This is a genomic window from Acinetobacter sp. YH16031, from assembly GCF_013417335.1.
Taxonomy (GTDB): Bacteria; Pseudomonadota; Gammaproteobacteria; order Pseudomonadales; family Moraxellaceae; genus Acinetobacter.
Genome location: NZ_VPED01000005.1, coordinates 1 through 115,343 on the forward strand (window position 1 = coordinate 1; position 115,343 = coordinate 115,343).

Consider the following 115,343-nt stretch of genomic DNA (forward strand, 5'->3'; position numbering starts at 1 on the left):
CAATTACGCAAAATAATTCGGTACTATTAAACATCGGGACTAGAGTTTTAAGTTTTGTGTGGTAACTCAACTGATGGCTCTAGTCCTCTTATTTTTCAAGTCAATTTTTTATCCGCGATTCGGGTTATACTAGATAAAATTAATGGACTGAGCCCTAGTATCAATTTCTTCATAAAACTCTTTGAAACCTCACAAATTAAATTTCTTAAGATTAATATTTGAAGCGCAATAATTTATTTTTGCAATAAGACTTGACGCAAAATATAAATCCAAATAACTAATAAACATAAATATTCTCAAACCACAAGATTACCAAGTTGAATCAAAAAACTTTTTTAATTTTTCCAAAAAATAAAAATCGGTTCTATTTTCTTATATTCAATACCTCTTATAGAAAAATTGAATATAAGTAGCTCTTCCCTTAAAAAAAAGTATTAAAAAAACAATGAAATTTATCAACACAAATTCACGCAAAGACTTTTTTTTCTCTCAAGTTTAGAGGAAGAAAAAAGTTTTTGAATGGTGGCTTAGCGGCATCTTTTAACCATTCATAATATTCGACTTGTGCTTTAGCAACCGGATACGCCATAAAACCAACCCCTGCTCCGGCATTGACTTCAAAAATTACAATATTACCTTTTTGATCAATTCCTAAATCAAGGCCTAAACCATCTAAACGCCAGCCATAACATTTTTGAAAGGCGAGAGGAAAAACTTTAAATAAATGTCGTATTCTCTGTTGAATTAGTTCATAAGCTTCAGGATAATTTTGTTGTAAAAATAATTTTTCTCTAGTTGTGATCAAGGCACCCTGCATACCATTCGTAATATCGACAGTTGGATTAATATTAACGTAGGGAAAAAACTTAATCATTTTCCATTGACCACTTGCACCACGCGTTAAATGCATACGAAAAACTGTAGTTTGCCCATTCACAGTTTCACTTTTAAAAAATGGACTAACTGAATAGCCCTTATTTTTTATGTGGTTTATAAAGAAATCTTCTAATTCTTCACAATTTAATTTTGTTGTATCAGCAAGTTGCTTAACCACATAACCGTTTTTTTGCTGTTCAAGGCTGTAAATACCTTTCCCTTGATTACTTGCCACTGGTTTTAAAATAACTTTTTTATATTTATTAATATATTTTTGAATAACATCTAAGTTTTTACATTCCTCCACCTTAATTAAATAATCTTTAAGTTCTGGAATAGAATGAAGTTTTTTATCTACTTCTTTCTTCGTTCCAACGCGATTTGAAGTAAAAGGAATCATTTCTGCTAGCTTAATATAAATATCCTTATCTTCTAAATTTACAGCTAATCTATTTTGGATTACGTGTGGAAAATCAAACTCTTGTTCTACTACCACCCCCATATTTAGTGTTTTTCCATTAATTTTTCTTGTTTGAAAATTAACATTTTGAGCAGTAAATAGGTAAGCCTGATGACCTCTATTTTGAGCAACTGTTATAAATATTTCTTCGACATCTGTCATTACATTATTTGGTTTTAAAATTGCAAAGATCGCCATACTTCTTACCTTTAAGATTGAATTTAAATATCAAGTTAGCTATTGATTTATTTCTAAATAAGATAAAAATCTCCACCTTTTAGTTTTTAAAATAATTTAAATAAGCCATATAACCAGACAAGTTATGTTCCTGATCATCAATTCGGGTTCGGAAACGATCATGCCGCACATAGAAGGCATTTAAAATATTTTTTGGCACAGCCATATACATTGCAACTTCCGGATAGAAAAATCCTGTACGCTGGTATTCTGCTCGCCATTCTATTAATTCTTTAAGTTCTTCAAACTTAGACTGATTAAATAAACTATCCTTACCCTGCTCTTTCAAACGGGTTACCATTTTATAAGCTGACATCATCATTTCTAAAAACGTTGCATAAGCAGTTTTACGCTCTTTAATAAATTTCATGTGTTTTAAATAATTATTTAATCCGAACTCGAAATATTTTTCTTGTGGATCAATTTTAGTTAGTTCATTAACACAGTAACTTAACCAGTGATCATGATATTTTTCATATTTTTTAGCAATAAAATGCTCAAACATCAGCTTAACAGTTTCAAGTAAAGTCGAATCCTGATTAATCTGATAAAGGCGCAATAAAGCGAGAGCCGCTTCACCATCATAATAAACAATACGGAATTTTTCTTTTAATTCGAGACTCGGATAATGCAAAACATGAGTAGTTTCCCCCTCATGATTAATCATGGTCTGGATACCACGCGCCACATTTTCAGCATATTTTAAATACTGGTCATCCCCTGTAATTTCCTGATATTTAGTCAACATTAAAATTAAAGCGGCATTGGCTCCTAATTTAATTTCACACTTATCTTCAGGTCCATCAATCATATAAGCTGTAGTTGCACTGACTTCACGATAAAAGGCTTCAAGTGCATATTGGATGCCTTTATGAATTTTTGGCCAATACTCCGGCTTTTCCTGTACTTCAAAGGTTTCTATTAGAGAGTATAGAGAGGTACAGTGACGTACTGTATTATAACTTTTAATTAATCGATTATAGGCTGGGAAATAACCATAGACAAATTGTCCATTTTCTTGAATTTCACGATGTAAAAATTCAGCATTTTTCTCAATGATCGATTCAATATGAGTTTTTTTATTTTCCTCTAAAATACGCACCCCATTAAATGGGTAGCCTGTATGCAGTGGAATAAATTGATCATTTTCATAGATAACACTGGTCGTATCAAATACCCAAACATGGTTTAGTTTTTCTAATTCAATTTTTTTATTTAATTTTGGGTATTTTACTTTAATCGTGTCATTAATATTTTTTTCATCCCAAAAGTTGGGCTGATTATATACAATTCCTCGAATTAAAGCGCGACCATAAATTTCCTGCTCCAAAAAGCAAACTTCAAAATTTGAATCGAAGCTTATGCCTTTACGATAATGGTTATTATGCTTTTGTTTATTGACTTCATTATTAATATCTAACCATGGTTTTTTTTCTATATTTCGAACGATATCAAATTTCAAAAACGCTGGTAAAACTCTATTTTTTTCAAATAATTGCTCAACAAATTTTAGAACTCGATTAATCGCAGTTTTAGCATCGGGAGCTGCCGTGTTCCAAACTTGACATCTTTTTTCTACCCCACCATAAGAAAAAAAAATGACATATTGCGCTTGTTTTTCACGATTTAAGCTGTCACTCAACCAATTCGTTAACTTATTTCTAAAACCTAAATATTGAGTTTGTGTGTTAATTTCCATAGCCTGTATATATCTATTTTATATAAATTTTTAGTCAAAATCAGAATACTTGAAAGAGATTAAGTGGCAATGTTATTTTATGTATAATTTGTTTTTTTTTGTATATTTAGGAATTATTCAAATAAAAAAAGAGGCTCCGAAGAGCCTCTTTTTTTTATCTATTTAGTTAAATGTTGTATTTAATCAAATCATCTAAGATAAGATCATTTGCAATGGTATTACTCAAGATAATCAAATCAGTTCGTTCGAATGTAGCATCCGAGTCCGAACCATCTCGATCAATAGTGACCACTGTATCATTACCACGTTGCTCAAGCGTTACATAATCACCTAATGTAGAATCATCCACATTTTGATCACTGAGCAATGCACTGATGTCAATCTGATCACCTTCAGCTTGACTGAAATCGGTCCAGATATCAGCAGTACCTTCATCTTGACCAGCATTTAGTACGTCATAGATAACTGTATCAGCCCCTCCGCCGAAAGCGAAAGTATCCACAGCATCAGAAGCCGTTACCTGTTCATCCAGATCTGAGCCAGTTAGGTTCATACCTACACTAATTTCAAACGTTGCCGTTTGTTCAGTGCCCACTTTGGAAATAGTGGTATAGGTAAATGTTTCTATACCTGCACTCTCACCAGAAGGTTGATAAGAATATGTACCATCCTTATTCAGTGTAAGCTCACCATGTTGGCCTTGTACTGTAAATGAATCTGCACCTTTGTTCGGATCATTTACATACAACTCTTGGCGACCAATCTTCAGAATATCAACTTCTCCACGAGACACATCTTTTTCTAATAAGTCTCCCTCAAGCGCTGCTACTGTTGCACCATTCGCTGAAACATCATTAACGATTGATCCAGTGATTTCAGCACTTGTAAAGTTCCGGATATTGGTGGCATTACCATTCAAGCTTAAGGTTGCCGTATATCCACCAGCCGTAAAGTCTATTCCATTAGGAAGAGTAATTGGAACCGATATAGAACCATTATAGGCCGCAGGACCAACACCAGAACCCCATGTTACAGCTATAGAACCATCATATACAGTTGCTCCATCTTTAGTAATTACAATAGAGGCTGTTGGCGTGCTGGTAAGTGCACTACGCGTAACACTAGCATTCACAGTTAACTGCTCAGCAAACTGGTTACCAGTCAATTCAAAATCAATTGCAACGGTATTTTTACTCAATGCACTTTCTTCTGCAGCGAAAGTACGGTCAGAAGCGCTGCTAAAATCAATAACAATCGCTTCAATATCATCCAGTGCTTCATGCGTTTGAATGGCGATATTCAGAATATCAATGAATGAAGTACCGTCTGCAGCTTGTTTTACAAGCTCAAAACGCTCAACTTCACCATATGGTGGTTGCCATCCTGTCGTATCCGCTGGTTTGGCCACGGTATATGTATAGGTGCCATCAAAGTTAATCAGCAAAGTACCGAACTGTCCAACAACTGTTGTTGCTGTACCTTCTTGTACAATTTGATCATTCACTTCCACCAATTGCACAGTATCATCAGTGGTGACATCTCCCGAAGTTGTACCAGTTAATTGGACAGGCGTATTGTAATCATAGGTCTTATCAACCGTAACTTCGACACTAGCACCACCTACAAGATCAACACCTCCTGTTGCAGCAATAATTGCTACATAAGTTCCCTCACCAAACGATAAGCTTAATGGGGCACTTGTTCCACTTGCCACGAGCGGAACGTACAGGAATTCTGGTTCTTGATGAACTTGGACAAAGAGTCCGGTTTTTTCATCTTGACGATAAATGGTAAAGCCATAAGTTACAGCAATCGATAGACCACCACCACTTCCTTGGAAAGTTAATTCACGAAGTGTACCCTCATCGACGGTAAAGTCCATGACGCCTTCTGTACCAATAACACTCGCAGAAAGCACATCACCCGCAACGCCCAGATTTAACACATTAATTGCTGTTGCATTATCAATAGTGACTGAATCACCCGTCAACACAGTTTCTAATGGTTGAACCGTCAGCGTAACGGTATCATCGATAATGACATCTTCATTGCTCGGAATACGAACTAATTCGATGTTGAGCTCAGCAGTTGCTGTTTTACCATCTAGGGCAGTAATGACATAAGTAAAGCTATCTGTTTCACCATATTCACGGAAATCCGAATTAGCAGAGTAGCTATACGTACCATCTGGCTGAATCGTTAAAGTACCATGCTGACCTTGTACTGTAGTCACACCTGTAGCATTCAAGGTCGTACCATTAACACTTGTAATCAAACTACCTTCTGGAACTTGATCAGTACCAGATTGATAATCTGTATCAGTGATCACATTACCTGCCGATGTACCTGTAATCGCAACCGGATTGTTGAAATCATTGACCACATCACCAGTGAAACGCATGGTATAACCAGTCGCAAGCGACAAGCCCTCACCATTGCCTAATACCAGCAACCACTCGCCTTCATCAAAGTTACGTGTAATAGCTTGAGCAGCTCCCCCAATAACTACGGTATACCAGTTTTCAATGCTCTCTTTGAGCTCCCACTCACCCGTAGTGGCATTACGCTTGTACATGAACAGGTCCATCGTACCGACAGTGATACCACCCGCATCCGCATAGAAGGTAAGGTCCCGTGTAGTTCCTTCCGCTACATCAATTTCTACGGATGAACTAAGGACACTCTCAAGAGCACTCACATTGAGGACTGGTCCAAGGCCCACTGCCCCTACTGTAAAGCCAGTACTATTCAAATTACTTGGTGTTGGATTTGCATTTTGAGTCGGAGTTACCTCTAATACCAACTGAACATTGTTATCGGCAGCGGCAACAACTTCTTCAATACCTGCACGAATCTCGTCAGTTGTATTATTGCCAGCAGCATCACTGACGACAACATTGATTAAAGCACCATCCGCAAATGGAGTCTCTGATATATAAGTATAAGCACCATTTTCATCTGCCTGACCACTCGCTAGCTCATTACCTTCAGCATCTGTAATCACTACATTTGCATTTGGCTCTGTAGTCACAGTAATTGCAGTATTGTCTTCTGACACTTCTATTGAGTCGATTGCCGGTGCAGTCACATCGACACTAATTTCAATAACAGGTGATCTTTCACTTTCTAATTTCCCTAGCTCCGTTTGAGTCGTCGAAATAGAATATTCACCTTCTTCTAGTGGTGTCGTTGGAGTAAATGACCAGCTACCATCTTCCGCAACTTCTGTGGTGCCAAGTACGTCATCACCATTATAAATTGTAATTAGTGAACCAGCGATCGCCCCCACACCTGCCAACGTCGGTGTAGTGTCGTTTGTACTTCCACCATTAGCCACAACACCTAGACCTGGTTCTTGGTCATCTGTAATTGTTGGTGCTTGAGTTAATGGCTCTGAGTCGGCATCAGCGTCGGCATCCGCATCGGCATCAGCATCGGCATCGGCATCAGCATCAGCATCGGCATCCGCATCGGCATCAGCATCGGCATCAGCATCCGCATCGGCATCAGCATCCGCATCGGCATCCGCATCGGCATCCGCATCCGCATCCGCATCAGCATCAGCATCCGCGTCGGCATCCGCATCGGCATCCGCATCAGCATCAGCATCAGCGTCGGCATCCGCATCGGCATCAGCGTCGGCATCCGCATCGGCATCGGCATCCGCATCGGCATCGGCATCCGCATCAGCATCAGCATCCGCATCGGCATCTGCATCGGCATCCGCATCGGCATCGGCATCAGCATCCGCATCCGCATCCGCATCAGCGTCGGCATCAGCGTCGGCATCAGCGTCGGCGTCGGCATCGGCATCAGCATCGGCATCGGCATCGGCATCAGCATCGGCATCCGCATCGGCATCCGCGTCGGCATCGGCATCAGCATCGGCATCCGCGTCGGCATCGGCATCCGCATCGGCATCAGCATCCGCGTCGGCATCGGCATCAGCATCGGCATCCGCGTCGGCATCGGCATCCGCATCGGCATCAGCATCCGCGTCGGCATCGGCATCGGCATCAGCATCCGCGTCGGCATCCGCATCGGCATCCGCATCGGCATCGGCATCAGCATCAGCATCGGCATCAGCATCCGCGTCGGCATCGGCATCGGCATCAGCATCCGCATCGGCATCCGCATCGGCATCGGCATCCGCGTCGGCATCGGCATCGGCATCAGCATCCGCGTCGGCATCCGCATCGGCATCCGCATCGGCATCGGCATCGGCATCAGCATCGGCATCAGCATCGGCATCAGCATCGGCATCCGCGTCGGCATCGGCATCCGCGTCGGCGTCGGCATCGGCATCCGCATCGGCATCCGCGTCGGCATCAGCATCCGCATCGGCATCCGCGTCGGCATCAGCATCCGCGTCGGCATCAGCATCGGCATCAGCATCGGCATCGGCATCGGCATCCGCGTCGGCATCGGCATCCGCGTCGGCGTCGGCATCCGCGTCGGCATCGGCATCAGCATCCGCGTCGGCATCTGCATCCGCGTCGGCATCAGCATCTGCATCGGCGTCGGCATCGGCATCCGCATCGGCATCGGCATCGGCATCGGCATCTGCATCTGCATCGGCATCGGCATCCGCATCCGCATCGGCATCTGCATCAGCATCAGCATCGGCATCCGCGTCGGCATCGGCATCAGCATCCGCGTCGGCATCAGCATCAGCATCGGCATCAGCATCTGCATCGGCGTCGGCATCGGCATCTGCATCTGCATCTGCATCTGCATCGGCATCGGCATCTGCATCTGCATCGGCATCGGCATCCGCGTCGGCATCGGCATCAGCATCCGCGTCGGCATCTGCATCCGCGTCGGCATCAGCATCTGCATCGGCGTCGGCATCGGCATCTGCATCTGCATCGGCATCGGCATCTGCATCTGCATCGGCATCGGCATCCGCATCCGCATCGGCATCTGCATCAGCATCGGCATCCGCGTCGGCATCGGCATCAGCATCCGCGTCGGCATCAGCATCAGCATCGGCATCAGCATCCGCGTCGGCATCTGCATCAGCATCTGCATCAGCGTCGGCATCCGCGTCGCCAAGATCCACAATCAAGTTAGTTGGATCAGACTCGTTGCCTGCTGCATCAGTCGCTGTAACATCAATTTCTTCACCATCTACTAATAGCTCTTCTAAAGTAACTTTAAAGTTGCCGTTTTCATCAGTTTGTGCAGTTCCGATGGTATTTCCATCTGCATCTTTAACTGTAATCGTTGAATTTGGCTCAGCTTTACCTGTCACTTCAAAACCATTTTGGCTAACAGCTAAATCAGTCGGCGCATCTGGTGCAGTCGTATCTGGTGCTGTCACTGCTGTTGGATCTGACTCATTGCCTGCTTTATCAGTTGCAGTTACATCAAGTTCTTCACCATTGGTCAGTGGCTCTTCAAGCTCTACGCTGAAATCACCATTTTCGTCTGCTGTACCTTCACCAATCACAGTGCCATTGGCGTCTTTAACTTCAACAGTTGCATTTGGCTCGGTATGGCCAGTTACTGCAGTACCTTCATCATTCACTGTCACTTCTGGGGCTTCTGGTGCCAGAGTGTCTTTGCCGCCAGCCACGGTAGTTGGCTTAGAAGTATTGCCTGCCTCGTCTGTTGCAGTCACAGTCGCAGTCTTGCCATCTGTCAAGGCTGGATTCAACGCAACAGTAAAATCACCTTTTTCGTCTGCCTGACCTCGGCCGATCACATTCCCGTTGGCATCTTTAACTTCAACAGTTGCATTTGGCTCGGTATGGCCAGTTACTGTAGTACCTTCATCATTCACTGTCGCTTCTGGGACTTCTGGTGCCAGGGTGTCTTTGCCGCCAGCCACGGTAGTTGGCTTAGAAGTATTGCCTGCCTCGTCTGTTGCAGTCACAGTCGCAGTCTTGCCATCTGTCAAGGCTGGATTCAACGCAACAGTAAAATCACCTTTTTCATCTGCCTGACCTCGGCCAATCACAGTGCCATTGGCGTCTTTAACTTCAACAGTTGCATTTGGCTCGGTACGGCCAGTTACTGCAGTACCTTCGTCATTCACTGTCGCTTCTGGGGCTTCTGGTGCCAGGGTGTCTTTGCCACTCACAAAATTGGCTTTAGATTTAACTGAAATTGCAGCAGCAAGCCCTCCTGCGATTGGCCAAATACTGACAAATGCACTTTCTAAGTGGCCATATAATAATGGTTCAATTTTATCGATAGGATTATAGTCGAGAGTTTCGAAATCAAATAAAAACATTTCCGACTGTTCATTTCTAAAAACTAATGAACTCTTTTCAGGATTAAATTGATTAACCACTATTATTTCACCACTTTTCAAAGTGATTACTGCCTGGTTATTTATATATTCTATTTTTTCTATATCTTCGACTTTTACATCTATTAGAACTACAGAATCTTTGTTGAGTTCTATTTTTTCCAAATACTCTTTTATTAACTGATTATTACCGCCCGCTTTTGAAATAACTTGAACCTGCATAGGAAACTCCTAATAAAACCCACTTAAACAGTTGGTATTAATTAAAGATTTATTAAAAACATTTTTCAAGCAATTACTCTACTTTTTTACAATATAATTTTACAGATAATAATAATCATTTCTGGTTTAATCACTACTTTTTTTAACAATAGCTAATCATTCATAGATAGTTTTATCTAAAATAAAATTAAGTGATTGTTTTATCTATTTTAATAAAATTTATAGAGTTAAAATATTTAGTTTTTTTAAAAAATTACATTAGAGTAAATTATATTTAATCTTATAAAATTTATGTTTTTTTACTTTTCTAGATTTGAAAAGTATTTATTTCTAAAAATTTATTTTTATGACTTTTAATGTAAACTTCACATTGAAAAATAGTTAATTTATTAAAATAAATATATTAAGCACCACTCTGAATGATATCTTTACTTAAAACAAATCTTACCTAAATTATTTAATATTTTTAAATTAACATTTAATATTTTCTTAACTATTTTTTATTGGTATACTTTATTTCTATATTTATAAAATCCGATCACTAAAGATTAATATTAAGTATTTATTCAACTCGAAAATAAAATCACTATATTCTATAAAAAATTAAGAGCAGGTATTTAATTCAAAAACCTGCTCTTAAATAAAAAATCAGTAATATCCAATTATAAGATTCTAACCCAATTCATTTCTAATATTGTTCACCATATGTAATAAACGTGGTGCAATATCATTTTTGATTTTCTCTTCATTGAGGAGGAAACTTGGACCGCCGCAGTTAAACACCAGTAGACCATGCTGTTCATGGACAAACGGAACTGCAACCGAATTCACATCCTTATGCCATTCACCGATTGAAAAGCAGAAACCATGCTCTTGATAGTCTCGAAATGACTTCTCCAGATCTTTTTGGATCTGTGGCCATTCTTCAGCATGTTTACGGCGAATCGCATCAAGCAGAAAATCACGCTCATCTTCTGGCATTGCAGCCAAACAGGCACGCCCCATTGAACTTAAATGAATCGGCAAATGAGTTCCTACCTGACGACGCATGGTGACATTGCCTTTGCCCTGTACCACATCCAGATAAATCATATTCAGACGATCACGGGTCGCCATCGCCACAGCAGCTTCAGCATAGTCCGCCAGATTTTTCATTAATGGATGAGCAACCGATCGCAAGGATAAATTCGACAGCATCGAATAACCAAAAGACAGTACGCCGACTGAGAGCTGAAACTTGCTCGAATTCGGAACCTGCTTTAAATATCCTAAACGAGACAAGGTATGGGTTAAACGGGTAATCGTCGGTTTAGGTAGACCTGTCATCTGTGACAGTTCCTGATTGCCCAGATGCTGATGCTTTGGACTAAAGCAGCGCAGCAACTCCAGACCACGTGCTAAAGCTGTAATAAATTGACGGTCATTTTCATCCTGCATGTCTTGGATCGGATGCAATAACTCATGGCGCAAAGGCGCAATTAATTTTTCTTCCGACTGATCGGTTTCAGGTACATCATCAGACATGTCTTCACCGTCCTTCAAATTCATAATAAGTGTTTCGCATTGCGAAATTATAAATAATTATCTTGTATATAGCAAAGAAGCAACTTTGATTAAGTTGCTTCTTTATTGGACTTATGGGTTTTCTTGTTTATTAACCAACAATACCTTGAGCTTTTAGGGCCTCCAGTTTTTCCTCATCCACGACACGTGAAAGAATTTCATTCGTATGCTCACCTAACATTGGTGGTGCTTTACGATATTCCACTGGTGTACGCGATAATTTAATTGGTGAGCCAATCACCGTTAATTTTTCTTTTAACGGATGGGGGATCTCAACCAGCATATTACGCGCTTGCACTTGTGGTTCCTGGAAAGCTTGTTCAAGGTTATTAATCAGGCCTACCGGAACTTTCACTGCATGAATTGCTTCTACCCAATGCTTCGCAGTATTGGTCAAGAAATGTTTGGCTAGCAGCTCTGTGATTTCTGCACGATGCTGAATACGCAGTGCATTGGTCACAAAACGTGGATCTTGCGGTAAATCAGGCAAACCAATTGCAGCGCTCAAGGCAACAAATTGCTTGTCATTACCACAGGCAATAATGAAGTCTTGGTCGGCAGCGCGGAACACTTGATAAGGCACAATATTGGCATGCGCATTACCATAACGACCTGGAATTTTACCTGAAGCCAGGTAGTTCATCCCTTGGTTTGCCAGCAAAGCAACCTGCACATCCAACAGTGCCATATCAATATGCTGACCCAGGCCAGTCACATGACGATTCAGCAAAGCAGCCTGAATGGCAATGGTCGAGTACAAACCCGTCGTCAAATCCGCAAAAGCCACGCCAACTTTTTGTGGTCCACCACCTGGTAAGTCATCTTTCTCACCAGTGACAGACATTAAACCGCCCATCCCCTGGATGATAAAGTCATAACCTGGTTCAGGTGCACGAGGGCCAGTTTGACCAAAGCCAGTAATTGAGCAATACACCAGTTTCGGATTAATCGCGCTGAGGCTTTCATAATCCAGACCGTATTTTTTCAATGAACCCGCTTTGTAATTTTCAATCACCACATCTGAATCAGCAGCCAGTGCTTTGACCAGTTCCTGACCTTCAGGCGTTGAAATATCAATCGCAACTGACATTTTATTACGGTTGGCTGACTGGTAGTACGCCGCTTCACGTGTATTTTCACCATGGTCATTTTTCATCCAAGGTGGTCCCCACATACGGGTATCATCACCCGTTTTAGGACGTTCAACTTTAATCACTTCAGCGCCTAAATCCGCGAGGATTTGACCACACCAAGGACCTGCAAGTACGCGACTTAAATCCAGTACGCGAATACCCTCTAATGCACCCATGTGTTTTTCCTTTGTTTATACGCGTTCGATGACCAGTGCCAGACCTTGGCCCACACCGATACACAGACTAATCACAGCATATTTTTTGCCGCTGCGCTGCAATTCACGGGCGGTGCTGAGCACTAAACGAGCACCTGAAGCACCGAGTGGATGCCCAACTGCAATCGCACCACCATTCGGGTTCACACGAGCATCATCAAATGCCACACCCAGACCTTTTAAGCATGCTAAAACTTGTGATGCGAATGCTTCATTGATTTCAATGATATCCATGTCATCCAACGTCAAGTTGGCACGTTTTAATGCTAGTTTGATCGCATCAACCGGACCGGCGCCCATAATACGTGGTTCAATACCCGCAGCCGCTGAAGCGATGATTTTCGCCATTGGCTGGATACCCAATTTTTCCTGAGCAGCTTCAGATCCAATAATCAAAGCGGCAGCACCATCATTGACACCAGAAGCATTACCCGCAGTCACCACACCGCCTTCAAACAGTGGACGTAGTTTCTGTAGCGCTTCCAAGTTAGAAGATGGACGTGGATGTTCGTCTTGATCGACCAATTTTGCTGGTAATTTACGGCCTTGAGGCACTTCAACACCCACGATCTCGTCAGCAAAGAAACCTGCCTGTTTAGCTGCTTCATATTTGGCTTGTGATGCTGCAGCAAACTGGTCTGCATCTTCACGGGTTACACCGTATTCTACTGCTACATTATCGCCAGTTTGCGGCATGGTGTCATTGCCGAACTGTTTTTCAATGGCAGGGTTCGGAAAACGTGCGCCGATGGTTGAATCGAATACTTTAAAATCACGGCTAAATGGTGTTTCAGATTTGGCAAAGACAAACGGTGCACGAGACATCGACTCGACACCACCTGCAAGGAAGATATCCCCTTCATTACAAGTAATTGCACGAGCAGCATCAATCACCGCTGCTAAACCTGAAGCACATAGACGGTTCACAGTTTGTGCTGGCGTTTTCACATCTAGACCCGCCAATAACGTTGCATGACGTGCAATATTACGGCTGTCTTCACCGGCCTGATTGGTATTACCCAGAATCACATCATCAAAAATATCAGCAGGTAAATTATGCTTCTCTACCAATGCTTTAATCACATGTGCAGCAAGATCATCTGGACGAACCTTTGCCAGGCTACCCGCATGACGGCCAAATGGCGTACGTAATCCATCATAAATATATGCATTTAACATGAGTTTGATTCCTTAAACTGCAGCAGTGTGAAGAAGAGAAAGTTTTAAACGGGCGCGGCGTTGCAACCATGGGCTTGGGCGGTAACGCTGGTCACCGGTATTCGCCAGAATACGTTCTAGGATCAGCAGGATACGTTCTACCCCTAAAACATCGCCCCATGAAATTGGACCATGTGGGTAGCCCAGACCGAGTTTCACTGCCTTATCAATATCGTTAGCGGTTGCGATTTGCTGTTGGGCAATATCACAAGCCAGGTTCACCACCATTGCCAACACGCGCTGAGCAACAAAACCAATACTTTCAGCAATCACGGATACGCCATGACCATTTTTAGCGAACAGCGCATGTGCTTGGTTGATATAAGCTTTTTGAGTTACAATCGATGGCATGAGGGTCCGATGCTTGGCAAAATCAGTCAGCATATCAATGCTGATTGCACGAGTCACATCAACCTCAAAACGTAATGCAGCTGTTGTCGTGTCTTCACCATAAGTGGCCAATAGAATCAGACTGTCAGCTGCCGGAGTTTCAGCACTGTCGATGATCAAGCCTTGCTCACGGATATAGTCACGCAAGATGCTGGCATCCTGCTCAAGATCTGCTTTGATCCAGACTAGGCTAAATTCAGTCACTTCAGGCGCAATCTGAGCCGGAGCTTCATTGGTCTTTTGACCATCCTGATATTTATAGAAACCTTCACCGACTTTACGACCGACTTTTTTACCAGCCAGCATTTGACGGGTTAAAGCGCTTGGACGGTAACGATCTTCCTGATAATACTGATTAAAAATCGATTCCATCACTGGATGAGAAACATCTAGTGCAGTCAGGTCAAACAATTCCAGTGGTCCCATACGGAAGCCAGCGCCTTCACGCAGAATACGGTCGATTTCTGAAACGGAAGTAACACCTTCACCCAGAATTTTCAGTGCTTCCGTACCATAAGCACGGCCGGCATGGTTAACAATAAACCCAGGCGTGTCTTTGGTACGCACACCGAAGTGCCCCATACGTTGTGCCAGTTCGAGTAGATCTGCAACGACCTGTTCATCTGTTGCTAGGCCAGCAATCACTTCGACAATTTTCATCAAGGGCACTGGATTAAAGAAATGGAATCCCGCCATGCGGCTTTGATGCTCAAGATTGGATGCAATTGCCGTCACAGACAATGATGAGGTATTGGTTGCCAGAATGGTCTCTGCTGACACAATACCTTCCAGCTGTTTAAACAGACTTTGCTTGATGTCCAGGTTTTCGATGATGGCCTCAACCACCAGATCAACACCAGCCACTTCTTCAATGCTATTCAGGATTTTGAAGCGTGCCAAAGTTTCATTCAGGACTTCTTCGGTAAATTTACCTTTAGCTTGCAACTTTTCTAAAGTATTTTTTAGTTTAGCTAGACCTGCTTCTGCTGCACCTGCTTTAGCATCGAATAAGCGCACTTCCAGACCTGCCTGGGCTGCGATTTGCGCGATACCCATGCCCATTACACCAGTACCAATGAGCGCCATAGATTGAATGGTCATATCTTATTCTCCAGTGTATTGTGCAGGACGTTTTTCAAAGAACGCATTCACGCCTTCTTTCTGGTCTTTGGTATCAAATAGAATCTGGAAAGCTTTACGTTCCAGTGCCAAAGCACCTTGCAAAGATTGATCCTGTCCAAGATTGGTCACTTCCTTGATTTGCTGCACTGCAATTGGAGAGAAAGATGCAATCGTTTGGGCAATTTCTATCGCATGCGTAATAGTATTTTCATCTTCCACGACTTCAGAAACCAAGCCCATACGCTCAGCCTCAGCAGCTTTCACCAATTTACCGGTCAATACCCAAAGCATGGTTTGATATTTACCAATCGCGCGCAGTAAACGTTGTGTCCCACCTGCACCTGGCATCAAGCCCAGTTTCACTTCAGGCTGACCAAATTTGGCACTTTCACCGGCAATGATGATGTCCGCATGCATGGCCAGTTCACAGCCACCACCGAGTGCATAGCCATTCACGGCTGCAATAATCGGTTTCGGACAATCAGTAATGCTTTGCCAATATTGTTCAGTATGGCGTAAATACATTTGGGCTGTAGTTGCAGTGGTGAAATCTTTAATGTCTGCACCCGCAGCAAATACTTTTTCACCGCCGGTCAAAACAATCGCTTTTACAGCATCTAATTTTGAAAGGTATTGAAATGCTTCAGAGAGTTGCTGACGTAATTCCAGGTTCAAGGCATTACGTGCTTCCGGGCGATGGATTTGAACAATCGCGACGCCATCTTCCTGTACAGTCAATTTTAAAATTTCAGTGCTTTCCATAATCTTCTCATTTCGCACAGCGGTATTTAATTAACAATATACATAAATTTCGTTCAAAGTAAACTATTCAAATATGAACAAAAAATATTTTATAACGCCTTAAAAATAGCATTAATCACATTAAATCAATTATTTAAATCTAATTTTAAAGCAAAACATATATATCGCACAGCGAAATATAATTTCGTATATATTGATCCTTGTTTTAATTTTAATTAGTATCCGCATAAATTTAGCTTAGTGATGAGTTTTTATTCACATTGGACAAGATGTGGACAGAACGAAATCCTAGATACGGAGTTAGGACATGATTCGTGATCAGGAAACCTTAGACCAGTTGGTAGATATGATTCGCCAGTTTGTAGAAGGCGTATTAATCCCAAATGAAGAAATTGTTGCAGAAACGGATGAAATTCCAGCAGAAATCGTGCAACAAATGAAAGAATTGGGCTTATTTGGTTTAACCATTCCTGAAGAATATGACGGTCTTGGCCTGACCATGGAAGAAGAAGTCTATATCGCTTTTGAACTAGGCCGTACTTCCCCTGCTTTCCGCTCATTGATTGGTACGAATAACGGTATCGGCGCATCTGGCCTGATCATCGATGGTACTGAAGAGCAAAAACAGCACTTCCTGCCAAAACTTGCCAGCGGTGAAATTATTGGCTCGTTCTGTCTGACTGAACCGGATTCAGGTTCTGATGCAGCATCTTTGAAAACCACTGCTGTAAAAGATGGTGATGAGTACATTCTGAATGGTACCAAGCGTTTCATTACCAATGCGCCACATGCGGGTGTATTCACAGTAATGGCACGTACCAATCCTGAATTAAAAGGTGCTGCAGCTATTTCAGCGTTCATCGTTGACAGTAAATTGCCAGGTATTTCACTGGGTAAACGTGACAAGAAAATGGGCCAAAAAGGCGCACATACCTGTGACGTGATCTTTGAAAACTGCCGTATCCCTGCATCAGCTTTGATTGGCGGTGTAGAAGGCGTTGGCTTTAAAACTGCGATGAAGGTTCTGGATAAAGGCCGTATCCACATTGCCGCACTAAGCGTGGGTGCTGCAACCCGTATGCTGGAAGATTCATTGCAATATGCCGTTGAACGTAAGCAGTTCGGTCAGGCGATTGCCAACTTCCAGTTGATCCAAGGCATGCTGGCAGATTCTAAAGCTGAAATTTATGCAGCGAAATGTATGGTGCTTGATGCAGCGCGTCGTCGTGATGCCGGCCAGAACGTAAGTACTGAAGCATCTTGCGCAAAAATGTTTGCAACAGAAATGTGTGGCCGTGTCGCTGACCGTGGTGTGCAAATCCATGGTGGCGCGGGCTACATCAGTGAATATGCAATTGAGCGCTTCTACCGCGATGTGCGTTTATTCCGTCTTTATGAAGGAACCACGCAGATCCAGCAAGTCATTATTGCTCGCAATATGATTCGCGAGGCGACTCAGTAACAAGTTTGGCCTGATCAACTCTCCTTGCGATCAGGCCTTTTTTATAGGTAATGGATGATGGCTATAACGAATACAATTTCAAAAATTGGCCCAAATACCTGGAAAATCGCATTTATCTTTGCATTCCTCGCCCTGCTGGTCGATGGTGCGGATTTAATGCTGCTTTCCTACAGCTTAAACAGTATTAAAGCTGAATTTGGCCTAACCTCTGTGGAAGCTGGGATGCTCGGAAGCTTTACCCTTGCAGGTATGGCAGTTGGAGGTATATTCGGAGGGTGGGCTTGTGATAAATTCGGTCGTGTACGTACCGTCGTTGTCTCAATCCTTTTATTTTCGGCATTGACTTGTGGTCTTGGTTTTACCCAAAGCTTTGCTCAATTTGGTGCATTACGTTTCTTCGCTTCTCTTGGCTTGGGTTCTTTGTATATTGCATCGAATACTTTAATGGCTGAGTACGTACCTACTAAATATCGTACTACCGTTTTAGGTACATTACAGGCTGGCTGGACAGTTGGCTATATCGTTGCGACCTTGCTTGCGGGCTGGTTAATTCCAGATCACGGCTGGCGCATGCTGTTCTATGTAGCTGCGATTCCAATTGCCTTGGCTATTTTGATGCACATTCTGGTACCAGAACCAGCGGCATGGCAAGAAAATCGCTTCAAGAAAGTTGAAGTGACTGACAAACCTGCTGAGTCGACCTGGAAGCTGATTTTCCAGGATAAGAAAAACCGCAACATGTTTATCTTATGGGCTTTAACTGCTGGTTTCCTTCAGTTTGGTTACTATGGCGTTAATAACTGGATGCCGACATACCTGGAAAGTGAACTGGGTATGAAGTTCAAGGAAATGACTGCCTACATGGTGGGTACGTATACTGCGATGATTCTAGGTAAAATCCTTGCAGGCTTAATGGCAGATAAATTCGGACGTCGTTTTACTTATGCCTTCGGTGCAATTGGTACTGCGATCTTCCTGCCACTGATCGTATTCTATAACTCACCAGACAATATCCTGTACTTATTGGTGATCTTCGGTTTCCTATATGGTATTCCATATGGTGTGAATGCAACATATATGACTGAAAGCTTCCCAACCAATGTACGTGGTACAGCAATTGGGGGGGCATATAACGTCGGTCGTCTGGGCGCTGCAATTGCTCCGGCAACCATTGGTTATCTGGCAACTGGCGGTTCGATCGGTCTAGGCTTCCTAGTCATGGGTGCTGCATACTTTATCTGTGGTTTGCTCCCTGCTCTGTTCATCAAAGAAAAACTCTACGATCCTCAAAAATCTTAATCCGTTTTAGAAAAAGCCTCCTAGGAGGCTTTTTTCATAATCAATTCCCAACTTTCTATTTAAAAACTTTTTCACTGTGGTAAAATACCGCTAAGCGAAACAGGATTTCTTATTATGGAAGATATTTCTAGAGAATCGATGGAGTTTGACGTTGTGATCGTAGGTGCGGGTCCTGCCGGCCTGTCTGCTGCAATCAAGATCCGTCAACTTGCAATTGAAAACAATTTAAATGATCTGTCCGTTTGTGTCGTAGAAAAAGGCTCCGAAGTCGGTGCACATATTCTTTCGGGTGCTGTGCTTGAACCACGTGCCATGAACGAACTATTCCCGAACTGGAAAGAAGAAGGTGCGCCTTTAAATGTGCCAGTGACAGAAGACAAAACTTTCTTCCTTCTTTCAGATGAAAAATCACAAGAAGCCCCGCACTGGATGGTGCCGAAAACCATGCACAATGATGGCAACTATGTCATCTCTCTGGGCAACGTGGTGCGCTGGTTAGGCCAGAAAGCCGAAGAACTGGAAGTATCGATCTTCCCGGGCTTTGCTGCTTCAGAAATTCTGTATCATGAAGATGGTACGGTGAAAGGTATCCAGACTGGTGACATGGGGATTAGCAAAGATGGCGAACCGACGCATAACTTTGCGCCGGGTTATGAGCTGCATGCCAAATACACCATTTTTGCTGAAGGCTGTCGCGGTCACTTAGGTAAACGCCTGATCCAGAAATTCAATCTGGACAAAGATGCTGATCCGCAGCACTACGGTATCGGCATTAAAGAACTCTGGGAAATTGATCCTGCCAAGCATAAACCAGGCCTGGTAATGCACGGTGCTGGCTGGCCTTTATCTGAAACCGGTTCTTCAGGAGGCTGGTGGTTATACCATGCTGAAAACAACCAGGTGACACTGGGCATGATCGTGGATCTTTCTTATGAAAATCCACACATGTATCCATTCATGGAAATGCAGCGCTGGAAAACCCATCCACTAATCAAACAGTATCTGGAAGGCGGTAAACGTATTTCTTATGGTGCGCGTGCTGTAACTAAAGGTGGTTTTAACTCTCTGCCGAAATTTACCTTCCCGGGTGGTTCTTTAATCGGTGATGATGCCGGCTTCCTGAACTTTGCCAAGATCAAAGGCTCACATACTGCCATGAAATCCGGCATGCTCTGCGGTGAAGCGGTATTTGAAGCGATTGCTGCTGGTGTAGAAAAAGGCGGTGATCTGGCGATTGCACGTGTGACTGAAGGTGAAGACTTCTTTGTAAAAGAACTGACATCTTATACAGACAAGTTCAACAACAGCTGGTTAAAAGAAGAGTTGTATAGCGCGCGTAACTTTGGCCCAGCAATGCACAAGTTCGGTCAATGGATGGGTGGTGCGTTCAACTTCATCGACCAGAACGTATTTAAAGTGCCGTTTACCCTGCATGATTTAGTGCCAGACTTTAAAACTCTGAAAACGGTTGATGCAGTGAACTTCAAGCCGAACTATCCAAAACCGGATGGCAAGCTGACGTTTGACCGTCTGTCTTCTGTGTTTGTATCGAACACGGTACATGAAGAAAACCAGCCAGCGCACTTAAAGTTAACTGATGCTTCGATTCCGGTAGATGTCAATTTACCGAAATGGGATGAGCCTGCTCAGCGTTACTGCCCGGCAGGTGTTTACGAAATCATAGAAAATGATGACGGTTCGAAACGCTTCCAGATCAATGCAGCAAACTGTGTGCACTGCAAGACCTGTGACATCAAAGATCCATCTCAGAATATCACCTGGGTAACACCGGAAGGTGGCGGTGGTCCGAATTACCCGAATATGTAGGGTAATTTGTGTGAGTAAGAAATCTTTTTCTTGTTCATATACCCAATTTTGAAGCAGTTATAACTAACACTTCACTTTAATTTTTTAGGTAATCCCAGTTCCCTAGGGAGCTGGGATTAAAAATAATCAAGAATAAAAAAATAAAAACAGATTCAGGTCTTTTTCGCTGACTTGCTGCTTAGACCAGCTTATTGATTGTGAAATACGGTGCCCCAGTAAAAAACCAAGACCTTATCTAGTCATTTTTATCCATATACGTTGTCTTTAATTAAAATTAATTGCCTGAATATACAAACACTTTAGTCGTATTCCTCTTTGGTTCTTCCTATTCAAAATGCTATTGTACAAAAAGTTTCCAATTTCTTATTTTCTAATCACGATCTAGTTTCATGACTTATAAACTAAATGCCCGACATCTGGTGCTAGACCTGCTCTATGCCTCACATAATTCTACTGTTAGCATCAAACAGATGTTATGTGCAGCAGATTTATTAGGAATCTCTGACAACAGCTTGCGGGTTGCGGTCGCACGACTCAATCAGGATCAGATCATTCAGTCAGTAGAACGCGGCATTTATCAATTAATTGAAAAAAAATTTGATACTTCTTTTATCAGCCTGAACAAACATCCCAATATGCAGACCGCTATGGCCTGGGATGGCAAATACATTCTGGTTTATACCGGTGCTTTGGGGCGGGTAGATCGTACGGCCTTATCTAAACGGGAAAAAGCCCTGCGTTATTATGGATTTCAGGAACTGGAACAAAACGTGTTTATCCGCCCGGACAATTTGCAACTTGGTTTGAACGAGCTTAAATCAGCAGCCGTCAAGTTTGGCCTGGATCAAGGCGCACGATTTTTTCAGGTTAGTGAGATCGATCAGCACACCCATGTATCAGCACTTTGGGATATTCATGGCCTGCATCAAACTTATTTGAATATCAGCCAGGAAATTGAACAATGGTTTGAAAACCATCAACAGTTATCCTTGGCTGAATCAGCTAAAACCGCCTTTTATCTGGCGAAATCTGCTGTATTTAGTCTGCGTGCAGATCCGCTATTGCCTGAAGAATGGCTAGATGCTCCAGCCCGACAAAAGTTTGAACTGGCTGTACGGCGTATGGAAGAGCAAGGCCAGCAGTTATGGCAGCAATATTTTCAGCAGCAAGGCGTATAATTTATTTCCCATACACTCACAAAAATAAATTGACTGTAATATTTTAATTCAAATATAGTGATAAGAAATACAAGAATTAGATCAAGGCAGAATAATGAACAGTAAAGTGAGTGTCACAGAGCTATTTAGCCGTGAAGAAATTAGAGAGCTGACTACCCCATCCGATTTACAGGGTGCTTTGGCAGTGAGCTCAACTTGGGCTGTGATTGTTTTGACCTTTGGCACAGTCGCTTATTGCTGGGAATATTTACCAGTCTGGGGGAAAATATTGATATGTGCCTTGGCATTAGCCATTCTGGCAGGTCGTCAGCTGGCTATGGCCATTTTAATGCACGATGCCTCACACCACAGTCTGTTTAAAACCAAGTGGCTAAACACACACTTCACTGACTGGTTGTGCGCCCGTCCGATCTGGAATGAGGTCGGTAAATATCGTCCTTATCATTTGAAACATCATGCCGGCACCTCTCAACCTGATGATCCAGATTTAGGTTTGGTGAAAAACTTTCCAATTACTAAACAATCATTATTTAGAAAATTCTTTAGAGATTTAAATGGTCAATCCGGCCTAAAATTTCTGGCTGGCCGAGTCTTGATGGATTTAGAACTTCTGGAATGGAGTGTTTCCAATGATCCGAAACCAATTCCTCGTGGTAATCGCAGTAACTTGGAACTGGCAAAGAATCTGTTAAAAAATAGCTCGGGCATGCTGATTTCCAATGCTGCCCTATTTTCTGCACTTTGGGCCAGCGGTCATCCGAAACTTTATTTATTATGGCCGTTAGCTTATATCACCCCTTTCCCACTGTTTATCCGTATCCGGGCAATGGCTGAGCATGCTGGTCTGGAAACTAGCCATTCTGCACTGACTAATACCCGTACCACCCGTGCAGGCTGGCTAGCGCGGGCTTTCGTTGCACCGATTCATGTGAATTATCATATTGAACATCATTTAATGGCCTCTGTTCCACATCAAAATCTGCCCAAAATGCATCAGATGTTGCGAGAGCGCGATTACGTGAAAGCGCCACCGAGTTATAAAGATGTAATTGTTTCATTATTAAAAGGCTAAAATAAAAGATCGAAGTTTAAAAATACATTAAGTGTGATGGCAAAATTTCTCATACTTAATGTTGATGGCTTTCCTTATGCTCATGATGCTCATGTAAATGGGCTGATTGCCGATGCTGTTCTGGCGGACAATCTTCTGCTTCAATTTGCAATGTCATCTCGGTAATGTGATGTTCATGGTGCAACATCTCAAACGCCTCCTGATGCAACTTTTTATAGTCAACGTCTGGCGCAACTAAATGCACCGTTAACATCACCTTCTTGGAAGTAATCGCCCAGACTTTTAGCTGATGAATATCTTCAACACCGTCTAGCGCCAGTAGGTCATGGCGCAGTTTTTCAATATCGATTTCATCGGGAACCCCTTCCAGCAGAATATTGATACTCTGTTTCAATAAAATCCATGTCCGTGGAATGACCCAGAATCCGATCATGACCGCAATCACGGTGTCGATCCACATCCAGCCACTGAAATAGATGATCACTGCGCCAATAATGACACCCACCGAACCTAGTGCATCACTCAGTACTTCCAGATAAGCTCCTTTAATATTCAAGCTTTCCTGACTGCTAGAAACCAGAATTTTCATGGAGATCAGGTTAATGACTAGTCCGAGTATAGCGACAATCAACATGCCCAGACTTTCAATTTCAGGAGGATGGCTCAGGCGCTGATAAGCTTCGAACAGGATATACATCGCCACCAGAAATAGCATAATCGCATTAAACAAAGCCGCCAGAATTTCAAAACGCTGGTAGCCAAAGGTACGTTTATCATCTGCGGGTTTTTGCCCGATCTTAATTGCAGCCAGTGCAATAGCCAGTGCAGCGGCATCAGTAAACATATGTGCTGCATCAGAAAGCAAGGCCAGACTCTGAGTCATAAAACCGGCAATAACTTCTACAATTAAAAAGACTGTCGTCAGGGCTAAGGCGATGGATAGTTTTTTGGCATTCTTCGCACTAACTTCTACATGACTATGATCATGATGATGTGATCCACCCACCTTTTACTCCTTTTCATTTGAATCTGATTCTAAGTTAAGTTTTAGCTACTTCTTATTGCCTATACATTCTATCCTACGCTTGTAATACTTATATTTAAGCAATTTTTTGTATAACTTGGCTCTCTTTTAAAATATCAGTGTCTATTCATTAAGCAAGCTTAGTACTTAAATTATTAAATTGACCTCTCTACCGGACATAGAATCAGAACTCAGTATGGGTCCGCAGTTTTTCATTTTCCAAAATCCAGGACTGCACTGAAGATCGCTGAAAATTACGCTGGATATAAGCCTGAATTTTTTCGGGAAGCTCAACATCGTGACTAAGCAGACGATGCAGCATAAAGGCTAAATCAAAGTCTGCAATTGACCATTGTTCGGTGAGCCATAGCTCTTCAAGTAAAGTTTCTGTGATTGCCAGTAAGCGCTGAATATCCTGCATAGTCTCAGCCGATGCGATTAAAGGCCTTTTAGGTGGAACAAAGATCGAAGTTGAAGGCATATCCTGTCGGATAGAGGAAAAATCAGTTTTCATCAAAGCCTGAACGGCGCGACATTTTGCTCTGGCTTTCATCTCTGCAGGATATAAAGCAGGATAATCCGGTGCCGGAAAAGCATCTTCCAGATATTCGGTAATCGCCCAAGATTCAAATAAATGAAAATCATCAATAATCAGGCAAGGGACTTTACCACTCGGACAAATTTTACGATAAGCCAAAGATTGCTGTTCCAGCAGATCCAGATCGATCATTTTTTCCTGAAAGTTGAGTCCTTTCTCTTTTAGAGCCACATAAACTGACATGGCATAAGGACTGATACGTTTTTTATCGACATATAAGCAGATATTGTGCATTTTTTATCCTGCCTCTTATGATTATCCACTGCTTTCTACTCTAACGCCTTTTTTATAGAAAAGGAAAATATCGCTGCATATTGATACAAAGCGGAGTTATAGTCTTACAGAGGATTGCCAATTTGAATGAATCACTTACCTGATGCTAACTCACCGGATTAAAAAGACTTCTAATTTTTTGCAGAATAACGTTAAATAAATATTTTCCATTTAGACCTGATTGCTATGCTGAACCTTGATCACTTCCCCGATACCGTATATGCCATTCAACATCTGGCTTTTGAAGACCTAGGCGCTTGGGAAGATGTGTTTTATCAGCTGGGGTTACGTGTTCGCTATTTTGAAGCCGGTATTGATGACCTGCGTAAAGCTTATGAATATACAGGTCTGACAATTATTTTAGGGGGTCCAATTGGTGTTTATGAAACGGAGGACTACCCGTTCTTACAACAAGAAATAGACTTACTTAAAGTGCGTTTAGAAAAGAATTTGCCCACTTTAGGTATTTGTCTGGGTGCTCAACTCATTGCTCATGCACTCGGTGCTAAAGTCTATGCAGGACATAGCAAAGAAATTGGCTGGTCTAAACTTACTCTTCTAGCCGCTGAGAATAACCCGCTGCAACATCTGAAAAATATTGAAGTGCTACATTGGCATGGCGATACTTTTGATCTGCCTGAACAGGCTGAATTATTAGCCAGTTCCAATCTCTACCCAAATCAGGCTTTTCGCTTAGGATCAAATATTCTGGCTCTGCAATTTCATCCTGAAGTCGCTGGCGATAGCTTGGAAAAGTGGCTAGTTGGTCATACCTCTGAATTACGCCAAACCAAAATTAATATCCCCGCTCTTCGGGCAGCCAATCTTCAATTTGCGCCTGCACTGGAAAGCACTTCTAAATCTGTCCTAGAGCAATATCTGACTCAGTTAAAACTAGTATCTTGATCAAAGGTACTGGATAAATATTTATGATTGAAAGTTTGTCAAAATAGATTAATGGAATCATAGCTAAGATTTTTTAGTTTCAGATAAATGCCAATTCTGATTCATAACTCATCTATTGGCCCAAGAAAAAAGCACCTTTATAAAGGTGCTTTTTTCTTTTTATGCAGTATAGAAATAAATCTTATTTCTTTGCAGGTTCTGCCGGAATGGTCGCTTCAGTGGTGATTTGAACAGTAATCTTGTCACTCACATGCGGAACATTTGCGCCTAAGCCGAATGCAGAACGGTCAAATGATGTTGTGGCATTAAAACCAATTGCCGGAACTTTTGCCATTGGATGTTCACCCTGTTTATTTAACACGGCATCCAATACCACTGGTTTGGTCACGCCTTTAACGGTTAAATTACCGGTAATCTTGAAGTTCTTTTTGTCCTTGGTTTCTACCTTAGTACTTTTGAAGGTAATATTTGGATATTTGGCCGCATCAAAGAAATCTTCTTTCTTTAAATGGTCATCCAGTGCAGTAACATTAGTATTAATGCTGGAAACTGGAATGGTCACATCTACAGAAGATTTGGCTGGCTGTTCATTGTCGACCACAATTTTACCCTGAATATCAGAGAAATTGCCTGATGGTGTAGAAAAACCAAAATGGTTCCAGCTAAATACCGTCGCAGTGTGACCCGGATCAATTGTATAAGTCACCGGTTTTGCAAAGCTAAAAGTTGCAACAGATGCGGCTACCAAGCCTAAAGTTAATGTTTTCAAATTCATGTTGTTATCTCTCGTCTGAATTAACTTCAGTTTATAGAATCTTGAACCGTTTACATCCCTAAAGATAAAACGTTTTGTTGCAACTATGAAACGATAAAATTGTAAATTCTCGTGTAAATCTAAGCATTTAAGACATACGATACTGGATAAATCCGGTTTTTTTGGCCACTTTATCATAGAGCAATCTGGCTTTATGGTTTGATTCATGGGTGAGCCAATACACCCGATCACAATTACGCTGCTTTGCTACATCATAGACATGCTGAATTAGAGCACGTGCTATGCCCTGCCCGCGATAATCCGGATGAACAAATAAATCCTGTAAATAGGCATAAGGACGCATGGTCCAGCTACTGTCATGCTCAACAACATGAACTAGTCCGACTACTTTTCCATCAATCAGTGCAGCAAAACCATACATATTGTCCTGCCCAGGACTAGTGAGCTTGGTCCAGGTATTTTCATTAATTTCTTCTGAAATTTGTGCCTCACAAAAGGTTTGATAGCCTTTCCATAAAAACAGCCATTCCGGCTGTGATATTTGCTCTAGAGATTTGATCTGGATCTGGGATGATATTTCCATATTGAGTAACTTCTTTGGTTTATGTCTTTAATTATCTTTAAGTCAATTATTTACGATATAAGTCATTAAGTTTTTATGATGACATAAACTTAGATTTATCTTATCTAATGTTCATAAGCAACTGCCAGATGAAAATCATCCGATATAAAAAAAGCCCCGCTCAGGGACTTTTAGTATTTTTTATTAAAGTTTTTCAACCAGAATACGATCTACCTGTTTCAAACCAGAATGCTTTTCATGGTTCTTGCGACGTACTTTAATGATTTTTTCTTCAGCCATTTCCTGAAGTAATAGCTCAACCGCTACCATTGCTTCAAGGGGTAGATCCTGCCCGATCCATTTCTGCTCGCCTGCATCCATTAAAGTAATTTCATCACTAATTTGTTCATACAAGCTCATGTTTATCTCACTCTTTCATTTCAATTATGGGAGAACACTTTTTAGCGGTTGCCACATGAAAACAAGGCTAGAAAGCGGAAAAACAAAAGACGCCCCAAAACTGGGGCGCCCTTAAAAGACGACTTAATCAGTTGATTAAGCAGTAATCTCTTTTACAGCTGCTACAACAGCTTCAGTTGTAATGCCGAAGTGTTTGAACAGGTCTTTAGCAGGTGCAGATTCGCCGTAAGTGGTCATGCCGATCACACGACCATCCAGACCTACAAATTTCCACCAGTAATCTACATGTGCAGCTTCAACCGCTACACGTGCACGAATATTTGAAGGAAGAACCGCTTCACGATACGCAGCATCCTGTTTCACGAACTCTTCAGCACATGGCATAGATACGACACGTACACCTTCAAGCTGTGCATAAGCTTCCATTGCAAGAGAAACTTCAGAACCAGTCGCAATGATAATCGCTTTCAATTCGCCTTTTTCTTCAGCCAGAACATAACCACCTTTCGCTACATTCTCAATTTGTGCTTGAGTACGAGTCTGGAATGGCAGGTTTTGACGAGAGAAGATCAACGCTGTTGGACCTTCTGAACGCATCAAAGCAGATTTCCAGGAAATCGCTGCTTCAACGGTGTCACATGGACGCCATGTATTCAGGTTTGGTGTACCACGTAAAGATGCGATTTGTTCGATTGGCTGGTGTGTAGGACCATCTTCACCCAGACCGATTGAATCGTGAGTGTAGACATGAATCACACGTTGTTTCATCAGCGCAGACATACGTACTGCATTACGTGCATATTCCATAAACATCAGGAATGTTGCTACATAAGGAATGAAACCGCCATGCAATGCTACACCATTGGCAATCGCAGTCATACCAAATTCACGTACGCCGTAGTGAACATAGTTACCTGCTGGATTGTCCTGTACGCCTTGTGCCCCTTTCCAAAGTGTCAGGTTAGAACCTGCAAGGTCAGCAGAACCGCCTAGTACTTCTGGTAATGAAGGTACAAGTGCTTGTAACGTATTTTGGCTCGCTTTACGTGTCGCAATGGTTTCTTCTTTCGCATTTACTTCAGCGATATAAGCATCTGCTTTTGCAACGAAGTCCGCTGGAAGATCCCCAGAAAGACGACGTTTTAATTCAGCTGCTTCAGTTGGATATTTTGCTGCATAAGCTGCAAAAGTTTCGTTCCATGCTGCTTCAGCTTGTGAACCTTTTTCTTTGGCATCCCAAGCTGCGTATACATCCTCAGGAATGACAAATGCTTCGTCTGACCAGCCTAAAGCTTCACGAGTCAATACGATTTCGTCATTACCCAAAGGTGCACCGTGACAGTCTTCTTTACCCTGTTTGTTTGGTGAACCTAAACCGATCACTGTTTTACACATGATGATGGTTGGTTTGTTCGCTTCAGCTTTTGCTTCTACAGTGGCTTGACGGATTGCATCAGCATCATGACCGTCAACTTTGATTACTTGCCAGCCATAAGACTTGAAGCGTTGTTCTGTATCGTCAGAGAACCAGCCTTCAACTTCACCGTCAATCGAAATGCCATTGTCGTCATAGTAAGCAATCAGCTTGCCCAGACCTAAAGTACCTGCCAAAGAACATGCTTCATGAGAAACACCTTCCATCAAACAGCCATCGCCCAGGAAGCAGTAAGTGTAGTGATCAACAACTTTAATATCGTCTTTGTTGAATTGCGCTGCTAAAGTTTTTTCAGCCAGTGCAAAACCAACAGCATTTGCGATACCTTGGCCTAAAGGACCAGTGGTTGTTTCAATACCCGGTGCATAGCCCAATTCTGGATGACCTGGAGTTTTAGAATGAAGTTGACGGAATGCTTTAAGATCTTCAATTGAAAGATCATAGCCCGTTAAATGAAGAAGTGCGTATTGAAGCATAGAGCCATGGCCATTCGACAATACGAAACGGTCACGGTTAGCCCAATTCGGATTTGTTGGGTTATGGTTTAAGAATTCACGCCAAACCACATCAGCGATATCTGCCATCCCCATTGGAGCACCTGGATGTCCTGAGTTTGCTTTTTGCACAGCATCCATTGCCAATACACGAATTGCGTTTGCAATACGACGTTCATTAAGCGGGGTTGTCATAAATCAGCGTCCAAATAAATTCAGAAGAAATAGGAAATGATGAAAAGACTTTCAAAACTGCCGTCTATTGTCTTAAAAAAACAGCGAGGGGTAAAGACTAGCCTACAATATTTATCAATTTATTGATCTTGTATTTACCTATCGGATAAATATTCTGCACTTTTAAGGTGCATTGATTGACTAGAGTCTAAGTTAGATTCTAATAAGATGATAAATCTGGGATTATTCTTAACTATTTTTTATAAATTAAACTTTCGCAATATGTTGAATTCCTTTTCAGGATACATCCAGATAGGAGTCAAAACAGAAGATCCAGACTTAAATAAGTGATCTTTTCCAGTCCATAAAAATGCATATGTGAATATTTAATGTCTGCCCAAGATCATCAGACATGAAAAGATAAAGGTTGAAGTTCAATCAGCCTAATCGATTCCACGAAAATTATTGTCCTCGGCAATCTTTAGGTAAATAACGCTGACTGATATCGCTCGAAGAACAACTGCCGCTATAGACATCAAAGGCGATGGATTTGCCACGAATAGCCGGATCTACCCCATCCTGCCGTAGCTTAAATTCTATCCGGCAAGCGGCATTGATCACGACTTTTTCAATATATTGGGTTCCGCTGCCAATTTGACGGCCTGCATCACAATGTCCATCAGAGGCAATAAATTGAGTTCGATAGCTACCTACCTGCTCAAAAACCTCTGCTAGTTGGCTTCGCACTACATAACTATGATAACTCATGCCGGCTACTGTCGCCAGAATAGCAATAATTGTGAGTACAATCATGACTTCAATCAAGGTAAACGCCTTTTGATACATGCTTTTCCATCTCCGTATAGTCTTTTAAACAAGTCCATACCAAAAGATTTCGCCACTTCCTGACAGGCGGTTTCTGAAGACTTGAAACTACTATGCAGAGTCGGACTATTTGCAGCAAGGCTGTCTGTCGTACGATCAATACACCCTTCTTAATTTATTAATAGAATGATCACTTTCCTTGATATTTTAAGCACTTTAATTTTTATATTTTTCTTAGTATTTAGTTCTGCAAATTTATTTGAAAATATCACTGCTTAATATGTGTCTCTTATCAATTCACAGACTATTTATTAAGTTTATTAAATGAATCCACCCTGCTGTTTAATTAGGCATATCAGTTTTTTTAATTCCAATAATCAAATAAAAGCACAATAATTTGAAACAATTTCGTGCAATTTTGTCGAGTTGCGCTAGTCCTAGAGCACAAGTCGATGTAACATATCGGGTCTTTAAATTTAACTGTGATAGGACTATGCGCGAGTACGCTGTATTTACTTCGGAATCTGTAAGCGAAGGCCATCCAGATAAAATGGCTGACCAAATCAGTGATGCTATCTTGGATGCAATCTTAAAAGAAGACCCATACGCACGGGTTGCTTGTGAAACGCTTGTAAAAACAGGTGCGGTTGTACTTGCCGGTGAAATCACAACAACTGCGAACATCGATTTTGAAGCGGTTGTCCGCCATACCGTTAACAGTATTGGTTATCATCATTCTGACCTTGGTTTTGATGGTTCGACTTGTGCAATCATCAACATGATCGGTAAGCAGTCTCCTGAAATTGCTCAGGGTGTAGACCGTCAAAAACCTGAAGATCAAGGTGCCGGTGACCAGGGCTTGATGTTTGGTTATGCCAGCCGTGAAACTGATGTACTCATGCCTGCGCCAATTTCTTATGCGCACCGTTTAATGGAAAAACAGGCTGAATTACGCCGTAACGGTACATTGCCTTGGTTACGTCCAGATGCAAAAAGCCAGGTGACTTTCGCTTATGAAAATGGCGTGCCTGTTCGTCTAGATGCTGTTGTGCTTTCAACTCAACACGATCCTGAAATTTCACAAGCTCAATTAAAAGAAGCTGTGATTGAAGAAATCGTGAAAAAAATCATTCCTGCCGACATGTTCCATGCAGACACCAAATTCCACATCAATCCGACCGGGATGTTTGTGATCGGTGGTCCTGTAGGTGACTGTGGTCTGACTGGCCGTAAAATCATTGTAGATACTTACGGCGGTATGGCACGTCACGGCGGTGGTGCATTCTCTGGTAAAGATCCATCAAAAGTTGACCGTTCTGCTGCTTATGCAGGCCGTTATGTTGCGAAAAACATTGTCGCTGCGGGTCTTGCAGATAAATGTGAAATTCAGGTGTCTTATGCAATTGGTGTTGCCGAGCCAACTTCAATTTCAATCAATACCTTCAATACAGGCAAAGTGTCGGATGAATTGATCGTTCAATTGGTTCGTGAGCACTTTGACCTGCGTCCATATGGTATTACCCGTATGTTGAACCTGATCCAGCCAATGTATAAACAGACTGCGGCTTATGGTCACTTTGGTCGTGAAGGTTCAGATACTGCATTTACTTGGGAAAAAACTGACAAAGTCGAAGCACTTAAAGCATCTGCTGGTCTATAAGTTTTCAAGTTTTAAAAGCTCGCTTTATGCGGGCTTTTTTTATGGCTTCTACTTTTAGCCTGACAAAAATTGAGCTGGAAATAGTTGTGTTTTGTTACATCTAAAACTCATATTAAAACGGATAAACTTATTCTTTATAAGCAGTGAGAAGCCATCCATACAAGGGTTATAAGAAAATACATTCAAATAATCAGACAATTTATATCTAGCAGAAATTGTATAAGCCTTTATAAAAATTACATTTAGCGAACAAATTCTGATCTAATTATTAGCATAAATTCAAATAAATACTCGCTAGACTGTTTTCGACCTTACAACTACAAAGGATATGACACGATGAATAAATTACTTGTTGCTTTGGGTTTAGTTGCTACCGTAACACTGGTGGGTTGTAGTAAAGAAAAACAGCCTGAGACTGGCGCCACTACAGGTGAGCATTTAGAAAATGCTGCTACTCAAGCCGGCCATGATATGGAAGATGCCACTCATGAGGCGTCTCAGGAAACTGACCAAGCCATGGATAATGCGGCAGCGAACGCTTCCCGTGCCGCTGATGAAGCTGCAGCTGCGACTTCTCGAGCAGCAGATGCCACTGCTGAAGCCGCTAAAAACGCGACTGCTGCAACTGCGGGTGCTATTGAAGAAGGCGCAGGCAAAGTACGTGAGAAAGCTGAAAATTAATTTTTAAAGCTTTCAATCTTTAAAAGCCTGCTTTGCAGGCTTTTAAACTTTTTATACGTTTCACTATTAGACGGGTGATTGTTCTAATTAAAATGATATCTTCTGAAATAATCACGACCTTATATCATTTAAAGTCATAATTGTTATCAGTTATCAGGATGTTTAATTGACTCTTAGAAGCCCTAGATCAGCCCATTTTAGTGAGAAATTGCGTAATATACGCGACTTTATTTTTAAAGCTTGATCTCCCATGTCTGTTATTGCTGCGTCTTCCCAGCGATCGAATCTCTCGGTCTGGGTGGCTTTTATTTTACTTATACTAGGAACCGTCGGTGCCTATCACATCGTAGGTCTAAACCAGGCTCTATTATTTCTAGTGGGTGGTGCACTGGGCATGACCTTGTATCATGCCTCGTTTGGTTTTACCTCCAGCTGGCGCGTCTTTATTAAAGAACGTCGTGGTCGTGGCTTACGTGCCCAAATGATCATGTTAGGTCTTGCTGTATTGCTATTTTTCCCTGCTTTAGGCGCAGGTGAACTGTTCGGTAATCCAGTTCAAGGCTTTGTCAGTCCGGTTTCACTGTCTGTGGTGATCGGGGCATTTATTTTCGGGATTGGCATGCAGCTCGGTGGCGGTTGTGCATCAGGCACACTTTATACCGTTGGTGGTGGTAGTGCCCGTATGCTGGTAACTCTGTTCTTCTTCTGTGCCGGCTCACTGATTGCGACTTCGCATATTGACTGGTGGTTTAACCTGCCTCATTTCGCACCCATCTCCATTGTAGAAAGTTTTGGTGTCATTCCTGCACTCGTTTTGAGCTTTATCATTTTTGCAGTTATTGCTGCTGCAACTATCTTTTTTGAAAAGAAACGTCATGGCAGTCTGGAAATTGAAGCTCAAAGCCAGCATCAGGGCTGGAAACGCTTTTTGCGTGGTCCATGGCCATTAATCTGGGGCGGAATCATTTTAACCCTGCTTAACTTTGCTACTTTGGCGCTGGCTGGTCGTCCATGGGGGGTCACTTCTGCCCTTGCTGTCTGGGCCGCGAAATCTGCAAGTTTTGTGGGAATTGATGTTGCCTCTTGGGCATATTGGCAGCAACCAGCAAATGCCAAAGCCTTATCTGAATCGCTCTGGTTCGATATTACGTCCATGATGAACTTTGGCATCATGCTTGGTGCATTATTGGCCGCCAGTCTAGCAGGTAAATTTGCACCCAACTTCAATATTCCAAAACGTTCATTGGCTGCTGCGGTTATTGGCGGTTTGATGCTCGGCTACGGCGCTCGCCTGGCTTATGGCTGTAATATCGGTGCCTATTTTAGTGGTATTGCTTCGGGCAGCGTACATGGCTGGTTATGGCTGGTCTTCGCATTCCTTGGAAATGGGCTTGGGGTAAAACTTCGTCCAATTTTCTTCCCCGGTGAGAAACCTCAACCAGAAAAACTGACTGGTTGCTAAATAAAAAAGCCCATCTTTGCAATGGGCTTTTTTATAGCTTAATACTTACAACGCAGCTTTTAAATTACAGCCATAATTCATGGTCTGTTGCACTTGGCGATAAGTGGTATAACGATCCAGAATAAAAGTATAGAACTGATCGCTAGATGCAAAATTTGATTTCAGGTCTTCATTCTCGGCTTTTGGCAACTGGATTTCATCGACCAGATTCAGATTATAATGTCCCAAGCGATACATCTCGGCAAAATAGCCATTCATCATGTCACAATAGGCCACTTTACTGGATTTTAGAGCAGTCCGGCTGACAGGATGCTGATTCAAGGTTTGCAGGTTATTCACATCCAAAAGCAGCTGATGAGAAAAGGCAATACTTTCTACTTTTTTAAATTGCTGAAAGTCCTGTGCCAACTTACTGTTTAGATGATCAAAACGTTGCTGTAATTCCTGTGCACTTTTAACCTGATATTTACCCGGATCTACTGCTACTTTCTGTTGCTCTGCTGAACATGCAGCCAATCCAGTTACCATAGCTAATGATGCCAGCCATACCTTCATATCTATACACTCGATCTAAATATTAGCTGTCATTATGCCTTAAACTTGGGCGAAGATTTTATTTAAAGTACTTTCTCATTCATATAACGCCAATAACGTTTAGGTACATATTGGATATGCAGTTTCATATTTTGTCGTGCCTGAATATTCACGCTTTTAAAATAATCTTTCCAAAGCTGATCATAGAGTACTTCTTCATCATCGAGTTCAATACTAAAAGACTGACTATGTCCAATCCGGATTTGTGGATCAACCATTTCTGCATTCATCTCTATCTGGTGCACATCATTTAAATCGTAATAGATGCCGTACTGGCGCTGCTCATCATAAATTAGCCAACGCTGATCTTGATAACGTTCCTTAAAATGCCGGGAAATAATCGGCAGTACATTAAAATCCGGTTTCACCAGACTGAGGAACAAACCATCTTTGGCTTTTTTGAAGCGGACAAAAGCTTCCATACGATGCTTTTCACGCCCGACCTGTTTGCACCATTGTGACATTCCGATGACTGCATGATGGCCATAATCTTTATCAACCGGCCGTTGGTTTTTAAATACATAAACTGCAAAATCAAATAGATTCTGAAATGCCTGTTCTTTTTCAGAAAGAAAAGCATAATAAAAAGCCTTTAAAGTGCTAGATGATACTTTCTGTTTTAGGCCTTGCCAGACCCGCTGTCCCTGACTTTCATTCGAGGCCACATGAATAAAATCATCGAATAAGCCATTTTGTGCCTGCGGATTGGCAGTCACTTTGACATCAAATTCTTTAAATTCAAAAGCCCGAAAAACACAGCTTAATAAACCGGTCATGGTGCCATCAAAACAGTAGTGTGCCATTAAAAACCGAATCCCAGTTGAGGTGACAATTGTTGCTGATATTTGGATTGACCGGCTTGTAAAATCTGCTGGCGAATCTGCTGGGATTGCTGCTCCTTTTTAAATTTCGGTGTATCTGCACAGCGGATAAAATGCTGTGCCCGGTTATACGCTACTCCCATCCTTTTCAGTTGGTCGATATGAATCTGACCAAAACGGCGTGCCTGTACAATCTTTTTGGCAGAACGTACTCCAATGCCCGGCACGCGTAAAATCATTTTGTAGTCGGCTCGGTTAATATCAACCGGGAAGGCCTCAGGATGACGTAAAGCCCAGCTCAGCTTTGGATCAATATCCAGATCCAGATTTGGATGCTGGTCATCCACAATTTCATCCGCTGAAAATCCATAAAAACGCATCAGCCAGTCAGACTGATATAGACGATTTTCTCTTAATAAGGGTGGCGCTGAGCCGATTGCGGGTAAGGCTTTTTCTTCGGGGTTAATTGGAATATAGCCAGAAAAATACACGCGTTTCAGCTTAAATTCCTTGTAGTGCCGATCAGCCATCAAAATAATATCTTTGTCCGTTTCACTATGCGCACCGACCACCATTTGCGTGGTCTGCCCTGCGGGAACAAATTTGGGAACGGATTTGATGATCTTACGTTCATCTTTCAACTGGATTAAGCGATCCCGCACAATTCCCAGATCTTTTTGCACTTCTGTATGGGTTTTCTCTGGGGCAAACTTTTGCAGGCCTGCTTCGGTTGGCATTTCCAGGTTGATACTCATCCGGTCGACATATAAACCCGCTTCAGTAATGATCTCCTGCGATGCTCCGGGAATGGTTTTGAGATGAATATAACCATTAAAATTTTCTTCAAGACGCAGCTTTTTCACCACCTGCAACATCCGCTCCATGGTGTAATCTGCTGATTTAAAGATTCCCGAACTGAGAAACAGCCCTTCAATATAATTACGGCGATAAAAATTCATGGTCAGATCGACCACTTCCTGCACGGTAAATGCAGCACGTTTTACGTCATTGGAACGACGGGAGACACAATAGGCACAGTCAAAAATACAGACATTGGAAAACAGTATTTTCAGTAATGAGACACAGCGGCCATCTTCAGTATAACTATGACAGATCCCGTTTCCGGTATTACCCAGGCCTTTGTCTTTATTTTTACGGTTACTGCCACTCGATGAACAGGACACATCATATTTGGCAGCATCAGCTAAAATTTGTAGTTTTTCTCGGATACGATCAGACATGATTTCAGCAAGTTGTTGGCTAAAAACCTATTATAAATTTTCCCTGTTCTGCACTATAGCTTTCCTGTCTTTGTGGCGACATCTCATGTCGTAAGAAATGTAATTGAACCGTTATCCATACAGCATTATTTCAAAATAAAATAACCAATATGATTTGCTTAATTCTGCGGCTATAGGCAAAGTAGATAGAGTAACAGGGAGCAAATCTATGTCTTTATTAGAAAAACTTGGAATAAAACATCCTATTTTTTTGGCCCCTATGGCAGGCGTTTCGACACCTGAACTGGCAGCGGAAGTTTCAAATCAAGGCGGTCTGGGTTCGCTCGGCTTGGGAGCCAGCAGCGTAGAGTCTGCGCGCCAGCAGATTTTAAAAACTCAGGAACTTACAGACTGCCCATTTCAGGTTAACTTTTTCTGTCATGACAGCCAGCCTCTTGATGAAAACGTAGCTCAAGCCTGGATTGACCAGTTTAAAGATAAATTTGCTGAATACGGAATTAATCCACCCACTCAATTGAACTGTATTTACCCAAGTTTTAAAGACAATGATGACTTCCTGAATCTGGTTCTGGAAACCAGACCATGTGCAGTCAGCTTTCATTTTGGCATTCCCCTCCCGCATCAGGTTCAGGCCTTAAAAGATGCCGGTATTCTGACGATGGTATCTGCCACCAATTTTGCTGAGGCGAAAGCCATTCAAGAGGCAGGGATTGATATCATCATTGCTCAAGGCATTGAGGCTGGAGGTCACCGGGGTATCTTTAGTACCAAGTTTGATGCCTCAGTCAAAACCTCTAATCTGGTCAAGCTGATGAAACAGCATTTTTCACTGCCGGTGGTTGCTGCAGGCGGAATTATGAATGGTGAACAAGCCCGTCAGATGATGGACTTTGGCGCTGAAGCAGTACAATTAGGCACGGCATTTGTTCAGTGTAAATCTTCCAATGCCAATGACGCCTATCGTAAAGCGCTACTGTCCAAGCCGCTGACTCAAGTTAGTGCCAGCATTTCCGGCCGTCCAGCGCGTGGTATTATTAATCACTGGCACATAGAAGTAGATACACCTAATCGTCTGGATGTTCCTGCCTATCCATATACTTATGATTTGGCTAAGCAGTTACATGCAGCAGCATCTAAGCATGGTGATCAGGGTTATGGCGCGTTTTGGGCGGGTTCAAATGTGGCTCAAATTCGTGAGATGGAAGCCTCTGATTTAATTAATCAATTAGTACTGGAAATGAAACAGAAATAAAAAACCTCTCCAAAGAGAGGTTTTTTATATGGATTCTTTTAATGCGTCATACGATGCCAAGCATCTTTGATCGCAAATTTTGCTTCTTCCCAATTCAAACGAGATTCACCTTTTACCTGTTCCCATTTGGTTCGTAATTCAGGTTCGGCATGTTCAAAGTCAGTCTCACGGTCATATAGTGGACGGTTTTCATAACCTACTCGATAAGCACCACGATAGTCACGATCATAGTCTAGATCGCTGTAGGTAGTACGTGATTCAGTATAGTACGGACGGTTGATATGCTCATTTCTCCAGTAATCATCTTCCTGCTTAATCGTGTCCGGATGCTGATAATTATCTGCTTCTGGATGATTTTCTGGATGCTCATAGTTATCCGTCTGTTTCGGATGATCAGGTGAAGCAATATCATTCCCTGCAATGCCGCCTACAACACCGCCAATGATACCGCCTACTACTGCACCTGGAGGACCACCTACCAGACCGGCAGTTGCTCCAACTGCTGCCCCGCCTAAAGTACCTGCACTGGTAGCAAGTACATTATCCTCGCCTTCATTCATATCTGGCACACGAGGACTATCTTTTTGAGGTGAATTCAAATCTGGTCGAGCACTGGCATCTGTTGCATCTTGATTTAATGCGTCACTACGTTCCTCTGGTAATTCAGTCGAGGTTTTATTGCCAAAGTCTGTAACTGGACGATTGGTATTTGTCATTATAGATCTCCCTTGATCATGAGAATGAACAAGATTGAATAAACATCTTGCCATGCTAGAAATTTAGCTTAGAGCAATTTCACGTAAACAATGTCCATGTCCTGTCCAGTTTCAGTGAACTTAATATGCGGCTATGTTCGATAAAGGTCTGAATGTAACGGAAGCATATAAAATCTTAGCTACAAGATAAAAAAGGTACTGTATTTACTACAGTACCTTTTAGAAGAACTAGGAAATCTCTCTTTTTATTTGGTTTCTAGAAGATTCACCTGATCTATTTGTACATCGCTCATGATATGTCCATGTTCCAGTAATCCATTAAAATAGTTTTCCACCACTTTATATTGATCGGCGGTGTTTTCTACCTGATACATATTTTGACGGAATTCATTGCTGGAACGTAAACCTTTGGTATACCAGGCAATATGCTTACGTGAAATACGGCAACCTGAATATTCACCATAAAACTCATAAAGCTCAGATAAATGCCCTAGTAGCACCTCTTTCACTTCAGCAATACTTGGTGCAGCAAGATGCTCTCCAGTTTCTAAATAATGTGCAATTTCACGAAAAATCCAGGGACGGCCTTGTGCAGCACGGCCAATCATGATGGCATCTGCACCTGTATAGTCCAGTACATATTTGGCTTTCTCAGGGCTATCAATATCTCCGTTCGCAATCACGGGAATACTCAACATCCCTTTCACTTCCTTGATTAAGGAGTAACGTGCCGTATTGAGGTACATGTCTTCACGAGTACGACCATGTAATGCCAGCGCTGCAATCCCCGCGTCTTCAGCACGTTTTGCAACTCGCAGAATATTTTCATGACCGTTGAGATAGCCCAAACGGGTTTTTAAAGTCACAGGAACATCAACTGCAGCAACGACTGCATCTAAAATACGTGCAACCAGATCTTCATCCTTTAACAAGGCAGAACCGGCCAGCTTATTACAGACTTTCTTTGCTGGACAACCCATATTAATATCAACAATTTGTGCCCCATTTGCAACCTGATAACGCGCTGCCTCAGCTAAGTCATGTGGATCAGAACCGGCAATCTGCGCTGAAATTGGTGCCAGCTCACCATCAAAATTCGCCCGATATAAGCTCTTTTTGCTCATGCGCAAGGTCTTGTCAGAAGTCATCATTTCACTGACTGCATGACCCGCACCGAAGTACTTGCATAAGGTTCTAAATGGACGATCGGTGACACCTGCCATGGGAGCGACAATCAAATTATTTGACAGTTGATAGGGACCAATATACATATAAATTCATCACTTTTCTGATGGGCATAGTATACTGCATCTGCCTTGTTCACTCATCTTTTCAATTTATTTACGACACCATGAACAAATATTTTGCTCAAGCTTTTTCTCTTAAGTCCTTATCCCTACTTGCTTTATCTATTAGCCTTGTTGGGTGCGGCAATGGTTCATGGTGGTCAAATGATGAACCAACTCTTGAAGTTGAACATATTCGCAAAGCCATTCCAGGCCGTGTCAGCCAGCGTGAATCTTGGGCACAAGATATTTATGACATCACTGACCAGCTCGGTATTCCACAAACCAAAGAGAATATCTGTTCAATCGTGGCAGTTGTCGATCAGGAATCTAACTTTAATGCAGACCCGGTAGTTCCTGGTCTTGGTGAAAAAGCCGTTAAAGAAGTTCAGGAACGTCTGGAAGAAAAATTTAAAGATAAACTTGGTGAAAGTATCGGTGGAACAGTTGCAGGATATTTCCAGGATGTACTGAAAAACCAGCCAAGCCCAGAAGACAATTATCTAAGCCAGATGCGCCGGGTTAAAACCGAACGTCAATTAGATGAACTTTATCGTGAAATCTTTGATTACATGGCCAAGCATTATCATGTAAGTGCACTGACAGGTGCAGCCAAACTGTTTGGACAAAATATTGGCGAAAAAATGAATCCGATTACAACTTTGGGTTCCATGCAGGTTCATATCAGCTATGCCAAGGAATATAAACGTCAAGGGGGCAGTATTGCTGATTTGCGTAGTGACCTGTATAGCCAGTATGGTGGACTGTATTATGGGATTCATCGATTGATGATGTACCCTGCGGATTATGAAAAACCGATTTATCGTTTTGCTGATTATAACTCTGGGATGTATTCCAGCCGTAATGCAGCATTCCAGAGCATGTTAAATAGCTTAACCGATGCCGAATTGAGCCTGGATGGCGATTTACTACTATATACTAAAGATGGCGCGATTCGCTCACAAAAGAGTCAATCTGAACGAGAGCTCATCAGCGTTTTTGCAAAAAATAATTTTATTATTACTGAACGTCAGATTCGGGCGGATTTAAAAAAAGAAAAAGTTAAAGATTTTGAAGATACTATGACTTATCGTGGCATCAGTAAACTTTATCAAGAAAAAACCGGTAAAGAGCCAATTTATGCAATGATGCCAGAAGTTGTGATCTCAGGCCCAAAATTGAGTCGTGAGTATAATACTAACTGGTTTGCCAGCCGTGTCGATGGTCGTTATCAAACATGCATGCGCCGCATCAAAAACATAAAACTCTAGCCTTATTTGATTTTGATGGAACCCTGTATCCTTATGACAGTTTTACAGGGTTCATTTTCTATGCTTTAAAGAAAAGGCAGATTTTAAAACGTGGCATTCGTATTCTGCCTTGGATTCAGGTTTACTATCTTAAGCTCTATCCTGCTCATGCAATGCGCCCAAAGCTGTATTACACCATGTTCAAAAATAGTCATGCGCATGAAATTCAGCAGCTTGCCGAAGAATATGCACAGCAGCTTGTTTTAAGATTAAATCCCAAGCTATTAAAGCAACTTAGACAACATCAGCAACTCGGGCATCAAGTCGTTCTCGTTTCTGCTTCACTGGATTTATATTTAAAACCGGTTTGTACTTATTTAGGCATTGACCTGATTTGTAGTGAAGTAGAAATTCTGACAGGCAAAATGACAGGTTTATACAACACACCTGATTGTAGTAAGGATCAGAAGAAAAGTAGAATCTTGGAAAAATATAATTTAGAAGATTATGCTGAAATTTATGCTTATGGAAATAGTGAAGAAGATGAGGCAATGTTATGCCTTGCACAGTATGCTTATCTGGAAGGACGAGATAAAGTACTTCCACTACTTGAAATGAATTTACCCGAGTCTGAGCTTAAAATAATTAATTAAACTGAGAATAATAAAAAACCGCTATGAATAGCGGTTTTTTATTGAAATCCATCTTACTTCTTAAACGGAAACGCATATTTCACGATACGTTTAATTACGCTGCCATACTGTTTTACCAAACTGGCATTATTATAGTTTAAGCCGTATTTTTTACATACTGCTTCTACTTTTGGCGCCATTTGACGGTAACGGCGTGCAGGCACATCTGGATATAAGTGATGTTCAATCTGATGGCTTAAATGTCCAGTCAAAATATGAAACGCTTCAGAACCAGTCAAGTTTGAAGAACCACGAATCTGGCGCATATACCAGTGACCCCGACTTTCATTTTCCATCACAGCTTTCGGAAACACTTCTACATCTTTAGTAAAGTGACCACAGAAAATAATACTGAAAGTCCAGATATTACGAAGGCCATTTGCCACCAGGTTACCTGTCAATACCGGTAATGCTGCAGGACCTGCAATCAACGGGAAGAATACATAATCTTTGAATAATTGCTTGCCAATTTTACGCTGCATTGGCTTCCATTCTTCAAGAGTTTGTTCTTTGGTTTTACGGCCTTTGAAGTATTTACCCAATTCAAGGTTTTGAATGGCTACGCCCCACTGGAATAACAAGCAAAATGGAATACTGTAAATTGGCTGTAATAAATAACCTGGTTTCCAGCGTTGCTCAGGGAACAAACGCAACAAGCCATAACCAATATCATCATCCATGCCTTTAATGTTAGTATAAGTATGATGCTTGAAGTTATGGGTTTGACGCCAGTTGTCTGAAGTTCCGACAATATCCCACTCGTAGGTTTGGCCATTGAGCTTCGGATCATTCATCCAGTCATATTGACCGTGCATGACATTATGACCCAATTCCATATTTTCCATGATTTTGGCAAAGCCTAATAAGCCTGTACCCAACAACCATGCTGGCGGGAACCATCCTGCAAATAATAAGGCACGACCTGCAATCGATGAATAACGGATGCTCGAATATACGCGACGGATATATTTGGCATCTTTTTCACCTAAATCATCCAGCACTTCCTGTTTGATGGCATCAAGCTCACGTGCAAGTTCATCTAGCTCAGACTGGGTCAGTTCACGGTTTTTAGGATTTTTAAAATACTGTAATTTTACTGGCATATTCATAGGATAAAACTCGCTTATAAGTCGATGACAAGGTCAGTCTGCGCTGAGTTAACACAAATTTTTAAAAGATTACCCGGCTCGGTATTTTGTGCGCCATTGACCAGATTCTTGGTTGAACCTTCCGCTTTATTACAGGCACATTTATTACAGATGCCCATACGACAGCCATGGGTCGGTCGGATATTCTGTTGTTCCAGACTCACCAGAATCGACTGGCCTTTAGGAATCGTGACGATTTTTTTCGATTGAGTCAGGGTTACATTGACAAAACCGGTATCAGCTTCATCATTCAGACTCATGCTGAACGCTTCACTTTTGAACAGTTTCGCTGAAGCAAACAGTCGTTCTGCAGTCGCAACAAAACCTGATGGTCCACATGCATAGACTGTACTTTGTTCCAATGCTTGCAATTGGTCTAGATAAGATTCATCAAGACGCGGCGCAGCCGGTTGTTCCTGAGTTGCAAATACCTGATAAGAAAAGTTTGAAAACTTTTGTGCCAGCTCTTCAAAACGCGCAATGAAAGCAGCATCCTGGTTTTTCTTGACCCAATACCATAAAGTCACTGGTGCAGTCAGGTCAGCTTTATCTTTTAAAGCTTCCAGCATACTTAGCATTGGTGTAATACCACTACCCGCAGCAAGTAAAAGCAATGGGCTGCTCTGTTCTGGCAAAGTCATGTCACCGAAAGGTTGACCGAATTCAATGATATCGCCGATTTCAGCCTGTTCAGCAAACCAGGTGGTAACCTTACCTGCATTCACTTTTTTAACCGTCAATAAAACATGCTGCTGATCAATACGGGTCAGACTATAGCTACGTTCATAACGAATGCCGTTCACCACCACAAATACAGGATGATGCTGGCCCGCCTGACCGAACTGGAATAAATGATTGACACGAATCGTCAGGCTCAACATATCCTGCGCAGCATTTTCTTTGCGCACAATCTTGCCTAAGGGCTGATTCATCGACCATAAAGGATTTAATTTCTGCATCCAGAAATTAATTGCATACGGATCAATCACACTCTCTTTCAGCGTATTTAATGGTGTTTTAAGCTTTTCGAGTACAGGCATCGTTTTAGACATCACCTTGGATTTTTAATTATTATACACTTGTATATATATTTGTATATACATTTGTATTGTTTCTAATCATTTCACAAGCTGGACCGCCTTCGTTATAATGTGTTAATGCCTTTTACTAATCACCTCATGAATGAGCCTTCAATGAAAATAAGCAGTGACGCGTCTTTACCATCGAAAAGCATTGATGAGCCCATTATTGTCCGTAGTGTGGGCCGTAAAGCGACCATTACCAAGGAAGAACTGTTTCAGGCTGCTTTAAACCTGATTGGACCACAAAAAAGTATTTCATCTTTAAGCTTGCGTGAAGTTGCTCGTGAGGCTGGAATTGCTCCGAACAGTTTTTATCGTCATTTTAAAGATATCGATGAACTGGCGATTGAATTGATTGATCGTGCCGGGATCGTGCTGCGTCAGATTCTCAATGAGTCCCGCCTAAAAGCATCGAAACAGAACAGTATTATCCGTAGCTCTGTTGAAGTCTTTATTGCCCAGCTGGATGCTGATGAAGGCAATTTAAGTCTGTTATTACGTGAAGGTTATACTGGTTCAAAATCTTATAAACAGGCAGTCGAACGCCAACTGAATTATTTCCAGCAGGAGCTTCAGGAAGACCTGATCCGTCTGGAACGACTAAATAATAAAAAATTATTTCATCCCGAGATTGCGGCCAGAGCGATTACCCAACTGGTATTTAATATGGGTGCCAATGTGATCGATATGGCACCTGAAGACCGTAAGGAAATTGCGGAACAAACCATGATCATGATTCGCATGATTCTGGAAGGCGCACGTCATCTGGATCAATCCCAAATCCGTTAAGCTAGACACCAAAAAGACTCTTTATGAGTCTTTTTTATTACCAAGATTAAAGCTTCTTCAATCTGGCTTTAATATGGTTTGCCGTCATTTCCGGATGCTCTAGTGGAAACATATGTCCGCCCTGCACCACCGAATAATCAATTTGATAAACCTTATGCATGCCTTGTGGTAAACCTTGCTGATAAAACTGGCTGCGCTCTGCTGTGATTAAATGTATCGGAACCTGGGGTGGTTTTCTTGGTGTACGCCACCACCAGGCCGGTACAGTCCGGAAAATTTCTGCCTCAATCTCTTTGGGAATGGCTAGCGTTACTCCTTCACGCTCTTGATCAGGCACAATCCCGCTTTCGATATAATCCTGAAAACATTGCTCATCAAAATGCTTAAATAGACGATTCGATCTCAGCGCTTCAACGGCATCCTGTTTAGATGGCCAGTAATCTTTACGTTTTAGGGTAATACCTGCCGGAGTGAAACGGTCGATACTTTTTAGATTAAGCTTTTTCACAACTTCAAACAGTGCACTGTTTTTCCCAATCACGAAAGGTGGATCCATGATCACCAGTTTAGAAAATAAATCCGGACGTTGATAGGCTGCCATTAAGGTTACTAAACCACCAAATGAATGTCCCAGCCCAATCACCTTTTGATTCGGAGATTGCTGCTGAATATCCTGTATCACTTCATCTACTAGATAACGCCAGTCTTTGGTAATTGGATAGGCTGGATTCATCCCGATCAGCGGAATCGCCTTGACCTGATATTCATCCTGAAAATAATTTAAAAACTTGCGATAGCTTGCTGATGGAATGCCATTGGCATGAGTAAAATGCAAAACCTGTTTCATTATTTTCTTTAATCATTTCTTTATAAAGTCTGAGAGAAGCTTAATATTGAAATGCAAAATTCTACAGAACCAAATTCACCAATCTATGACCTTTAAGTCATTCCAGGCTTAAATCGGCATATGGTCCATTATTTTTTGGAAATAGTCAGGTTTTGCATTGGTAAAAAAGTGGCTCCACAACTGGCTTTATCTCCAGCAATGATTACAGCCCTGCCTTTGACTATTGTAGATAAATCACTAGCAATAGCTGTCACGGTAGTTTGGCACTTAGGACAGTAATGCTTCATGCCATTCAGATGCACCGCCATACCATTAATTAAAAAAGAGTTTTCACATTCAGTGACCATACCGCCGTGGCTGGTTTTCGCGCCAACAGTAATCAATGCTTTGGACATGGTATTTTATTTCTTATTCTTAGGTGGGCTGATTTTAATCGATACAGAAAATATCAGCTAGCACGGCCCGACCAAGCACTTAATTAAGATTTAAATTTCAGCCATAAAAAAGCAGCCCGAAAGCTGCTTTTATAATTCATTAGACCTTATGGCTTAACCACGACCATTACTTGAATCGCTTCAGGTGTTACAGATAAACCTTCTAACAGACTCAAGCCTTCTTTTTGCAGCTTCTGTAAACGTGCGATTTCATCTTCACGGATACTTGGGTTGAACTGTTTCAGGTAAGTCAGACGGTCAATTTCATACTGCCATTTATTGCCATACGCTTCTTTAGCCTGCTGCCTGAAGTTTGGCAATGCTGAACGAGCTAATTCCAATGCCTGTTGATAACGCGCTTCAATCACTTCACGGCGTGCTTTCACCACCTGACGGCAGCTATTGCCATCTAAATGATGTAGATATGGTTTCAGGATTTCAGGCGCAATCTTCTGAGACAGATCCTGACCTTTTTCACTCAGCAATACACGGATCAGCTGCTGTGGCAAGCTTGACGGTAAGTTTAGTGCTTTTGGTGCAACCACATCAACCTTGAACCACACTTCCATCAATACAGAACCTTGTGGCAATGCTGCAGACTTTAAGACCGCAACGTTGGTACTACCAAAGCCCTGAGTATTGATCATTTCCATCACGCTTTCAGTGAATGGATGCTCTAAAGTTAGATATTGAGCATCTTCACGGATCTGAGCCTGGTCACGATAGAAGGTGGCTGTCATACCCTCTTCATCCAGGGTCAAACCTTGTACCTGCATCTGATCCGTTGGCTTGATGATCACCGTACCATTGCTTTGCTCATCAAAGTCGATATTGGTCGATGCCATAAAACGCTTCATGAACATTGGCAAGGTGGTATTGTCATCATAGTCTTCAAGCGCATTAACAATTTCCTGTGCCACGACGGGGCGGCAAGAATTGTACTCAAGCAGACGGTCACGACCTTCCTGCAACTCGGCTTCCAGTGCTTCACGTTGTACGCTAACTTCTTCCAGCAGATCTTCAAATTCCTGACCTTTATCTGCCAGCAAGCAATCTTTCAGGGCAACAATAAAGTTTTCTTGCAGCGTTTGCGCCGTTGGAGAAATGTTGCTGAAAATATTCAGCGCTTCGTTATACCAGCGGAACATACGCTCTTGCGCAGTACCCACCAGATAAGGCACATGAATCTGGATACGGTTTTCCTGACCGATACGATCCAGACGACCAATACGTTGTTCCAGAACATCCGGATTGGCTGGCAAGTCAAACAGGATCAAGTCCGATGCAAACTGGAAGTTACGGCCTTCTGAACCGATTTCAGAGCACAATAAAATCTGTGCACCATAAGATTCTTCAGCAAAATAAGCCGCTGCCTGGTCACGTTCCAGCAGACTCATGCCTTCATGGAACATGGCAGTACGTATACCTGCATGCAGACGTAATACATTTTCTAGCGCTTCAACCACTGGACCACTACGCGCAATCAGCAATACTTTTTTATGCTTCAGATCAGTACGCAGCTTTTCCATCAACCACATCACACGCGGATCGGTTTCCATCCACGAGCCATCAAGTTGAGATTCTTCCGGCCACATCTGTTCACGTAGTTTGCCATCTTTAGACCAGTTTTCTGGTGCTGGCAAAGGCGCTGGCTGACAATCACGGCCCGGGAAGCCCTGAATTGCCTCACGGGTATTCCGGAACAGGATACGGCCCGTACCATGACGGTCTAGCAATTCATGAATGGCACGGAAACGTTGCTCTGGGGTATCTTCAATCGCATGACCAAGCAGGCTTTCAATCGCAGTGAAATGCTCAGCTTCCAGTGGAAGGTCTGACATCAGTACTTCAGCGATTTTAGCAGTATGCTGATACTGCTCTTCTTCATCCAGGAAACGGTCCAATGAACTGAAACGTTGCGGATCAAGTAAACGTAGACGTGCAAAGTGAGATTCTACACCGAGCTGTTCTGGTGTTGCAGTCAATAACAATACGCCCGGTGTTTTCTCTGCCAGCTCTTCGACCAGATCATAACGGTCATTGCCGCCTTCTTCCTCAGACCACATCAGGTGATGCGCTTCATCGACGACCAGCAGGTCAAAGCCCGCTTCAATCGCCTGTTCGCGTAGATCTTCGTGATCCACCATAAAGTCCACAGAAGCAATAATGCGCTGTTCGGTCAGGAATGGATTTAGTTCAGGATCATGCTCTTTGATCGATGCAGTACGAGCCAAATCAAATAGGGAGAATTCAAGATTGAAACGACGGCGCATCTCAATCATCCACTGATATTGCAGTGAATCCGGGACCAAGATCAGAATACGTTCAGAACGGCCAGTTTTAAGTTGCTGATGAATGATCAGACCTGCTTCGATGGTTTTACCCAAGCCTACTTCATCGGCCAGTAAAACACGCGGCGCGAAACGCTGACCGACTTCATGTGCGATATACAACTGGTGTGGAATCAGACCCACACGCGAACCGACCAAGCCACGCAATGGACTGGTTTGCATATTGGCTTGCATCAGCAAGGCTTCAATACGCAGGTCATACCACTCTTTATAGTCAATCTGGCTAGCCAGTAAACGATCTAAAGGTTTAGACAACTGGATCGTTGCACCTACACGGGTTTCATTTAAAGCTTTACGTTCTTCTGTACCATCTTCAAGAGTACGAACCACGTGATAACGCACCACGCCATTGCGGTCTTCAACTGACTCAACGGTCCAGATCGTACCTTCCTGATCTTGCAGTTCGTCATTCGCATTAAATACGATACGAGATAAGGGTGCGTTACTGCGAGCATAGACGCGAGTTTCATCGCTTTTTGGGAATAAAATGCTGACCGATCGCTCATCAACATCAATGAGAACCCCTAAACCGAGTTCTGTTTCAGTATCTGATAACCAACGTTGACCAATAGCAAATTGCTGCAATTTTTCCACCTTTATCTTAAGTACAAGATTATGAATATCAGGCTCAATCACGAAACGTCATTTGAGCAAAATTTCACACCTTCAAGCAATGTATTTTGACATAAAGCCCACTAAAAAGTGAGCATAATTCACGTCGATTAAACAAGTATTTCCTAGAATTCAGCCGGACAATTAAATTCAACTAACTGTTGTGTTTTAGGATGATAAAAACTTAAACGCTCGGCATGTAAGCATAGACGCGGACTAAGCTGTTGCTGCTCTGGCGTTGCATACAAGGTATCGCCAATAATCGGATGCCCGAGATATTGCATATGTACACGGAGCTGATGTGAACGACCGGTAATCGGAGTCAGTTTCACCCGAGTCACAGCTTGCCTCTGAATTTCAAAATGTTCGATGGCCTGCCATTCTGTAATTGCCGGCTTATTATGATTCGGTTCAGCAATATGCAGTGGTGGACAGCTTGGATCATAAATGACAGGCACATCAACTGTACCCTTGCCTTCTAATGTTCCAGCCACGATGGCCTGATAGGTTTTATCGGTTTGGCGTTCCTGGAACTGGCGAGAAATGGATTTTTGCCCTTCTCGGCTTAAAGCAAATACTAAGATACCGGAAGTGTCTCGATCCAGACGATGGATCAGTAAAGTTTTAGGTTCTAATTCGATGAGGCGATTGATCAGGCAATCTTGTAAATCTTCTGTTTTACCGGGAACTGTGAGTAAGCCTGCAGGCTTATGGATGACCATAAAATCTTCATCACGATGTATCAGATGTTCGGTTAGAAAATTACTCAAAGTTCAATCCCACGCTGATCGCGAAAAACAAGGCGGCCATAATAGAAAGCTTGAGTGATAATTACAATGCGCATTTATGTAAATGGCGATGAAATTTCCGATTATTTTAAGAAAATTACCCAATTACCGATTATCGACGTGCAGATTGCATTACAAAGCTCGCTAGATCATGTAATGACGAGTGTTCCAGCACATCTTCATAACGCAGATCAGCACCATGCGCACGCCATGTGCCAACCAGACTGACTACTGCTACAGAGTCCAGTCCATACTGTTTTAAATTAGTATAAGGATCAATTTCAAGCGCATCTATATCCAGCTGTTCAGCTACTGCTAACATGATGCCTTTGGTTGACAATACATATTCTGACGGCGCACTTAAGTTCCACAATCGAGTCAGACTATAGCTGTTCATATGATGCAAACCTTGTGCCACTATATTCTCAATCCACTGGATATGCTGTTCCTGACTAGGCATCAAAATTGCATCATTAATTATGCAAATTTGTTCTGTCACACTTTGCAGATGTGGCAGGATCTGTTTCAGCACCGGTGTAATCTGTCCGGCGAAAATCAGTTGTGAATGAGTTGAAGCATATTCTCCAAGTTGCTGCATACCTTGCATTAAATCATCGCCATACAAATCAACGATTGGAATATCGAGTGCTTTGGCTTTATTACTGATCTGGATCAGATGAGTTATCAGGTCGCTGTCTTGTATGCCCTGCTGCATACGCAAGTTTTGCAATCCGACTAAAACCAAAACAGATTCATTTGATGTAAGCTGCCATTTGGCTTGAGATGGCGCGAGTTGGATTTTTTTGGGCATGGGGTACAGCATGGGAGGCTCTTATAAATACAAAATAGCATGATGATTCATGCTATTTTAGTTTAGCATCGATTTGAAAAACACTTTGATTTTACAGACGTTTATTGTTCTAATTTCGTATAACCTCCATTATGTTAAATAGGAACCTTAGAACAATAGAAAATTATAATTTCATTGCCATAAGGAAGAATATACTTACAATCCTACGTTCGTTTGTAAAGCAATTTGCTGTGAAGCTAATTCAAGTGCTTTAGATTTCCCTAATGGTTTAATATCAGTGCCTTCAGCATATATAAAATCTACCTTATCAATACCAATTAATCCTAATACTGCTATTAAATATGCTGTAACAGCATCTGTTGGAAGATCTTGATGAAAACCACCACGTGAACTAAAGATAATTGATTTAACACCTTTAATTAATCCTACGGGTGCGGTTTCTGTATATTGAAAAGTTACTCGTGCTCGTGCAATTAAGTCGAACCAGTTTTTTAATTGGGTTGGTACATTTAAGTTATACATTGGTGCTGCAATCAATAATAGATCACAATCTTTCAGCTCTTGAATAAATTGATCAGAGAGAGCTACTGCTGCTTTTACCTCAGGTTTTTCATTTGCCTCTCCACGTAAGGCATTAAATATCTCTAAGTTTAATACTGGTAAGTTCATAGCTCCTAGATCATGTTCAATTATTTGGTCAACATAACCACTTTGCTTACGTCTATATAAATATTTATTAATGAGCTGATTACTTAGAGATTTTTCCTGCATAAAACTAGATTTGATAACTAAAATTTTGTTCATAGTAAGGTTCCTAATATGAATTTTAATTAGATTATCATTGATAAATTGGATACAAAAGTGATAATAAATCAACTGATTGATTCCCAATTGGAACTAATATGCGTGTTAATGATCTGAAAAGTTTGATGGCATTTATTAGTGTTGTTGAACAAGGAAGTTTTACTAAAGCATCAGAAAAATTACATCTGACTCGTTCCGCTGTCAGTAAGATGATTTCAAAGCTTGAGGTACAGCTCGGAGTAGTACTTTTTAACAGAGATACACGTCATTTAGCTCTCACAGAAGAAGGTAGTATTTTCTATGAACATAGCCAGCGGGCTGTACAAGAATTATTAATAGCTGAGACATTATTTGAAAGTAATAATCAAAATATTCAGGGAATGATACGTATCTCTATGCCTGTATTATTTGGACAAAAGTTCATAGTTCCGATATTAAGAGACTTAGCAGATGAACATCAAAATTTGAATATGGTTCTTTCTTTTAATGATCGTTATATTGATTTAATTGAAGATAATTATGACCTAGTGATAAGAATTGGTAATTTAGAAGATAATAGTCAATTAATGGTTAAAAAGATTTCTGAGCATGCAATGTGGCTCTGTGCCACACCTGAATATTTAAAAAGATACCAGGTTCCTGAGAGCATTAAAGATTTAGATAACCATCAGACTATTGGATATTTGAAAAATGGGCAGCTTGAAAAGTGGATATTTCAAAGTTCTCATCATAAAACTATGAAATATTTGCCAAAAAATAAAGTTCAAATGGATGACATAAAAAGCATATTAGATTATGTACTAATGCATGGAGGAATTGGTTGGTTACCTTCCTGGTTGATTCAAGAATATATACAAAGTGGTCAATTAATACACCTACTTACTAACTATTCAAGTACTAACTATCCTATTCAAATTGTATGGAAAAGATCAAATTTCTTACCAATACGTGTTCGTACTACCATTGATAAAATAGCTTCATCAATACAAAAAGATAGCGTCATTAAATAAGATTTATAAGAGAGGAATCCTAAATTGATAGTAATACAAAATCTTTCTAGTTTAATTTTTAAACACGGATTTATTAAGTTTTCCTAAAATTAACATAATACACCTTATACGAAATCATTTTGATTTCCTTTTTAAATCATAACTTTATTGTATATAGACAAGCCCTCTCATTAGCGATTGGGCTTTTTAGTTGATATTTCACGTTCCACGCTTCATTTTGGAACATCGTTGGATGATTTTATTAAATTGAGCTGATCAATTTCTATTTTGGATTAGCTTTGCTTAGCCAAAAACTTCTCAATCGCTTGCTGTGCAATCTCTGCATCTTGGAAAGACTTCACTCCAGAAACACCCATTGCACCTACGAGCTGACCTTGATACATAATCGGCTCACCACCTTCTAACATCCCAGAAAAAGTATCCATCGTCAGAAAGCCCATTTGACCGCCTTTGATAATATCTTCAAACAGCTTAGACGGACGGCGACTAATGGCAGAACACCTTGCTTTTTCCAGGCATAGGTTTGCTGTCATCGGTGATGCATCATCCATACGCTTCATTGCCAGCAAATTACCAGTTTCATCGACCACTACAATACTGACATTAAAACCCTGCTTTAACGCATATTCATAGGCCTGATTTAATAAGAACTCAGCATCGCTTAAGGTCAAATAATGTTTAGTTTGCATCAGTCTTTTCCATTTTCAAAATCTGTATAAAAAAGCCCGAACGAATTCGGGCTTATGTTCCCTCTCCTTTTAGGAGGGGATTAGGGAGAGGTTGTATTACCCTTTCATTTCAGCAAAAGTTTCTTTAGCCGCTTGAATCGTAAATTCAATATCTTCATCACTATGCGCAGCTGAAATAAATCCTGCTTCAAATGCAGATGGAGCCAGGTTCACACCACGACTTAACATGCCATGAAAGAATTTTTTGAAGGCTTCAACATCACACTTCAGCATTGAATCAAAGCTGGTGATGTCTTCCTGATCCGTGAAGTACAGGCCAAACATACCGCCCACTTGTTGAGTCTTGAATGAAATACCAGCTTTATCCGCTGCTGCTTGTAAGCCTGCAAGAAGTTTCTCAAGTTGTGCAGTCAATTTTTCATAAAAACCTGGCTCACGCAGATGTTTAAACATCTCGATCCCGGCACGCATTGCCAGTGGGTTACCTGACAAGGTACCTGCCTGATACACGTTACCCAATGGTGCGATGCATTCCATCACTTCACGCTTACCACCAAAAGCACCGACTGGCAGGCCTGCACCAATGATTTTACCTAAAGTCGTTAGATCAGGAGTCACGCCGTAGTGTGCCTGAGCACCGCCTAGGCCGACACGGAAACCTGTCATCACTTCATCAATAATGAATACTGAACCATGTTCATCACAGACATCACGTATCGCTTGTAGGAAACCATCAATCGGTTTCACCAGATTCATGTTCCCTGCCACTGGCTCAACAATCACACCCGCAATTTCAGAACCAAACTTGGCAAAGCATTCTTTTAAAGTGTCGATGTCGTTATAAGGAAGAGTTAAAGTATGTTTGGCAAAATCAGCAGGTACGCCCGCAGAAGTCGCTTCACCTTCGCCTTTAGTTAACAGGCCAGAACCTGCTTTTACCAGCAGCGAGTCAGAGTGACCATGGTAACACCCTTCAAATTTTACGATCTTGTCACGGCCAGTATAACCACGTGCTAGACGGATCGCAGTCATTGTTGCTTCAGTACCGGAATTGGTCATACGCACCAATTCAATAGATGGCATGATGTCGCAAATAATGTCAGCCAAAGTCGTTTCGTGAACTGTTGGCGCACCAAAGCTTAAACCATCTACTGCTGCATCTTGCACCGCTTTAATGATTGCTGGATGCGCATGACCCAGAATCATTGGTCCCCATGAACCGACATAGTCCACATAGCGCTTGCCATCGACATCGTACAGATAAGCACCTTGGGCTTTCTCGATAAAGATAGGCGTACCACCCACGCCATTGAAGGCACGTACAGGTGAGTTAACACCACCCGGAATATGTTTATTGGCTTGTTTAAATAGTTGTTCTTGCTTTGGAGATAAACTCATGAGAATCACTCAACTCAAAAATACAATAAGAAATAAAAATTAAGCTTGTTCAGCAAATAGTTCCGACCAGTCATATACACGTTGACCGACAGTCGACATTGAGCGACCTAAGACATCACTAATGACTGCACAAAGATCTGCACCGGCTTCAATAACTTCTCTACCGTTTTCAACCGTCAAACCACCAATGGCACAGATTGGCACATTCAATTTTTCTTTAGCCAGCTTCAATGTTTCTAAACCAATATTACCTGCTTCTGGCTTGGTATCAGTCGCATAGATCGCGCCAAAGGCCACATAATTAGCCCCATCTGCAATGGCTTGTTCAGCAAGCTCAAGTGAATTATTACAACTGCGGCCAATCAATACATTTTTAGGCAAACGTTCAACAGCTTCCTGGATGGAACCATCACCCTGACCCAAATGCACGCCTACACCATATTTTACTGCAGTTTCTAAATCGTCATTAATCACAAATGGAACTTTATACTGTTCGCACATTTGTTTCATATATTCGATTTCGTAAGCCTGATCTTCTTTCGCTACTTTTTTACGACGATACTGAAGTACCGCAACTTCATAAGTCGCCATTGCACCTTCAAGTTTCGCCAGAAGAAGCTCAATAGGATCATCATTGGTAATTAAATATAAACCGCGCATGACTGCCGCCATTCAAAATACATACGCTATTATAGGCATAAATGGGCGAGTTTCCCCATCCTAAACACTGAATAATACCCGATTCAGGGATTAGATTATTATTTGTACTTTTTATACAGGTGATTGATCAATATCCCTATTTTCAGTGATAGGCGACTGCGAGAATTTACGTTTTAATGGTTTTATAACAATAATGATAAAGTGTTAATGCTTACGCCCTCCGACAAACGCTTTTAGGATTTTGCAGATAACTTAGTGGAGAAGTTGCAAAATTCTGAAAGCGATTTTTTTATGTCCGGATTTTACGATTCCTGTGTATAAAATTGCTTGAATACCATTAATCACAAAACTTAAAGAAAACTTCAAAATACCCAATTTCAGGGATAGGTCTACATGCATTAAAGGATTTAAATAAGTTCGAACACAACACATAAATAGAAAAGCAAAAGCTGTGTTTTATCTACCAGATCCTTTCTAGCTTTGGGTAAACCGTTTATGGGGAGACGTGTCAAAGCTAGAAAGGATCGACCCATCTAAGCAGAACTGACCATCTTATCTCTCAAACTTGGTTCATTCATCTCGTGAATATTTTCTAAATCATTCAGATAAATTAAAAATACGTCAATGCAGATCTTTCTATTTTTTTAAATATAAAAAAAGCCCGGAGAAGGTCGCTCCAGGCTTGGAAAACTGATTTATTCAGTGAATTATACTCTTTGATAAAATACTGAATAAGCAATAAAACAATTAATAGAATAATAACTCTACACTTGCAAGTGTTTTTATCGTTTTTATTGCAATACTTAAGCATAAATCCGATAAAACGTCATAAGCCCTAACTTGGAATTTTGTCGTGCTTACGATCGACCAGGCTCAGGTTACCACGTAATACATCGGCAAACATACGCCAGTCTGAAATAAAACTGTATAGCGGCTGTTTAAAGCTGGCCGGTTTATTCTTTTCAAAAATGAAATGACCAATCCAGGCACAGGCATAACCTGAGAGTAGTCCATAGGCCAGATATTTAGCTTTACGCTGATGAAGGGCTTTGCTAAAAAAATATAAACCGATACTACTGCCTGCGACATGCAAACGGCGGCTCATAATATGGCGATGCTCGGTTAGATAAAACCGGTAAAACTCATGATAGTCATGAATCGGCATTTGTGGAGAAGTCAGTTCTGCAATCTCATTGCTCGGCTGCACTTGTGCATTCATTATCATCATCCTGATCTTTTTTCTTCACCTTAGCGCATAATTTAGGCAATTAAAAGTACCTTTATTTTCATGTAATTCTGTACCTGAATTTGGCTTAGATATTGAATTGTCATGCTTTCAGTAGAAACCAGCGAATGAGATCAGCATTTTAATTTTTCCATTTCCATTTTTTTCAATCGGTCAAGTCTTACATCAGATTGGTTTTTCGTTACAATCAGCCGCTCAAAAGTCTAAAAAATATTTCCGTTTCATATCGGAATTTCATGCAAGCGAATAAAAATTCAATTTATTTTTTAATATTTTTCAATAAATTGAATAGACAGGATGATTATCATGGTTGAAGTTGAACTCAAGTTCCAGATTCCCGCGGCACGCCGTACTGCCCTGCTTAAGGCACTTGATCCCAAGAAATCTCAACAGATCCTGCTTCAAGCCAAATACTATGATACTGCAGACCGTCAACTGGCCCAGCATGGAATTGCCCTACGTCAGCGATTAGAAGGCAGTCGTTGGGTTCAGACGTTAAAAGCAGCAGGCAAAAGTCACATTGAACGTTTCGAACATAATCATGATCTGGGTGAATTAGAACAGTCACCTGAGCTGGACCTGAGTATTTACAACCAGTCTGCTGAAGCGCAAGCCTTGCTTAATCGCGCTTTAGGTGATCAGTTTGACCAGCTGCAACTTCAGTTTGAAACCGATATTGCCCGTACTTTACGCGTGATTGAATATGAAAATACGTCAATCGAAGTCAGTCTGGATATCGGCTGTATTCGCACTCCTCATGCTGAGCAGGAGGTGCATGAAGTTGAATTCGAGTTAAAGCATGGCTCAATTCAGGATTTGCTGGCCTTTAGTTTTGAATGGGTCAAAAAATATCAGCTGTGGCTGGATGTACGTAGTAAGGCAGAAATCGGGAATCTGTTAGCAACTAATCAGAGCGTGAGTCCCGCTACTTTTGCCAAAGAATTTCAGATCAGCAAAAAAGATAGTGCGGGTAAAAACCTGTGTCATCTGGTGGCCCAGCAAATGCAGCATCTATTGCCCAATATCGCGGCAATCTCTGCGCAAGTGGCAGAGCAGGAACATATTGATCAGGCACAACAGGCCTTGGATCATCTCTATCTGACCTTACTTTTGTTTAAAGATTGGCATACCCAGGTTTCAGACAAATGGGCGCATCAACTGTCTGCCTTTAAACAGCAGTTTGAACATCTGCAACATTTACAGCATATGCAGAACACTCTGGCTGGCTTCCTGCAAAATCCTACGACCGCAGAGAACCTGACTAAAGATATCCTTTATGCCAAAGAGAAGCTGGGCAATCTGGTGAAGTCCACCCAGAATGTGCATCACTATCTGGAATTGCTGATCTTCAGCTTAAGTACAGATGAAGCTAAGCCGCTGGAATTAAAATCTGCAGCGCAAACTACCCTGCAGCAACAATACAAAGTTTTGCAGGAACAAATGAACCAGACTGATATTACCAATTTTGAGAGTCTGGATCTGCTGTCCATTCGCATTCAGGAATTAAAATTCAGCTTCCCGATTTTGACCACAATTTATGATGTCAAAAACCTGCAAAAATACAGCAAGGCGTTAAATGATGCACAGCAGGCAGCAAATGAATATCAGACATTGGCCTCCTCTGCCCTGTATATCCAGCAGACCGAGCTGGAAGCCAGTGACTGGTTTGTGCTGGGTTGGTTGACCGCAAAACAGGAAGTCTATGCACAAAAATTACTAGAAGCGACAGAACAGTTTCTGGTCAGCCGCAAATTCCTTAAATAAGTATTTAACTGACTTTCAAAGCACGCTATGGTGTGCTTTCTTTGTTGCATAAGCACATCACAATACTTTTGTTGTTTGGTTTATATTGATTGTAATGAGCTTCATCGAGAAGGAATGACCCGATGGCAGAAATCGAACTCAAATTCCAGATTCCGCAAGGTGTCCGTCACCAATTCGAACAAGATTTTCAGCAGTACGGGCCGACTCGACATCATTTATGTGCTAAATACTTTGATACTTCCGATCAGCAGTTACAGCAGCACAAAATTGCACTCCGGCAGCGTCTGGAAGATCAACAATGGTTTCAGACCTTAAAAGCACCGAGCCAGCATCAGTTTGAACGCTTTGAGCTGGAAGAAAGACTGGTTACCGCACCGGACAACTGTGATTTAAAAGCTTATGCCAAGCATAAACAGGCTCGGAAGATTCTAAAACAGGCCCTTCACACCCTAGATACGTCTCTGACTCTACAATTTGAAACTGATGTAGAGCGGGATCTTTGGATTGAAAATTACCGAGGAAGTCAGATTGAAATTGCACTGGATAGAGGTGAGATTCGTTCTAAGGGCCAAACCTTAGACATTTATGAAGTCGAATTTGAGCTTAAAAGTGGTAGACTTGATGACTTAATTGATTTTGTTAAACCCTGGATTCAACGTTATCAGTTATGGCTGGATGTACGCAGCAAATCTGAACGTGGTTATGCTCTGCTGAATAATAAAACTGATCTTCCGGTCCAGCATCAGACAACCTTAGAGCTCGCAGCTAAAGACGATATTCATCATATCTTGCAAAAAATTATCACCAACTGTCTGACTCATCTGTTTCCCAATGCGACGGCGATTGCGCTAGAGAATTACAACAGTGATCATGTGCATCAGGCCCGCGTCGCTATCCGGCGTTTACGCAGTGCCTTAAAAATTTTCCAGCCCTATCATCAGGATTTGCCAGAGGAATGGAAGGATCAGTTACGCAATATCTTCCAGCAATTAGGTTCTACCCGGGATCGAGATGCTTTAGCTGAAAGTCTGCTTCCTCAGCTAGAAGCTGCAGGTTCGCCAGTATTGCAATTACCTCCAGCCCAACAGGATCAGGCAGATATTAGCCAATTATTCAGAGAGTCCGCCACGATGGAGTTGATACTGGAGCTGTTACGTTTTAGTCAGGATCAGAATGGAGATCAACAAAAGTCCTCGCATAAAATCCTGTGTAAAGGACTGAGTAAACTGCACCAGAAAGTCTGTGCAGATGCAGAGAGTTATCAGGAACTGGATATTGAATCGCGCCATCGCACCCGCAAGCGGGTTAAGCGCTTGCGTTATAATGTGGAATTTCTGCAAAGCCTGTTTCCTAAAAAGGAAGTCAAAAGATATCTGAAAGCGTTAAAACCTTTACAGGAGACTTTAGGTCATTATAATGATCTGTTTGTCGCAGAAAGCCTATATAGGCCTTATACCAAAAAACACGGCAAGGCATGGTTTGTCATCGGCTGGCTTACTGCAGAACAGCAGCATCTGTCGGAACAGGCTGCCGAGCAGTTACAAAAATTTTCTCACACCAAACTATTCTGGTAAGAGATAAATAGACAAAATTGCTCTAGCGATATTTGCCATACACTTTCCAGGTATTGTTATCGGCTAATGGATCGCTATAACTATCGCTGCGCTGCTTACGCGGCTTATCACGGGCATCAACCAGCTCAAAATGTGGTTCGACACTCAGTACGATCCCATTCACATAAAATCGAGTCCGGGTGTATTCACTTTGACCATGCTGGAACACATAAGTGCGCAGATCTACAAATTCACGATGTGCCACTAAAGCCGCCGTCTCATCACTGTCTAGCCAGCGTTGCATGGCCTGAATCTGTTCCGGTTCAAATTGCCCACATTTTTCAATCAGGCTGGCAATACCACGAAAAGTTTTAGATTCTTTGGCGCGGGTTTTATTAATCCGGATGCGGTCCACATGAAAATAGAATAAAGGCAGATTCAAATGACTTGGCAAATGAATCGCATCCAAGACTTCATCTTCCATAAAAGGCTGAAACAGATCCTGCGCCCTTTCAATCAGACCCAGCCATTGCTTGTAATATTCTTCGACCTGGGACTTGGTGCCATAATAAATTGGCAATCCTTCCACATTGGCCAGATTTGCCGGTGGCCAGATATTCTGGCGCAATAAGGCAATATCACTTTTCAGGCTCTGTACAGCAATTGCATCTTGCATGAGATTCACATTTTTATTGCTTAGGCTATTTTTAGATTAAGGCAAAGGTTTAGTTTCTGCAAGGCTTTGCCTATAATTAGTGATTAAGATTTTATTATCAGGAAAAATTCATGGTTCAAAAGATTGAAGCAACCGATGTAACCGAAGAAGAAGCGTTAAATGCTGCATTCTTTGAACGTGCTGATGAATTTATTAAACAGGCCAACGAATTTAGCCGTGTAGAAAAAGGCTCTCAGGAAAATCCGGCAGAAAAACGTGGTCAAGTCAGCGCCGCAATGCTGTTTGGTACTGCCCGCTTTAATACCTGGGTCGCTGCCAATAACTTCAAAGATGGCAACGAGATGCGCGACGCTAAAGATCAGGTCATGTCTTATATCTTGCAGCAATTTCAGATGATGCTGGAAGATAACTATGATGAATACTGTGAGCAGTTTGAAAACTATTTACGTTTCCGTCGTAATGAAGAGTTTCATGCCAACAAGCATCAACACGACCACGATCATTAATGAAAGCCCTACGGGGCTTTTTTTAAATCTTTGATTTTTAATTTGACTTTAATGCTGCATTTATCCTATAAAAAAATGAATAAAAATTAAACGACGACCAAAAATATCATGCAGCAACTGCCCTTTCCGATTATAGATCCGCATATTCATCAATGGGACCCTTATACCACACCGCATGCCGCAGCCTCTGCCGTAAAATTATTTGGCAAACATCCAAAACTGCTGGACAAGATGGTGCGACTGATCAAGCCCAAAGCGGTGATTGATACGATTGGCCTCACCGAACATCTGACCGCGCCTTACCTACCTGAAAATTACAAACATGATATTGGCCATTACCAGGTTGAACAGATTGTGCATATAGAGGCAAGCTGGCATGAACATAAAGGTACTGGTGTGGTTAATGAAACCAGGTTTATTGCCGGACTGCCTTTTGCTGAACAGAATATTCAGCTAGGCGGCATTGTGGCTACAGCTGATCTTCGTCAAAAAAACTTTAAACAGCTGCTGCAATTACATCAGGAAGTTTCGCCTAAATTACGTGGTATTCGTAAAATGGCATCGTTCCATGCCGATAAAGGCATTCATGCCTGGACCGATGAACCGCATTTATACTGCAATAAGAAATTTCTGAAAGGATTTGAGGAATTAGCCAAAGCCAATTTAAGTTTTGATGCCTGGGTTTATTCTACCCAAATTTCTGATGTGGCCCATCTGGCCAAAACATTTCCTGAAACGCCGATTGTGCTGGATCACTTGGGCACACCTGCCGGCATCTTTGGGAAAGTCGGTAAAGCAACAGGACAAACAGCACAGCAGCGAGACTATATTTTTCAGACCTGGAAAGAAGACCTGGCTGAACTGGCAAAATGCCCAAATGTGTATAGCAAAATTTCCGGTCTATTTATGCCTGTACTCGGTCATCGTTTTCATTTAGAGCGAAAACTGGCAAAAAAAGATGAACTGATTCAGCTCGCGGCTCCATTGATCCAGCATGCCCTACAATGCTTCGCTAAAGATCGCATCATGTTTGCTTCTAATTTCCCGATGGATCGTGTCAGCACAGATCTGGTCACCATCATTGATGCCTTTAGCGATATTGTGCAGAGCTATGACGAACATGCTGTAAAGCCGGTTTTTTATGAGAATGCCAAACGCTTTTATCGCCTATAGATACGTGGAAACGTCATCCGTAACTGGTTGAGGCAGGACTACATCATAAGAGGATTGTTTCTACAATAAATTTATTTCGTGAAGGTGGTAGGCGAGTTTTGCGGATGACAAATGGTTTTGGCTACTTTTGCCGAAGCAAAAGTAGCCATATAGACATCTAAACATTTATTTAAAATGAAAAGAGACCGTCATAGACTTATAAAAAATTACAGAGTTTATTTCACTTCTTTCCCATACTGATCCGCCATGACTTCGACCAGTTGATCCGGTTTAACATATTTTTTGATAACGGCATCGACATCTGCCTTGGTCAGCTTGGCAATCGCCTGATCACGTTTCTCCCGATAGATCAGATTACGATCTTTTTCCAGTTGTGGAATCAGCATGCTGTGAATACGGCGATCATCTTCTAGTGCAGTGACGCGCTGTTTCAAAATCGTGGCTTTCGCCGCTTCAACTTCCTGCTCGGTTACCCTTTTGGCCAGAAGCTCATTCAATACCTTATGCACAGCTTGTGACACCTGTGCTGATCGGCCAGGCGTATAATTTGCCTGAATGCCTAATGCGCCTGAATCAATCCATTCATCATACTGAGCATTGGCACTGAAGCCATAAACCAGCGCATTTTTCTCACGCAGCTCCTGTGCTAAACGTGAAGACAACTGAGAATCCCCCAGAATATGCCGGAAGACCAGCATGGCTGGTAAATCTACATGTTCTGCACCGACAGGGAATGTCATGACAGCCTGATAATGACCGAATTCACGCTGTTCAGACAACGCATGGATTTTCTGTGCCGGATAAACTGTATATTGACCACTTAAGCGCTCATAAGGCTGCTTTGCTTTCCAGCTCGCAAAGTTATTTTTGAGGACTTTACTCACGGACTTCGGATTAAATTCCCCGGTCACTGCGATCTGGGCATGATGCGTATTAAAGAACTGCTGATACAGCGTTACGACCTGTTCACGAGTAGCAGCCTGAATCTGTTTTTTCGCCAGTTCAGGTTCAAAATGATAGCGAAGGTCACCCGGCTGATAAATCTCGGTCGCGCGGGACATGGTCAGGCCTGCCACCATATTGGGCTCAGTATAAGGACGGTCTAACGCAGATAGGCTTTGTCCTTTAATCAGGTCAAACTGACTCTGCTCAAAGGCCGGTTTATTGAGCACATCCAGCACATACTGGAAAAATTCTTCAAACTTCTCTTTTTTGGCACTGATCTGAATGCTCATGCCATTTTCAGAGGAACTGGCCGTGGCTGAACCGCCGGACTCAATAATTTTATCGGCAATCTGTTGCAAGCTTTGAGTTTCAGAAGAACGCAGCAGTAAGTAAGCTGTCAGATCCAGAATCTCGCCTTTATTGAACAAACTTTGTGCCGTACCAAAATTAAGTGCAATAGTGGCATAAACTTTGTCATCCTGAGTCTGGGTCGGGAATAAAGCGTATTTAATGCCATTCTTCAGTTTGCCACGTTGAATCTGTTTGTCCTTGGCCTGTAAATATTGCTTGGACTGTGCCACATACTGCTTTACCTCTGCCTGATAGACACTGACATCTTTCAGCGGTTCTGCTGCTTCAGCCTGCTGGTCCAGAGTTTGAGCCGGCACTTCAGTCTGGGGCAACTCCTGTGCTTTTTTCTGATCTTCTGGTGTCGGCAAGATATTGCCAGAAATACGATATTCTGGCTTAAAGAATGCCTTATACACCTGATTGATCTGATTGACATCCAGCTTTTCTATGGCTTGCAGATCTTTGAAATACTGGCTCCAGTCACCTGAATAAGCCACTACATATTCACTTAAACGCGAGCCTAAAGCGGTTGCGCTGTTTTTAACATTGTCCGCCTGGTTTCGGGTTAGACTTTTAGCCCGGTTTAATTCGGTTTCGTTAAATGGCTGGCTCTGCTCTACACCCTGAATCAAGCCCTGCTCAACCTGCTTGACTTGATGGTTTGGTGCATAGATGGCACCCATAAACACCAGATTAAAATCTTTATCCAGCCAGGTCATAGACTGCACCGTAGTAGTTTTACCCGTCTCGACCAGACTCTGATACAGGTGTCCGCTAGGTTGCAAGGTATATAAGATTGGGGACATGGCCAGTGTGGTTTTAATACTTTCTTCTGACTGGTTCAGATAAATATTAAATTTGGCCAGATCACTACCCTTTTGCACGGTAAATTCACGCTGTTTGATCTGTTCAGGTTTTAGCGCAGGCACTTTCACCGCTTCAGGCACTTTGCGGGACTGGATCGGACTGAAATGGGTATCAATCTGCTTCAGCACTTCTGCTTTATTAAATTTGCCTGAAATAATCATGAGGGCATTATTCGGTGCATACCACTGACGATAAAACTGGTTCAGCTCCTGCATCTTGATCGATTGCAGTTCGTTCAAATCGCCAATCGGTAATCGTCCCAGATATTGATTGCCATAAGCTGATTTAAATACCTGATCCATCAGTACGGAAAATGGCTGATCCAGACGGATTTCACGCTCACGTTTCACGATATCAATTTCAGTCGGTACATACTTTTCTTGCAGGACCAGCTTGTCCATGCGTTCCGCTTCAAGGAAAATCACTTCATTGACCGCGGTCTGCTCAGGACGAATCACATTGGTATATTTGGTTGAGTAATAGTCGGTACTGGCATTGGTCATTAAGGCATATTGATCCAGACGGCGCTGAAACTCATCTCCCTTCACATTTTCCGTGCCTTTAAACGCCAGATGTTCAAGCAGATGCGCTAACCCACCTTTGCCTTGAGGATCATTCAGTGAACCGGTCAGATAGACCGTATTCATAAACACTTTATTTTCTTTATCATTGGGCGCAAGAATAATTCTTAAGCCATTTTCCAGTCGATATTCTTCGATATTCTGTTCTGTTTTCACCAATACCGGCTGTGCAAAACTGGCCGCTGTCCAGCCAGATAATAAAATCGCCAAGCTTAAACGTTTAAAGCGTATTTGCATTGTTCATCCAAATTTTTAAGTGTGAATTTTTATTTACAGTCACTTTGATCTTAGAGAAAAGTCTTTATTATGAATAGTCTATTTTATGAGAAGCCAAATAAAATACCCCGCAATTTCACGGTATTTTATTGAGTATGCTAGCTAAATATAAAGTTCGGCCAGCATAAACAGTTTGGCATAACCTGAAATCTCAATGCGGCCTTGTTCTTTTAATGCGCAATACAATACACCGCCACGCTGAGAGGCCTGATAAGCCACCAGTTCAGTTTTATTTAATTTCTCCGCCCAGATCGGTGCAATCCCGGTATGAATTGAACCCGTTACCGGATCTTCATTAATCCCGTTACTCGGTGCAAAATAACGTGATATGCAATCATATTGGGTATCACCAGCAGTAATCGCGACATCCAGTAATGGACCCGCTGCTGTAATCGCGGTTCTTTTTCCATTCAGCTGCTTCAGCAATTCAATATTTGGCTGCTCTTCTAATACATCCTGCACTGATTCATATTCAATAATATAACCTTGTGTATTCAGATAAACGTTTTTAAAAGGTTTCGTCAGGGCCTGTCTTAAAGCTTCCGGATAATCTGTGATGAGTTCAGGCTGACGGATCGGGAAATTCATCCGGATTTTGCCATCCTCATCCTGGCATACTGTAAAAATGCCCAGATCTTTGACATGAAAATAAATGGTTTTTGCAGAGCTAAAATCCTTGAATAATACAAAGCTGCTGGCCAATGTGGCATGTCCACAGAAATCCACTTCCTTGGTCGGCGTAAACCAGCGAATTTCATAATTTTCTGCATCCAGCACTTTGACAAAAGCGGTCTCAGACAGATTATTTTCCAGGGCAATATTCTGCATCAGGTGATCATCCAGCCAAGCATCCTGCACGATGACTGCAGCAGGATTTCCCTTAAATAGAGACGTCGTAAAAGCATCCACCTGGTACATTTTCATTTTCTTTACTCCTGTATGTAGGTGTTTAGTTTAAAAGCTTTTTTCCAGAAGGGGAATTTTATATGCTGTGGATCAGATGATTTATTTTTCTCCCTTTTCACTCATTAAGGTTCTTTATGAACAATTCACATATTCAAACTGTACCTTTAGAAAAAGCCTATCGCCTGATTACGCATGGTCCAACAGTACTGGTATCTGCCAATGATGGGCAAGACACTGATGTCATGGCCGCTGCCTGGGCATGTGCACTGGAATTTAGTCCAGCAAAAGTCACCGTAGTGCTGGATAAAAGCACCAAGACCCGAAAAATAATTGAAAATTCTGGTTACTTTGCCCTGCAGATTCCAACACTCAAACAGCTGGAAATGGTCTATAGCCTGGGAACATTGAGTCTGTACAATGACCCAGACAAACTGGAGCGGTCCGGTGTGCAGTTATTCAAATTCGCAGATCAAGAGATCCCAGTTGTAGAAGGTTGTGCTGCCTGGATTTTATGTGAGCTAATTTCCGAGCCACATAACCAGCAGGCCCATGACCTGTTTATTGGTAAGGTCATTGCCGCTTATGCTGATGACCGGGTGTTCCGTGAAGGGCACTGGTTCTATCATGAAGTCAGCGAAGAATGGAAAAGTATTCATCATGTCGCCGGTGGTCACTTCTATACCATTGGCGAAGCTGTCGCAGTCAAAGATGCAGAATAAATGACTGATCTTTTTAAACAAATCATATAAAAAATTCTTGCAAACAGGCAGCTTTGACCACAGTCAGACTGCCTGAATTTATGCTACTTTATCCATAATATCTGTTTGGTCTGATGTCTTATGATGCCGTTTAAAATCCACTGTATTAATGTCAAAAACTCATTACAAAATTATATCTGGTTACTTGAACATACACCGACGCATCAGGTCGCGGTCATTGATCCCACTGAAGCTGCGCTAGTTCAGGATTACTGTACCGAACACGGGCTTGAGCTGAGTCAGATCTGGCTCACCCACTGGCATAAAGACCATATCGCTGGTGTTCCAGATTTAATTCAAAAGCAATCATTACCGGTATATGGCCCAAAAGCTGAGCTGGAAAAAATTCCGTTTATTAACCATCCACTTGAACATGACAACCAGTTCAGTTTTCATGGTGTTGAGGTACAGATTATCGCCGTACCGGGGCATACCCTAGGCCATATCGTGTATTTCCTGGATGCTATTGATGTGCTGTTTTGTGGCGATACCCTGTTTGCCATGGGCTGTGGACGGGTATTTGAAGGCACTTATCAGCAGATGTACCACTCTCTGGCTCGTCTGGCTGCCTTACCGCCACGTACTCAGGTTTATTGCACGCATGAATACACGCTGTCAAATGCACAGTTTGCCAAACATGTAGAACCGGATAATCCAGCAATTCTGGAACGTTTCGAACAGCTTGAGCGTATGCGCATGCTTGGACAATGTACCTTACCCAGTACTATTGCAGCAGAACTGGAAACCAATCCTTTTTTACGCGCAGACAGTGTCGAAGAGTTTCAACGTTTACGCGTGATGAAAGACTCGTTTTAAACTATAGCTGCTTAGAGCAGCTGATGCTTCTGAGCATAGTCATCCAGTTCTTGCTGGGTGACCACTTGTACCGTATTCATTTCATCAATCCTGACCAGCAATAATCCACCCAAAGCAGGTTGATAACGACGCGCACTGCCGAATGGCGTATACGCCACCTTGGACTGTACCGAAAAATCCAGCCAGTCTTCATGACCCAGCATCACAGCCACAGGCTCCTGCCCTTGCTGCTGCATAAGTTCAATTTGCTGTTTGACGTACTGTTCAATATTTAATTCAGTCATCATTAATCTTATTTAAATTACATCAATTCCAGTATAAAGGGTTGAGGCTAAAACCATGACCTAAATACTCGGAAACTTTGCTGGATTGTATATTTTTAAGCCTTACCCAAACTCTAAAACCTTAAACCACGCTAATTCCTAATTTAAAATGAATAACAAATAAACAATTATTGATTTAAATATTTGAATATTAATAACTATTCGAAAAATTATTTAGGCTTAAAATTAAAATATTTAGTTACAACATCTTGAAAAGATTAAAAAACATAGACTTAGATAAAAAACCTTATATTTCGTCTATATTATCTTGTTCATTAAATCCGCAAATTCAATTAAATTAATTTAAATAAGGGTATTTGCCCTTTAAAACGAAAATTCTCACCCTTATCTATGATTTAACTGATGAAGGAGTTATCTCGTGAAAAAAGTGGTTAAAGCAAAAAACGTTCTCGCATTTAGACTTTGGTTAGAAAAATTGGGGTATTCGGTTCGCACCCTGGCAGACAATCGTGGTTTTAGTTTCAGTTTTAAAAAAGAATATGGTCTGGTGACCTGCGATCTTTCAGGTAATGCATTGGCCATGCAGCTGGGTGAGGAGTTTGAAGATCATCTGAAAGCTTAAATTTAATTAATCAATGCACTCATGATTTACCCTTTTATTGAGTAAAATTCTATTATTCCTATAATCAGCCCATTTCGATGGGCTTTTTTTCGTCCATAAAATTTCAGGCAAAAAAAAAACAAGGCATCAACCTTGTCTCTTTTGATGGTGGGGACGGAGAGACTCGAACTCTCACACCTCGCGGCGCTGGAACCTAAATCCAGTGCGTCTACCAATTTCGCCACGTCCCCATCAGGGTACCAACTTAGTGTTGGACTTTTTTCAAACTTTGGCAGAGGATCAAGGATTCGAACCTTGACGAACGGTTTTGGAGACCGTCATGCTACCATTACACCAATCCTCTACTCGGCCACTTTACTCAATCTCTTAAGTAAATTGGTGGGGACGGAGAGACTCGAACTCTCACACCTCGCGGCGCTGGAACCTAAATCCAGTGCGTCTACCAATTTCGCCACGTCCCCGATGGCTGTGTATATTATAGAGATAGCAGGTCATTGACAAGTGATTTTACAAGCAATCACTGCCTATTCCGCTATAAATTAAACAGTTAATGCAATTTTTTTATTTTTTATAAGATTTAACAGGAAAACTCAGCCTTATGAGGTTTCTTTGCTACTGCTTTAAACTTAATCCCTAAGCTTGTCTAGCTCAGTTTCAGCAGATCAGACCTCTAGAACCTCACTTATTTTGATCAAGCATGTTGTTTAAACAATAAATTAATCCAATACAAAGAATAAAAAGCCAAGCCAATAAAAATGTCGCACTAAATTTCAGGCAAAAAAAAACAAGGCACTAACCTTGTTTCTTCATATATGGTGGGGATAGAGAGACTCGAACTCTCACGCCCAGAAGGCGCTGCGACCTGAACACAGTGCGTCTACCAATTCCGCCATATCCCCGTGGCTGTGTATATTATAGCGATCGCATCCGCTTGACAAGCGATTCTATGATCAACTCGGTGTTTTTATATCAAAAATTAATCAGTTAATTCTTTGATGATTAAATACTGGCTTATTTCTAAAGAAACCACTTAATTTCATTTCTCAAATTTAAAAAATCAAGTTATTTGCAAGGGTGCTGAATATTAATTTTAACAGTGCTTGAATCAGCCTAAATATCACATCCAGCCAATCGATTGGGTATTTTAAAAGGCTTCCCTCTTCTCATCTTTCATTAATACTTAGTTTGAGTATTCAAAATCTACCAATCACAATTAAGCGAATAATAAGAATGGAATTGAAAGATGGCTCAACCTTAAATTTCAGGCAAAAAAAAAACAAGGTATCAACCTTGTCTCTTTTGATGGTGGGGACGGAGAGACTCGAACTCTCACACCTCGCGGCGCTGGAACCTAAATCCAGTGCGTCTACCAATTTCGCCACGTCCCCATCAGGGTACCAACTTAGTGTTGGACTTTTTTTCAAACTTTGGCAGAGGATCAAGGATTCGAACCTTGACGAACGGTTTTGGAGACCGTCATGCTACCATTACACCAATCCTCTACTCGACCACTTTACTCAATCTCTTAAGTAAATTGGTGGGGACGGAGAGACTCGAACTCTCACACCTCGCGGCGCTGGAACCTAAATCCAGTGCGTCTACCAATTTCGCCACGTCCCCGATGGCTGTGTATACTATAGGGATCAATTTCGCCTGACAAGCTCTTTTTAAGAAAAAACCACTCGTTTGATTAAATAAAAAACAATATGCAATTTATTGTATTTTTCTCATGCAATTTCAGTAAGTAAGGCCTGTTTTACGGCCTTGAAATCAGACAATCTATGTTGTGAATGCTTTCGAAGCATGTTTTTTATAAAGCTTTGCAAAGCTTGAAATTGCGTAGGTAACTTAGGTTTAAAACGCTGACAATGCAATAAAGCCCAATCCTGATAATCTGCCGCTTCCAAGCGCTGCCCTGTAAGCCATTCAAAGAAAATGATACCCAGCGCATAAACTTCACTCTGTAGCGACTTGGCTTGGCCCTGGAATAGTTCAGGTGCCATAAAGCGAGGTGTAGCATTCATTGCTTGGTTTAAAGAATTAATTGGCTGAACTTGCTCAAAATCAATCAAATAAATCCAATTCTGATAAATAACAAAATGTTCTCGTTTGAGATCAGCATGCAGATACCCGAGTTCTTGTAAACTTATCAACGGTTCTAATGCTCGTAGCATATGCTGACGGACTTCTTGAATTGAGAACAGCTTAGGACATACATCAAAATGTGCTGGCGCATCAGGCAAGATCAAAGCCTGATTGAAAGATTCATTTCCAATTTGAAATGGCTTTCGAATAATTTGATGCGGAAGCATGAAAGTCCACCCTTCTTGCTCACCATAAGCTTCATAAAAATCCAGCTCATGACTTAAGCCAGTCTGGGCATGCTGAGAAATAGCCGTTGAGTCCAGATTCTGGGTTTTTAACCACAATGCTAACCCGGTCTCAGGATGAAATTCTAGATAATAAAGACGGCGACCAAAACCCAGACTTCGGGCTTTGGTTTTAAGCTGGAAATCAAGCTGATGCAGATTGGTGGGGTTAAGTAACAATATATTCCTGCTTGGCATCTGGAGCATGCTGGTAATTTAGCAGTTCCAGAGAATGCTGAATAGTTTTACCTACCCGCTCCTGAGTTTCGATCAGGGAGATTTTTGGCCAGGTCGCCCGCTCACCTTCACGCTGCAACACCTTGAACAAATGCGGACGAGGATTTTGCAGCATATAGCTATAATGACGCAGGCTATATTTACCGACAATATTGACATCACCATAATAGCGTTGATCCACTACGCCATAACCATGGTCCAGCAAACGGCGGACTGGTGGCAAACTGCCCGCATGCTCACGGGCAAAATCCATAATGCCTTTGGTAAATACCACACTCTGACGGCGTACAATGCGTTTCGGCCAGCTTAAAGTCCCTTTACGGAAGCGTGAAATATCATCCTGCATAAAAGGCACAATGTGCGGATTGGCCTGACTGGCAATGGTGTAATTGATATTGTATAGCCGCGCCATTTTCTCCTGCGGGAAATCGCTACGGACACTGCCATCTACCCAGCGTGTCGCCCCCATATAAGGCGTATATTGTCCATCATGACGTTTACTGGTGAGACGTACCGGCGGGAACAGAATTGGCACGGCACAAGATGCCAGCACTGCACTCCAGACCAGTACATCTGGAGAGGTATAGGCATTCATGATCCGGGCATCTTGCGCCGCATCATAAGGTGCGACTGCAATATTGATATGTAGACCGGAAGTTTTTAGTGCTTCTTCAAAGGTCATATCTCCCAAGTTTTCGATCAGGAATTTTTTCAGGTATTTGACATCCGCCAGACCACCATTACCCTTCATTAATTCACTCATGGTACGGAAATGAAAGGCTTCATGGAAAAAGTTATGGCCTTTTAAAATATCTACATACTGCGCGGGTTTGGAGACGCCCAACATCGCGGTCATAATTGCACCAGCACTGGAACCCGACATCACTCGAGGTAACAGATCCTGTTCCATTAGCGCCTTACATACACCGGTATGAAATAAGCCGAGTGTTGCACCGCCCGAGAACATTAAAGCTGGCTGACCATAAGCCCGTTGGCAGTGCTCAAAATATTCAATTTTTTCTTCTAGAGTCAGACAGGTACATTGCGCAGAAGCAATATAAGCCAGGCCCAGACTGACTTCTTCCACATAATCTTCAATAATTTTTTTAGTGCCGACATAAGTGACGGTAAACAATAAAGGATGGGCAATATTGGCAATATCGTAACTCAGTCCTTCACGCAGGATATACATCAGGTCACGAGTACGTTTCTGCTGACGGTAACGTCTTAATTTCCCCAGTCGATGCGCAATCACTTCGGCATCAAAATACGGTGAACTATTATCCAATTTCCATTCTTGTGCCCCAGATTCTTCGTCGATCTTTAAGGCAATATATTTCCATTCTTCGTAAGTTTCAGCCTGCTGCAATTGTTGCTTCAGCTTTTTAATACGATAGGCCTGATGTGGATTGATATCCTGAGTAAAATCTTTAAACAGCATCTGCCCTCTTCCCTATATTGTAATTTTCAGACATCCTGCAGCCATGAACAAAAAACAGGCATCTATTTTCTTTGTACTACAATAACGAAAATTCACCACTTTAAGCAAATTATCACACTTTCCAGACTTTGACTGTGAATTTTACAGTGATAGTATTCTAGCCATAATTGTAAATGTACTGCTCAAATCATGGCGAAAATTGATTTACCTGACAATATCTTAAATGCTCTTTCTACTGTTCTTCTCCAGCTCCAGCAAAGCCTGCCTGAATTAAAACAAAGTCCTGATTTTTCTGCTTATGCCTATAAATGGCAGGCTGGGGAACTCAAACCCATTCACCAGCTTAAACAGATTGAACTGGCAGATTTAAAAGGCATTGAGCGACAAAAAGAAAAAGTCATTCAGAATACTTTGCAGTTTCTAAAAGGATTACCTGCCAATGATGTCTTACTGACTGGCTCTCGCGGTACAGGCAAATCTTCGATTGTGCGTGCCTTGTTGACTGAATATGCAGATCAGGGCTTACGTCTGATCGAAATTGAACGCGATGATTTGTCAGATCTTCCACAAATTCAGCAACTGATCGCCGGTCGTCCGGAAAAGTTTATTGTCTATTGTGATGACCTGGCCTTCAATGCGGAAGATGAAAACTATCGCAGTCTGAAAAGTGTGCTAGATGGTTCATTACAGTCCGGTTCAAGTAATTTTGTGATTTATGCGACCAGTAATCGTCGTCATTTATTACCGGAATTCATGCATGAAAATACGCCAGTAACCAAAGTGGATGTACCGCAATATACCGAATTGCATCCACAGGAAGCAATTGAAGAGAAAATTTCCCTGTCGGATCGTTTTGGTTTATGGCTGTCGTTCTACCCGATGGATCAAAACCTGTATCTGGAAATTGTCGAGCATTATCTGAAAAAGGCAAATATGCAACTGACAGCTGAAGCCCGTGCTGAAGCATTACGCTGGTGTCAGGCGCGTGGCCAACGCTCAGGTCGCGCAGCCTATCAGTTCTCTAAACACTGGATTGGGTCAGAGCAACTTAAAAAAGCTTAAAGTAGAACCATCATGATAAAAAAAGAACCGCAAGTGCGGTTCTTTTTTTGAATATAATAAACGAGGCGTTAACTCTTAATCCTGACAAATTGGTGGTAATACAGAACGAATACCTAAACCATTGGCAATTTTCTGCACCATGTTTACCACATTAACATCATTCGCTTGATATGAAACCAACTGAATACCCATCGGCAATCCGCTATCACTCAGAGCTATGGGGAAAGCATAACTTGGTGCATCTAAATAATTAAATGGACGTGTATATTCACCCACATGACTAAACTCGGCATCTTCTGAACTTGACACAGCTCCAAGAAATGGGCTCACTGGAAACAACAAACATTGACCATCTAAAGAGGCTTTAAACGATTGCTGAAACTCAGTTCGCTCTGCAATCAATGTCTCATATTTTTGCTGTGAGATGGTCTTACCACGTAGCACACGCTGACGTACCAATTCCCACATTTTTACTTCAGCATTTTCAGCTGTATCACCATGATACAAATAGCTTTCATAGGCAATAATATCAGATGTTCGATCTGATAGATCATGAAAATCAAAATGTGCAGGTGGTTGCCAGTTTTTAATTTCAATTCCTAAAGCCTCTATGCGTTTTAGCACTCCGCGCCAAAGCGTTAATACCTCATGCTCAAGCGGATATGGAAATGCAGACTCATCTAAAGCATAAATTACATTTTCACTTGATGCCACTTCAACATTTGTATCCATCAATAAATTAATTAACGCACTAATGTCATCTGCAAAACGCGCAAACGGACCTAAAGTATCTAATGTTTTAGATAATGGCACTGCACCCATGTCAGCAATTTTATGAGCTGAAGGTTTAAATCCAAATATGCCATTCAATGCTGCTGGTGTACGAATTGAACCACCAGTATCACCACCAAATGCTAAAGGACTTAGATTACATGCAACTGCGACTGCTGAACCTGAAGAAGATCCACCTGGCGCGAATTGCTGTTCTGCCCAAGGGTTTTTAGGTGTACCCTGCATTGGATTTTGCCCTGACAAACCAAAGGCCAACTCGGTCATTTTAGTTTTACCTAAGATTACAAAACCTAAATTTTGTAACTGATCAACCAGTTCGCAGTTTGCTAACGCTTTTTGATCTAGATAAACTGTACCGGCATACGTTATATGACCCGCTACATCCAGATTATCTTTTAGTAAAATTGGAACACCATGAAATGGACTTAAACGTGTTCCTTGCTGAAGCAACTCATCTAAGTACTTAGCATGTTGCAAAGCCTCGGTTTCAAATAGTTCCGAAATGCAATCTAGATGTTTAAATGTCTGGTTGCGATCAATATAAAATTGAACTGTCTCTACTGAAGTTATCTTTTTGCAAGCAATCTGTCGACCTAACTCAAGTGCAGATAAATTCACAATATTCATTTTATATCTTCCAAACCTTTTCCTGCCGTTTCAGGCATCTTAATAAATGTGATTAATGTTAATAAAGCGCCAACCAGTACCATAAAGTAGAAGTAATCTTGTTTACCAATACTTTGCAACCAAGTCAGTACATATGGGGTCGTGCCGCCGAGTAAAGCCACCATCAAATTGTAAGGTGCACCAATACCGACCGCTCTAACTTCTGTCGGAAACTGCTCAGACATGACCGCGGGGCCAATGGCTGTATATAAAGCATATAAAACCAATCCAAAAAGCTCGACCAACAAAATCGATGCAAAAGTCCCATCCATCCACTTAATGATTGGATAAAAGAAAACTAAATATCCCGCAGCAAATACGATCAACTGCGGTTTGCGACCAATTTTGTCTGATAGCCAGCCAAATACAGGCTGACACAGCATGAAAATAATTAAGCCAACAGTATTCGCAGCAAAGGCTGTTTGTGGCTCTGCACCTAAAACTTTAATGGCGTAAGTTGGGACATAAACTACAAAAATATAAAATGCAAATGTCGTTAAGATAGAAATACCGACAATACGGAGCGTTTCTTTCGGATGACGTTTAATCAATACAGCCAAAGGATTTTTTACGGATTCTTTTTTACGGGTCATTTCACTATCAGGTACGGATTTACGAATCCACATACCCACCAAGCCGCCAATCGCACCCAAAATAAACGGAATACGCCAACCGTATTCACTCATTTGCGTTTCAGTCAAAGCACTCGTTAAAGCCCAAGCAAGACCTGAGGCCATCAAAATACCAATTGCTGAACTAAAAAACATAAAGCTCGAATAGAATCCACGTTTATGTTTTGGTGCCATCTCTGAAAGATAGGTTGCAGCTGAAGCGAACTCGCCGCCTAACGATAAACCCTGAAGTAATCGTGCCAATACCAAAATAATTGGTGCAAAAATACCAATTGATTCATAGGTTGGTGAAAGACCAATCATCAAAGATCCACCTGCCATCATAATGATGGTGGCGGCCAAAGCGGCTTTTCGACCATAGCGGTCCGAAAAGATGCCCAATACGATTCCACCTAATGGGCGCATGAAGAAACCAACAGCAAAAATTGCGAAGGTCGCCAGCAACGATGCCGTTGGATCATCTGAGGGGAAAAACTGTTTCGCGAAAAATACCGCAAATGTGGCATAAATCGTCCAATCAAACCATTCAATCGCATTTCCTACAGTTCCTGCAAGAATAACTTTCTTTTGTGATACATTTCCTTGAGCGGAAATTGAGTTTTGCATTTTTGACTCATCCATAAGCGTCTCATTTAATATTTAGACATATATACAGGTTGTATTTTATTTTCTAGACTTTAATTAAGACTATAATTAGTTATTAGACAAGTCAATCATCATGAGTGAATCTTTTAGTTTCGACGAAATCGATACCGCATGCATCAAAGCTCTCATCTCTAATCCGAGAGGATCATGGAGAGAACTGAGTCAGATTAGTGATGTTCCGGAAAAAAAGCTGTCTCGGCGTCTGGTTAAATTGCTAAATGACCAAGTTATACGTACTGCGATTGAGTTAAATCCACTGGTTACCAATAAGGGTTACACAGTTCATGTATGGATCAGTGTGAAATTTGGGAAGGAAAAAGAAATTGCACAATTTTTTGCAAACCGCCCAGAAGTGCGTATTGTTTTTCTAACTACAGGACTTGCAGATATTTTCTTAGAGATTGGACTAGAAAAAGCAGCGGATCTCTCCATTTGGATGCATGACTTTGTTACGCAAATTCCAGATATTAAAACTGTAGAAACACAAGCGGTCTTAAAACCCTTTACATGGGCCAGTAAACCTAAAGCATTAGATGGCATCAGCGTTAAAAATGTTAATGTTAGAAACTTGACTGAAACTGAATTAAAGTTAATTCATGCTCTATCTATTGATGGCCGTTCATCTATTAAAAGTTTGGCAGAACAAATTGAGCTCAGTGAACATAAAACTCAGAAATTATTGAGTGACTTATTGGAAGAAGGTATTTTCAACATTCGTGTCGATGTAGAACCTAGTTTGATGGGCTATAAATCCGAAGCAATTATTTTGATTAAAGCTCGTCCAGATTCAGCAAATCATATTGCCAAGACCTTGTCTGAACTCAAATATACACGTTGTCTATTTGGAATTAGTGGTGATTCGCAATTTTTCTGGCATGTACTATGTAATGATTTAAGTGATTTATGGAAATTAATTACCGAAGATCTTGGTAATTTTGAAGGTATTCAATCCTGTAATACCAACATGGTGACTTTAGCTTTAAAGCGTGCAGGATTTATGCGAAAAATCAGCAGTGCACAGTTATTTTCAAATTTGGAATAAAAAAAGAACCGCAAATGCGGTTCTTTTTTAAACGATTGTCACGCTTCGTTTGGATTACTCAATTCCGTCATTGGCCAACGTGGAGTTGTGGTCACCGCCAAGCCATCTTGTTGTCCTGCTTTTAGACGTTGATAACCCGCAAAGGCAATCATCGCACCATTATCGGTACACAGCGCAGGTTCTGCATAGTACACGGTGGCTTTGATTTTCGCCAAATCAGCTTCCAGACGTTCGCGTAAACGCTTGTTGGCACTTACACCACCTGCAATCACCAGACGTTTTAAGCCAGTCTGTTTCAATGCCTTCACTGATTTTTTAACAAGTGTATCGACAATGGCTTCCTGGAAGCTCGCAGCGATATCTGCATCACGTCTTTCTTCACCGAGTTTCTTCATTTGAACAGAAACTGCAGTTTTTAAACCACTAAATGAAAACTCTAGGCCTTGATGCAGCATTGGACGTGGGAAAGCAAATGCATTCGGATCGCCCTGCTCAGCCAGTCTGGAAATATTCGGGCCACCTGGATATGGCAAACCCATCATCTTCGCAACTTTGTCAAATGCTTCACCCGCCGCATCATCAATCGATTCACCGAGTAATTCATACTGCCCAATACCATAAGCAGCCATGAGCTGTGAATGCCCACCAGACACCAGTAATGCCACAAATGGAAATTCCGGTGGCGTTTTAGAAAGTAATGGTGCCAGCATATGACCTTCCATATGATGCACACCAATCGCCGGTTTATTTAAGGCAAAGGCCAAAGTCCGACCAAACAGTGCGCCCGTCATTAATGCGCCCATCAGGCCCGGACCACGGGTATAGGCCACCGCATCAATTTCTGATTTTTTGATGCCACTTTGTTCAAGCAGTTCATTCAGTAAGGGAATGAGTTTACGCACATGGTCACGCGAAGCCAGTTCTGGTACGACGCCGCCATATTCAGCATGCAGTTTAATCTGGCTGTACAGCACCTGTCCGCGCAAACCTAACTCGCTGTCATACAGCGCAAGTCCTGTTTCATCACACGACGTTTCCAAGCCTAAAACGATCATTAAACTGCCTATAACCTGTATCAAATCTATTGCAGCAACTATTATAGACTTGTGATATGAGATGTAAATGAGTAAAATACTGACCTTCACTTGTGATCGAGGGCAATTCGGCCCTGATCTTATCCATAACTTAATGAGGATTCTTCATGCCACAAGTTAAATTGAAAGAAGGCGAACCAGTAGACGTAGCTATCCGTCGTTTCAAACGTTCATGCGAAAAAGCGGGTGTTCTTGCTGACGTTCGTAAACGTGAATTCTACGAAAAACCAACTCAAGAACGTAAACGTAAAAAAGCTGCTGCTGTTAAACGCTACCAAAAGAAATTGGCGCGTGAATCAGTACGTACTACTCGCCTTTACTAAAATTAATTTGTGATTGACTGCTTGGAATAAATAATGACTACTTTAAAAAACCAGATTACTGACGTATTGAAAGCCACCATGCGTGCCAAAGATATGTCAAAGTTGACGGTCATTCGTAGTCTGCAAGCAGCAATTAAGCAAATCGAAGTCGATGAGCGTAAAGAACTTGACGACGCTCAAGTTCTTGCGGTCATTGAAAAGCAAATTAAACAACGTAAAGAATCGATCAAAGCCTTTGAAGGCGCTGGTCGAGATGATTTAGCTAGTAAGGAACAAGCCGAAGTTGAGGTTCTCTCTCAATTTCTACCAGAAGCTATGACTGAGGAAGAACTTGATTCCCTGATTGCGCAAACAATTGAAGCGCAACAAGCTACTAGCATGAAAGATATGGGTAAGGTGATGAATTCTCTGCGTCCGCTCATAGCCGGGCGCGCCGATCCTGCACAAGTTTCAGCAAAAATTAAAGCAAAACTTGCTTAATTTCCCCATTCTATTTCAAATCTAAATCTGCGTTGAACTGCCTCCATTCCGGACAGTTCTCAGCATTTTCTTATTTATTTTTACTTCAAATTACAATCCACATTATAACGTTTCAGCAACTGCATCTCTTTTGAAGATTTTACCTGCAGTATGACATCCTGCTTGCCTACATTTTGATACTGACGATCCAGATAAGCCCGGTTCTGGTCTGCCACTTTATATAAACGATCCACATAGCGCTGCACAATCGCGCAAAACTGCTGATTCTGTGATGTACTAAAACCCTGCTGCTGTGGATTTAAACCTTTTAAAAACTGACGTGATTCTTTTTGATAATCAGCATTAATCTGCTCAACGGACTGCACGTATTCTGCCGCACTAGCAGCCAATACATTTCCGCCACACCCCAATATCAATAAACCCAATAATATTTTTTTCATAAAATAATTAAAATAGACAACTTAGCTTTGCCCGGATTGTAGCGTGATTTAGTGAACTTCGGCTATATCTACTGAAGCTAAAAATCATTAGAAAAATAGACTTAAATTTTAAACTGTCGCGTTTGCTGCATCTGTTTTAAACGTTGACCTATGGTTGCTGACAGAGACTGATTGCCTTTGCTGATACGTTGAGCATGTATTAAGGATTTAATCGCAGTTTCTTCATAGCCTGACCAGTACTCCACTTCAGCCCGATAACGCAATACATTTGCTGCTTTTATCGATGAATCAGGTGCTGCATTCGCTGCCAGCTGCATTAATCTCCAACCGCTGACATCACGGGAATTGCTATTTAAAAAGCGCTGTACAATCGTTCTGGCCTGATCAGGTTGTTTGGCACGAATCAGGGTTTCAGCATATTTATAATTTAAAGCACGGTTCTCCGGCATGATCCTTGCGGCTGAACTAATACTTTTTAGCGCATTATCCAGCTGATTTTGCCCCAGATAAATATCAGTCTGAAATAACACCTGCAAGGGATGCATTTTATTGTGCTTTTTGGCTTGATCTAGTGCGGCTTGTGCTGCCTGAAAATCTCCCTGCTGAAGCTGATAAGCAGTTAAAGCCAGCTGACCAGGAAAATCATTACGTTGCACCATTAAATTGAGCTGCTGTTCAGTGGTCTGACGTGACAATACCCGCGTATACCATTTAATGATTTCAAAATCCTGATCATTTAAATTACGCTTAACCGCAGGCAACTGATTGGCGCGCAAACGCGCTTCACTCATACGCTCAGTAGTTAAAGGATGCGTCAGCCAGAAATCTGGCATAAAGCTTAAACGGCTAGTGGAACGATGCATCACTTCAAAGAAATCCGCCATACTGTGCGGACTATAGCCGGCAGCATACATATATTGCATCCCGATTCGGTCCGCCTCACGTTCCTGATTACGGCTATAAGTTAATTGCTGATCCAGTAGTGCTGCCTGAGAACCCATCATCACTGCTGCACCGGCATCACCATCTGCCTGTGAAGCGACTAATGCACCCACCAGAATCCCTGCTAGGGCCAACAGTCCTTGTCCTTTAAAGGTTTCTTGCGAACGACTGTAATGACGTTGTGTGACATGTGCAATTTCATGTGCCATCACCCCCGCCACTTCATCTGTATTTCGGGCAGAATTAATCAGACCCGCATTCAGGGCAAATAACCCACCAGGTACTGCAAAAGCATTAATTTGCGGGTCATTGATTACCATTAAACCAATCGGTTGCTGTAACTTGGTCTGACTGAGAATGTGGGAAAATACGGAAAGTAACTGATCTTCAAGCCATGGATCTTGAATCACAGGCATTTGTTTCTGGACTTGACGATAGACCTTTTCACCGATCATTTGTTCTTTTTGCTGGTCGATCAACCCGACGCCCGCACCAATATCCGGTACAGAAAATTGTGCAGTAGGCTGATTAAAATAATCGCTATCACTATGTCCTGCCGCTGCACACAGACTTAACCCGCACGCCAATAACAAACGTTTCAATGAAAAATCTCTAAAATTCAGTTTCAACCTGTCTCGAATATAGCATCGAAAAATGAGCATAGATGCAGGAAAATGTTATTTAATATTACTTAGATGAACCAATTACTTGAGGATTCACCACATAGCGTGGCACCCGCCCTTCAAGTGCATCGACCAGATTCTGATAAGCCAGCTCAGCCATTTTTCGACGCGTCGCCACTGTGGCCGAACCGACATGGGGCAAGGTAATGACATTATCCAGCTCAAATAATTCTGATTCTTTTAAAGGCTCTTTCTCATAGACATCCAGACCCGCAGCAAAGATTTGGTTGGCTTTTAAGGCTTCGATCAAAGCCTGCTCATCAATCACAGGCCCACGGGAGATATTTACCAGCACCGCATGTGGCTGCATCTGTGCCAGTTGTTCTGCTCCAATCAATGCTTTTGACTCAGCATTTAAATCCACGGTAACCACCACGAAATCTGAGCGCTGCAAAAGCTCACTCAGAGAACAATACTGTGCACTGAGCCCTTGAGCCAATTCCGGTTTTTCATGGCGATTATGGTACAAGATATTCATATTGAAACCGTAAAATCCACGGCGTGCAACTGCTGCCCCAATATGCCCTAGCCCGATTATTCCCAGCGTTTTTCCGAAAATATCCATACCAAACTGCGCTTCACGTGTCGTGCGGTGCCATTGTCCCTGTTTGGTCCAGTGATCCAGATAAGCCACTTTGCGTGCAGCTGCCATTAACAGTGTAAATCCCAGATCTGCCGTGGTTTCAGTCAGGACATGTGGAGTATTGGTCAGATAGATATTTTTTTCATTCAGATAATCTACTTCATAGTTGTCATATCCTACACTGACACTCGAAATGATTTTAAGTCGGGTTGCTGGTGCCAGATTATCGCGATTAAGCAGTCGGCCTGCCCCGATCATGCCATCGGCATCCCGCACATGTTCCAGCAACTGCTCATGCACATTGCCCAGTTTCGGCTGTAAAGTTACTACATTATAATTTTGTTCGAGTTTTTTTTGGACATCCTGATCGATCTGGCTAAATACAATCACTTTTTGCTTCATATGTCCCTTTTCCACATCAATATTATTCTGAGTTCGCTGGCCTGTTTTGCATAAATTGCCATAAGCGTTTTTTAAGTATGGGCTGATCCAGCATTTCCTGTAAAGATGCCAGTTGAATCATTTTATTATGTGTCACATGCGGAATAGAGCCAAGGAAAATGACATTTTTTTCCAGGCTCATCATGTCCAGAAAACCCTGAATATAAGATTCGACACCCCGACCATCTTGCAGGTTCACCCAAGGAAATGGCCAGTTTAGTTCATAAAATTCACTTTGCAGAGCACGCTGGATATTGGTCCATAAATGCTGGGTTTGCTCGGTCATTTCTGTGGCATCGATGACAATCGTGCAATGTTCCAAGCTTAAAGCCTGTAAGTTGAATGGCGGAATATGCAGAATTTCCCGCTGTTCCTGAATTGTTGCAACAACTACTGGCGCTTCACTTTTAGCTTCAGCTTTTGCTTCAACTGTAACAGGCTCAGGCGCAATTAAAGGAGCTTTTGCTACCGGAGCAATCTGAGTCGGTTGTGGCAGGATGATTTCGCTATGCAATTCTGCTGGAACCTGATCACGCCAGATCGAAACCTGATGCTGCTGACATACGTCGCCCTTGGGAATCCAGATATCGATTCCTAATGTTGCCAGTATGTCACGCTGATGCCCAATCATCTTTTCTTCATCACCTATTTCAGGTCGAACATTTTAACGGGATTCGCTTTTCTTTGCCGAACTATTTCCAGCTTTTCACTCTCTATCTTGAGTCATTTTAACTCAGAATAGAAATCAATTTATAAGATTACTTTTTTCTACTGCAAGTTTGTTTATAGATCAGTTCTTGAAAGACTGGACTTAAATACATCTTATTAATTTAAAAAATACTAGATAATCATCAAGCTGTTTTTCTTAAGCATTTGCGAGGTAATTTCATTGGATTCAAAGCCCAAGCGCCAGTACAAAAGCTCCATCACATCCAGCTCATCCTGAGTCATGATCCGGTCGCTCCACAGGCAAACTTCTGCAATTCCTAACATGCTCAAACGATCACGTAATAACAATCCGGCAATATCATTTAAAATCTCGGCCAAATCAATCGGCTCATCTGAGATTTCACTATACAGCTCAAGTTCTCGCGGGCTAAGAATACGATTTAAAATCTTTTCCCGAACCTCCAGCTGATTATCGCTATTAATCTGCTGCACATGCAGCAAGGCATCAATCAGACGTACAATCTGTGGTTTGACCTCATCTAAAGACGTTGGCGTATGCATTGGCAGCAAATTCAGTTCATACTTCACCCGCTCTAGCAATAAGGCATCCAGCAAACCGATTTCACCATCTTCCTGAATAATCCTTGCCAGCTTCATTAAAAACTGCCGTGCCACCGTGGTTGGCATTCCACCAATATTTTTACAGGCTTGCTGGAAAATCGAGATATGTACCCGTCCATCCAGATTTAATAATGAATCAATAATCGCACGACTGACTTCTGCCTCGGTCGGAATAAATTCACGATATTGCCGGATCATCAAAATTGCGACCATCACCTCACGTGAACCCGTCGAAGTTTGCAAAGCACGTTCAATCAGCTCTGGACGCGGCATATTGGCACGTAGTTCAGGATTCAATGGCTTGATGGCATCTTTGATCGCAAAACTGATCGGAGACAAACGCAACAAAGGCAAAGGCTGTGGGGATTCCCAGACTGCTGTGCTTTCAGGCACGACATCTTCGAGTGAACGGAACAGACTAAACAAAGGCTGGTTTTTTAATTTCTTCAGATTTTCAAGCTGCAGATCCTGAATCAAAGCAGGATTTAATTCATAAATACGCTGATTAATATTAGGATGAATATTCAACCAGTTCTGTGGGCTTAAAGAATTGGCAAAACACATATGCGAAATGGATTCGGCATATTCACTATAAATCTGCGAACCAGAATGATGCACATGAATGCGCAATAAAGTCTGAATATTGGCATCATTCTGAATCAGGCGTCGGGTTTTCTGGTCATTTTTATAGGTACGTCCGCCCAATGAAATATATTTAATAAAACGCGTGATCAAAATACCCAAGCTGCCAATCAACCAGATGACTGCTCCGATTGAGACATAGAAGGTTTCAAACTTGTTTTCGCGAGGCACATCATTGCGATAAAAGCCTAACTTCGCAATCTTGCTGCCCCATTGGCTAAAAGTGGTCAGACTGCTATATAGAATTTTCAGGCGGGTATTTTCGGCCATCTCACCAGACAGAATCTTGTTAAATTCATGACTGAGCAAGCCATAAAGTTCAATTTCATCAAGGGTTTGTAATGCACCCCAAGTCAGAATAATAGCAGTATCACGTGGACTAAAACCCGCTGTTAATGCATTGACCCCCACTTCATTCGGCAGGACATACATAGCTGGCGGTTCAATCAGGAACGTATCTGCCAGTTGAGTATTGATCCGTAGTGCAGCACTTTCTTCCGGAATACTTTCCATTTGGTTCAGTCGACGCGCGCCCATTTGCTGGGCTAAAGAATAGCCGCCGGCACGAAACGTATAAAACTCATAGATGACCGAAATGATCATCAAAAACAAAACCAGTGCTACCAGATAAGGACTAAGGACATGCCACCATATCGACTGGCCAGGATCAGCATAGAAAACAAACAGGCCAACCACTGTATTGATAATCAGAACTGTTAATAGTATCGCAATCAGACAAAAGCTGGCTAGCAATAGCATATTCTTGTTTTTGACCAAAGCATATCCTACGCTTTTCAATCTACCACCCTAACTGATCTGGTCTTTCCTTGGGCACATCATAAAACAAAAAAGCGGGAAATTCCCGCTTTTTCATCATGATTTTAATTGCTTAGACTTCGCGTACACCGGTCAGGTCAACTGATGCTGCATCAATATTCACATCAATAAAATTGTCGCCTTTTTTGGCGCCATCACTGCGTTTTTGCTCTAATTGATCGAGGTATTCAGCATTAATTCCACCTGCGACATACACACCATCAAATACAGAACAGTCAAATTCACGCAAATGAGGAACTTTTTTGGTACGTACTGCATCTTTCAGGTCTTCCAGATCTTGGAAAATCAGACGGTCAGCACCAATGATTTCACGGATTTCTTCTACACTGCGTTCAGAAGCGATCAGTTCAGATTTCGCCGGCATATCAATACCGTATACGTTTGGATATTTCACCATAGGTGCCGCAGAAGCGAAGAATACTTTTTTCGCACCCGCATCACGTGCCATCTGAATAATTTCATTACAAGTCGTACCACGCACAATCGAGTCATCGACCAGTAGAACGTTTTTGCCCTGGAACTCGAGCTCAACCGGGTTCAGTTTTTGACGTACTGATTTTTTACGCAGTTGCTGACCTGGCATAATGAAGGTACGACCGATATAACGGTTTTTCATGAAACCTTCACGGAATTTCACGCCTAGCATATTAGCCAGTTCAAGTGCAGAAGTACGTGAAGTATCCGGAATTGGAATCACCACATCGATGTCATGCTCATCGCCCCACTCACGCAGGATTTTTTGTGCCAGTTTCTCACCCATTTTCAGGCGGGCTTTATAGACAGAGATCCCATCAATGGTTGCATCTGGACGGGCAAAGTACACATATTCAAAAATACATGGGCGATATTCTGGATTCGCTGCACATTGCTGGGTAAAGAAGTTACCGTCAGAATCAATGAAAACTGCTTCACCTGGTTCGATATCACGTTCAACCTTAAAGCCTAGTGCCGTAATCGCTACAGATTCAGAAGCAATGATATATTCCATACCATTTTCTGTTTCGCGCGAACCGTAAATTAATGGACGGATACCGTTTGGATCACGGAAGCCTACCAGACCTTGACCGGTAATCATCGCAACAACGGCATAACCACCTTTACAACGCTCATGTACACGCGTTACAGCCTGGAAAATATCTTCAGATGTTGGTACCAGCTTGCCACGTTTTTGTAATTCGTGCGCCAGTACGTTTAATAGCACTTCTGAATCTGAATCAGTATTCATGTGACGCAGGTCAGTTTTGAACAGGTCATCATGAATTTCTTCAGCATTGGTCAGGTTACCGTTATGCGCCAGCGTAATCCCATAAGGTGAGTTTACGTAGAATGGTTGCGCTTCGGCACTGCTTGAAGTACCCGCCGTTGGGTAACGCACATGACCAATACCATAATTACCCTGTAAAGCACGCATATGACGGGTATGGAATACATCACGGACCATACCGACATCTTTACGCAGGAACAGGCGGCCTTCCTGACAAGTCACAATCCCAGCTGCATCTTGTCCACGATGTTGTAACATCGTTAATGCATCAAACAACATTTGGTTAACAGGTGATTTACCAGCTATACCAACTACTCCACACATAGCAACCTCGCAGACAAGCTAGGATTAATAAAAAGGATTATTCGTTGACGCATCTGAACTCTTGGCCTTGGATGCCGGTTCAGATGAGGAATCTGAAGGTTTCTGTGCCCCTTCAGACTTGATATGTTGCAGGGCGCCATTTGCGGCTTCTTTGGAGAGCTCTGTTGCCCAAGGCGCATATGGCAATAAGACCTGTATAAATTTGGACTGCTTCCAGTGCGGCGAACTTTCCACCCAAGGGCCAATCCCCTGCATGGTAATCAGGACAATCAGCAAACCTTTCAGGCTGCCGAAAACACCCCCCGCAAGACGATTCAGCGGACCAAGTTTCAGGGTTTTTAAAATGCGGTTGAGCAGAAAGGTGACAATCCAGGTGAGTACCACAATCATCAGAACGATAAAGGCAAAGGCTGCAATCTTCTGTACCACTGGATCTGTACTGAGAGCAACCATTGAGGGCGCAAGTAGTGTTGAATATTTCGCCGCAATAATCAAGGCAAAAATCCATCCCACTAAGTTCGCAAAGGCTTTAATAAATCCTTGGCGCAAACCGTTGAGCCCTCCAATGAGCAAGATAATCAGTAGAAAGATATCAATGGCATTCATAGGATTTAAAGCGCGGCTACACAGTCTTTAACCAGTTCCGGCCCAGTATATATGAGGCCACTATAGACTTGTACAAGGCTTGCACCAGCTTTTTTCTTGGCCAGCGCATCCGCACCTGAAAGAATACCACCCACACCAATCAATGGAATTTGTCCCTTTAATTCCTCTGCAAATGCAGCCAGACATGCCGTGCTTTTCTCAAAGACTGGCGCGCCTGATAAACCGCCCGCTTCTTCTGCATGCTCCAGACCTTCCACACCTTCACGTGACAATGTGGTATTGGTCACGATCAGACCATCAATCTTGTATTGCAATAACTGCTTGGCAATAAAGGCAATATCTTCAGCTTCAAGATCCGGTGCAACTTTTAATACCAGAGGAACGTAATGCTGATGTTCCTGAGCCAGTTCCAGCTGACGATTCTTCAGCGTTTCCAGCAATTCAGTCAGTGCATCGCCACTTTGTAAACTGCGCAGGTTCTTGGTATTTGGAGAAGAAATATTAACGGTGATATAGGAAGCATAATTATAGACTTTTTCTAAACAAATAAGGTAATCATCTACTGCTTTTTCTACCGGAGTATCAGCGTTTTTACCGATATTGATTCCCAGTACACCTTTAAATTTTGCAGCTTTAACGTTTTCAATCAGTTTGTCCACACCATCATTATTAAAACCCATACGATTAATAATCGCTTTGGCTTTCGGAAGACGGAATAAACGTGGATGAGGATTACCAGGTTGCGGGCGTGGAGTAATGGTACCAATTTCAATAAAACCAAAGCCTTGACTGGCCAAGGCATCAATATAGGCACCATTTTTATCTAACCCTGCTGCAAGACCGACCGGATTAGGAAATTCGATTCCCATACAGGTCACAGGTTTCACAGCAACATTTTGACGCATCATGCCCATTTTATGGGATGATTTTAATAGTGATAGTGTCAGCTCATGTGCACGCTCTGGTGCTAAAGAAAACAACAAAGGGCGGGCTAGAGAATACAACATATCTAGAAAAGTCTACTGCTTTTTAAGTCGGCATATTATAGGCATAGGCTGACAAAAAAACCATGCTTTGCAAATCTTTATTTTTACCAGTTATTGCACAGTCGCTGTTAATTTAATCTGCCCTGCTTCATTATTTAGTTCCATTTTCTCGATACTTAGCCCCATTTGTGCCAACTGTGTCAGGAAGTTGGCCAGCACAGAATAATTTTCATGAGACAGCATCAACTGAATTTTTCCATCCATTTGCTGTGATGCGACCGACAGCCCTTGTTGCTGAGCAATACGCTGCACTTTTTCTGCTGCATCTAATTGCAAGTCTCCTGCCGGCTTCATAGTAACAGCATTGCTTTGCATCCAGACCAGCGTATCTTTTAGATCATTTAAACGTTTCTGCTGGGTATCTGCTGCCTGATGCATTGCCCAGAGTGCACTCGCAACAGCGGTCACCAGCACAAAGATTGTGGTAAAGATTACCAGAATGCGTTCACGTGCTGACAAACGATCCAGATAATCGGTCAGTTTTTCAATTTGCAGATCCATGCGGTTCTGTAAGGTTTCAATAGCTTTCATTATTGTATTTTCACCAGTCCTACGGCGCCTGTTCCATTCGCCTGTATATTCCCCAATTCTACTTTAAAGCCCTGCTGCCCCAGTTGCTTGGTCAAAGTATTTAAACTTTCAGATGAATTGGACTGTAACTGCAGACTCAATCCAGACGGATCATAATTGACACGCTGTGCCACAATCTGGTTTTGCATCAACACCGGCCCGACTCGGCTAATGAGCTGCAAAGCCTGAGTATCCGCAGTCTGACTTTGACGAAGCTGGGCTTCAAACTGACTTTTAATATTCTGCTCAGTGACCGGATAATTCTGTCCAAACCAGTATTTAAACTGATCAATCGCCTGCATCGCAGTGGTATTGGCGACTTTCTTATATTGATACCAGCGCACTGCATCGTAAGTGAACTGCAATACCAGAATCCCAAGAAAAACCGCCGCACAGGCTTTCCAGTAACCAGAAACAGTATGATCCGATTTACCCTTTGGCAGGATATTAAATGGATGCTGTTTCGGTTTTTTCAGCATTGGCAACGTATATTGGAACGAGTTTAATTGTTCACGTGTTGCTACCGCTTCTAAACTGCTCATTTGTTCAGGGCTGAGATTGCTAACCTGATATTCCAGATCTTTGGGCTGAAAATCCAGATAAAGGCTCAGATCATCCACTGACTGGCCGATATATTCAGCTTCACGTACCAGCAAATGCCCACCAATTTGTGCAATAACGCGCTGCTGCGCATGTTCAGGCACTGGCAGGACCAGAAAGTCTGGCAATAACGCAGCAACTTTAACAGGAATCAAATTCAGGGCATGCTGCAAAGTTTCAACTGTAGAATTTGCAATCCCCAGAATACTGATCTGGTCAGGCTGCTGAAAATGATGCAGCACTTTCATGGTATCGACAGGCAGTACCACATATTCTTCTAACAGATATCTGATGCCATCATTGCCCATTTTCTTATATTGGCTCTTAGGCAAAGTCTGCTGCAAAATCTGCACATGACGACTTGGAAAAAAAACCGTCGCCTCTTCACCATGATAGGCCTGAATATCCTGAATCAGCTGCTCGAGTGTCGCAGCAGTGCTCCAGAATTCCCCCTTTAACCATTGCCAAACCCCATTGGCTTCCGGCATCCATAAATACAACATCGATTGTGTTCTACCGTTTTAATTAGTTTTTTATACTGTTGGAATAAAGCTTTTAACTTGTGTTGATAGACCTGGTGCAATCACGGCCTGATCATAAATACGTGCTTCTGACAAATGAAATGGATGAAAAGACTCTGTCACGAGAATGGAGGCAATATGCGCCACAACATTCATATGACAAACCACCACAATGGACTCATACGGCAGTTGTGATAACCATTCAACTGCAACTTTGGCATCATCATCAGGCTTGATGGTATTACAGATCACCACGGGTACATCTTTAAAATAGTGCTGTAAATGCGCCAGAGTTTCCTGCGCACGCAATAAAGGACTGACCACAAACACTTCCGGTTTAATGATGTCCCTTAAATACTGTGCTGTCTGTTCCGCCTGTTGATGCCCGCGCTCCGTTAGGGGACGCTTGGTATCATTCCCATTCACTGGTGGCGCGGCCTCGCCATGTCGCACTAAAGTCAGTTGCATCTTATTCCCTATTTATTTGGTCGCTACGATCATCAGTCAGCATCATAATCATCGCACTTCCTGTGTTATAGATCAGACTTGATGATGTGGCAAGACAAATTCGACATCACTGCGATGACCATTTTTCATCAAAGATAAAGCGATCGTCAGCGGCGGCGCTCCTTCAAAGATCACTTCATACAAAGCAGTTGTAATCGGCATATACACATCCAGCTCCTCTGAACGTGCTTTTACCTGCACAATTGTGTTAATCCCTTCTGCCGTCTGCCCTAGTTCAGTCGTCGCCTGCTCTAAAGTTTTACCCTTACCTAATGCATAACCAACCTGATAGTTACGACTCAGCGGACTGTTACAAGTGGCAAATAGATCACCTACACCAGAAAGCCCCAAGAAAGTTAGCGGATTTGCACCCAGCTTGACTGCAAATCGGCTCATTTCAGCTAGCGCACGAGTTAGAATCATACTTTTGGTATTTTCACCGACATTATAGGCAGCCGCCATTCCCATCGCGACCGCATAAATATTTTTCAATGCGCCACCCAGTTCTACGCCATGCACATCATCACTGGCAAAGACACGGAATAATGCACTATGGAGTGCCTGTTGCACTGCATAACGTACCAGTTCAGATTCACTGGCAATCACCGTACCTGCCGGCTGACCTGCGACAATTTCTTTGGCCAGGTTTGGACCAGACAGCACACCATAAGGCACTTCCGGTAGTTCTTCACGAATGATGTCACTCATAAAGCTGAAGGTATTGGCTTCAATCCCTTTTGTCAGGGAAATCACCGCTTGAGAGGTTATAAAGGGCTTAATCTGCTGCAATACATCACGGAAAGAATGGCTTGGAATCGCGACTAGAATAATATCGCGATCGCGTACTGCTGTTTCAAGATCGGACACAGCAAGCAGATTTTCTTCTAGCTTAAAATCCGGTAGATAGCGTTTATTGATATGTGTTGCATTAATATCTTCTGCCACTTCTGGATCACGAATCCAGATCATGGTATCGCAGCCATTTCGAACCGCGGTATTGGCCATTGCAGTACCAAAACTACCACCGCCTAATACTGTAATTCTTAAAGCCGTATTCTGGTTGACCACTACCGGTTCAATCAAATCGGTAAAATTTAATTCTGACATCTTGTTTTCTAATATCCTGTGTCTTGAAATGCCTTAGTTTTGATTCCAATAACTTACATAATTCTGGGTCTGGATTTCAGCACGTGGTGCAATCGCTTTTGCCGCCGTACCTATATAGATAATGCCAGAAACCAGATCATCTTTACCAATGCCGAGAGACTGCTTGAAAAATTTTGATTCTACCACTGCGCCACTACGCCACATGGTTGAAAAACCTTGAGCCTGTAAAGACAGCAGGAAGTTTTGAATAGCAGCACCTGAACTCAGAATCTGTTCAAAATGTGGCACTTTAGGATGATCCTGCAAACGGGTTAATGCCAGTACCAACAAAGGTGCACGAAAAGGATGATTCTTGACCCGTTCAATCTGAGCCGATTCAGTTTGACCCAAATCTATCAGTGCTTGCGATAATAACTCACCAAATGCTTCACGTTGCGCATCCGGGATGATCACAAAAGTGGTAGGTTTTAACCGGTGATGATCTGGTGCTGTCAATGCAGCTTTAAATGCCAGTTCCAACTGTTCTGCATTCGGTGCAGGTGCCAGCAAATGTCCTATTGATTGACGTTGGTGAATATTTTGATGAACGATGTCGACCACAGATTCCGTCATTGCTTTATAGATCTATAACTTAAAAACTACGGTCAAGATTAGCATATTCCACTAGCAATACTCTAGAAACTTGCAATGGCCTTTAGCTTGAAAATATTTAAGGAAGATTACAATATTTTCCGTTGAATCAATAAAATGCCTCTTTTATTCACTTTTCTCTCATAGAGTAACATCAAAAATTGCCAAACTTATACAACAGCTCCTAATTCTGTGCTTTTTACTGTGTTTCAATATTCCCAGTTCTGTTTTCAAGCGAGATTTTATGATGAAAAAAACAATTGCGATCAGCGGATTAGCAGCTTCAGCTCTACTTTTAACTGCCTGTGCATCTAACCCGACTTCAGTAGCGGTTCAAAAGGAAAATAATCAGTTTGAAGTAACAGGATTAGGTAAAAACCAGTTAACCTCTAAAAATAATGCAGTGAATGCCGCCAGCAAAACCTGTGGCTCCAAAGCAACTGCGATTATTCTGGATGAAAAAACTTCTTATGATGGCGCATTAAAAGGTGTAGTCGATGAACAGACCGGACAAATGATTCAGGCTGCTGCGACTGTATTAGGCAATATTGCCGGCACCAATACCGGATTAAACCAGAATGATGATTATCAGACTGTTTTAACGTTCCGCTGTGAGGCCAAATAAGCTTTAACATGTGCAGTAATAAAAAACCGCTCTTTAAGAGCGGTTTTTTTGCAGTTTAGATTAGCAATAGCCTTCTAAACGGGTCAGCGGTAATTTCTGTCCAATCGCTTTTTCAATCTCTGGCAGATAGAACGCATCATCTTCCGCCAGGAAACTGATACTTACACCACGCGTTCCCGCACGACCAGTACGACCAATACGGTGTACATAATCATCGGACTGTTCAGGCAAAGTGAAGTTAATCACATGAGATACACCATCCACATGAATACCACGACCGGCAACGTCTGTCGCAATCATGATGTTATGTTTACCATTTTTGAATTGGTCTAACATTTTCAGACGCTTGTCTTGAGCAATTTCACCGGACAGCATTACCACCTTATAACCATCACGTTTTAAATGATCATATAGCTTACGCACCTGATCACGACGGTTAGCAAAAATCATGACTTTTTCAATTGGTTCATCACGCAGAATGTCTTGTAGCAGTTTGTATTTATCTGCCTTAGCCACCATATAAACACGCTGTTCAACATCGGCATTAGTTTTTTTCTCTGGCTCAATTTCAACAGTCACCGGTTCAAACAACCATTGCTGTGCCAGGTTCAACACATCATAGCTAAAGGTTGCAGAGAACATCAGCGTCTGACGCTGCTCTTTGCGTGGCGAGAAACGCACAATACGTTTTACTGATGGAATAAAGCCCATATCCAGTAGACGGTCGGCTTCATCAATCACCAAGAATTCGATCTGATCCAGCCAGACTTCTTTTTGCTCGACAAAATCAATTAGACGTCCTGGAGTAGCGACCATAATATCCACTGGCGCTTTATCGAGTTGTGCCTTTTGTTTATCAAAATCTACACCACCCAGAAGTGTTACCACACTCAGGTCAGTAAACTTGGTCAGCTCATGCGCATCGCTTTCAATCTGTAATGCCAGCTCACGAGTCGGTGCCAGAATTAGTGCACGCGGTTCACCACGATAACGCTGCTCTTTCACCGGATTATTCAGCAAGTCATTAATCACACTAATTAGGAATGCAGCAGTTTTACCCGTACCCGTTTGTGCACGACCAATAGCATCATGTCCTGCCAAGGTGAATTTTAAAACCTTCTGCTGAATCGGCGTCATGGAGGTAAAGCCTAAAGCATCAATTGCCTTTTTCAGTTGGGGATGTAAATTTAAGGTTTCAAAACCAGATGACATAAAGCGCTGCTCTAATTTGATAATCACTAAGATGGAATAGTATAAACAAAAAACGCCCCAATTTATATTGGGGCGTTTATTAGCTTAATCCGAAGATTAGTCTAATGGTTGAACTTCTTCAGCTTGGAAGCCTTTTTGGCCTTTAACTACACTGAATTCAACACGTTGGCCGTCACGAAGTGAACGGTGGCCTTCGCCTTGGATTGCACGGAAATGAACGAATACGTCATCACCGCCGTTGCGTTGAATAAAGCCGAAGCCTTTAGTGTCGTTGAACCATTTAACTACGCCTTGTTCACGAGCAGCTGTCATAAGTTAATCCTCATTGATACTAAAAAAAGGACCACCCGGTGTTGCAAACAGCAGAGCAAACAAGTTTGAAAATATTATTTTTAAGCTTGTAATCATTCTGTAAAACTATTAACAAAATCCCGGTTACATCCATTGTGTATAGGGCGAAAAACAATCAATTTGTTTATCTGAAATCCTAAATACGCAACGAGCTTAACATGGGTTTATGACAATTAATAGATATTTTTTAGCTTTGTTCCTTTTGATTTAGTTATTTTTTTCACAATATATATCAGAAAAATTATATATATTATTTCATGTAACTTTTTAGCCAAATAGTTGGGTTTTGGCATCCTATTTGCTAATATTTATAGCCTTTTTTTTGCGATATGAATAAAACGGAAATGAGTGATAACCACGGTCAAGCGCATATTATTGATGCCATGGGTAAACCCTGTCCGATGCCGCTCCTGATGTTAAAGCGTGCATTAAAAGCAGATCAGGGCAAAACATTCTTGCTAAAGTCATCAGATCCACATAGTCAAACTGATGTTACACGGTATTGCCAAATGCATCAGTTAAAATACGAATCTCAACAGATTTCTGCAACCGAGTATCACTACCTGATTGAATCTTAAAAATTTTCAATTAAACTGGATGCTCTCCATACTCGTATAAAAGTTTACATTTCTCTACCCAAATATCCATTATTTGAGAAGAGTTTGGATTAAGATAAAACCTAGTTAAGGGTTAAATCCCCCGCACTTCAAGGAGAACACATGAGTGACAGCCGCAATCAATTGATGCCCCTGTCATTATCGGCGCCAGGTGTCAATCTTGGTGCTTATATTAGCACTGTCAATCAAATTCCTATTTTAACGGCCGAACAAGAAAAAGAGTTGGCCGAACGCTATTACTACGACCAAGACCTGGACGCAGCAAAAATGCTGGTCATGTCTCATTTGCGTTTCGTGGTACATATTGCACGTAGTTATGCAGGTTATGGCCTGCCTCAAGGTGACCTGATTCAGGAAGGCAACCTTGGCTTGATGAAAGCCGTTAAACGTTTTGACCCGAGTATGGGCGTACGTCTGGTGTCATTTGCGGTGCACTGGATCAAAGCTGAAATTCATGAATATGTAATTCGTAACTGGCGTATTGTCAAAATTGCGACCACGAAGGCGCAACGTAAACTGTTCTTCAATTTACGTAGCTTGAAAAAGTCTTCTAAAAAGTTAACGCTTGAAGAAGCTCAGTCGATTGCCAATGACCTGAATGTAACACCAGAACAGGTACTGGAAATGGAAGGCCGATTGACGGCTTATGATGCAGCATTTGAAGCATCAGGTGACGATGATGACGAAAATTCAACTCACGTTGCTCCAGCACTATATCTGGAAGATAATCGTTATGATCCGGCACGTCTGATTGAAAATGAAGACTATGAGGAACAAAGTACCTCTGCCCTGCATGAAGCGATGGAACAGCTAGATGACCGTTCTCGCAATATCTTGCAGCGTCGCTGGCTGGATGATGAAAAATCAACCTTGCATGAACTGGCAGCTGAATATAACGTTTCCGCCGAACGTATCCGTCAGCTTGAAAAGAATGCAATGGAAAAAATCAAAGTGGCAATGTCTTCAAACTGATGTATTGAATTAATAAACTACTAATCTTAAGAAAAAGCCTTCATATATGAAGGCTTTTTTGTCTTTTAATGCCGTGTTTCAGCCTTAGCTTTTATGCTAAGGTTAAGCGCAAACTTTATTGGGAAGATCAATTCAAATGTGGATTGCGATTTCAGCACTGAATCTTGCGCTTGCAGTCATGCTCGGCGCATTTGGTGCCCATGGTTTAAAGACTCGAGCGACTGAAGCACAGTTGACCTGGTGGCAAACGGCCACAGATTATTTCTTCTACCATGCTCTTGGGTTACTCCTTTTGGCAGTGATCAGCCGAGTGATTCCTGAATTGCCAATCAAATGGAGTTTTCTCCTGATTCAGGCGGGAATTTTCCTGTTCTGTGGCTCACTCTATGTCATGGCAATGGGTCTGCCGCGCGGTTTAGGTGCAATTACGCCAATTGGTGGTGCCTTAATGATTGCTGGCTGGTTAATTCTGGCCTGGAATGCCGTAAAATACCTCAAATAGGTCTGATGCTTTAATCAATAATCATGGAGGGTTGCCAAGATGCTGGTATATATCAATGGCGAACAACAAGAAACTCAATGCAAGAACCTGCTGGAGCTGGTTCAAAGTCTGGCGCTTGAGGGTAAGCGCTTTGCAGTTGAGGTCAATGAAATGATTATTTCTAAAAGCAGATTGGGTGAAACGCCCATTTGTGAAGCGGACAAAATAGAAATTATTCACGCAGTCGGTGGCGGCTAATAACACTTGGAACAATTATGCAAGATTTATTACAGATCGGTTCACGCCAATTCCAGTCTCGTCTTTTAGTAGGCACAGGCAAATATAAAGATTTAAATGAAACAGATCAGGCCATTCAGGCCAGCGGTGCAGAAATTGTAACGGTTGCTATTCGCCGGGTGAATATTGGTCAGCATCCAGACCAACCTAATCTGCTTTCAGTGGTTCCACCAGAAAAATACACCATTTTGCCAAATACAGCAGGCTGTTTTGATGCCAATAGCGCAGTACGTACCTGTATGCTGGCACGTGAACTCTTGGATGGTCATAACCTGGTGAAACTAGAAGTTCTGGGTGATGAAAAGACTCTTTATCCAAATATTACTGAAACCTTGAAAGCAGCGCGCACCCTGATTGATGACGGTTTTGAAATCATGGTCTATACCTCAGATGATCCGATCGTGGCACAAGAACTGGAAAGTATGGGCTGCGTAGCAATCATGCCTTTGGGTAGCCTGATCGGTTCTGGTCTGGGGATTCTGAATCCACATACCATTTCAATCATTAAAGAAAATGCCAAAGTGCCTGTGCTGGTCGATGCGGGTGTCGGTACTGCCAGTGATGCAGCGATTGCCATGGAACTGGGCTGTGACGGCGTACTGATGAATACAGCCATTGCAGCAGCACAAAATCCGGTCTTAATGGCCTCTGCGATGCGTAAAGCGGTTGAAGCAGGTCGTGAAGCATTCCTGGCCGGTCGTATGCCACGCAAACGCATGGCCAATGCCAGCTCACCTGAAACCGGTTATTTCTTTAAATAATAATCGAGGCTAGAGGCCCAAAAAATTATTTAAATCATATCAATCTGTTCAGGAGTTTCCAGCAAACTCCTGAACTTTTAAATTTAGATACCCAATTTAAATTTGAAGATTGAATATTAAAAGTTCACCATAAATATCTATCCAATATTCAAAGAGATGACTCAACCTATTTTGCTAAACTTATCACTCAGCTTTGACCATCAATAAAATTATAAATAAAAGGAATTTAAACCGATGCTTCATCAGATCAAACTGCCTTTCCTATTTAGCACCCTGCTATGTATAGCATTTACACAAAGTGCATGTGCAACACCTCAGACAGGCAGTTCTCTAAAATCAAGCTATCAATCTTTTGTTCCGAAAAACTGGAAAGTTCTAGAAAAAGCGCAAGGCGATTTAAATCAGGACGGTCAAGCAGATCTCGCGCTGATTATTGAAGATACTAATCCCGAAAATCTTGTTGCAAATGCAGGTGTAGGCAATCATGTTCTGAATACCAACAAACGAAAACTTTTGATTTTATTCAAGCAAGAAAATGGTTATCAACTTGCAGCTAGCAATACTACTTTGCCAAGCGAAGGTGATGTTGAATCACCTTGTCTCGCTGATCCACTTGGTGAATCCGAAGCCTTAAGCATTCAAAAAGGTGTACTTCGGGTTCATTTACACTACTGGCTAAGCTGTGGTTCATGGTATGTCACCAATTATACTTATACCTTTCGATACCAAGATAATGCTTTTAAATTGATTGGCTATGATGTAGATGATTTTCACCGTGCCTCGGGTGAGAGTACAGCACGAAGCATTAACTTTTTAACAGGCAAGCTAAAAACTACAATAGATGAAAATGAATTTTCAGAACAGACGCAACCTGCCAAAGTTCAATGGTCCACCTTAAAACACCGCTACGCACAGAAACTTGAACAGGTTCAATTTAATCAGCCACAAGAGTTCGAATAAAATTAAATATTACAAACTCTTTCAAACTGAGAATTACAGCTTAAAGTGCTTCTAAAATCCGAATCTTTACACTCGCAACCGCACCTTGAGTGGCTTTAGCATGTTGCTGCATATTTACACTATGCATGTGGGTTTCCAGATGCTGGATGCTTTCCCATTTTTCAAACATCATGATTGAAAAAGGCACTTTGGTCTGTAATCGGCTCTCAATTGCCGGATGATCAATATAGACATCATAAAGATGACAGCCTGGCTCTTGTAATACCTTTGTGCGGATGTTGTTAAATGAATCCAGCACTGTTTTCATATCTTGTTCCGAATGACAGATGATTTCAGCAATAACGGTTAGCATGGTCATATCTCCTGATTAAGCAAAAATTTGAGTTAAATGTTCACGGTACTGTGCGATATACGCTTCAACTTCAGGGGCTTTAATTACATCATTCACAATAAAAGTCGGTAAAGCCTGCATCCCCAAGAATTGGTTGGCTTTATGAAAAGGTAGGTAAACGCCGTCTACGCCCACGCCATGAAAAAACTGCTCGGTATCCGTAAACGCATCCATCGGTGCATTCCAGGTAAGAGATAACATATAGTTTTTATCGTGAATCAGGCCACCTGAGCCATATTTTTTTGAAGCATCTGAACGTGAGCGACCATCATTAGCATACAGGCTGCCATGCCCTTTGGTAAAAACATCATCAATATACTTTTTCACTGGCCACGGCGCACCCATCCACCAGCCTGGCATTTGGTAAATGACCGTATCTGCCCAAAGATATTTTTCCACTTCAGTTTTTGCATCATATTCACTGTCAGCACGAGTCACCTGAACCTGATGCCCCAGCTTTGTTAATACTTCTTGTGCCAGTTCGGCCAAAGTATCATTTAACTGACCATTTGAATGGGCAAAAGCTTTTGCGCCATTAATTAATAGAATATTTTTCATAGAAAGAACCTGAAACCAAAAATTTATGCAGGCACTATATAGGCTCTGCTTATTGATAAAAAGCAGTGATTTTGCAAATCATTATTGACTAAATATCAATAATCACTTTGGAAGCAATAAAAAAAGCGCCTTATGGCGCTTTTTCAAAATTTCATTATTAAGGAATCAAACCTTCATCACGCATTGCAATCTGTACAGACTGACGTTCTGCAACCTTATTACGGATATGAATAATATTTTTATATGGACTCAGATCATGTTCAATCTGGTTCGACCAGTTGGTCAGAACAAACAGGTAAGCATCTGCCGGACCGAAATTATCATCGACCAGATAATCATTGTCCGATTCACCAATGGCCTTATCGATATAACTCAATAAACGGTCAATTTCTGCATAGGCTTTTTCTTTGGCTTCATCTGATAATTTTCCAGTGAAGAATACAGCATAAGCATCATGCAGTTCTGAGTTGAGATAACCTAACCACTCCAACACTTTGGCACGTCCCATGCCAGAAGGTGGAATCAGATCTTGTTTTGGATCGTGTTGAGCAAGAAACGGTAAAATTGCAACATTTTCTGTAAGAATTAAACCCGGATTAATTTCTAATGCTGGTACATAACCCTTTGGGTTAATTTCGTAATAATCTGCACCTTTTTCTGTTTTATGGGTTTTTAAGTCAACACGTTCCAAATCAAAATCGACATTAATTTCATTTAAAATAATATGAGCTGCCAAAGAGCACGCGCCTGGCGAATAGTAAAGCTTCATTTCTGATCCTTGTTATACACTTCTCAATGTTTTAAATCGCTTCTGACAAACTTTCAAGTGATCAAACCTGTAAATTGCAAAAAAGCGTAACTGTCATTCAGCACAGTTACATATCCAATATTGAGGAATTTACAGGCTTTTGCAAGTCAATCTTGTGTAGATTTTTATCTGTATCTGTTTAAGATACGCAGGTTCTCAAAATTTAGATGATATTTCGTGATTAACCTGAAAAAAGAAGAATGGTTTTCCAATATCCGGACTGATGTACTGGCAGGTTTGGTGGTTGGACTCGCCCTGATTCCTGAATCTATTGCCTTTTCTGCGATTGCCGGTGTCGATCCGCAAGTCGGCTTATATGCCTCTTTCTGTATTGCCGTGTCCATTGCCTTTTTCGGTGCTCGTCCTGCCATGATTTCTGCGGCTACAGGTGCAATGGCACTATTGATGATTACGCTGGTCAAGGATCATGGATTGCAATACCTGCTTGCAGCCACGATTCTGACCGGAATCATTCAGGTGATTGCGGGCTTTTTTAAAGTTGCCAAGCTGATGCGTTTTGTGTCGCAGGCTGTGGTATATGGTTTCTTGAATGCCCTCGCGATCCTGATTTTTGTGGCACAAATCCCGGAAATTCACCGGATGGACAGTACGGGTTATCTGTTCATTTTAGTAGGTTTGGCAATTATCTATCTATTTCCTTATATTCCGAAAATCGGTAAAGCGATTCCATCACCTCTGATATGTATCGTCGTGCTGAGCGCACTTGCGTTATTGCTTGGTGCAGATATGCGTACTGTGAGCGATCTGGGACAGTTTCCAGATACCTTGCCCGTCTTTCTTCTTCCAGAAATTCCACTGAACCTGGAAACTTTGCAGATTATCCTGCCTTATTCCTTTACTTTAGCCACTGTAGGTCTGCTTGAAAGTATGATGACGACTACAGTGATTGATGAAGTTACTGGAACTGAAAGTGATCGACATCAGGAATGTCGTGGTCAGGGTATGGCCAATATTGTCAGCGGTTTTATGGGCGGAATGGCCGGTTGTGCCATGATTGGCCAGTCGATTATCAATGTCTCTTCAGGTGCACGTACCCGTTTATCCACTTTGGTGGCTGGGGTGTTTTTACTGTGTCTGGTGGTCTTCCTGAAAGACTGGCTGGCTTATATTCCTATGGCTGCGCTGGTTGCCATTATGATTATGGTGTCATTTACTACTTTCCAGTGGGGTGCAATAAAACAATTTGGCAAGCATCCGCTAGAATTTAATACCGTGATGATTGCGGTGATTATTGTTGTGCTTGCTACTCATAACCTGGCGCTCGGTGTATTTGTCGGTGTATTGCTCTCTGCCTTGTTTTTTATTAATAAACTGGAAAGAACTGTACATGTCTCGACTTATTTGCATAAGCCTAATTCACGTAGCTATGTGATTTCTGGACAGATCTTTTTCAGTAGTACAGAAAAGTTCTACCAGTTTTTTGATTTTAAAGAAAAACTGGATCATGTTGAGCTGGATCTGACGCATGCACATATCTGGGATGTGACTTCAGTAAATATGCTCAATAACGTCATCCAGAAGTTTAAAGCCCAAGGCATAGACGTGACTGTAATCGGTTTAAATGAAGCCAGTAGCACTTTGATCGACCGTTTTAGTACCTAATCAAGCTTGATCTGTAAAAGAGCCGATTGGCTCTTTTATTTTGTCTGAGATCTCTGGCTCGATTTTTATGGAGAAATACCGAGAAAAGTTTGACTTGCACCGCTCAGGACTTAAAATACCGCATTCTGAATTTTTAGATTTGCCAAAATTATGTCGAACGATCAATTAGACCAGCAAGTCGTGGAGCTGGACAATTTAAGCGAGCACCGTGAAATTGTAACGTTTATGCGCCGCTCAGCGCCATTAAATACCTCTCAACGTACTGCGCTTGAACAATATGGTCACTTAATTTTGGAATATCCGGTGGGTGACTTGCGTCAGCATTTTGAGCATCCTGAACGTCCGCTGACTGTCGAAATCGGTTTCGGTATGGGTCGTTCACTGGTACTCATGGCTAAAGCGAATCCTGAACGTAACTTTGTCGGAATCGAAGTGCATGTACCGGGTATTGCGCAGTGCGTGTATGAAGCAGGTATGGCTGGCGTGACGAACTTACGTGTACTGGATGCTGATGCGATTCAGGTACTTCGTGAAATGCCAGACAATAGCATCAACACCGTTCAGCTGTATTTCCCTGATCCATGGCAGAAAAAACGTCACTTTAAACGCCGTTTTGTATCTCATGACCGCATGCCATTGGTTGAGCAAAAACTGGAACTTGGCGGTACTTTCCATGCTGCAACAGACTGGGAACCGTATGCTGAGTGGATGCTGGAAGTTCTGGAAGAACGTCCACGTTTAGAAAACCTCGCAGGTAAAGGCAACAGCTACCCTCGCCCTGAATGGCGTCCACAAACCAAGTTTGAGCGTCGCGGAATCGAAGCCGGCCACAAGATTAATGATTTTATCTTTAAGAAAATTTCTTAATATCTATAAATCTAAAAAGCGCTGATTATTCAGCGCTTTTTTATTAGATCTGATGGCGTTCTAAAATCTGTTGACTGAGTAAGTTATATACATCTGCCAAGTCTTGTCGCTGAGACTGCTCTAACATCTGCTGATGTATATTCAGAATATTCTGATCACCACGCATCGCAGGTCCAGTCTGTCCTTGGCGAGGATCATTTTGCGTCGCTTTATGGGCTGTTTCCAGAATCAATGGATAAAGCAGGCTAAAGTCTACCTGCTGTGCATCTACCACCTGCTTAGCCATGTCATAACAGTAGTTGCTAAAATTGCAGGCAAATACTGCAGCCAGATGCAAGCTCAAACGTTGTTGTGAACTATATTGATAAACTCGTTCGCTTAGGCTATTTGCTAAATGAGTTAAGATTTCTTGATCTTCTGGCTCAGGTGCTTCAATAAATAAAGGCGTATTTTCCCAGTCAATTTCACGTTCCAAACTAAAGGTTTGCAATGGATAAAAGACGCCAGACTTTGCATGTACATCTGCTAGAACATTTAGATGAGTACTGCCTGAAGTATGGACAATCAGCACATCTTGTAAATAAGAATGGACTTGTTTGATGACCTCAGCAATTGATTGATCACTCACAGCAATGATCATCAAATCTATATTCTGATTCAGATTCTCAGGTTGAGCGATGGCTTGCGCTTTAAATTGATCAGCCAGTTGCTGTGCTTTATCCAGAGTCCGGCTGTAGATCTGTACAATTTCATGTTGTGCTGACAATACACGGGCAAGATGATAAGCCACTCGCCCTGCCCCAATAATACTAATCCGCATTCATCAATATTCCTGAACCATTGCGCACAGCATGCCAATAAAAAAAGGATGAATCAATTCATCCTTTTGCTTTTGAACCAGATTTAGAATTTACGTAAGGTCAAAATCTGTTCACTGCGACCGAAAGGCCCGTGAATATCATGCAGTACACCGCTGGTGAGACCAATCCCATCTTCACCATACTGTTGCACCACTTCAAGCCCCAGCCATTCACCTTGCGGCAGACGGTGCATATGAATCTGCAAATCCAGATTCGGGAATCCCCAGCCCGCATTTGGATCCTGACGTGGCACAACGCCATTCGCGGTATCGACCATACCCAGTAAACGGCTAAAATCTGTAGTCGGTTGTCCTTCGACCATATCCAGTGAATTTCTAAGCCAGACAATGCCTTTGCCTGCACGATGGTCGGTATGTGCGCGGGTTTCAATACTTTGAATATAACCACCCGGCCAGCAACTCATACCCTCCCAAACCGGTAAAGAATCAGGACTTTCGATCGTAAAATCTTCGATACCTGCAATAGCCTGGCTATCCGAAGTCAGCATCCTCCAGGCACGTGCAACGATACAGGTTTTTCCATTGGCACACATTTCCGCCTCAATCAGTTCAATAGTTTTGCCAGGACGGATCATGCGCGTAGTAATAGAAAACTCACCAAATGCAATCAGTCCAAAAATATCCAGTCCAACCCGGCCAATGCGCATTTCTGATCTAGGCTGAAACTGTTCTAGTTCAACACATAGAATACCAGTTGCTGGTGCCATGTGCTGTTCATGAGGATTCCACGCACCTTGAGCATGAATATTGGAACGATAATAGGCAGTAGTACTGCCATCTGCATGCTGCTCGCGCTGGATCAAACTATAATATGCTGACATTCTTCTTAAACTTCCTTGATTATTCTCTTAAACTTTAAAATTCATATAAAGTATCATGATCTTTATTTTCTGAGTAAAAAACCATAATAATTCATGATTTGACTATAAATTTTGTGTTGTTTAAATCCGACTTTTGTTAAAAGTTCATTTGAATCTTCCGCTGAAATCAGAAAAAAGTCCTGCTGCAATCTGGCCAGCATATTTTCGCTTTGCTGCACACTAAGTCCTGTTTGCTGTGCCATTTTTTGCATCACCTTTAATTCATTCTCACCTTCTGGCTGCATCAGATCATAGGTCAATGCGATCCGGCCAGCTTTAAGGCTCTGATAGATAGCCTGAAAAAAATCAGATTTCTGAGGTTCAGGAATAAAATGGGCGACTAAAATAGCAAGTGCAGCATCGAAAGTATTTTGCTGATCCAGTTCCTGAGTGGTGCACTGTATAAACTGAACTCGTTGTTCAGCTCCAATAGAAGCCAGATGCTTCCTTGCCTGCTCAAGCATTGCAGCGGAAGGATCAATCGCAGTAAATGTCCAGTTGGGATGCTGCTGCAATAAATAAGATAGCTCATAACCAGTACCGCAACCCACGATCAGGATATGTGCATTTTCTGGAAGCTCAGTACTGAGTATTGCTTCAATCTGTTGATGCACCAGTTCATAGCCAGGAATCAGTTTACGGATATGATCATCATAACTGGCGACCACCACTTCACTGTGAAAGTTTTTTGCCATCTGTTTACTCTGATTTATATAGAAATAGATTTTTATCTATTTAAAGAAATTGCTAAATACATGACCTCAATTTGCAAGATGGATTCTTCTTCCATTGTGCAGGTGCTTCGTTACTTTGACTGGGCAAAGTAACCAAACCCCTCTGTTTCATTGATATGGCATCCTTGCCATACAATGAAACGGCGGCATCCATGCCGCCAGGTCATCTGATCAAATACTATTTAAACTTAGCTTTAATTAATTTAAGCAATCTCTTTTAAATTTAATTCTTCACGCATAAATTCACGCAACTTGAACTTCTGTGCCTTACCTGAAGCCGTCATTGGAAATTCATGGAAGAAACGCACATAACGCGGCACTTTATTGTGAGAAATATGCTCGGCACAATACTGGCGGATGGCTTCTTCGGTACATGGATCATTCTCATGTAGGATAATGCAGGCACAAAGCTCTTCACCATATTTATGGTCTGGCACGCCAATCACCTGCACATCTGACACCGCTGGATGGGTGTAAAGGAAATCTTCAATTTCTTTCGGGAACAGGTTTTCACCGCCACGAATGACCACATCCTTGATACGTCCCTTAATTTTGACAAAACCTTCATCATCCATTTCAGCAATATCACCGGTATGCATCCAGCGTGCAGCATCAATCACTTCCTGAGTCTTGTCCTGATCTTCCCAATAACCGAGCATCACGGAATAACCACGCACACAGAGTTCACCCAGTTGACCGCGCGGCACCACCTTGCCATTTTCATCGACAATTTTCACTTCCAGATGCGGATGGACACGGCCAACTGTACTGACACGACGTTCAACACTGTCTTCAGTAGAACTCTGGGCACTTACCGGAGCAGTTTCAGTCATGCCATAACAGATGGTAATTTCGGACATATGCATCCGCTCAATCACGCGCTGCATAATTTCCTGCGGACACGGGCTACCCGCCATAATGCCGGTACGCAGACTGGATAGATCAAATTCGTCAAACTGCTCATGTTCCAGTACGGCAATAAACATGGTCGGTACGCCATAAGCTGCCGTACATTTTTCCTGCTGAATGGCTTTTAAGGTTTCCAGCGGATTAAATACGGCAGATGGATAAATCATGGCTGAACCATGGGTAATACAGGCCAGATTGCCCATTACCATGCCAAAGCAGTGGAATAGTGGAACAGAAATACAGACACGGTCTTCTGGACTTAAGTGAATCGCCTCACCGACAAAGTAACCATTATTTAAAATATTGTTATGGGTCAGCATTGTACCCTTAGGGTTACCTGTAGTGCCTGACGTAAACTGGATATTAATAGTTTCATCGAACTGCAAATCAGTGGAGATCTGTTGCAGTTGTTCCAGTTCTTGAGCACTTGGTGTAGGCATTAAATCCTGAAAACGATGAATACCCGTATGCTGCTGCTCATCAATTTTAATGACATGCTTTAAATGTGGGAGACGTTCTGCATTTAGTAATTTATTTTCAGCCTGTTTTAATTCAGGCGCAATTTTGGTCAGAATTTCCTGATAGTCCGTGGTTTTAAACTGCGATGCAATGACCAGTCCCTTACAGGACACTTTATTCAGGACATATTCCAGCTCATTGCTTTTATAGGCCGGATTCAGGTTAACCAGAATAATGCCTGCCTTGAAAGCTGCGAACTGGGTAATAGTCCATTCCACACAGTTCGGCGACCAGATCGCCAGACGGTCACCTTTTTGCATACCCAATTTCAGCAACTGACAGGCAAAGGCATTGACCTGATCCTGTAGCTGCCGATAACTCAGGCGTATGTTCTGATGCATGCTGACGACTGCATCGCGATCTGCATATTGTTCGCAAGCCTGATCAAATTTTTCACCAATCGTCATACCCAATAAAGGCTGGCTGCTGGTTCCATAGGCATAGCTTAACCGTACTTGTGTCATTGAATCGATCTCCTTGATTCTTTGTAATTCTGATTTTCAACTTTACTAATTGTTTTATGACCACGACGACCTTGTCTATGTGCCTGTTTTTGTGTGTCTATGCTGCTGAATTTCCCTCCTGTCGATGTACTGCGTTAACACAAAAATCGGCAATCTGTTTGACAAAGTGATCCTTGTAGTTCTGATCAAACATCACATTACGGGACGGATTCAAAGGTTCAATCACGACAAAGGTCATGGCACCCACCACGCCCAAAGCTGCCGTATTTAAATCTTCAAACTCGAACTCTCCATTCACCTTTCCTTCGGCCAGGATTTCCTTAATGCTTTGTTTAAGCAGCTGTTTACTGCGAAAACGCTCATGTTCCATTTCCGGATCAACCGGTTCAAACATAAGTGAATACGCCAACTGGGGGCTATTCATGGCACGTTTCACAAAAGTTGTAACAGATTTTTGCAATTTTAGTTTTGGCGATAAATCTGACCCGGCAATGGAAACAAGAATTCCCACTTCATGCTGAATCGCTGCCGACAAAACTTCAATCAAAATCTGGCTTTTGTTCTCAAAATATCGATATACCAGCCCTGTAGAAACGCCTGCGCGTTCTGCAATCGCCTGAATCGACGCCTCTTTAAAGCCCCCTTGAGTAATCAGTTCACGAGCAGACTGTAAAATCGACAAACGATTTTGTTCCATTCGTTCCTGCATCAGTGATGATCTTTTATAACTCATAATCTTATTCTCAACCAGATAAAATGAATTGTAAATCATTTTGTGAATATAGGTTCACTTTTTTAATTTTTCGTTGTATGTTAAAAAAACAAGCACAACAAAAATGCTTTTGGACACAACAAATATAATCTCAGGATGGATGAAGAATGAATTTACAAAGCTTAGATTTCGGTTTGGATGAAACTCTTATTGCGCTTCGTGATTCAGTGGCCGCTTTTTGCGCCAAGGAAATTGCCCCAATTGCCCAGCAAGTTGACCGTGACAATGAATTCCCGGCTCACCTCTGGAAAAAATTTGGTGATATGGGCCTACTTGGTTTAACGGTCAGTGAAGAATATGGCGGTACCAATCTGGGGTATCTGGCCCATATTATTGCCATGCAAGAAATTTCCCGTGCTTCAGCATCCATTGGTTTGTCCTATGGCGCCCATTCTAACCTATGTGTAAACCAAATTAAGCGAAATGGTAATGAAGAACAAAAACAGCGCTACCTGCCAAAACTGATTTCTGGCGAATATGTCGGTGCACTGGCCATGTCTGAGCCGAATGCCGGATCAGATGTAGTCAGCATGAAACTGAAAGCTGAAGACAAAGGCGATCATTATCTACTCAACGGTTCCAAGATGTGGATCACTAACGGCGGTGATGCCGATGTACTCGTCGTCTATGCCAAAACCGATTTACAAGCTGGCGCCAAAGGCATGACCGCCTTCCTGGTTGAGAAAAATATGCCAGGTTTTAGTCACGGCACCCACTTAGACAAACTGGGTATGCGCGGTTCCAATACTTATCCCCTGTTTTTTGACAATGTCGAAGTTCCGAAAGAAAACGTGCTTGGCGGTGTCGGCAATGGAGCTAAAGTGCTGATGAGTGGTCTGGACTACGAACGTGCGGTTCTCAGTGCTGGCCCACTGGGCATTATGGATGCCTGCATGGATACCGTGATTCCTTATATTCATGACCGTAAACAGTTTGGTCAGGCACTGGGTGAATTCCAGTTGATGCAAGGCAAAATTGCTGACATGTACTCTACCTGGCTGGCGAGTAAGGCACTGGTGTATGCCGTTGGTGCTGAATGTGACAAGGCCGATCATAGCCGTAGCCTGCGTAAAGACGCTGCCAGTGCCATTTTATATGCCGCTGAAAAAGCCACATGGATGGCGGGTGAAACCATTCAGACCCTAGGTGGTAACGGTTATATCAATGAATTTGCTGCAGGCCGTTTATGGCGCGATGCCAAACTCTATGAAATTGGTGCCGGAACTTCTGAAATCCGCCGCATGCTCATTGGCCGTGAGCTCTTCAACGAAACAGCCTAAATATTAACACTTAGAATCAAACAAGGATGTTCGTCATGAATCAGTTACAGAGCAAAATCAATATACGTAGTGAAGAGTTTAAGACCAACCAGGCTGCCATGCTGCAACTGGTGGATGACCTTAAACAGAAAGTAGAAAAAATTGCCTTGGGTGGCGGAGAAACTGCCCGTCAGAAACATCTGGATCGCGGCAAATTACTGCCGCGTGAACGGATTAATCATTTAATTGATCCAGGCACAGCTTTTTTGGAAATCGGTCAACTGGCTGCCTATCAGGTTTATCAGGATGATGTTCCTGCAGCAGGCGTGGTCGCAGGTGTGGGCCAGGTGAATGGTGTGACCTGCATGATCGTGGCCAATGATGCCACAGTCAAAGGCGGTACTTATTATCCACTTACGGTGAAAAAGCATTTACGTGCCCAGGAAATTGCTGAGCAAAATCATTTGCCATGTATTTATCTGGTCGATTCTGGCGGTGCTTATCTGCCTTTACAGGATGAAGTATTCCCGGATCGTGATCACTTCGGCCGTATCTTTTACAATCAGGCACGTATGTCGAGTCTAGGTATTGCCCAGATTGCAGTGGTGATGGGTAGCTGTACGGCAGGTGGTGCTTATGTGCCAGCAATGTCTGATGAAACCATTATTGTGCGTAATCAAGGTACAATTTTCCTCGGTGGCCCTCCTCTGGTGAAAGCAGCTACTGGTGAGGTGGTTTCTAGTGAAGATCTAGGCGGTGGTGATGTACACACCCGTTTATCTGGGGTTGCCGATCATCTGGCAGAAAATGATGAACACGCAATTGCCATTGCCCGCAACATTGTGGCGAACCTGAATAAAAAGCCAAATAAAACTGCAGATGAAATTGAAGCACCGCGTTTTGACAGTTCAGAGCTGTATGGCATTGTGCCAAGCGATGCACGTAAACCGTTTGATATCCGTGAAGTGATTGCGCGTATTGTCGACGGTTCACGCTTTGACGAATTCAAGGCACGCTTTGGGACTACCCTGGTCACTGGCTTTGCCAAGCTCTATGGAATGCCAGTTGGAATTATTGCCAACAATGGAATTTTATTCTCTGAGTCTGCACAAAAAGGCGCGCATTTTATTGAACTATGTACCCAGCGCAATATTCCGCTGATCTTCCTGCAAAACATCACCGGCTTTATGGTGGGTCGTCAGTATGAAAATGAAGGTATTGCTAAAAATGGTGCCAAGCTGGTGATGGCCGTCGCGACAGCCAATGTGCCTAAACTGACTCTGGTGATTGGCGGTTCTTTTGGTGCCGGTAACTATGGCATGTGTGGCCGTGCTTACTCGCCACGCTTTATGTGGACCTGGCCAAACTCACGTATTTCGGTGATGGGCGGTGAACAGGCCTCTAGCGTATTGTCGACTTTGAAACGCGATCAGATTGAGCAAAAAGGTGGAACCTGGTCAGCTGAAGAAGAAGACCAGTTTAAACAGCCAATTCGTGACCAATATGAACGCCAAGGCCATCCTTATTATGCTTCTGCGCGTTTATGGGATGACGGTGTCATTGATCCAGCGCAATCGCGTGAAGTCCTGGCCCTAAGTCTGGCTGCAGCGATGAATGCACCAATCCAGCCAACCAAATTCGGCGTGTTCCGCATGTAAGAGGTGACAAAAATGGACTATCAATTTTTACAGCTCGAACAGCAGAATCAGGTAGCAACAGTCTGGATTAATCGCGCTGAATTGCACAATGCATTTAATACCCAGGTCATTGAAGAGCTACATGCTTGCTTTCAGTCTTTAAATCAGCGTGATGATGTACGTGTAGTGATTCTGGCAGGCCGAGGTAAAAGCTTTTCTGCGGGTGCGGATCTAAACTGGATGAAAAAGGCCGGTCAGGCCTCACAGGCAGACAATGAAGCCGATGCTCTCAAACTGGCAAAAATGCTGCAAAGTCTGGCGACCTTGAAACAGCCAACGATTGCCCGTGTCCATGGTATTGCTTTTGGCGGCGGTATGGGTCTGGCAGCCGCTTGTGATATCTGTATCGCCAGCACTGATGCCAAGTTTGCAACGTCTGAAGTACGTTTAGGATTAGCCCCTTCGACCATTAGTCCGTATGTGATTCGTGCGATTGGCGCCCGTCAGGCGTCACGTTATTTCCTGACTGCTGAGCGAATCTCAGCTGAACAGGCGAAAACCATTGGTCTGGCACATGAAGTGACTGCACCAGAACAGCTCGACAGCAAAATTGATGAGATTGTGGAAGCGCTCTTACTCGGTGGACCAGCAGCGCAAAACGCCTCAAAACAGCTGATTCAACTGGTCGATCAACAGGTCCTGACTGAAGATCTGCTGTTTAAAACCGCACAGCATATTGCCCATGTTCGCCAGGGAGATGAGGCGAAAAATGGACTGAATGCATTTTTAAACAAACAAAGCCCGGCCTGGATTAAGACCACGGCATAACAACAAGAAGGATCGTAGGATGTTTGAAAAGATTTTAATTGCCAATCGTGGTGAAATTGCCTGCCGTGTGATTCGTACAGCGAAAAAGTTAGGGATTGCCACCGTTGCCATATATTCCGATGCCGATGCACAGGCACAGCATGTCAAACTGGCAGATGAAGCCATCCATATTGGTGAATCGCCTGCTGCACAAAGTTATTTACAGATTGAACGTATTATTCAGGCAGCAAAAACTACCGGTGCTCAGGCCATTCATCCAGGTTATGGTTTCCTGTCTGAAAATGACCAGTTTGCCCTGGCCTGTCAGGATAACAACATTGTCTTTATTGGTCCGCCAGTGGATGCGATCTTAGCAATGGGTCTGAAAGCGACCTCTAAAGCCTTAATGGAAAAAGCTGGTGTACCTTTAACCCCCGGCTATCATGGTACCAATCAGGATGCCGATTTCTTGAAACAACAAGCTGACAGTATTGGCTATCCAGTACTGATCAAGGCTAGTGCTGGCGGTGGCGGTAAAGGCATGCGACTGGTCGAGCGTAGTGAAGATTTCCTGAGTTCACTCGCTTCCTGTAAAAGCGAAGCACGTTCCAGCTTCGGCAATGAAGATGTGCTGATTGAACGCTATGTCGTGCAGCCACGCCATATTGAAGTTCAGGTCTTTGGTGATACACATGGCAATTATGTGCATCTGTTTGAACGTGATTGCTCCGTGCAGCGTCGTCACCAGAAAGTTCTGGAAGAAGCACCTGCACCTAAAATGCCAGAAGACAAACTTGAGGCGATGCGCCAAGCCGCAATTGATGCTGCACGTGCTGTAAATTATGTCGGTGCCGGTACAGTCGAGTTCATCGTTGAGCAAGACGGTACTGCTTACTTCATGGAAATGAACACCCGTCTGCAGGTTGAGCATCCAGTCACTGAAATGATCACCGGTCAGGATCTGGTGGAATGGCAGTTACGTGTAGCGTTCGGTGAACCTTTACCGAAACAGCAGCATGAATTACAGATACACGGTCATGCACTGGAAGCCCGTGTTTATGCCGAAGAACCAGAAAAAGGTTTTATTCCTGCCATCGGTCAGATCAGCTATTTGCACTATCCAGAACAAAATGACAGCGTGCGTGTGGATAGTGGCATTGTCGAAGGTGATGAAATCAGCACCTATTATGATCCGATGATTGCCAAACTGATTGTTTGGGGCAAAAACCGTGAAGCTGCTTTAACCCAGATGCATCATGCCTTGGGTCAGTTTCATGTCGATGGTCTTGGCAATAACATCGCTTTTCTTGATCGCTTAGTATTATGTGATTCATTTAAAAATGCCCATCTCGATACTGGCCTGATTCAACGTGAAGAAGAGTTCCTACTCAAACCATCTGCTGATATCAGTGCAGAATTAGTGGTCACTGCAGCCTTGGTTGAACTGTTATCGCGTCTGGCTCAAAACCCGACGAGCAATAATCCAGTCTGGCAGCAAAAGGCATTTTGGCGTCTGAATCAGCAAAATAGCTATACAATTAAATTACAATGTAATGACGTTTTACGTGTGGTGAGCTTTAAAGCGCTAGAAAATAGCTTCCTGGCAAATTATGAAGGCCAGACACTCACTATCCAGGGTGAGCTGCTCGATCAACACCTACTCCAGTTAAATCTTGCAGGTCAGCAGCAGAAATTGGCATTTAGCCGGACTGAGCATGGCATTACCCTGTTCCAGAATGGTCAAAGTTACAAGTTTACTTATCTGAAGTCTGATTTTAATGGCCGGGATGAACAAGGCACTGAAAATAACTTGACTGCGCCAATGCCTGGCGTGATTACTCAGGTTCTGGTCGCGGCAAATGACAAAGTGAAAAAAGACGATGTACTGCTGACCTTGGAAGCAATGAAGATCGAATATACCATTCGCGCTCCGCATGATGGCATTATCGCAAACTCATACTTTCAGAAAGGTGACCAGGTTAAAGCTGGCGATGAACTGGTAGAGTTCCAGCCTCTAGCGGAGGAAGTTGCATGACAGATTTCGTTAAAATCGTAGAAGTCGGGCCACGCGATGGCCTGCAAAACGAAAAAACACCTTTAACACTAGATGACCGCAAAAACCTGATTCTAGATCTGATGAAAACAGGTTTACAGGCAATTGAAGTCGGTTCCTGTGTTTCAGCCAAATGGGTCCCACAGATGGCAGATAGCGATGTGCTATTTGCCAGCTTGCCTAAAGATCCGAATATCCAATTCAGTTTACTGACGCCAAATATGAAAGGTTTTGAATCAGCGCTGGCTGTGGGTTGTAAAGAAGTTGCGGTATTTACCGCAGCTTCTGAAAGCTTTACCCGCAAGAACATCAACTGCTCGATTGATGAAAGCTTTGAAAAGTTTGCAGATGTGATGGCCGCTGCCAAAGCTAATGATGTCAAGGTTCGTGGCTATGTCTCCTGCATGGTGGACTGCCCTTATGAAGGTGCAATTGATCCGAAGCAGGTCGTAAAAGTTACGCAGCGCTTACTAGATATGGGCTGCTATGAAGTGTCATTAGGTGAAACCATTGGTACAGCAACTCCGGATCGCGTGAAGAACGTCTGGGATGCTTGTCTTTCAGAAATTGATAGTAAAGTGTTGGCTGGCCATTTTCATAATACCTATGGCATGGCCATCGCTAATATTTACCAGTCACTATTACAAGGTATTCGGGTATTTGACTCCTCTATTGCCGGTCTCGGTGGCTGTCCTTATGCCAAAGGTGCTTCCGGCAATGTTTCAACTGAAGACCTGTATTACCTGCTCTCCAAGATGGGCTTTGAAACCGGTATTCAACTGGATGCCCTGATGCAGGCCAGCCGTAATATCAGTGAGGTGTTACAACGCAATAATCCTTCCAATTATGCCAATGCCTATTGGCAAAAAGCCTGTGCTTAAAAACTTGAAATAGCCGGACACTCTATAAGTCCTCATGGATAGAAATCAGCAGATCTTTAGATGAAAGAGATCTGCAAGAGAAGAATAAATCGAGGTAAAAATGTCAAATAAAGTGTATGACAGTGCAAAAGCTGCTTTAGACGGCGTGGTCCAGGATGGACATACCCTTGCGGTAGGCGGTTTTGGTCTATGTGGTATCCCAGAAGCCCTCATTGCAGCTTTAAAAGAAACCGGTGCCAAAAATCTGACCTGTATTTCTAATAATGCCGGTGTCGATGGCTTTGGCTTGGGTCTATTGCTGGAAACCAAACAGATTAAAAAAATGATCTCTTCCTATGTGGGCGAGAACA

Annotated in this window: 104 protein-coding genes and 7 tRNA genes (1 of these 111 running past the window's edge); 40 read left to right on the forward strand and 71 right to left on the reverse strand. The window is 42.3% G+C overall.

The annotated features are described in order from the left end of the window. Positions 1 to 466: 466 nt before the first annotated feature. The 8 genes from FTV31_RS03660 to FTV31_RS03695 all read right to left on the reverse strand — a co-directional run bounded on the left by FTV31_RS03660 (position 467) and on the right by FTV31_RS03695 (position 16,153). Positions 467 to 1,534, reverse strand: coding sequence for a YheC/YheD family protein (locus FTV31_RS03660; protein ID WP_180013078.1), 1,068 nt, complete (start codon positions 1,532 to 1,534; stop codon positions 467 to 469). A 79-nt stretch (positions 1,535 to 1,613) separates the two neighbouring features. After that, positions 1,614 to 3,272: a poly alpha-glucosyltransferase gene (locus tag FTV31_RS03665; RefSeq protein WP_180013081.1), complete on the reverse strand. Its 1,659-nt coding sequence runs from the start codon at positions 3,270 to 3,272 to the stop codon at positions 1,614 to 1,616. Positions 3,273 to 3,438: 166 nt separating this feature from the next. After that, positions 3,439 to 9,750: a BapA/Bap/LapF family large adhesin gene (locus FTV31_RS03670; RefSeq protein ID WP_180013082.1), complete on the reverse strand. Its 6,312-nt coding sequence runs from the start codon at positions 9,748 to 9,750 to the stop codon at positions 3,439 to 3,441. 672 nt (positions 9,751 to 10,422) lie between these two features. Next, positions 10,423 to 11,274, reverse strand: coding sequence for an IclR family transcriptional regulator (locus FTV31_RS03675; RefSeq protein WP_180013084.1), 852 nt, complete (start codon positions 11,272 to 11,274; stop codon positions 10,423 to 10,425). A 130-nt stretch (positions 11,275 to 11,404) separates the two neighbouring features. Beyond that, positions 11,405 to 12,622: a CaiB/BaiF CoA-transferase family protein gene (locus tag FTV31_RS03680; protein WP_180013086.1), complete on the reverse strand. Its 1,218-nt coding sequence runs from the start codon at positions 12,620 to 12,622 to the stop codon at positions 11,405 to 11,407. Between the two features lie 15 nt (positions 12,623 to 12,637). Beyond that, a complete protein-coding gene (locus FTV31_RS03685; protein WP_180013088.1) occupies positions 12,638 to 13,840 on the reverse strand; it encodes a 3-oxoadipyl-CoA thiolase in 1,203 nt (400 codons plus the stop codon). Between the two features lie 12 nt (positions 13,841 to 13,852). Continuing rightward, a complete protein-coding gene (locus FTV31_RS03690) occupies positions 13,853 to 15,370 on the reverse strand; it encodes a 3-hydroxyacyl-CoA dehydrogenase (RefSeq protein WP_180013090.1) in 1,518 nt (505 codons plus the stop codon). 3 nt (positions 15,371 to 15,373) lie between these two features. Then, positions 15,374 to 16,153: an enoyl-CoA hydratase gene (locus tag FTV31_RS03695; protein WP_180013092.1), complete on the reverse strand. Its 780-nt coding sequence runs from the start codon at positions 16,151 to 16,153 to the stop codon at positions 15,374 to 15,376. Positions 16,154 to 16,460: 307 nt separating this feature from the next. Between FTV31_RS03695 and FTV31_RS03700 the strand changes: the two genes are divergently transcribed. From FTV31_RS03700 to FTV31_RS03720, 5 genes are all read left to right on the forward strand, one after another. After that, complete coding sequence (locus tag FTV31_RS03700) at positions 16,461 to 17,615, forward strand: acyl-CoA dehydrogenase family protein (protein WP_166135179.1); 1,155 nt, start codon at positions 16,461 to 16,463, stop codon at positions 17,613 to 17,615. A gap of 57 nt (positions 17,616 to 17,672) precedes the next feature. Beyond that, positions 17,673 to 18,914, forward strand: coding sequence for an MFS transporter (locus tag FTV31_RS03705; RefSeq protein ID WP_125279311.1), 1,242 nt, complete (start codon positions 17,673 to 17,675; stop codon positions 18,912 to 18,914). Between the two features lie 114 nt (positions 18,915 to 19,028). Beyond that, positions 19,029 to 20,741, forward strand: coding sequence for an electron transfer flavoprotein-ubiquinone oxidoreductase (locus tag FTV31_RS03710; RefSeq protein ID WP_180013094.1), 1,713 nt, complete (start codon positions 19,029 to 19,031; stop codon positions 20,739 to 20,741). A 389-nt stretch (positions 20,742 to 21,130) separates the two neighbouring features. Continuing rightward, positions 21,131 to 21,919, forward strand: coding sequence for a PaaX family transcriptional regulator C-terminal domain-containing protein (locus FTV31_RS03715; protein WP_180003915.1), 789 nt, complete (start codon positions 21,131 to 21,133; stop codon positions 21,917 to 21,919). Positions 21,920 to 22,013: 94 nt separating this feature from the next. After that, complete coding sequence (locus tag FTV31_RS03720; protein WP_180013096.1) at positions 22,014 to 22,991, forward strand: fatty acid desaturase family protein; 978 nt, start codon at positions 22,014 to 22,016, stop codon at positions 22,989 to 22,991. 55 nt (positions 22,992 to 23,046) lie between these two features. Here the strand turns inward: FTV31_RS03720 and FTV31_RS03725 are convergent, their stop codons facing one another. Further along, positions 23,047 to 23,997, reverse strand: coding sequence for a cation diffusion facilitator family transporter (locus FTV31_RS03725; RefSeq protein ID WP_180013098.1), 951 nt, complete (start codon positions 23,995 to 23,997; stop codon positions 23,047 to 23,049). Positions 23,998 to 24,199: 202 nt separating this feature from the next. Beyond that, a complete protein-coding gene (yfcF, locus tag FTV31_RS03730; RefSeq protein WP_180013100.1) occupies positions 24,200 to 24,847 on the reverse strand; it encodes a glutathione transferase in 648 nt (215 codons plus the stop codon). 225 nt (positions 24,848 to 25,072) lie between these two features. On the opposite strand from yfcF, the gene FTV31_RS03735 reads away from it, so the two are divergent. After that, the gene (locus FTV31_RS03735) at positions 25,073 to 25,792 is read left to right on the forward strand and encodes a glutamine amidotransferase (protein WP_180013102.1); all 720 of its coding nucleotides are present in this window, start codon (positions 25,073 to 25,075) and stop codon (positions 25,790 to 25,792) included. Positions 25,793 to 25,973: 181 nt separating this feature from the next. Here the strand turns inward: FTV31_RS03735 and FTV31_RS03740 are convergent, their stop codons facing one another. From FTV31_RS03740 to FTV31_RS03760, 5 genes are all read right to left on the reverse strand, one after another. Further along, entirely contained in the window at positions 25,974 to 26,567 is a 594-nt protein-coding gene (locus FTV31_RS03740; RefSeq protein WP_180013104.1) for a YceI family protein, read from the reverse strand. A 127-nt stretch (positions 26,568 to 26,694) separates the two neighbouring features. Further along, a complete protein-coding gene (locus tag FTV31_RS03745; protein ID WP_180013106.1) occupies positions 26,695 to 27,150 on the reverse strand; it encodes a GNAT family N-acetyltransferase in 456 nt (151 codons plus the stop codon). Between the two features lie 183 nt (positions 27,151 to 27,333). Next, positions 27,334 to 27,549 (reverse strand): hypothetical protein, encoded by a 216-nt coding sequence (locus FTV31_RS03750; RefSeq protein WP_004786275.1) that lies wholly within the window; start codon positions 27,547 to 27,549, stop codon positions 27,334 to 27,336. A 135-nt stretch (positions 27,550 to 27,684) separates the two neighbouring features. Then, positions 27,685 to 29,673, reverse strand: coding sequence for a transketolase (tkt, locus tag FTV31_RS03755; protein ID WP_180013108.1), 1,989 nt, complete (start codon positions 29,671 to 29,673; stop codon positions 27,685 to 27,687). A 441-nt stretch (positions 29,674 to 30,114) separates the two neighbouring features. Then, on the reverse strand, positions 30,115 to 30,498 hold the full coding sequence (locus FTV31_RS03760) for a prepilin-type N-terminal cleavage/methylation domain-containing protein (RefSeq protein ID WP_180013110.1): 384 nt from the start codon (positions 30,496 to 30,498) through the stop codon (positions 30,115 to 30,117). 472 nt (positions 30,499 to 30,970) lie between these two features. Between FTV31_RS03760 and metK the strand changes: the two genes are divergently transcribed. The 3 genes from metK to FTV31_RS03775 all read left to right on the forward strand — a co-directional run bounded on the left by metK (position 30,971) and on the right by FTV31_RS03775 (position 34,280). Beyond that, the gene (gene metK / locus FTV31_RS03765) at positions 30,971 to 32,137 is read left to right on the forward strand and encodes a methionine adenosyltransferase (RefSeq protein ID WP_180013112.1); all 1,167 of its coding nucleotides are present in this window, start codon (positions 30,971 to 30,973) and stop codon (positions 32,135 to 32,137) included. Between the two features lie 336 nt (positions 32,138 to 32,473). Next, positions 32,474 to 32,818: a hypothetical protein gene (locus FTV31_RS03770; RefSeq protein WP_180013114.1), complete on the forward strand. Its 345-nt coding sequence runs from the start codon at positions 32,474 to 32,476 to the stop codon at positions 32,816 to 32,818. Between the two features lie 250 nt (positions 32,819 to 33,068). After that, positions 33,069 to 34,280: a YeeE/YedE family protein gene (locus FTV31_RS03775; protein ID WP_180013115.1), complete on the forward strand. Its 1,212-nt coding sequence runs from the start codon at positions 33,069 to 33,071 to the stop codon at positions 34,278 to 34,280. Between the two features lie 45 nt (positions 34,281 to 34,325). On the opposite strand, the gene FTV31_RS03780 is transcribed toward FTV31_RS03775, so the two are convergent. The 3 genes from FTV31_RS03780 to FTV31_RS03790 form a co-directional block, all read right to left on the reverse strand. Continuing rightward, entirely contained in the window at positions 34,326 to 34,835 is a 510-nt protein-coding gene (locus tag FTV31_RS03780) for a hypothetical protein (RefSeq protein WP_180013117.1), read from the reverse strand. 62 nt (positions 34,836 to 34,897) lie between these two features. Continuing rightward, a complete protein-coding gene (locus FTV31_RS03785; RefSeq protein WP_180013119.1) occupies positions 34,898 to 35,677 on the reverse strand; it encodes a TIGR03915 family putative DNA repair protein in 780 nt (259 codons plus the stop codon). Beyond that, on the reverse strand, positions 35,677 to 36,936 hold the full coding sequence (locus FTV31_RS03790; protein WP_175967365.1) for a putative DNA modification/repair radical SAM protein: 1,260 nt from the start codon (positions 36,934 to 36,936) through the stop codon (positions 35,677 to 35,679). Before FTV31_RS03790 ends, FTV31_RS03785 begins: the two co-directional genes overlap by 1 nt. Positions 36,937 to 37,144: 208 nt before the next feature. On the opposite strand from FTV31_RS03790, the gene FTV31_RS03795 reads away from it, so the two are divergent. After that, positions 37,145 to 38,188 (forward strand): nitronate monooxygenase family protein, encoded by a 1,044-nt coding sequence (locus FTV31_RS03795; protein WP_180003933.1) that lies wholly within the window; start codon positions 37,145 to 37,147, stop codon positions 38,186 to 38,188. 38 nt (positions 38,189 to 38,226) lie between these two features. Here the strand turns inward: FTV31_RS03795 and FTV31_RS03800 are convergent, their stop codons facing one another. Both FTV31_RS03800 and dusB read right to left on the reverse strand, forming a co-directional pair. Further along, positions 38,227 to 38,904, reverse strand: coding sequence for a hypothetical protein (locus FTV31_RS03800; RefSeq protein WP_180013121.1), 678 nt, complete (start codon positions 38,902 to 38,904; stop codon positions 38,227 to 38,229). Between the two features lie 245 nt (positions 38,905 to 39,149). Then, positions 39,150 to 40,175, reverse strand: a complete 1,026-nt coding sequence (gene dusB / locus FTV31_RS03805) for a tRNA dihydrouridine synthase DusB (RefSeq protein ID WP_180013123.1) — start codon at positions 40,173 to 40,175, stop codon at positions 39,150 to 39,152. A gap of 80 nt (positions 40,176 to 40,255) precedes the next feature. On the opposite strand from dusB, the gene FTV31_RS03810 reads away from it, so the two are divergent. Together FTV31_RS03810 and FTV31_RS03815 are read left to right on the forward strand one after the other, a co-directional pair. After that, positions 40,256 to 41,461, forward strand: coding sequence for a DUF1615 domain-containing protein (locus tag FTV31_RS03810; RefSeq protein WP_166135131.1), 1,206 nt, complete (start codon positions 40,256 to 40,258; stop codon positions 41,459 to 41,461). Further along, on the forward strand, positions 41,428 to 42,093 hold the full coding sequence (locus FTV31_RS03815) for an HAD family hydrolase (protein WP_180013125.1): 666 nt from the start codon (positions 41,428 to 41,430) through the stop codon (positions 42,091 to 42,093). Before FTV31_RS03810 ends, FTV31_RS03815 begins: the two co-directional genes overlap by 34 nt. Positions 42,094 to 42,146: 53 nt before the next feature. Here FTV31_RS03815 and FTV31_RS03820 read toward each other — a convergent pair whose 3' ends face one another. Beyond that, a complete protein-coding gene (locus FTV31_RS03820) occupies positions 42,147 to 43,241 on the reverse strand; it encodes an acyl-CoA desaturase (protein WP_004786314.1) in 1,095 nt (364 codons plus the stop codon). Positions 43,242 to 43,255: 14 nt separating this feature from the next. Continuing rightward, the gene (locus FTV31_RS03825) at positions 43,256 to 44,320 is read right to left on the reverse strand and encodes a ferredoxin reductase (protein ID WP_180013236.1); all 1,065 of its coding nucleotides are present in this window, start codon (positions 44,318 to 44,320) and stop codon (positions 43,256 to 43,258) included. A 153-nt stretch (positions 44,321 to 44,473) separates the two neighbouring features. Between FTV31_RS03825 and fabR the strand changes: the two genes are divergently transcribed. Next, entirely contained in the window at positions 44,474 to 45,151 is a 678-nt protein-coding gene (gene fabR, locus FTV31_RS03830) for an HTH-type transcriptional repressor FabR (protein ID WP_004786319.1), read from the forward strand. A gap of 46 nt (positions 45,152 to 45,197) precedes the next feature. Here fabR and FTV31_RS03835 read toward each other — a convergent pair whose 3' ends face one another. The 6 genes from FTV31_RS03835 to FTV31_RS03860 all read right to left on the reverse strand — a co-directional run bounded on the left by FTV31_RS03835 (position 45,198) and on the right by FTV31_RS03860 (position 51,798). Then, complete coding sequence (locus tag FTV31_RS03835; RefSeq protein WP_180013127.1) at positions 45,198 to 45,998, reverse strand: alpha/beta fold hydrolase; 801 nt, start codon at positions 45,996 to 45,998, stop codon at positions 45,198 to 45,200. A gap of 128 nt (positions 45,999 to 46,126) precedes the next feature. Further along, positions 46,127 to 46,393 (reverse strand): PAAR domain-containing protein, encoded by a 267-nt coding sequence (locus tag FTV31_RS03840; RefSeq protein ID WP_180013129.1) that lies wholly within the window; start codon positions 46,391 to 46,393, stop codon positions 46,127 to 46,129. A 146-nt stretch (positions 46,394 to 46,539) separates the two neighbouring features. Beyond that, positions 46,540 to 49,377 carry an RNA polymerase-associated protein RapA gene (rapA, locus tag FTV31_RS03845; protein ID WP_180013131.1) on the reverse strand — a complete coding sequence of 946 codons (2,838 nt, stop codon included), beginning with the start codon at positions 49,375 to 49,377 and terminating at the stop codon, positions 46,540 to 46,542. A 143-nt stretch (positions 49,378 to 49,520) separates the two neighbouring features. Then, positions 49,521 to 50,117, reverse strand: a complete 597-nt coding sequence (locus FTV31_RS03850; protein WP_306669705.1) for an RluA family pseudouridine synthase — start codon at positions 50,115 to 50,117, stop codon at positions 49,521 to 49,523. A gap of 178 nt (positions 50,118 to 50,295) precedes the next feature. Beyond that, positions 50,296 to 51,006 (reverse strand): phosphopantetheine-binding protein, encoded by a 711-nt coding sequence (locus FTV31_RS03855; RefSeq protein WP_180013135.1) that lies wholly within the window; start codon positions 51,004 to 51,006, stop codon positions 50,296 to 50,298. 183 nt (positions 51,007 to 51,189) lie between these two features. Continuing rightward, positions 51,190 to 51,798, reverse strand: a complete 609-nt coding sequence (locus FTV31_RS03860; RefSeq protein WP_180013136.1) for an FMN-dependent NADH-azoreductase — start codon at positions 51,796 to 51,798, stop codon at positions 51,190 to 51,192. Between the two features lie 98 nt (positions 51,799 to 51,896). Here FTV31_RS03860 and FTV31_RS03865 point away from each other — a divergent pair, with 98 nt between their 5' ends. After that, positions 51,897 to 52,808, forward strand: a complete 912-nt coding sequence (locus tag FTV31_RS03865) for a LysR family transcriptional regulator (protein WP_078194112.1) — start codon at positions 51,897 to 51,899, stop codon at positions 52,806 to 52,808. 272 nt (positions 52,809 to 53,080) lie between these two features. Here FTV31_RS03865 and FTV31_RS03870 read toward each other — a convergent pair whose 3' ends face one another. The 4 genes from FTV31_RS03870 to FTV31_RS03885 all read right to left on the reverse strand — a co-directional run bounded on the left by FTV31_RS03870 (position 53,081) and on the right by FTV31_RS03885 (position 56,774). Beyond that, positions 53,081 to 53,497: a heme-binding protein gene (locus FTV31_RS03870; protein ID WP_180013138.1), complete on the reverse strand. Its 417-nt coding sequence runs from the start codon at positions 53,495 to 53,497 to the stop codon at positions 53,081 to 53,083. A gap of 96 nt (positions 53,498 to 53,593) precedes the next feature. Next, the gene (gene hemL / locus FTV31_RS03875; protein ID WP_180013140.1) at positions 53,594 to 54,895 is read right to left on the reverse strand and encodes a glutamate-1-semialdehyde 2,1-aminomutase; all 1,302 of its coding nucleotides are present in this window, start codon (positions 54,893 to 54,895) and stop codon (positions 53,594 to 53,596) included. A 39-nt stretch (positions 54,896 to 54,934) separates the two neighbouring features. After that, positions 54,935 to 55,555, reverse strand: coding sequence for a thiamine phosphate synthase (gene thiE, locus FTV31_RS03880; RefSeq protein ID WP_180013238.1), 621 nt, complete (start codon positions 55,553 to 55,555; stop codon positions 54,935 to 54,937). A gap of 835 nt (positions 55,556 to 56,390) precedes the next feature. Further along, complete coding sequence (locus tag FTV31_RS03885; RefSeq protein WP_159123774.1) at positions 56,391 to 56,774, reverse strand: DUF962 domain-containing protein; 384 nt, start codon at positions 56,772 to 56,774, stop codon at positions 56,391 to 56,393. 333 nt (positions 56,775 to 57,107) lie between these two features. Between FTV31_RS03885 and FTV31_RS03890 the strand changes: the two genes are divergently transcribed. After that, a complete protein-coding gene (locus tag FTV31_RS03890; protein WP_180013142.1) occupies positions 57,108 to 58,565 on the forward strand; it encodes an inorganic triphosphatase in 1,458 nt (485 codons plus the stop codon). Between the two features lie 122 nt (positions 58,566 to 58,687). Continuing rightward, positions 58,688 to 60,139 (forward strand): CYTH and CHAD domain-containing protein, encoded by a 1,452-nt coding sequence (locus tag FTV31_RS03895; RefSeq protein WP_180013144.1) that lies wholly within the window; start codon positions 58,688 to 58,690, stop codon positions 60,137 to 60,139. Positions 60,140 to 60,161: 22 nt separating this feature from the next. Here FTV31_RS03895 and FTV31_RS03900 read toward each other — a convergent pair whose 3' ends face one another. After that, on the reverse strand, positions 60,162 to 60,794 hold the full coding sequence (locus tag FTV31_RS03900; RefSeq protein ID WP_004786345.1) for a hypothetical protein: 633 nt from the start codon (positions 60,792 to 60,794) through the stop codon (positions 60,162 to 60,164). 110 nt (positions 60,795 to 60,904) lie between these two features. Between FTV31_RS03900 and FTV31_RS03905 the strand changes: the two genes are divergently transcribed. Together FTV31_RS03905 and FTV31_RS03910 are read left to right on the forward strand one after the other, a co-directional pair. Further along, positions 60,905 to 61,300 carry a DUF3144 domain-containing protein gene (locus FTV31_RS03905; protein WP_004786347.1) on the forward strand — a complete coding sequence of 132 codons (396 nt, stop codon included), beginning with the start codon at positions 60,905 to 60,907 and terminating at the stop codon, positions 61,298 to 61,300. Between the two features lie 108 nt (positions 61,301 to 61,408). Then, a complete protein-coding gene (locus FTV31_RS03910; RefSeq protein WP_180013146.1) occupies positions 61,409 to 62,473 on the forward strand; it encodes an amidohydrolase in 1,065 nt (354 codons plus the stop codon). 215 nt (positions 62,474 to 62,688) lie between these two features. On the opposite strand, the gene FTV31_RS03915 is transcribed toward FTV31_RS03910, so the two are convergent. Both FTV31_RS03915 and FTV31_RS03920 read right to left on the reverse strand, forming a co-directional pair. Continuing rightward, on the reverse strand, positions 62,689 to 65,454 hold the full coding sequence (locus FTV31_RS03915) for a pitrilysin family protein (RefSeq protein WP_180013148.1): 2,766 nt from the start codon (positions 65,452 to 65,454) through the stop codon (positions 62,689 to 62,691). 141 nt (positions 65,455 to 65,595) lie between these two features. After that, on the reverse strand, positions 65,596 to 66,417 hold the full coding sequence (locus tag FTV31_RS03920) for a PhzF family phenazine biosynthesis protein (RefSeq protein WP_125279550.1): 822 nt from the start codon (positions 66,415 to 66,417) through the stop codon (positions 65,596 to 65,598). 116 nt (positions 66,418 to 66,533) lie between these two features. Between FTV31_RS03920 and FTV31_RS03925 the strand changes: the two genes are divergently transcribed. Together FTV31_RS03925 and gloB are read left to right on the forward strand one after the other, a co-directional pair. Continuing rightward, entirely contained in the window at positions 66,534 to 67,118 is a 585-nt protein-coding gene (locus tag FTV31_RS03925; RefSeq protein WP_180013150.1) for a flavin reductase family protein, read from the forward strand. Positions 67,119 to 67,238: 120 nt separating this feature from the next. Beyond that, on the forward strand, positions 67,239 to 67,973 hold the full coding sequence (gloB, locus tag FTV31_RS03930; RefSeq protein WP_180013153.1) for a hydroxyacylglutathione hydrolase: 735 nt from the start codon (positions 67,239 to 67,241) through the stop codon (positions 67,971 to 67,973). Between the two features lie 11 nt (positions 67,974 to 67,984). On the opposite strand, the gene FTV31_RS03935 is transcribed toward gloB, so the two are convergent. Continuing rightward, entirely contained in the window at positions 67,985 to 68,257 is a 273-nt protein-coding gene (locus FTV31_RS03935; RefSeq protein ID WP_180013154.1) for a hypothetical protein, read from the reverse strand. A gap of 418 nt (positions 68,258 to 68,675) precedes the next feature. Between FTV31_RS03935 and FTV31_RS03940 the strand changes: the two genes are divergently transcribed. Next, a complete protein-coding gene (locus FTV31_RS03940) occupies positions 68,676 to 68,879 on the forward strand; it encodes a hypothetical protein (RefSeq protein ID WP_004786362.1) in 204 nt (67 codons plus the stop codon). A 145-nt stretch (positions 68,880 to 69,024) separates the two neighbouring features. Here FTV31_RS03940 and FTV31_RS03945 read toward each other — a convergent pair. The 9 genes from FTV31_RS03945 to FTV31_RS03985 form a co-directional block, all read right to left on the reverse strand. Continuing rightward, positions 69,025 to 69,109 (reverse strand) — tRNA-Leu (locus FTV31_RS03945). A 39-nt stretch (positions 69,110 to 69,148) separates the two neighbouring features. Then, positions 69,149 to 69,222: transfer RNA gene (locus tag FTV31_RS03950), tRNA-Trp, on the reverse strand. Between the two features lie 33 nt (positions 69,223 to 69,255). Then, positions 69,256 to 69,340, reverse strand: a tRNA-Leu gene (locus tag FTV31_RS03955). A gap of 352 nt (positions 69,341 to 69,692) precedes the next feature. Next, positions 69,693 to 69,778: transfer RNA gene (locus FTV31_RS03960), tRNA-Leu, on the reverse strand. A gap of 404 nt (positions 69,779 to 70,182) precedes the next feature. Next, positions 70,183 to 70,267: transfer RNA gene (locus tag FTV31_RS03965), tRNA-Leu, on the reverse strand. A gap of 40 nt (positions 70,268 to 70,307) precedes the next feature. Next, positions 70,308 to 70,381, reverse strand: a tRNA-Trp gene (locus tag FTV31_RS03970). 33 nt (positions 70,382 to 70,414) lie between these two features. Then, positions 70,415 to 70,499: transfer RNA gene (locus FTV31_RS03975), tRNA-Leu, on the reverse strand. A 107-nt stretch (positions 70,500 to 70,606) separates the two neighbouring features. Next, a complete protein-coding gene (locus FTV31_RS03980; protein WP_257227145.1) occupies positions 70,607 to 71,428 on the reverse strand; it encodes a protein kinase in 822 nt (273 codons plus the stop codon). Next, a complete protein-coding gene (locus FTV31_RS03985) occupies positions 71,418 to 72,926 on the reverse strand; it encodes a DUF3336 domain-containing protein (RefSeq protein ID WP_180013158.1) in 1,509 nt (502 codons plus the stop codon). Before FTV31_RS03985 ends, FTV31_RS03980 begins: the two co-directional genes overlap by 11 nt. Positions 72,927 to 73,115: 189 nt before the next feature. Between FTV31_RS03985 and FTV31_RS03990 the strand changes: the two genes are divergently transcribed. Then, on the forward strand, positions 73,116 to 73,988 hold the full coding sequence (locus tag FTV31_RS03990) for an ATP-binding protein (RefSeq protein ID WP_180013160.1): 873 nt from the start codon (positions 73,116 to 73,118) through the stop codon (positions 73,986 to 73,988). A gap of 75 nt (positions 73,989 to 74,063) precedes the next feature. Here FTV31_RS03990 and FTV31_RS03995 read toward each other — a convergent pair whose 3' ends face one another. Next, the gene (locus FTV31_RS03995; RefSeq protein ID WP_180013162.1) at positions 74,064 to 75,407 is read right to left on the reverse strand and encodes an amidase; all 1,344 of its coding nucleotides are present in this window, start codon (positions 75,405 to 75,407) and stop codon (positions 74,064 to 74,066) included. Beyond that, complete coding sequence (locus FTV31_RS04000; protein ID WP_180013164.1) at positions 75,404 to 76,699, reverse strand: MFS transporter; 1,296 nt, start codon at positions 76,697 to 76,699, stop codon at positions 75,404 to 75,406. Before FTV31_RS04000 ends, FTV31_RS03995 begins: the two co-directional genes overlap by 4 nt. Positions 76,700 to 76,796: 97 nt before the next feature. Between FTV31_RS04000 and FTV31_RS04005 the strand changes: the two genes are divergently transcribed. Continuing rightward, positions 76,797 to 77,765, forward strand: a complete 969-nt coding sequence (locus tag FTV31_RS04005) for an Lrp/AsnC family transcriptional regulator (protein WP_151204203.1) — start codon at positions 76,797 to 76,799, stop codon at positions 77,763 to 77,765. 38 nt (positions 77,766 to 77,803) lie between these two features. On the opposite strand, the gene tsaD is transcribed toward FTV31_RS04005, so the two are convergent. Further along, entirely contained in the window at positions 77,804 to 78,820 is a 1,017-nt protein-coding gene (gene tsaD / locus FTV31_RS04010; protein ID WP_180013166.1) for a tRNA (adenosine(37)-N6)-threonylcarbamoyltransferase complex transferase subunit TsaD, read from the reverse strand. A gap of 146 nt (positions 78,821 to 78,966) precedes the next feature. On the opposite strand from tsaD, the gene rpsU reads away from it, so the two are divergent. Further along, entirely contained in the window at positions 78,967 to 79,182 is a 216-nt protein-coding gene (gene rpsU / locus FTV31_RS04015) for a 30S ribosomal protein S21 (RefSeq protein WP_001136722.1), read from the forward strand. Positions 79,183 to 79,215: 33 nt separating this feature from the next. Next, positions 79,216 to 79,662, forward strand: coding sequence for a GatB/YqeY domain-containing protein (locus tag FTV31_RS04020; protein ID WP_005235099.1), 447 nt, complete (start codon positions 79,216 to 79,218; stop codon positions 79,660 to 79,662). An 80-nt stretch (positions 79,663 to 79,742) separates the two neighbouring features. On the opposite strand, the gene FTV31_RS04025 is transcribed toward FTV31_RS04020, so the two are convergent. The 13 genes from FTV31_RS04025 to FTV31_RS04085 form a co-directional block, all read right to left on the reverse strand. Next, a complete protein-coding gene (locus tag FTV31_RS04025) occupies positions 79,743 to 80,102 on the reverse strand; it encodes a hypothetical protein (RefSeq protein ID WP_180013168.1) in 360 nt (119 codons plus the stop codon). A 101-nt stretch (positions 80,103 to 80,203) separates the two neighbouring features. After that, on the reverse strand, positions 80,204 to 81,646 hold the full coding sequence (locus FTV31_RS04030) for a M48 family metalloprotease (protein WP_180013170.1): 1,443 nt from the start codon (positions 81,644 to 81,646) through the stop codon (positions 80,204 to 80,206). Positions 81,647 to 81,731: 85 nt separating this feature from the next. Beyond that, positions 81,732 to 82,712 (reverse strand): D-glycerate dehydrogenase, encoded by a 981-nt coding sequence (locus FTV31_RS04035; protein ID WP_180013172.1) that lies wholly within the window; start codon positions 82,710 to 82,712, stop codon positions 81,732 to 81,734. A 22-nt stretch (positions 82,713 to 82,734) separates the two neighbouring features. Next, the gene (locus FTV31_RS04040) at positions 82,735 to 83,382 is read right to left on the reverse strand and encodes a hypothetical protein (RefSeq protein WP_180013174.1); all 648 of its coding nucleotides are present in this window, start codon (positions 83,380 to 83,382) and stop codon (positions 82,735 to 82,737) included. Between the two features lie 209 nt (positions 83,383 to 83,591). After that, entirely contained in the window at positions 83,592 to 85,481 is a 1,890-nt protein-coding gene (locus FTV31_RS04045; RefSeq protein ID WP_180013175.1) for a M48 family metalloprotease, read from the reverse strand. A gap of 91 nt (positions 85,482 to 85,572) precedes the next feature. Next, the gene (gene purF, locus FTV31_RS04050) at positions 85,573 to 87,108 is read right to left on the reverse strand and encodes an amidophosphoribosyltransferase (RefSeq protein WP_004782444.1); all 1,536 of its coding nucleotides are present in this window, start codon (positions 87,106 to 87,108) and stop codon (positions 85,573 to 85,575) included. A 24-nt stretch (positions 87,109 to 87,132) separates the two neighbouring features. After that, on the reverse strand, positions 87,133 to 87,714 hold the full coding sequence (locus tag FTV31_RS04055; protein WP_005235088.1) for a CvpA family protein: 582 nt from the start codon (positions 87,712 to 87,714) through the stop codon (positions 87,133 to 87,135). A 5-nt stretch (positions 87,715 to 87,719) separates the two neighbouring features. Next, positions 87,720 to 88,721, reverse strand: coding sequence for a quinone-dependent dihydroorotate dehydrogenase (locus FTV31_RS04060; RefSeq protein ID WP_005235085.1), 1,002 nt, complete (start codon positions 88,719 to 88,721; stop codon positions 87,720 to 87,722). Between the two features lie 90 nt (positions 88,722 to 88,811). Next, positions 88,812 to 89,291, reverse strand: coding sequence for a type II secretion system protein GspM (gspM, locus tag FTV31_RS04065; RefSeq protein ID WP_004782448.1), 480 nt, complete (start codon positions 89,289 to 89,291; stop codon positions 88,812 to 88,814). Further along, on the reverse strand, positions 89,291 to 90,433 hold the full coding sequence (gspL, locus tag FTV31_RS04070) for a type II secretion system protein GspL (protein WP_180013177.1): 1,143 nt from the start codon (positions 90,431 to 90,433) through the stop codon (positions 89,291 to 89,293). The genes gspM and gspL overlap by 1 nt, the downstream gene beginning before the upstream one ends. A gap of 30 nt (positions 90,434 to 90,463) precedes the next feature. Beyond that, on the reverse strand, positions 90,464 to 90,919 hold the full coding sequence (locus tag FTV31_RS04075; RefSeq protein WP_180013179.1) for a histidine phosphatase family protein: 456 nt from the start codon (positions 90,917 to 90,919) through the stop codon (positions 90,464 to 90,466). Positions 90,920 to 90,991: 72 nt separating this feature from the next. Further along, positions 90,992 to 92,065 (reverse strand): NAD(P)H-dependent glycerol-3-phosphate dehydrogenase, encoded by a 1,074-nt coding sequence (locus tag FTV31_RS04080; RefSeq protein WP_180013181.1) that lies wholly within the window; start codon positions 92,063 to 92,065, stop codon positions 90,992 to 90,994. A 33-nt stretch (positions 92,066 to 92,098) separates the two neighbouring features. Next, positions 92,099 to 92,677, reverse strand: coding sequence for a nitroreductase family protein (locus FTV31_RS04085; protein ID WP_004782456.1), 579 nt, complete (start codon positions 92,675 to 92,677; stop codon positions 92,099 to 92,101). Positions 92,678 to 92,942: 265 nt separating this feature from the next. On the opposite strand from FTV31_RS04085, the gene FTV31_RS04090 reads away from it, so the two are divergent. Further along, positions 92,943 to 93,320 (forward strand): hypothetical protein, encoded by a 378-nt coding sequence (locus FTV31_RS04090; protein WP_034170065.1) that lies wholly within the window; start codon positions 92,943 to 92,945, stop codon positions 93,318 to 93,320. 60 nt (positions 93,321 to 93,380) lie between these two features. Here FTV31_RS04090 and rhlB read toward each other — a convergent pair whose 3' ends face one another. Then, a complete protein-coding gene (gene rhlB / locus FTV31_RS04095) occupies positions 93,381 to 94,532 on the reverse strand; it encodes an ATP-dependent RNA helicase RhlB (protein WP_004782458.1) in 1,152 nt (383 codons plus the stop codon). A gap of 96 nt (positions 94,533 to 94,628) precedes the next feature. Further along, on the reverse strand, positions 94,629 to 94,844 hold the full coding sequence (locus FTV31_RS04100) for a cold-shock protein (protein ID WP_004782461.1): 216 nt from the start codon (positions 94,842 to 94,844) through the stop codon (positions 94,629 to 94,631). A gap of 383 nt (positions 94,845 to 95,227) precedes the next feature. Between FTV31_RS04100 and FTV31_RS04105 the strand changes: the two genes are divergently transcribed. From FTV31_RS04105 to FTV31_RS04130, 6 genes are all read left to right on the forward strand, one after another. Next, positions 95,228 to 95,461: a sulfurtransferase TusA family protein gene (locus FTV31_RS04105; RefSeq protein ID WP_180013183.1), complete on the forward strand. Its 234-nt coding sequence runs from the start codon at positions 95,228 to 95,230 to the stop codon at positions 95,459 to 95,461. Positions 95,462 to 95,602: 141 nt separating this feature from the next. After that, complete coding sequence (gene rpoH / locus FTV31_RS04110) at positions 95,603 to 96,472, forward strand: RNA polymerase sigma factor RpoH (protein ID WP_004782464.1); 870 nt, start codon at positions 95,603 to 95,605, stop codon at positions 96,470 to 96,472. A 136-nt stretch (positions 96,473 to 96,608) separates the two neighbouring features. Then, the gene (locus tag FTV31_RS04115; protein ID WP_180013185.1) at positions 96,609 to 96,974 is read left to right on the forward strand and encodes a DUF423 domain-containing protein; all 366 of its coding nucleotides are present in this window, start codon (positions 96,609 to 96,611) and stop codon (positions 96,972 to 96,974) included. 39 nt (positions 96,975 to 97,013) lie between these two features. Continuing rightward, positions 97,014 to 97,211 (forward strand): sulfur carrier protein ThiS, encoded by a 198-nt coding sequence (gene thiS, locus FTV31_RS04120; protein ID WP_005235073.1) that lies wholly within the window; start codon positions 97,014 to 97,016, stop codon positions 97,209 to 97,211. Positions 97,212 to 97,228: 17 nt separating this feature from the next. Next, entirely contained in the window at positions 97,229 to 98,011 is a 783-nt protein-coding gene (locus tag FTV31_RS04125) for a thiazole synthase (protein ID WP_034702140.1), read from the forward strand. Between the two features lie 234 nt (positions 98,012 to 98,245). Beyond that, positions 98,246 to 98,971: a hypothetical protein gene (locus FTV31_RS04130; RefSeq protein ID WP_180013187.1), complete on the forward strand. Its 726-nt coding sequence runs from the start codon at positions 98,246 to 98,248 to the stop codon at positions 98,969 to 98,971. Positions 98,972 to 99,011: 40 nt separating this feature from the next. Here the strand turns inward: FTV31_RS04130 and FTV31_RS04135 are convergent, their stop codons facing one another. From FTV31_RS04135 to FTV31_RS04145, 3 genes are all read right to left on the reverse strand, one after another. After that, complete coding sequence (locus FTV31_RS04135; protein ID WP_180013189.1) at positions 99,012 to 99,323, reverse strand: putative quinol monooxygenase; 312 nt, start codon at positions 99,321 to 99,323, stop codon at positions 99,012 to 99,014. Positions 99,324 to 99,338: 15 nt separating this feature from the next. After that, positions 99,339 to 99,920, reverse strand: a complete 582-nt coding sequence (locus FTV31_RS04140; protein WP_180013191.1) for an NAD(P)H-dependent oxidoreductase — start codon at positions 99,918 to 99,920, stop codon at positions 99,339 to 99,341. Between the two features lie 157 nt (positions 99,921 to 100,077). Beyond that, the gene (locus tag FTV31_RS04145) at positions 100,078 to 100,689 is read right to left on the reverse strand and encodes a glutathione binding-like protein (RefSeq protein WP_004782472.1); all 612 of its coding nucleotides are present in this window, start codon (positions 100,687 to 100,689) and stop codon (positions 100,078 to 100,080) included. 216 nt (positions 100,690 to 100,905) lie between these two features. On the opposite strand from FTV31_RS04145, the gene FTV31_RS04150 reads away from it, so the two are divergent. Continuing rightward, positions 100,906 to 102,351 (forward strand): SulP family inorganic anion transporter, encoded by a 1,446-nt coding sequence (locus tag FTV31_RS04150; protein ID WP_180013193.1) that lies wholly within the window; start codon positions 100,906 to 100,908, stop codon positions 102,349 to 102,351. Positions 102,352 to 102,501: 150 nt separating this feature from the next. Beyond that, the gene (gene trmB, locus FTV31_RS04155; protein WP_004782474.1) at positions 102,502 to 103,218 is read left to right on the forward strand and encodes a tRNA (guanosine(46)-N7)-methyltransferase TrmB; all 717 of its coding nucleotides are present in this window, start codon (positions 102,502 to 102,504) and stop codon (positions 103,216 to 103,218) included. Between the two features lie 43 nt (positions 103,219 to 103,261). Here trmB and FTV31_RS04160 read toward each other — a convergent pair whose 3' ends face one another. The 5 genes from FTV31_RS04160 to FTV31_RS04180 all read right to left on the reverse strand — a co-directional run bounded on the left by FTV31_RS04160 (position 103,262) and on the right by FTV31_RS04180 (position 108,317). After that, a complete protein-coding gene (locus FTV31_RS04160; protein ID WP_180013195.1) occupies positions 103,262 to 104,038 on the reverse strand; it encodes a Rossmann-like and DUF2520 domain-containing protein in 777 nt (258 codons plus the stop codon). Between the two features lie 83 nt (positions 104,039 to 104,121). Then, positions 104,122 to 104,919, reverse strand: coding sequence for a thioesterase family protein (locus FTV31_RS04165; RefSeq protein ID WP_180013197.1), 798 nt, complete (start codon positions 104,917 to 104,919; stop codon positions 104,122 to 104,124). A 62-nt stretch (positions 104,920 to 104,981) separates the two neighbouring features. Further along, on the reverse strand, positions 104,982 to 105,653 hold the full coding sequence (locus FTV31_RS04170) for a class I SAM-dependent methyltransferase (protein WP_180013199.1): 672 nt from the start codon (positions 105,651 to 105,653) through the stop codon (positions 104,982 to 104,984). Between the two features lie 242 nt (positions 105,654 to 105,895). After that, a complete protein-coding gene (locus FTV31_RS04175) occupies positions 105,896 to 107,584 on the reverse strand; it encodes an AMP-binding protein (RefSeq protein ID WP_004782479.1) in 1,689 nt (562 codons plus the stop codon). A 97-nt stretch (positions 107,585 to 107,681) separates the two neighbouring features. Further along, positions 107,682 to 108,317 carry a TetR/AcrR family transcriptional regulator gene (locus tag FTV31_RS04180; protein ID WP_004782481.1) on the reverse strand — a complete coding sequence of 212 codons (636 nt, stop codon included), beginning with the start codon at positions 108,315 to 108,317 and terminating at the stop codon, positions 107,682 to 107,684. 146 nt (positions 108,318 to 108,463) lie between these two features. On the opposite strand from FTV31_RS04180, the gene FTV31_RS04185 reads away from it, so the two are divergent. The 6 genes from FTV31_RS04185 to FTV31_RS04210 all read left to right on the forward strand — a co-directional run. Then, positions 108,464 to 109,636 (forward strand): isovaleryl-CoA dehydrogenase, encoded by a 1,173-nt coding sequence (locus FTV31_RS04185; protein ID WP_180013201.1) that lies wholly within the window; start codon positions 108,464 to 108,466, stop codon positions 109,634 to 109,636. Between the two features lie 35 nt (positions 109,637 to 109,671). Next, positions 109,672 to 111,273, forward strand: coding sequence for a carboxyl transferase domain-containing protein (locus FTV31_RS04190; RefSeq protein ID WP_004782485.1), 1,602 nt, complete (start codon positions 109,672 to 109,674; stop codon positions 111,271 to 111,273). 12 nt (positions 111,274 to 111,285) lie between these two features. Next, positions 111,286 to 112,080 (forward strand): enoyl-CoA hydratase/isomerase family protein, encoded by a 795-nt coding sequence (locus FTV31_RS04195; RefSeq protein WP_159123879.1) that lies wholly within the window; start codon positions 111,286 to 111,288, stop codon positions 112,078 to 112,080. Between the two features lie 19 nt (positions 112,081 to 112,099). Further along, complete coding sequence (locus FTV31_RS04200; RefSeq protein WP_180013203.1) at positions 112,100 to 114,094, forward strand: acetyl/propionyl/methylcrotonyl-CoA carboxylase subunit alpha; 1,995 nt, start codon at positions 112,100 to 112,102, stop codon at positions 114,092 to 114,094. Next, the gene (locus FTV31_RS04205; protein ID WP_180013205.1) at positions 114,091 to 114,993 is read left to right on the forward strand and encodes a hydroxymethylglutaryl-CoA lyase; all 903 of its coding nucleotides are present in this window, start codon (positions 114,091 to 114,093) and stop codon (positions 114,991 to 114,993) included. The genes FTV31_RS04200 and FTV31_RS04205 overlap by 4 nt, the downstream gene beginning before the upstream one ends. A 100-nt stretch (positions 114,994 to 115,093) precedes the next feature. Beyond that, positions 115,094 to 115,343, forward strand: the beginning of a protein-coding gene (locus FTV31_RS04210; protein ID WP_180013207.1) for a CoA transferase subunit A. The gene runs 455 nt beyond the window's last position; 250 of the gene's 705 nt are visible here — the first part of the coding sequence; its start codon is at positions 115,094 to 115,096; the stop codon falls past the right edge of the window.

Bases quoted from the DNA above. Each gene is read 5' to 3' on its own strand.
- FTV31_RS03660 (WP_180013078.1), bottom strand. From the start codon at position 1,534: ATGGCGATCTTTGCAATTTTAAAACCAAATAATGTAATGACAGATGTC.
- FTV31_RS03665 (WP_180013081.1), bottom strand. From the start codon at position 3,272: ATGGAAATTAACACACAAACTCAATATTTAGGTTTTAGAAATAAGTTA.
- FTV31_RS03670 (WP_180013082.1), bottom strand. From the start codon at position 9,750: ATGCAGGTTCAAGTTATTTCAAAAGCGGGCGGTAATAATCAGTTAATA.
- FTV31_RS03675 (WP_180013084.1), bottom strand. From the start codon at position 11,274: ATGTCTGATGATGTACCTGAAACCGATCAGTCGGAAGAAAAATTAATT.
- FTV31_RS03680 (WP_180013086.1), bottom strand. From the start codon at position 12,622: ATGGGTGCATTAGAGGGTATTCGCGTACTGGATTTAAGTCGCGTACTT.
- FTV31_RS03685 (WP_180013088.1), bottom strand. From the start codon at position 13,840: ATGTTAAATGCATATATTTATGATGGATTACGTACGCCATTTGGCCGT.
- FTV31_RS03690 (WP_180013090.1), bottom strand. From the start codon at position 15,370: ATGACCATTCAATCTATGGCGCTCATTGGTACTGGTGTAATGGGCATG.
- FTV31_RS03695 (WP_180013092.1), bottom strand. From the start codon at position 16,153: ATGGAAAGCACTGAAATTTTAAAATTGACTGTACAGGAAGATGGCGTC.
- FTV31_RS03700 (WP_166135179.1), top strand. From the start codon at position 16,461: ATGATTCGTGATCAGGAAACCTTAGACCAGTTGGTAGATATGATTCGC.
- FTV31_RS03705 (WP_125279311.1), top strand. From the start codon at position 17,673: ATGGCTATAACGAATACAATTTCAAAAATTGGCCCAAATACCTGGAAA.
- FTV31_RS03710 (WP_180013094.1), top strand. From the start codon at position 19,029: ATGGAAGATATTTCTAGAGAATCGATGGAGTTTGACGTTGTGATCGTA.
- FTV31_RS03715 (WP_180003915.1), top strand. From the start codon at position 21,131: ATGACTTATAAACTAAATGCCCGACATCTGGTGCTAGACCTGCTCTAT.
- FTV31_RS03720 (WP_180013096.1), top strand. From the start codon at position 22,014: ATGAACAGTAAAGTGAGTGTCACAGAGCTATTTAGCCGTGAAGAAATT.
- yfcF (WP_180013100.1), bottom strand. From the start codon at position 24,847: ATGCACAATATCTGCTTATATGTCGATAAAAAACGTATCAGTCCTTAT.
- FTV31_RS03735 (WP_180013102.1), top strand. From the start codon at position 25,073: ATGCTGAACCTTGATCACTTCCCCGATACCGTATATGCCATTCAACAT.
- FTV31_RS03740 (WP_180013104.1), bottom strand. From the start codon at position 26,567: ATGAATTTGAAAACATTAACTTTAGGCTTGGTAGCCGCATCTGTTGCA.
- FTV31_RS03745 (WP_180013106.1), bottom strand. From the start codon at position 27,150: ATGGAAATATCATCCCAGATCCAGATCAAATCTCTAGAGCAAATATCA.
- FTV31_RS03750 (WP_004786275.1), bottom strand. From the start codon at position 27,549: ATGAGCTTGTATGAACAAATTAGTGATGAAATTACTTTAATGGATGCA.
- tkt (WP_180013108.1), bottom strand. From the start codon at position 29,673: ATGACAACCCCGCTTAATGAACGTCGTATTGCAAACGCAATTCGTGTA.
- FTV31_RS03760 (WP_180013110.1), bottom strand. From the start codon at position 30,498: ATGTATCAAAAGGCGTTTACCTTGATTGAAGTCATGATTGTACTCACA.
- metK (WP_180013112.1), top strand. From the start codon at position 30,971: ATGCGCGAGTACGCTGTATTTACTTCGGAATCTGTAAGCGAAGGCCAT.
- FTV31_RS03770 (WP_180013114.1), top strand. From the start codon at position 32,474: ATGAATAAATTACTTGTTGCTTTGGGTTTAGTTGCTACCGTAACACTG.
- FTV31_RS03775 (WP_180013115.1), top strand. From the start codon at position 33,069: ATGTCTGTTATTGCTGCGTCTTCCCAGCGATCGAATCTCTCGGTCTGG.
- FTV31_RS03780 (WP_180013117.1), bottom strand. From the start codon at position 34,835: ATGAAGGTATGGCTGGCATCATTAGCTATGGTAACTGGATTGGCTGCA.
- FTV31_RS03785 (WP_180013119.1), bottom strand. From the start codon at position 35,677: ATGGCACACTACTGTTTTGATGGCACCATGACCGGTTTATTAAGCTGT.
- FTV31_RS03790 (WP_175967365.1), bottom strand. From the start codon at position 36,936: ATGTCTGATCGTATCCGAGAAAAACTACAAATTTTAGCTGATGCTGCC.
- FTV31_RS03795 (WP_180003933.1), top strand. From the start codon at position 37,145: ATGTCTTTATTAGAAAAACTTGGAATAAAACATCCTATTTTTTTGGCC.
- FTV31_RS03800 (WP_180013121.1), bottom strand. From the start codon at position 38,904: ATGACAAATACCAATCGTCCAGTTACAGACTTTGGCAATAAAACCTCG.
- dusB (WP_180013123.1), bottom strand. From the start codon at position 40,175: ATGTATATTGGTCCCTATCAACTGTCAAATAATTTGATTGTCGCTCCC.
- FTV31_RS03810 (WP_166135131.1), top strand. From the start codon at position 40,256: ATGAACAAATATTTTGCTCAAGCTTTTTCTCTTAAGTCCTTATCCCTA.
- FTV31_RS03815 (WP_180013125.1), top strand. From the start codon at position 41,428: ATGCATGCGCCGCATCAAAAACATAAAACTCTAGCCTTATTTGATTTT.
- FTV31_RS03820 (WP_004786314.1), bottom strand. From the start codon at position 43,241: ATGAATATGCCAGTAAAATTACAGTATTTTAAAAATCCTAAAAACCGT.
- FTV31_RS03825 (WP_180013236.1), bottom strand. From the start codon at position 44,320: ATGCCTGTACTCGAAAAGCTTAAAACACCATTAAATACGCTGAAAGAG.
- fabR (WP_004786319.1), top strand. From the start codon at position 44,474: ATGAAAATAAGCAGTGACGCGTCTTTACCATCGAAAAGCATTGATGAG.
- FTV31_RS03835 (WP_180013127.1), bottom strand. From the start codon at position 45,998: ATGAAACAGGTTTTGCATTTTACTCATGCCAATGGCATTCCATCAGCA.
- FTV31_RS03840 (WP_180013129.1), bottom strand. From the start codon at position 46,393: ATGTCCAAAGCATTGATTACTGTTGGCGCGAAAACCAGCCACGGCGGT.
- FTV31_RS03850 (WP_306669705.1), bottom strand. From the start codon at position 50,117: ATGGTCATCCATAAGCCTGCAGGCTTACTCACAGTTCCCGGTAAAACA.
- FTV31_RS03855 (WP_180013135.1), bottom strand. From the start codon at position 51,006: ATGCTGTACCCCATGCCCAAAAAAATCCAACTCGCGCCATCTCAAGCC.
- FTV31_RS03860 (WP_180013136.1), bottom strand. From the start codon at position 51,798: ATGAACAAAATTTTAGTTATCAAATCTAGTTTTATGCAGGAAAAATCT.
- FTV31_RS03865 (WP_078194112.1), top strand. From the start codon at position 51,897: ATGCGTGTTAATGATCTGAAAAGTTTGATGGCATTTATTAGTGTTGTT.
- FTV31_RS03870 (WP_180013138.1), bottom strand. From the start codon at position 53,497: ATGCAAACTAAACATTATTTGACCTTAAGCGATGCTGAGTTCTTATTA.
- hemL (WP_180013140.1), bottom strand. From the start codon at position 54,895: ATGAGTTTATCTCCAAAGCAAGAACAACTATTTAAACAAGCCAATAAA.
- thiE (WP_180013238.1), bottom strand. From the start codon at position 55,555: ATGCGCGGTTTATATTTAATTACCAATGATGATCCTATTGAGCTTCTT.
- FTV31_RS03885 (WP_159123774.1), bottom strand. From the start codon at position 56,774: ATGAATGCACAAGTGCAGCCGAGCAATGAGATTGCAGAACTGACTTCT.
- FTV31_RS03890 (WP_180013142.1), top strand. From the start codon at position 57,108: ATGGTTGAAGTTGAACTCAAGTTCCAGATTCCCGCGGCACGCCGTACT.
- FTV31_RS03895 (WP_180013144.1), top strand. From the start codon at position 58,688: ATGGCAGAAATCGAACTCAAATTCCAGATTCCGCAAGGTGTCCGTCAC.
- FTV31_RS03900 (WP_004786345.1), bottom strand. From the start codon at position 60,794: ATGCAAGATGCAATTGCTGTACAGAGCCTGAAAAGTGATATTGCCTTA.
- FTV31_RS03905 (WP_004786347.1), top strand. From the start codon at position 60,905: ATGGTTCAAAAGATTGAAGCAACCGATGTAACCGAAGAAGAAGCGTTA.
- FTV31_RS03910 (WP_180013146.1), top strand. From the start codon at position 61,409: ATGCAGCAACTGCCCTTTCCGATTATAGATCCGCATATTCATCAATGG.
- FTV31_RS03915 (WP_180013148.1), bottom strand. From the start codon at position 65,454: ATGCAAATACGCTTTAAACGTTTAAGCTTGGCGATTTTATTATCTGGC.
- FTV31_RS03920 (WP_125279550.1), bottom strand. From the start codon at position 66,417: ATGAAAATGTACCAGGTGGATGCTTTTACGACGTCTCTATTTAAGGGA.
- FTV31_RS03925 (WP_180013150.1), top strand. From the start codon at position 66,534: ATGAACAATTCACATATTCAAACTGTACCTTTAGAAAAAGCCTATCGC.
- gloB (WP_180013153.1), top strand. From the start codon at position 67,239: ATGATGCCGTTTAAAATCCACTGTATTAATGTCAAAAACTCATTACAA.
- FTV31_RS03935 (WP_180013154.1), bottom strand. From the start codon at position 68,257: ATGACTGAATTAAATATTGAACAGTACGTCAAACAGCAAATTGAACTT.
- FTV31_RS03985 (WP_180013158.1), bottom strand. From the start codon at position 72,926: ATGCTGTTTAAAGATTTTACTCAGGATATCAATCCACATCAGGCCTAT.
- FTV31_RS03990 (WP_180013160.1), top strand. From the start codon at position 73,116: ATGGCGAAAATTGATTTACCTGACAATATCTTAAATGCTCTTTCTACT.
- FTV31_RS03995 (WP_180013162.1), bottom strand. From the start codon at position 75,407: ATGAATATTGTGAATTTATCTGCACTTGAGTTAGGTCGACAGATTGCT.
- FTV31_RS04000 (WP_180013164.1), bottom strand. From the start codon at position 76,699: ATGGATGAGTCAAAAATGCAAAACTCAATTTCCGCTCAAGGAAATGTA.
- FTV31_RS04005 (WP_151204203.1), top strand. From the start codon at position 76,797: ATGAGTGAATCTTTTAGTTTCGACGAAATCGATACCGCATGCATCAAA.
- tsaD (WP_180013166.1), bottom strand. From the start codon at position 78,820: ATGATCGTTTTAGGCTTGGAAACGTCGTGTGATGAAACAGGACTTGCG.
- rpsU (WP_001136722.1), top strand. From the start codon at position 78,967: ATGCCACAAGTTAAATTGAAAGAAGGCGAACCAGTAGACGTAGCTATC.
- FTV31_RS04020 (WP_005235099.1), top strand. From the start codon at position 79,216: ATGACTACTTTAAAAAACCAGATTACTGACGTATTGAAAGCCACCATG.
- FTV31_RS04025 (WP_180013168.1), bottom strand. From the start codon at position 80,102: ATGAAAAAAATATTATTGGGTTTATTGATATTGGGGTGTGGCGGAAAT.
- FTV31_RS04035 (WP_180013172.1), bottom strand. From the start codon at position 82,712: ATGAAGCAAAAAGTGATTGTATTTAGCCAGATCGATCAGGATGTCCAA.
- FTV31_RS04040 (WP_180013174.1), bottom strand. From the start codon at position 83,382: ATGATTGGGCATCAGCGTGACATACTGGCAACATTAGGAATCGATATC.
- purF (WP_004782444.1), bottom strand. From the start codon at position 87,108: ATGTGTGGAGTAGTTGGTATAGCTGGTAAATCACCTGTTAACCAAATG.
- FTV31_RS04055 (WP_005235088.1), bottom strand. From the start codon at position 87,714: ATGAATGCCATTGATATCTTTCTACTGATTATCTTGCTCATTGGAGGG.
- FTV31_RS04060 (WP_005235085.1), bottom strand. From the start codon at position 88,721: ATGTTGTATTCTCTAGCCCGCCCTTTGTTGTTTTCTTTAGCACCAGAG.
- gspM (WP_004782448.1), bottom strand. From the start codon at position 89,291: ATGAAAGCTATTGAAACCTTACAGAACCGCATGGATCTGCAAATTGAA.
- gspL (WP_180013177.1), bottom strand. From the start codon at position 90,433: ATGTTGTATTTATGGATGCCGGAAGCCAATGGGGTTTGGCAATGGTTA.
- FTV31_RS04075 (WP_180013179.1), bottom strand. From the start codon at position 90,919: ATGCAACTGACTTTAGTGCGACATGGCGAGGCCGCGCCACCAGTGAAT.
- FTV31_RS04080 (WP_180013181.1), bottom strand. From the start codon at position 92,065: ATGTCAGAATTAAATTTTACCGATTTGATTGAACCGGTAGTGGTCAAC.
- FTV31_RS04085 (WP_004782456.1), bottom strand. From the start codon at position 92,677: ATGACGGAATCTGTGGTCGACATCGTTCATCAAAATATTCACCAACGT.
- FTV31_RS04090 (WP_034170065.1), top strand. From the start codon at position 92,943: ATGAAAAAAACAATTGCGATCAGCGGATTAGCAGCTTCAGCTCTACTT.
- rhlB (WP_004782458.1), bottom strand. From the start codon at position 94,532: ATGTCATCTGGTTTTGAAACCTTAAATTTACATCCCCAACTGAAAAAG.
- FTV31_RS04100 (WP_004782461.1), bottom strand. From the start codon at position 94,844: ATGACAGCTGCTCGTGAACAAGGCGTAGTTAAATGGTTCAACGACACT.
- FTV31_RS04105 (WP_180013183.1), top strand. From the start codon at position 95,228: ATGAGTGATAACCACGGTCAAGCGCATATTATTGATGCCATGGGTAAA.
- rpoH (WP_004782464.1), top strand. From the start codon at position 95,603: ATGAGTGACAGCCGCAATCAATTGATGCCCCTGTCATTATCGGCGCCA.
- FTV31_RS04115 (WP_180013185.1), top strand. From the start codon at position 96,609: ATGTGGATTGCGATTTCAGCACTGAATCTTGCGCTTGCAGTCATGCTC.
- thiS (WP_005235073.1), top strand. From the start codon at position 97,014: ATGCTGGTATATATCAATGGCGAACAACAAGAAACTCAATGCAAGAAC.
- FTV31_RS04125 (WP_034702140.1), top strand. From the start codon at position 97,229: ATGCAAGATTTATTACAGATCGGTTCACGCCAATTCCAGTCTCGTCTT.
- FTV31_RS04130 (WP_180013187.1), top strand. From the start codon at position 98,246: ATGCTTCATCAGATCAAACTGCCTTTCCTATTTAGCACCCTGCTATGT.
- FTV31_RS04135 (WP_180013189.1), bottom strand. From the start codon at position 99,323: ATGCTAACCGTTATTGCTGAAATCATCTGTCATTCGGAACAAGATATG.
- FTV31_RS04140 (WP_180013191.1), bottom strand. From the start codon at position 99,920: ATGAAAAATATTCTATTAATTAATGGCGCAAAAGCTTTTGCCCATTCA.
- FTV31_RS04145 (WP_004782472.1), bottom strand. From the start codon at position 100,689: ATGAAGCTTTACTATTCGCCAGGCGCGTGCTCTTTGGCAGCTCATATT.
- trmB (WP_004782474.1), top strand. From the start codon at position 102,502: ATGTCGAACGATCAATTAGACCAGCAAGTCGTGGAGCTGGACAATTTA.
- FTV31_RS04160 (WP_180013195.1), bottom strand. From the start codon at position 104,038: ATGCGGATTAGTATTATTGGGGCAGGGCGAGTGGCTTATCATCTTGCC.
- FTV31_RS04165 (WP_180013197.1), bottom strand. From the start codon at position 104,919: ATGTCAGCATATTATAGTTTGATCCAGCGCGAGCAGCATGCAGATGGC.
- FTV31_RS04170 (WP_180013199.1), bottom strand. From the start codon at position 105,653: ATGGCAAAAAACTTTCACAGTGAAGTGGTGGTCGCCAGTTATGATGAT.
- FTV31_RS04175 (WP_004782479.1), bottom strand. From the start codon at position 107,584: ATGACACAAGTACGGTTAAGCTATGCCTATGGAACCAGCAGCCAGCCT.
- FTV31_RS04180 (WP_004782481.1), bottom strand. From the start codon at position 108,317: ATGAGTTATAAAAGATCATCACTGATGCAGGAACGAATGGAACAAAAT.
- FTV31_RS04185 (WP_180013201.1), top strand. From the start codon at position 108,464: ATGAATTTACAAAGCTTAGATTTCGGTTTGGATGAAACTCTTATTGCG.
- FTV31_RS04190 (WP_004782485.1), top strand. From the start codon at position 109,672: ATGAATCAGTTACAGAGCAAAATCAATATACGTAGTGAAGAGTTTAAG.
- FTV31_RS04195 (WP_159123879.1), top strand. From the start codon at position 111,286: ATGGACTATCAATTTTTACAGCTCGAACAGCAGAATCAGGTAGCAACA.
- FTV31_RS04200 (WP_180013203.1), top strand. From the start codon at position 112,100: ATGTTTGAAAAGATTTTAATTGCCAATCGTGGTGAAATTGCCTGCCGT.
- FTV31_RS04205 (WP_180013205.1), top strand. From the start codon at position 114,091: ATGACAGATTTCGTTAAAATCGTAGAAGTCGGGCCACGCGATGGCCTG.